Origin of the sequence: Mucilaginibacter terrenus (genome assembly GCF_003432065.1) — a bacterium.
GTDB classification, from domain to species: Bacteria; Bacteroidota; Bacteroidia; order Sphingobacteriales; family Sphingobacteriaceae; genus Mucilaginibacter; species Mucilaginibacter terrenus.
In genome coordinates this window covers 288358-403700 of the sequence record NZ_QWDE01000003.1, presented here as the reverse complement: position 1 = coordinate 403700, position 115343 = coordinate 288358, and the positions used below count along the sequence as shown (strand labels likewise).

The 115343-nt window shown below is 44.2% G+C and carries 99 protein-coding genes, 7 tRNA genes and 2 pseudogenes (2 of these 108 only partly in view); 51 read left to right on the top strand and 57 right to left on the bottom strand.

Annotated features, from left to right (window positions below; all coding sequences use genetic code 11):
• Both DYU05_RS17195 and DYU05_RS17190 read right to left on the bottom strand, forming a co-directional pair.
• On the bottom strand, positions 1 to 1288 hold the 5' portion of the coding sequence (locus DYU05_RS17195; RefSeq protein ID WP_117384367.1) for a serine hydrolase. Its footprint begins 95 nt before the window's first position; 1288 of the gene's 1383 nt are visible here — the first part of the coding sequence; it begins with the start codon at positions 1286 to 1288; the stop codon falls past the left edge of the window.
• A gap of 120 nt (positions 1289 to 1408) precedes the next feature.
• Positions 1409 to 4546, bottom strand: a complete 3138-nt coding sequence (locus DYU05_RS17190; protein WP_117384411.1) for a protein O-mannosyl-transferase family — start codon at positions 4544 to 4546, stop codon at positions 1409 to 1411.
• Between the two features lie 190 nt (positions 4547 to 4736).
• Between DYU05_RS17190 and DYU05_RS17185 the strand changes: the two genes are divergently transcribed.
• The 4 genes from DYU05_RS17185 to pth all read left to right on the top strand — a co-directional run bounded on the left by DYU05_RS17185 (position 4737) and on the right by pth (position 7400).
• Positions 4737 to 4807: transfer RNA gene (locus DYU05_RS17185), tRNA-Gln, on the top strand.
• A 130-nt stretch (positions 4808 to 4937) separates the two neighbouring features.
• Complete coding sequence (locus tag DYU05_RS17180; protein WP_117384366.1) at positions 4938 to 5882, top strand: ribose-phosphate pyrophosphokinase; 945 nt, start codon at positions 4938 to 4940, stop codon at positions 5880 to 5882.
• Positions 5883 to 5936: 54 nt separating this feature from the next.
• Positions 5937 to 6521, top strand: a complete 585-nt coding sequence (locus DYU05_RS17175; protein WP_117384365.1) for a 50S ribosomal protein L25/general stress protein Ctc — start codon at positions 5937 to 5939, stop codon at positions 6519 to 6521.
• Between the two features lie 318 nt (positions 6522 to 6839).
• Positions 6840 to 7400, top strand: a complete 561-nt coding sequence (gene pth, locus DYU05_RS17170) for an aminoacyl-tRNA hydrolase (protein ID WP_117384410.1) — start codon at positions 6840 to 6842, stop codon at positions 7398 to 7400.
• 13 nt (positions 7401 to 7413) lie between these two features.
• Here the strand turns inward: pth and DYU05_RS17165 are convergent, their stop codons facing one another.
• The gene (locus DYU05_RS17165) at positions 7414 to 8283 is read right to left on the bottom strand and encodes a hypothetical protein (RefSeq protein WP_117384364.1); all 870 of its coding nucleotides are present in this window, start codon (positions 8281 to 8283) and stop codon (positions 7414 to 7416) included.
• A gap of 174 nt (positions 8284 to 8457) precedes the next feature.
• On the opposite strand from DYU05_RS17165, the gene DYU05_RS17160 reads away from it, so the two are divergent.
• The 5 genes from DYU05_RS17160 to DYU05_RS17140 all read left to right on the top strand — a co-directional run bounded on the left by DYU05_RS17160 (position 8458) and on the right by DYU05_RS17140 (position 15704).
• Positions 8458 to 10848 carry a TonB-dependent receptor domain-containing protein gene (locus DYU05_RS17160; RefSeq protein WP_117384363.1) on the top strand — a complete coding sequence of 797 codons (2391 nt, stop codon included), beginning with the start codon at positions 8458 to 8460 and terminating at the stop codon, positions 10846 to 10848.
• A 40-nt stretch (positions 10849 to 10888) separates the two neighbouring features.
• Positions 10889 to 11926 carry a hypothetical protein gene (locus tag DYU05_RS17155; RefSeq protein ID WP_117384362.1) on the top strand — a complete coding sequence of 346 codons (1038 nt, stop codon included), beginning with the start codon at positions 10889 to 10891 and terminating at the stop codon, positions 11924 to 11926.
• Positions 11856 to 14195, top strand: a complete 2340-nt coding sequence (locus DYU05_RS17150; protein ID WP_117384361.1) for a hypothetical protein — start codon at positions 11856 to 11858, stop codon at positions 14193 to 14195. Before DYU05_RS17155 ends, DYU05_RS17150 begins: the two co-directional genes overlap by 71 nt.
• A gap of 136 nt (positions 14196 to 14331) precedes the next feature.
• Positions 14332 to 15303, top strand: coding sequence for a hypothetical protein (locus DYU05_RS17145; RefSeq protein ID WP_117384360.1), 972 nt, complete (start codon positions 14332 to 14334; stop codon positions 15301 to 15303).
• 56 nt (positions 15304 to 15359) lie between these two features.
• On the top strand, positions 15360 to 15704 hold the full coding sequence (locus DYU05_RS17140; RefSeq protein WP_117384359.1) for a Spx/MgsR family RNA polymerase-binding regulatory protein: 345 nt from the start codon (positions 15360 to 15362) through the stop codon (positions 15702 to 15704).
• A gap of 289 nt (positions 15705 to 15993) precedes the next feature.
• Here DYU05_RS17140 and DYU05_RS17135 read toward each other — a convergent pair whose 3' ends face one another.
• Positions 15994 to 17115 carry an AAA family ATPase gene (locus DYU05_RS17135; RefSeq protein ID WP_117384358.1) on the bottom strand — a complete coding sequence of 374 codons (1122 nt, stop codon included), beginning with the start codon at positions 17113 to 17115 and terminating at the stop codon, positions 15994 to 15996.
• A 529-nt stretch (positions 17116 to 17644) separates the two neighbouring features.
• Here DYU05_RS17135 and DYU05_RS17130 point away from each other — a divergent pair.
• The 23 genes from DYU05_RS17130 to rfbA all read left to right on the top strand — a co-directional run bounded on the left by DYU05_RS17130 (position 17645) and on the right by rfbA (position 38929).
• Positions 17645 to 19618 carry a M1 family metallopeptidase gene (locus DYU05_RS17130; protein WP_117384357.1) on the top strand — a complete coding sequence of 658 codons (1974 nt, stop codon included), beginning with the start codon at positions 17645 to 17647 and terminating at the stop codon, positions 19616 to 19618.
• 113 nt (positions 19619 to 19731) lie between these two features.
• Positions 19732 to 20418 carry a carboxypeptidase-like regulatory domain-containing protein gene (locus tag DYU05_RS17125; protein WP_117384356.1) on the top strand — a complete coding sequence of 229 codons (687 nt, stop codon included), beginning with the start codon at positions 19732 to 19734 and terminating at the stop codon, positions 20416 to 20418.
• Positions 20419 to 20519: 101 nt separating this feature from the next.
• Positions 20520 to 20711 carry a 30S ribosomal protein S21 gene (gene rpsU, locus DYU05_RS17120; RefSeq protein ID WP_117384355.1) on the top strand — a complete coding sequence of 64 codons (192 nt, stop codon included), beginning with the start codon at positions 20520 to 20522 and terminating at the stop codon, positions 20709 to 20711.
• Positions 20712 to 20806: 95 nt separating this feature from the next.
• A complete protein-coding gene (locus tag DYU05_RS17115) occupies positions 20807 to 21709 on the top strand; it encodes a tyrosine-type recombinase/integrase (RefSeq protein ID WP_117384354.1) in 903 nt (300 codons plus the stop codon).
• A gap of 13 nt (positions 21710 to 21722) precedes the next feature.
• A complete protein-coding gene (gene hpf / locus DYU05_RS17110; RefSeq protein WP_117384353.1) occupies positions 21723 to 22070 on the top strand; it encodes a ribosome hibernation-promoting factor, HPF/YfiA family in 348 nt (115 codons plus the stop codon).
• A 182-nt stretch (positions 22071 to 22252) separates the two neighbouring features.
• Positions 22253 to 22325: transfer RNA gene (locus tag DYU05_RS17105), tRNA-Thr, on the top strand.
• Between the two features lie 64 nt (positions 22326 to 22389).
• Positions 22390 to 22470 (top strand) — tRNA-Tyr (locus DYU05_RS17100).
• 78 nt (positions 22471 to 22548) lie between these two features.
• Positions 22549 to 22621: transfer RNA gene (locus DYU05_RS17095), tRNA-Gly, on the top strand.
• A gap of 81 nt (positions 22622 to 22702) precedes the next feature.
• Positions 22703 to 22774 (top strand) — tRNA-Thr (locus DYU05_RS17090).
• Between the two features lie 54 nt (positions 22775 to 22828).
• Positions 22829 to 24016 (top strand): elongation factor Tu, encoded by a 1188-nt coding sequence (gene tuf / locus DYU05_RS17085; RefSeq protein WP_117384352.1) that lies wholly within the window; start codon positions 22829 to 22831, stop codon positions 24014 to 24016.
• 118 nt (positions 24017 to 24134) lie between these two features.
• A tRNA-Trp gene (locus tag DYU05_RS17080) sits at positions 24135 to 24205 on the top strand.
• 18 nt (positions 24206 to 24223) lie between these two features.
• Positions 24224 to 24418, top strand: a complete 195-nt coding sequence (gene secE, locus DYU05_RS17075; RefSeq protein ID WP_117384351.1) for a preprotein translocase subunit SecE — start codon at positions 24224 to 24226, stop codon at positions 24416 to 24418.
• A gap of 12 nt (positions 24419 to 24430) precedes the next feature.
• Positions 24431 to 24973 carry a transcription termination/antitermination protein NusG gene (gene nusG / locus DYU05_RS17070; RefSeq protein WP_117384350.1) on the top strand — a complete coding sequence of 181 codons (543 nt, stop codon included), beginning with the start codon at positions 24431 to 24433 and terminating at the stop codon, positions 24971 to 24973.
• A 158-nt stretch (positions 24974 to 25131) separates the two neighbouring features.
• Complete coding sequence (rplK, locus tag DYU05_RS17065; protein ID WP_117384349.1) at positions 25132 to 25572, top strand: 50S ribosomal protein L11; 441 nt, start codon at positions 25132 to 25134, stop codon at positions 25570 to 25572.
• A 67-nt stretch (positions 25573 to 25639) separates the two neighbouring features.
• Positions 25640 to 26338, top strand: coding sequence for a 50S ribosomal protein L1 (rplA, locus tag DYU05_RS17060; RefSeq protein WP_117384348.1), 699 nt, complete (start codon positions 25640 to 25642; stop codon positions 26336 to 26338).
• Positions 26339 to 26340: 2 nt separating this feature from the next.
• Positions 26341 to 26859, top strand: coding sequence for a 50S ribosomal protein L10 (gene rplJ / locus DYU05_RS17055; protein ID WP_117384347.1), 519 nt, complete (start codon positions 26341 to 26343; stop codon positions 26857 to 26859).
• A 61-nt stretch (positions 26860 to 26920) separates the two neighbouring features.
• Entirely contained in the window at positions 26921 to 27307 is a 387-nt protein-coding gene (gene rplL, locus DYU05_RS17050; protein WP_117384346.1) for a 50S ribosomal protein L7/L12, read from the top strand.
• Positions 27308 to 27516: 209 nt separating this feature from the next.
• Positions 27517 to 31320, top strand: coding sequence for a DNA-directed RNA polymerase subunit beta (gene rpoB, locus DYU05_RS17045; protein WP_117384345.1), 3804 nt, complete (start codon positions 27517 to 27519; stop codon positions 31318 to 31320).
• Positions 31321 to 31455: 135 nt separating this feature from the next.
• Positions 31456 to 35745 (top strand): DNA-directed RNA polymerase subunit beta', encoded by a 4290-nt coding sequence (gene rpoC, locus DYU05_RS17040; RefSeq protein ID WP_117384344.1) that lies wholly within the window; start codon positions 31456 to 31458, stop codon positions 35743 to 35745.
• A 66-nt stretch (positions 35746 to 35811) separates the two neighbouring features.
• Positions 35812 to 36129, top strand: a complete 318-nt coding sequence (locus tag DYU05_RS17035; RefSeq protein ID WP_117384343.1) for a DUF3467 domain-containing protein — start codon at positions 35812 to 35814, stop codon at positions 36127 to 36129.
• A 75-nt stretch (positions 36130 to 36204) separates the two neighbouring features.
• On the top strand, positions 36205 to 37140 hold the full coding sequence (fcl, locus tag DYU05_RS17030; protein WP_117384342.1) for a GDP-L-fucose synthase: 936 nt from the start codon (positions 36205 to 36207) through the stop codon (positions 37138 to 37140).
• Between the two features lie 51 nt (positions 37141 to 37191).
• The gene (gene rfbD, locus DYU05_RS17025) at positions 37192 to 38055 is read left to right on the top strand and encodes a dTDP-4-dehydrorhamnose reductase (protein ID WP_117384341.1); all 864 of its coding nucleotides are present in this window, start codon (positions 37192 to 37194) and stop codon (positions 38053 to 38055) included.
• A gap of 10 nt (positions 38056 to 38065) precedes the next feature.
• Positions 38066 to 38929: a glucose-1-phosphate thymidylyltransferase RfbA gene (gene rfbA / locus DYU05_RS17020; RefSeq protein ID WP_117384340.1), complete on the top strand. Its 864-nt coding sequence runs from the start codon at positions 38066 to 38068 to the stop codon at positions 38927 to 38929.
• Between the two features lie 5 nt (positions 38930 to 38934).
• On the opposite strand, the gene miaA is transcribed toward rfbA, so the two are convergent.
• The 7 genes from miaA to DYU05_RS16985 all read right to left on the bottom strand — a co-directional run bounded on the left by miaA (position 38935) and on the right by DYU05_RS16985 (position 45187).
• Positions 38935 to 39849, bottom strand: a complete 915-nt coding sequence (miaA, locus tag DYU05_RS17015; protein ID WP_117384339.1) for a tRNA (adenosine(37)-N6)-dimethylallyltransferase MiaA — start codon at positions 39847 to 39849, stop codon at positions 38935 to 38937.
• A gap of 91 nt (positions 39850 to 39940) precedes the next feature.
• The gene (locus DYU05_RS17010; protein WP_117384338.1) at positions 39941 to 40597 is read right to left on the bottom strand and encodes an IS1096 element passenger TnpR family protein; all 657 of its coding nucleotides are present in this window, start codon (positions 40595 to 40597) and stop codon (positions 39941 to 39943) included.
• A 39-nt stretch (positions 40598 to 40636) separates the two neighbouring features.
• The gene (locus tag DYU05_RS17005) at positions 40637 to 42049 is read right to left on the bottom strand and encodes a CCA tRNA nucleotidyltransferase (RefSeq protein ID WP_117384337.1); all 1413 of its coding nucleotides are present in this window, start codon (positions 42047 to 42049) and stop codon (positions 40637 to 40639) included.
• A 57-nt stretch (positions 42050 to 42106) separates the two neighbouring features.
• Complete coding sequence (locus DYU05_RS17000; protein ID WP_117384336.1) at positions 42107 to 42673, bottom strand: L-threonylcarbamoyladenylate synthase; 567 nt, start codon at positions 42671 to 42673, stop codon at positions 42107 to 42109.
• Positions 42666 to 43793 carry a glycosyltransferase family 4 protein gene (locus DYU05_RS16995; RefSeq protein WP_117384335.1) on the bottom strand — a complete coding sequence of 376 codons (1128 nt, stop codon included), beginning with the start codon at positions 43791 to 43793 and terminating at the stop codon, positions 42666 to 42668. The genes DYU05_RS17000 and DYU05_RS16995 overlap by 8 nt, the downstream gene beginning before the upstream one ends.
• A 72-nt stretch (positions 43794 to 43865) precedes the next feature.
• A complete protein-coding gene (locus DYU05_RS16990; RefSeq protein WP_117384334.1) occupies positions 43866 to 44681 on the bottom strand; it encodes a 2,3,4,5-tetrahydropyridine-2,6-dicarboxylate N-succinyltransferase in 816 nt (271 codons plus the stop codon).
• 77 nt (positions 44682 to 44758) lie between these two features.
• Positions 44759 to 45187 carry a hypothetical protein gene (locus DYU05_RS16985; RefSeq protein ID WP_117384333.1) on the bottom strand — a complete coding sequence of 143 codons (429 nt, stop codon included), beginning with the start codon at positions 45185 to 45187 and terminating at the stop codon, positions 44759 to 44761.
• Between the two features lie 95 nt (positions 45188 to 45282).
• Between DYU05_RS16985 and DYU05_RS16980 the strand changes: the two genes are divergently transcribed.
• From DYU05_RS16980 to kdsA, 5 genes are all read left to right on the top strand, one after another.
• The gene (locus tag DYU05_RS16980; protein ID WP_117384332.1) at positions 45283 to 45702 is read left to right on the top strand and encodes an RNA-binding S4 domain-containing protein; all 420 of its coding nucleotides are present in this window, start codon (positions 45283 to 45285) and stop codon (positions 45700 to 45702) included.
• Between the two features lie 91 nt (positions 45703 to 45793).
• Positions 45794 to 47080, top strand: a complete 1287-nt coding sequence (locus DYU05_RS16975; protein ID WP_117384409.1) for a nucleotide sugar dehydrogenase — start codon at positions 45794 to 45796, stop codon at positions 47078 to 47080.
• Between the two features lie 60 nt (positions 47081 to 47140).
• On the top strand, positions 47141 to 48085 hold the full coding sequence (locus tag DYU05_RS16970; RefSeq protein WP_117384331.1) for a KpsF/GutQ family sugar-phosphate isomerase: 945 nt from the start codon (positions 47141 to 47143) through the stop codon (positions 48083 to 48085).
• Positions 48082 to 48822: a 3-deoxy-manno-octulosonate cytidylyltransferase gene (gene kdsB / locus DYU05_RS16965; RefSeq protein ID WP_117384330.1), complete on the top strand. Its 741-nt coding sequence runs from the start codon at positions 48082 to 48084 to the stop codon at positions 48820 to 48822. The genes DYU05_RS16970 and kdsB overlap by 4 nt, the downstream gene beginning before the upstream one ends.
• Positions 48809 to 49588: a 3-deoxy-8-phosphooctulonate synthase gene (gene kdsA, locus DYU05_RS16960; RefSeq protein ID WP_117384329.1), complete on the top strand. Its 780-nt coding sequence runs from the start codon at positions 48809 to 48811 to the stop codon at positions 49586 to 49588. Before kdsB ends, kdsA begins: the two co-directional genes overlap by 14 nt.
• Before the next feature lie 119 nt (positions 49589 to 49707).
• Here the strand turns inward: kdsA and DYU05_RS16955 are convergent, their stop codons facing one another.
• Both DYU05_RS16955 and DYU05_RS16950 read right to left on the bottom strand, forming a co-directional pair.
• On the bottom strand, positions 49708 to 50178 hold the full coding sequence (locus DYU05_RS16955; RefSeq protein ID WP_117384328.1) for a nucleoside deaminase: 471 nt from the start codon (positions 50176 to 50178) through the stop codon (positions 49708 to 49710).
• A 93-nt stretch (positions 50179 to 50271) separates the two neighbouring features.
• Entirely contained in the window at positions 50272 to 50874 is a 603-nt protein-coding gene (locus DYU05_RS16950; RefSeq protein ID WP_117384327.1) for an OmpH family outer membrane protein, read from the bottom strand.
• A 190-nt stretch (positions 50875 to 51064) separates the two neighbouring features.
• Here DYU05_RS16950 and gyrB point away from each other — a divergent pair, with 190 nt between their 5' ends.
• Entirely contained in the window at positions 51065 to 53023 is a 1959-nt protein-coding gene (gyrB, locus tag DYU05_RS16945; RefSeq protein WP_117384326.1) for a DNA topoisomerase (ATP-hydrolyzing) subunit B, read from the top strand.
• Between the two features lie 168 nt (positions 53024 to 53191).
• Here gyrB and DYU05_RS16940 read toward each other — a convergent pair whose 3' ends face one another.
• The 4 genes from DYU05_RS16940 to DYU05_RS16925 all read right to left on the bottom strand — a co-directional run bounded on the left by DYU05_RS16940 (position 53192) and on the right by DYU05_RS16925 (position 61729).
• The gene (locus tag DYU05_RS16940) at positions 53192 to 53497 is read right to left on the bottom strand and encodes a GIY-YIG nuclease family protein (RefSeq protein ID WP_117384325.1); all 306 of its coding nucleotides are present in this window, start codon (positions 53495 to 53497) and stop codon (positions 53192 to 53194) included.
• A 366-nt stretch (positions 53498 to 53863) separates the two neighbouring features.
• The gene (locus tag DYU05_RS16935) at positions 53864 to 54289 is read right to left on the bottom strand and encodes an aspartyl protease family protein (RefSeq protein WP_117384324.1); all 426 of its coding nucleotides are present in this window, start codon (positions 54287 to 54289) and stop codon (positions 53864 to 53866) included.
• 67 nt (positions 54290 to 54356) lie between these two features.
• Positions 54357 to 56609 carry a translocation and assembly module lipoprotein TamL gene (tamL, locus tag DYU05_RS16930; RefSeq protein ID WP_117384323.1) on the bottom strand — a complete coding sequence of 751 codons (2253 nt, stop codon included), beginning with the start codon at positions 56607 to 56609 and terminating at the stop codon, positions 54357 to 54359.
• A complete protein-coding gene (locus DYU05_RS16925; RefSeq protein ID WP_117384322.1) occupies positions 56606 to 61729 on the bottom strand; it encodes a translocation/assembly module TamB domain-containing protein in 5124 nt (1707 codons plus the stop codon). Before DYU05_RS16925 ends, tamL begins: the two co-directional genes overlap by 4 nt.
• 310 nt (positions 61730 to 62039) lie before the next feature.
• On the opposite strand from DYU05_RS16925, the gene dnaE reads away from it, so the two are divergent.
• Positions 62040 to 65630 (top strand): DNA polymerase III subunit alpha, encoded by a 3591-nt coding sequence (gene dnaE, locus DYU05_RS16920; protein ID WP_117384321.1) that lies wholly within the window; start codon positions 62040 to 62042, stop codon positions 65628 to 65630.
• Here dnaE and DYU05_RS16915 read toward each other — a convergent pair.
• Positions 65627 to 66025, bottom strand: coding sequence for a winged helix-turn-helix transcriptional regulator (locus tag DYU05_RS16915; RefSeq protein ID WP_117384320.1), 399 nt, complete (start codon positions 66023 to 66025; stop codon positions 65627 to 65629). The two genes, dnaE and DYU05_RS16915, sit on opposite strands and share 4 nt — an antisense overlap.
• 131 nt (positions 66026 to 66156) lie before the next feature.
• Between DYU05_RS16915 and DYU05_RS16910 the strand changes: the two genes are divergently transcribed.
• The 3 genes from DYU05_RS16910 (at position 66157) to trxA (ending at position 67780) form a co-directional block, all read left to right on the top strand.
• Positions 66157 to 66912, top strand: coding sequence for an SDR family oxidoreductase (locus tag DYU05_RS16910; RefSeq protein WP_117384319.1), 756 nt, complete (start codon positions 66157 to 66159; stop codon positions 66910 to 66912).
• Between the two features lie 161 nt (positions 66913 to 67073).
• Positions 67074 to 67289, top strand: a complete 216-nt coding sequence (locus DYU05_RS16905) for a hypothetical protein (protein ID WP_117384318.1) — start codon at positions 67074 to 67076, stop codon at positions 67287 to 67289.
• 170 nt (positions 67290 to 67459) lie between these two features.
• Positions 67460 to 67780: a thioredoxin gene (gene trxA, locus DYU05_RS16900; protein ID WP_117384317.1), complete on the top strand. Its 321-nt coding sequence runs from the start codon at positions 67460 to 67462 to the stop codon at positions 67778 to 67780.
• 69 nt (positions 67781 to 67849) lie between these two features.
• Here the strand turns inward: trxA and DYU05_RS16895 are convergent, their stop codons facing one another.
• The 7 genes and pseudogenes from DYU05_RS16895 to DYU05_RS16860 form a co-directional block, all read right to left on the bottom strand.
• On the bottom strand, positions 67850 to 68548 hold the full coding sequence (locus tag DYU05_RS16895) for a head GIN domain-containing protein (RefSeq protein WP_117384316.1): 699 nt from the start codon (positions 68546 to 68548) through the stop codon (positions 67850 to 67852).
• 188 nt (positions 68549 to 68736) lie between these two features.
• Positions 68737 to 70404, bottom strand: coding sequence for a M1 family metallopeptidase (locus DYU05_RS16890; RefSeq protein WP_117384315.1), 1668 nt, complete (start codon positions 70402 to 70404; stop codon positions 68737 to 68739).
• Between the two features lie 19 nt (positions 70405 to 70423).
• Positions 70424 to 71040, bottom strand: a pseudogene (locus DYU05_RS21515) (M949_RS01915 family surface polysaccharide biosynthesis protein).
• 44 nt (positions 71041 to 71084) lie between these two features.
• Positions 71085 to 72950, bottom strand: a complete 1866-nt coding sequence (locus DYU05_RS16875; protein ID WP_117384312.1) for a CocE/NonD family hydrolase — start codon at positions 72948 to 72950, stop codon at positions 71085 to 71087.
• A gap of 180 nt (positions 72951 to 73130) precedes the next feature.
• Positions 73131 to 73670: an RNA polymerase sigma factor gene (locus tag DYU05_RS16870; RefSeq protein WP_117384311.1), complete on the bottom strand. Its 540-nt coding sequence runs from the start codon at positions 73668 to 73670 to the stop codon at positions 73131 to 73133.
• 272 nt (positions 73671 to 73942) lie between these two features.
• Positions 73943 to 74962 (bottom strand): UDP-N-acetylmuramate dehydrogenase, encoded by a 1020-nt coding sequence (gene murB, locus DYU05_RS16865; protein WP_117384310.1) that lies wholly within the window; start codon positions 74960 to 74962, stop codon positions 73943 to 73945.
• Positions 74963 to 75011: 49 nt separating this feature from the next.
• Positions 75012 to 75992 (bottom strand): glycosyltransferase, encoded by a 981-nt coding sequence (locus DYU05_RS16860; protein WP_117384309.1) that lies wholly within the window; start codon positions 75990 to 75992, stop codon positions 75012 to 75014.
• Between the two features lie 94 nt (positions 75993 to 76086).
• Between DYU05_RS16860 and DYU05_RS16855 the strand changes: the two genes are divergently transcribed.
• Positions 76087 to 76725, top strand: a complete 639-nt coding sequence (locus DYU05_RS16855) for a hypothetical protein (protein ID WP_117384308.1) — start codon at positions 76087 to 76089, stop codon at positions 76723 to 76725.
• A 28-nt stretch (positions 76726 to 76753) separates the two neighbouring features.
• Here the strand turns inward: DYU05_RS16855 and DYU05_RS16850 are convergent, their stop codons facing one another.
• The 9 genes from DYU05_RS16850 to DYU05_RS16810 form a co-directional block, all read right to left on the bottom strand.
• Positions 76754 to 77194: a sterol desaturase family protein gene (locus DYU05_RS16850; protein WP_117384307.1), complete on the bottom strand. Its 441-nt coding sequence runs from the start codon at positions 77192 to 77194 to the stop codon at positions 76754 to 76756.
• A 63-nt stretch (positions 77195 to 77257) separates the two neighbouring features.
• Positions 77258 to 78661, bottom strand: a complete 1404-nt coding sequence (lpdA, locus tag DYU05_RS16845) for a dihydrolipoyl dehydrogenase (RefSeq protein ID WP_117384306.1) — start codon at positions 78659 to 78661, stop codon at positions 77258 to 77260.
• Between the two features lie 75 nt (positions 78662 to 78736).
• Positions 78737 to 79162 carry a VOC family protein gene (locus DYU05_RS16840; protein ID WP_117384305.1) on the bottom strand — a complete coding sequence of 142 codons (426 nt, stop codon included), beginning with the start codon at positions 79160 to 79162 and terminating at the stop codon, positions 78737 to 78739.
• 75 nt (positions 79163 to 79237) lie between these two features.
• Positions 79238 to 79738, bottom strand: a complete 501-nt coding sequence (locus DYU05_RS16835; RefSeq protein WP_117384304.1) for an SRPBCC family protein — start codon at positions 79736 to 79738, stop codon at positions 79238 to 79240.
• Positions 79731 to 80054, bottom strand: coding sequence for an ArsR/SmtB family transcription factor (locus DYU05_RS16830; protein WP_117384303.1), 324 nt, complete (start codon positions 80052 to 80054; stop codon positions 79731 to 79733). The genes DYU05_RS16835 and DYU05_RS16830 overlap by 8 nt, the downstream gene beginning before the upstream one ends.
• Positions 80055 to 80243: 189 nt before the next feature.
• Positions 80244 to 80480: a cytochrome b5 domain-containing protein gene (locus tag DYU05_RS16825; RefSeq protein ID WP_117384302.1), complete on the bottom strand. Its 237-nt coding sequence runs from the start codon at positions 80478 to 80480 to the stop codon at positions 80244 to 80246.
• A complete protein-coding gene (locus tag DYU05_RS16820; protein WP_117384301.1) occupies positions 80477 to 81154 on the bottom strand; it encodes a lycopene cyclase domain-containing protein in 678 nt (225 codons plus the stop codon). The genes DYU05_RS16825 and DYU05_RS16820 overlap by 4 nt, the downstream gene beginning before the upstream one ends.
• 2 nt (positions 81155 to 81156) lie before the next feature.
• A complete protein-coding gene (locus tag DYU05_RS16815) occupies positions 81157 to 81738 on the bottom strand; it encodes a hypothetical protein (RefSeq protein ID WP_117384300.1) in 582 nt (193 codons plus the stop codon).
• Positions 81739 to 82572, bottom strand: a complete 834-nt coding sequence (locus tag DYU05_RS16810) for a phytoene/squalene synthase family protein (RefSeq protein ID WP_117384299.1) — start codon at positions 82570 to 82572, stop codon at positions 81739 to 81741. It abuts the gene before it with no gap.
• A gap of 79 nt (positions 82573 to 82651) precedes the next feature.
• Here DYU05_RS16810 and DYU05_RS16805 point away from each other — a divergent pair, with 79 nt between their 5' ends.
• Positions 82652 to 84136, top strand: coding sequence for a phytoene desaturase family protein (locus DYU05_RS16805; RefSeq protein ID WP_117384298.1), 1485 nt, complete (start codon positions 82652 to 82654; stop codon positions 84134 to 84136).
• Positions 84137 to 84562: 426 nt separating this feature from the next.
• Here DYU05_RS16805 and ilvA read toward each other — a convergent pair whose 3' ends face one another.
• The 12 genes from ilvA to ilvD form a co-directional block, all read right to left on the bottom strand.
• Positions 84563 to 85813, bottom strand: a complete 1251-nt coding sequence (gene ilvA / locus DYU05_RS16800) for a threonine ammonia-lyase IlvA (protein WP_117384297.1) — start codon at positions 85811 to 85813, stop codon at positions 84563 to 84565.
• A 1-nt stretch (position 85814) separates the two neighbouring features.
• Entirely contained in the window at positions 85815 to 86981 is a 1167-nt protein-coding gene (locus tag DYU05_RS16795) for a 2-isopropylmalate synthase (RefSeq protein ID WP_117384296.1), read from the bottom strand.
• Positions 86982 to 87081: 100 nt separating this feature from the next.
• Positions 87082 to 87837, bottom strand: a complete 756-nt coding sequence (locus tag DYU05_RS16790; RefSeq protein ID WP_117384295.1) for a class I SAM-dependent methyltransferase — start codon at positions 87835 to 87837, stop codon at positions 87082 to 87084.
• A gap of 91 nt (positions 87838 to 87928) precedes the next feature.
• Positions 87929 to 88999: a 3-isopropylmalate dehydrogenase gene (gene leuB / locus DYU05_RS16785; RefSeq protein WP_117384294.1), complete on the bottom strand. Its 1071-nt coding sequence runs from the start codon at positions 88997 to 88999 to the stop codon at positions 87929 to 87931.
• Between the two features lie 30 nt (positions 89000 to 89029).
• Entirely contained in the window at positions 89030 to 89815 is a 786-nt protein-coding gene (locus tag DYU05_RS16780; RefSeq protein WP_117384293.1) for a class I SAM-dependent methyltransferase, read from the bottom strand.
• Positions 89816 to 89889: 74 nt separating this feature from the next.
• Positions 89890 to 90486: a 3-isopropylmalate dehydratase small subunit gene (gene leuD, locus DYU05_RS16775; protein ID WP_117384292.1), complete on the bottom strand. Its 597-nt coding sequence runs from the start codon at positions 90484 to 90486 to the stop codon at positions 89890 to 89892.
• Positions 90487 to 90558: 72 nt separating this feature from the next.
• A complete protein-coding gene (locus DYU05_RS16770) occupies positions 90559 to 90963 on the bottom strand; it encodes a GxxExxY protein (protein WP_117384291.1) in 405 nt (134 codons plus the stop codon).
• 57 nt (positions 90964 to 91020) lie between these two features.
• Positions 91021 to 92436 (bottom strand): 3-isopropylmalate dehydratase large subunit, encoded by a 1416-nt coding sequence (gene leuC / locus DYU05_RS16765; RefSeq protein ID WP_117384290.1) that lies wholly within the window; start codon positions 92434 to 92436, stop codon positions 91021 to 91023.
• An 83-nt stretch (positions 92437 to 92519) separates the two neighbouring features.
• Positions 92520 to 93578, bottom strand: coding sequence for a ketol-acid reductoisomerase (ilvC, locus tag DYU05_RS16760; protein ID WP_117384289.1), 1059 nt, complete (start codon positions 93576 to 93578; stop codon positions 92520 to 92522).
• 79 nt (positions 93579 to 93657) lie between these two features.
• Positions 93658 to 94263, bottom strand: coding sequence for an acetolactate synthase small subunit (ilvN, locus tag DYU05_RS16755; RefSeq protein ID WP_117384288.1), 606 nt, complete (start codon positions 94261 to 94263; stop codon positions 93658 to 93660).
• A gap of 26 nt (positions 94264 to 94289) precedes the next feature.
• Positions 94290 to 96038, bottom strand: coding sequence for a biosynthetic-type acetolactate synthase large subunit (gene ilvB / locus DYU05_RS16750; RefSeq protein WP_117384287.1), 1749 nt, complete (start codon positions 96036 to 96038; stop codon positions 94290 to 94292).
• A gap of 82 nt (positions 96039 to 96120) precedes the next feature.
• On the bottom strand, positions 96121 to 97827 hold the full coding sequence (gene ilvD / locus DYU05_RS16745; protein ID WP_117384286.1) for a dihydroxy-acid dehydratase: 1707 nt from the start codon (positions 97825 to 97827) through the stop codon (positions 96121 to 96123).
• Between the two features lie 391 nt (positions 97828 to 98218).
• Here ilvD and DYU05_RS16740 point away from each other — a divergent pair, with 391 nt between their 5' ends.
• Complete coding sequence (locus DYU05_RS16740) at positions 98219 to 99130, top strand: DUF6263 family protein (RefSeq protein ID WP_117384285.1); 912 nt, start codon at positions 98219 to 98221, stop codon at positions 99128 to 99130.
• Between the two features lie 61 nt (positions 99131 to 99191).
• On the opposite strand, the gene atpC is transcribed toward DYU05_RS16740, so the two are convergent.
• Positions 99192 to 99443: an ATP synthase F1 subunit epsilon gene (atpC, locus tag DYU05_RS16735; RefSeq protein WP_117384284.1), complete on the bottom strand. Its 252-nt coding sequence runs from the start codon at positions 99441 to 99443 to the stop codon at positions 99192 to 99194.
• Positions 99444 to 99527: 84 nt separating this feature from the next.
• Complete coding sequence (gene atpD, locus DYU05_RS16730; protein WP_117384283.1) at positions 99528 to 101033, bottom strand: F0F1 ATP synthase subunit beta; 1506 nt, start codon at positions 101031 to 101033, stop codon at positions 99528 to 99530.
• A gap of 204 nt (positions 101034 to 101237) precedes the next feature.
• On the opposite strand from atpD, the gene DYU05_RS16725 reads away from it, so the two are divergent.
• Positions 101238 to 102461, top strand: coding sequence for an OmpP1/FadL family transporter (locus tag DYU05_RS16725; protein WP_117384282.1), 1224 nt, complete (start codon positions 101238 to 101240; stop codon positions 102459 to 102461).
• Between the two features lie 15 nt (positions 102462 to 102476).
• A complete protein-coding gene (locus DYU05_RS16720; RefSeq protein WP_117384281.1) occupies positions 102477 to 103808 on the top strand; it encodes an SGNH/GDSL hydrolase family protein in 1332 nt (443 codons plus the stop codon).
• A gap of 113 nt (positions 103809 to 103921) precedes the next feature.
• Here the strand turns inward: DYU05_RS16720 and DYU05_RS16715 are convergent, their stop codons facing one another.
• Positions 103922 to 104908 (bottom strand): NAD(P)H-quinone oxidoreductase, encoded by a 987-nt coding sequence (locus DYU05_RS16715; RefSeq protein ID WP_117384280.1) that lies wholly within the window; start codon positions 104906 to 104908, stop codon positions 103922 to 103924.
• Positions 104909 to 104971: 63 nt separating this feature from the next.
• Here DYU05_RS16715 and DYU05_RS16710 point away from each other — a divergent pair, with 63 nt between their 5' ends.
• The 4 genes from DYU05_RS16710 to obgE all read left to right on the top strand — a co-directional run bounded on the left by DYU05_RS16710 (position 104972) and on the right by obgE (position 107396).
• Positions 104972 to 105433 carry a redoxin domain-containing protein gene (locus tag DYU05_RS16710; RefSeq protein WP_117384279.1) on the top strand — a complete coding sequence of 154 codons (462 nt, stop codon included), beginning with the start codon at positions 104972 to 104974 and terminating at the stop codon, positions 105431 to 105433.
• 103 nt (positions 105434 to 105536) lie between these two features.
• Positions 105537 to 105610, top strand: a tRNA-Arg gene (locus DYU05_RS16705).
• Between the two features lie 109 nt (positions 105611 to 105719).
• Complete coding sequence (locus DYU05_RS16700; protein ID WP_117384278.1) at positions 105720 to 106301, top strand: adenylate kinase; 582 nt, start codon at positions 105720 to 105722, stop codon at positions 106299 to 106301.
• Positions 106302 to 106397: 96 nt separating this feature from the next.
• Positions 106398 to 107396, top strand: a complete 999-nt coding sequence (obgE, locus tag DYU05_RS16695) for a GTPase ObgE (RefSeq protein WP_117384277.1) — start codon at positions 106398 to 106400, stop codon at positions 107394 to 107396.
• Here obgE and DYU05_RS16690 read toward each other — a convergent pair whose 3' ends face one another.
• The 8 genes and pseudogenes from DYU05_RS16690 to DYU05_RS16650 form a co-directional block, all read right to left on the bottom strand.
• Positions 107397 to 107858, bottom strand: a complete 462-nt coding sequence (locus DYU05_RS16690; protein ID WP_117384276.1) for a hypothetical protein — start codon at positions 107856 to 107858, stop codon at positions 107397 to 107399.
• A gap of 2 nt (positions 107859 to 107860) precedes the next feature.
• A complete protein-coding gene (locus tag DYU05_RS16685) occupies positions 107861 to 108412 on the bottom strand; it encodes a WcaF family extracellular polysaccharide biosynthesis acetyltransferase (protein WP_117384275.1) in 552 nt (183 codons plus the stop codon).
• Positions 108390 to 109809 (bottom strand): annotated as a pseudogene (gene xrtY, locus DYU05_RS21555) (exosortase Y). The gene DYU05_RS16685 and the pseudogene xrtY overlap by 23 nt, the downstream one beginning before the upstream one ends.
• Positions 109806 to 110426, bottom strand: a complete 621-nt coding sequence (locus DYU05_RS16670; protein WP_117384272.1) for a class I SAM-dependent methyltransferase — start codon at positions 110424 to 110426, stop codon at positions 109806 to 109808. Before DYU05_RS16670 ends, xrtY begins: the two are co-directional and overlap by 4 nt.
• Complete coding sequence (locus tag DYU05_RS16665) at positions 110423 to 111553, bottom strand: XrtY-associated glycosyltransferase XYAG1 (protein ID WP_117384271.1); 1131 nt, start codon at positions 111551 to 111553, stop codon at positions 110423 to 110425. Before DYU05_RS16665 ends, DYU05_RS16670 begins: the two co-directional genes overlap by 4 nt.
• Positions 111550 to 112962 (bottom strand): exosortase Y-associated Wzy-like protein, encoded by a 1413-nt coding sequence (locus DYU05_RS16660; RefSeq protein WP_117384270.1) that lies wholly within the window; start codon positions 112960 to 112962, stop codon positions 111550 to 111552. Before DYU05_RS16660 ends, DYU05_RS16665 begins: the two co-directional genes overlap by 4 nt.
• Entirely contained in the window at positions 112955 to 114118 is a 1164-nt protein-coding gene (locus DYU05_RS16655) for a glycosyltransferase family 4 protein (RefSeq protein WP_117384269.1), read from the bottom strand. The genes DYU05_RS16660 and DYU05_RS16655 overlap by 8 nt, the downstream gene beginning before the upstream one ends.
• Positions 114118 to 115343, bottom strand: partial view of a glycosyltransferase gene (locus DYU05_RS16650; RefSeq protein ID WP_235854043.1) — the 3' portion only. It continues 55 nt past the right edge of the window; the window shows 1226 of its 1281 coding nt (coding positions 56–1281); its start codon lies beyond the right edge, outside the window — the gene reads right to left on this strand; the stop codon is at positions 114118 to 114120. Before DYU05_RS16650 ends, DYU05_RS16655 begins: the two co-directional genes overlap by 1 nt.

The following is a 115343-nucleotide window of genomic DNA, read 5'->3' as shown; positions in this document are numbered from 1 at the left end:
CACCTTTATTGTAGTAGGCTTCACCGAGGCTATCGTAAGCATTTCCTGAATTTGGATGCAGCTCGATGTTGTACCTGAAAAGATCAATTGCGGCATCCAACCGTTTGTTATTCATCAGGGCGTAGCCTACCTCGTTTATTCCTTTTTCACTGCTGACGTCGTATTTTTCCGGATATCTAACGTTCAGGTCTTTCAATAGCACAATTACCTGCTCACCAGTCATTGTTGCAAGTTGCTGTTGATAGTCACTGATTACAGGACGTTTAGGTTGTACATAAGCTTTGCCATCTAATATGTCCTGCAGCGCATTGTTAATGTCATAGACATTATTTTGTTTGTTATTGCTCATCAGGATAACAGTACGGCCTTTAAGCGGATCAGCAACCACTAATGCCTGGTAATTAATACTAATGCCGTCGTGCTGGTGGTGTATCAGCTTATTGTTTTGCATGCTGCCTCCACCTAAACCACACTGCTTGCCCGGAGCAAATGGTGTCAGGAGTATTTGCGTTGATGCAGGGCTTATTAATTTAAACCGTTCTAATGCCTGTTCCCATTTATAGAAGTCGGCAAGTGTAACGGCTGTCCATCCGGTTATCGGATAGAAAAAAGATCCCGGTCGGTTATTGTTGTTGTATGATACTGCCATTAAAGGAGTGTTCTCGTTTGGATCTACTACAGCTGTTGACATTCCTGCAGGCTTTAGCAGTTTCTCCTCAACAAAGCGGTTAAAACTAAGTCCTGTTATTTTTTCGATAATGCGCCGTTGCAGGAAAACGTTGTTGTTATTGTAGGCGTATTTTGTACCAGGCTCAAAATCCAGTTGCTGCACTTTCGTGAGGTCGTCCATGTTATCAGCATCGCTCTTAACTGTTTTCCACTTTACATCAGGAACACCGCTGGTATACTGAAGCAGATTTTTGATGCTGATGGTATTTGCCCATGCAGGCAATTGCGGCAAGTACTTGGACACCTTGTCGTCAAGACTGAGTTTGCCTTGTTCTTTCAGCATCATAATGCCTACTGCGTTAAATTCCTTTGCTATAGAGCCAATATGAAAGCGGTATTCGCTGGTGAGTTTTACCTTGCCCGTTGTGTCTGCCTGTCCAATGGCATTTTGGTAAACCTTTTTGCCGTGATCAATCACCAGTATGTTACCATTAAATAAGCCTAAACGATGTGTGCGTTGCATCAATGTGTCGATAATAGCAGCCTTGCCCTGAGCATGAACCAGGTTGTAAGCAGGTAAAAGCAGGACGGCCAGATATATTTTGTAGAAGGTTTTCATAGCACACTTTGTATTTAGATACTGGCAGGTAGCATTTGTTACCTCAACAAAAGATGAATTTTGCGGACATAAAAAAGGCCGGTACACATGTACCGGCAGTTAGATTGTTTTATGCGAATGCTATTGTTGCGGTGCCTGCAACCCGCCAAACTTGGTGCTGTAATCTTTCAGTTGCGCATCAGTTTGAGTAGCCCATTGTGTTTGGTTTACGCTTTTTGCTACACCGTTCATGCCATTGAGCATTGATAGCGCTAACTGTACGGACCTTACATCTACATTATTGCTATCTTGTTGATAAACCGCGTAGTTGTACTTCAACTGATCCATGATATAGTCATCAAGGGTCTTCATCAGTTTAAGGCCGAAAGCTGTATCACCGGCATGAAATGCTGTTTGCAGCATATAATACTTGCGGATAGCTAACTCGGGAGATGTAATATTCTCAGGCATATTGTCGGCGTACTTCTTCAGCGCGCTTTTTGCCATATCTGGATGCCCTTCCCGCATCATGTTATCAGCAAGATCTGCATACATACGCGTAACCAGCGGATAGAATAGGGTAGTGGATGTATTATCAAGGTTTTTAGCCGTTTTCATCTGGCCGAACTTGAACTTGTTCATCATGTTATTGTACATCACCATGGTATTAGTAGCTTCCAGGGGCTGTATAGTAGTATCAGGCTTAAGCGGTAACAGGCGGAAAGCAAAGCCTTCGTTATACATGTATTTGTCCAGACCTAGCATGTTCTCGTTGCCGGCAGTAACGGTGAAATAAACCGGACGTTTCCAGTTGTTATGGGTAAGTATATCCATAATGGCCAGGTTGTCTTTGGTCACCCATTTGCCTGGGTAGGTGAAATCAAGTTCAGGAGCAATACGGTCGCGCATAGATGCAGGCACGGCGCCAGCTTTTATCACCTCATCTGCATTTACTGTTATTTTCAGATTTTTTGTAGGCAAATAGTTGGTGGTTTCGCCATTCTCCAGCGGAAGCTTGGTCTGCGGATCATCTGAGGTAATAAAGTTGAAGATGTCTTTTAACTCGGTTGAACCCGGGAGTTGCCTGTCTTCAAAATAAATTACATCGCGCACACCCATCTTAAATTTATCGTAAGGCATGCTGATAGGCAATGGGTCAGAAGCATTCATTTTTTGCTTCATTTGCTTGATATACCAGTCTGTACCCAGTAAACTGAGGTTTACAATACGCACATCCGGGCGAACACCTTCAACTTCCTGTATATACCAGAGGGGATAGGTGTCGTTATCTGCGAAGCAAAACAGTATAGCATTTGGCGCGCAGGAATTAAGGTAGTTGTACGCCATATCGTGCGGCGTAAGCTTAGTAGAGCGGTCATGATCGTCCCACTCCTGGCTGGCCATAAGTACCGGAGCAGCCAGCAAACAAGCAGCGGTAGCCACAGTTGCAGCTACTTTAGGGTTAAGCGCTTTGCTGATAAGCTCGGCAATCATGAGCACACCAAGGCCTATCCATATTGCAAAAGCATAGAACGAGCCCGCATAAGCGTAGTCACGCTCGCGCGGCTGCAGCGGGTCCTGGTTAAGGTAAAGCACAATTGCCAGGCCTGTAAAGAAGAACAATACCAATACCACACCTGCATCCTGCTGGTTGCGGCGGAAATGGTAGATCATACCCAATAAACCTATAATAAGCGGCAGAAAGTACAGGCGGTTGTAAGCATTGCTTGTGGTTACAGATTTAGGCAATTCTTTACCAAAGTTAACCCCGCTTATCCAGCTGCCATCAATACCGTTGGTCTGCCCGTCCAGGTCATTGGCCCGGCCTGCAAAGTTCCACATGAAGTAACGGGTGTACATCTGGCTGATCTGCCAGCTTGCAAAGAACCCAAGGTTGGTACCCATCGTAGGGCTATCCTGTGGACCCATCTTCATCCAATCACGGTAGAATTCCGGGTGGTTAGGTTTCTGGCTGAACATGCGGGGGAACAGCGTCATGTGGTCATAGGTGGTATTCAGCTTTTTGCCGGCAACTTCATATTTCTTTTCGCCGCGACGCCATATCGTAGCGCCATCGGTTTGCTCTACCGGCTTACCATCAAAAAACTCGCCGTATAACAAAGGTGTTTCGCCATATTGGTCTCGGTTAAGGTAGCTGTTAAGAGAAAAAGCATCCTGCGGGTTACTGTTGTTAAGGTTAGGGCTGGCCTTAGCACGGATAACGATCATTACAAAAGAACTGTAACCGAACAGGATAAACACTGCCGATATCAGCACCATATTAAGTACGGCACGGCGAGTACGTATCTTAACCACATACTCTAGTAAAGCAATTGTAACAGCTGCACCCATGAAACCTGCTATGCCGGCGCTAAACGTTAGCAGCAGAACAAAGCAAACAGCAGATATAATAATTAAAATGTTAGATGGCTTAACTGTAAAGTATATCCCTGTCACTAAGGCTGCTGCAACCAGAAGGAAGAAGATTATTGCGCCGGTCCCGAAACCCATGCCCAGGGTATTCACAAAGAATAGGTCAGAGAAAGCCGCACCTTTAACGGTGAACTGAATAACACCCCAAAGTACTACGGCGAGTATTACAATGCTTAACGCAAACGCACCAATGGTGCCGCCGGTAGTGACATTTTTAGCTCTCTTGAAATAGATGATAAGCCCTATTGCTGGTATCACCAATAAGTTTAATAAGTGGATACCGATGGAAAGCCCCATTACGTAGGCGATAAAAACAATCCATCTGTCTGCGTATGGCTCGTCGGCATGCGCTTCCCACTTTAATATTGCCCAGAAAACTACAGCAGTACAAAGTGAGGATTGCGCGTAAACCTCAGACTCTACAGCCGAGAACCAGAAGGTGTCTGAAAAAGTATATGCCAATGCACCTACCAAACCCGATCCTATTATTAGAATAACCTGGGTAGTGGTCATTTCTTCGCCGGCCTTTACCAATAGCTTTTTGGCAAGTGCGGTGATGGTCCAAAACAAAAACAAAATAGTAGCACCACTTGCCAGTGCCGAGGAGAAGTTGGTGAAGTACGCCACTTTGTTGTTATCACCCATAGATAACAGCGAGAATGCTTTACCTATCATGGTAAACAAAGGTGCACCCGGTTGGTGGGCTACCTGCAACCTGAATATACAAGCGATGAACTCGCCGCAGTCCCAGAAGCTGGTAGAAGGTTCAAGCGTTAAAATGTATGTTAATGAGGCTATTGCAAAAGCAGCCCAGCCAAAAATGTTATTTATCTTTTTATAGTCCATAGCTCGTTTGCTGTACGATAGGTTTTTTGAAGTTTCGAAAGTAGTAAAAGTATCAGGATGTTTAAGGTACATTAACACTTTTTAACGCTTGAAACAAGGCTGCAATACTTTTTTACATTTTGCTTTTGAAGTGTAAAAAATCGTCTTATATTTGCATTCCTTTTCGGAGAGCTTGCTAGCCAAAGGAGATTGCCTGATAGTATAATGGTAGTACGACGGTTTTTGGTACCGTTTGTCTAGGTTCGAATCCTGGTCGGGCAACAGTAAATGATTTCGGATTTCGAATTTTCAATGCAGGACGCACCTCTTGAAAATAAGAAATCCGAAGTTTTTTATAGGGGTTTGAGATTATAAGGATTAACATTGCTCTTAATCTAAATCGTAAATAAAGATGCCTTTACAGTTTAATACCGTTAAGCTTTTTGCAGGTTCTGGTTCTAAAGAGTTATCTGACAAGATAGCTGATGCTTATGGCCAGCCCCTGGGCGATGTAGTTCTTTCACGTTTTAGCGACGGCGAGTTTCAGCCGCATTTTAACGAAAGTATTCGCGGATGCGATGTTTTCCTGATACAGAGCACTCACCAGCCAACAGATAACCTTATGGAACTGCTGATGATGGTAGATGCCGCGCGCCGTGCATCTGCACATTACATTACAGCAGTAATACCTTACTTTGGTTTGGCAAGGCAGGACAGGAAAGATAAGCCACGAGTGGCTATTGGTTCTAAACTGGTGGCTAACCTGTTGGTGGCTGCGGGTATTAACCGTATTATGACGATGGACCTGCACGCAGCGCAGATACAGGCGTTTTTTGACGTTCCTGTAGATCACCTGGATGCATCTATCATTTTTGTTCCATATATAAAAAGCCTTGGCTTAGGTAATTTAACCATTGCTTCGCCAGACATGGGTGGATCTTACAGGGCACGTGGTTTTGCGAAGTTCTTTAACGCCGAAGTTGTTATCTGCGATAAACGCAGAAAGCGGGCAAACGAGATAGAAAGCATGACCATAATTGGTGATGTTACCGGTCAGGACATTGTGCTGATAGATGACATTTGCGACACGGCAGGTACACTGGCTAAAGCAGCTGGCCTAATCATGGAGCGCGGTGCAAAGTCGGTAAGAGCGGTATGTACGCACCCAGTGTTATCGGGTAAGGCATACGAAACTATCGAGAACTCCGCCTTAACGGAGCTTATCGTAACAGATACCATTCCGTTAAAGCAGCAAAGCTCTAAAATAAGGGTATTATCTACCGCTGATCTTTTCGCGAAAGCGATAGTGAATGTAAATGAGCACGGTTCTATAAGCCAGTTGTTCAGGGTAGACTAAAAGAGATTAAAAATATCCATACCGTGTTGGTGTGGCTTTGAATAATAAATAATAATGAAATCAATTGCTATTAGCGGTTCTCCAAGAGAGAACGTAGGGAAAAGAGACGCGAAAGAGCTGCGTTACCAGGGCTTAGTGCCTGCAGTGCTTTACGGTGGGGCTACCCAAACCCACTTTTCTGTGTCCGCAGCTGATTTGAGAGCCGTGATTTATACTCCGGTTGTTCAATTCATCGACATCACAGTAGACGGTACAACAACTCAGGCCATCATTAAGGATGCCCAGTTTCATCCGTTGACAGAACAGCTTATCCACATCGACTTCTTACAGTTAGATGAGAACAAACCGGTAACTATCGAGATCCCTGTAAAATTAACAGGTACTTCTCCTGGTGTTAAGGTTGGTGGTAAACTGGTACAAAAGTTACGCAAACTGCGCGTAAAAGCGTTGCCAAAAGATCACCTGGACAACATTGAAGTTGCTATTGACGAACTGGAAGTTGGTAAATCTGTACGCGTAAGCGACGTTAAGGTTCCTAACCTTACTATCACTAACGCACAGGAAGATACCATTGTGTCTGTAACTACTTCACGTGCATTACGCCAGGCAGAGCAGGAAGCTGCTTCTGGTAAGAAATAATTACCCCCTAACCCCCTAAAGGGGGAACCTAAGGGAATTAGAGCGACAGGTATATGCCTGTCGCTTTTTTTACTTACCCTGTAGCCATAATCGCCAATCTTTATCCACTACAGGCGACCTGCATTAGAGAATAACAAATAAAACAGGCCGATTGCACCCTCTCCAAGCCGGGGAGAGAGTAGGCAGGGGGAGTCGAAAGAAAATCATTACTTTTGCCGCAAAAACAAGATGGGCTTTAAACCCTACTTTAGTAAATATCTTAAGAAACAAACACCCACTGCTACACGGCCCATAGTAAAGCAAGCGGGCGAACCGGTTATGAAATACTTAATTGTAGGATTAGGCAATATAGGCCCGGAATATGCCGATACCCGGCACAATATTGGTTTTATGGTGCTGGACGAAATGGCTAAGCAAGAAAGCGCAAAGTTTTACAACATGCGCCTGGCATATTACACCGAGGTGAACTATAAAAGCCGTACCCTGTGCCTTATTAAGCCAACAACTTACATGAACCTTAGTGGTAAGGCCCTTAACCACTGGATGAAAGAGCTTAAGATACCTGTAGAGAACGTGTTGGTGATTGTGGACGACCTGGCTTTACCATTAGGTACACTACGGCTAAAGCCCAAGGGCAGTGCTGCCGGCCACAACGGTTTAAAAAATATTGAAGCCACACTTGGGCACAACAACTATGCGCGCCTGCGTTTTGGCATCAGTGACAACTACCCTAAAGGCCGCCAGGTGGATTATGTGTTAAGTGGTTTTGATAAAGACGAACTCCCCGAGCTCCCCGCGCTAATAGACCGGTCTATTGAAATGGTCAAAAGCTTTTGTACTATAGGTACAGAGTTAACGATGACTAAGTTTAATAAGTAACCGGCCTGTGCAGTTAACTTACGCCGGCTATCTTAAGCAATTTACCAAGGGTTAAGGTCGCTGGCGAAAGCGTCGCCCATTCTGTACGTATCAGTTCTATTTCAGTTATAATACTATCTGGATTATAAAGATCCATATAATGCCACTTGCTATTATTTGTAACGCTATCATCGTATGCCGGAAGTTTTCCTACCAAATGTAGCAACGCTGGTACATTTTGGAAAAAAGCAGCTTTAGAATCCTTTGTATAGGATATTTCTGTGTGATGACCCATGTAGCGCCTGCTTGTCCATTCGGGTCCTAATTCTTTTAAACCTATCGGTCTCGCTTCCAAAAATGTTTGCATCAAAGGCAGTTGAGCTGATTCAAAGTTTAAAAGCCAAAATGAGATACTTCCTTTATTTTTAAAGTGTTCGGATCTGGTAATGTATATGCCTATATATTTTTTCTGTTGATTTTGGTATGTTAAACACATTCCGGCGCAAAAAACACTTTCTATTTTAACAGGGTCTTTTTTTTTCAGCCGAGGCTTACTTTTTTCTACTGAGAGCTTTTTTACAAAATTAACCAATACTCGTTTTCTTTCTTTAAGAAAACCTGCTCCTGCATCCAGGCCTTCGTTGTACCTGATGTCCTCGCCAGTATCTACAATAACTTCTACCTCTTTAAGAATTTGGGCGGTTAACACTTTGCACTCCCAGCATGCCAACGCTAGCGCAAGCCAAACGTTTGTACGATCATATTCTAGATTTTCTTGTTGTTCTTTTAAAACTATTGCAGAAATGCTTCCCGGGTCGTAACCTGAATTGTAAAGTTCTATGAAGCGTTCGTAAACTTCGCAGGATGTATCGTTCCCTAAAATTGCAGCACTCCAGGCACCCATACTTTTAGCAATTTATAAATTGGTTTTCGAAGATAATAAGTACGTGCTAATAACAACATCTGGTTCATGGTAACAAGCTTGTTACCTAAAAGCTTAGTTAAATAATTGTTAAATGCTTCTTTTAGGTGTAACGAAGGCTATTTTTGTGCGTCTTTTAACCTAAACATCTATTAAATGAGAAGACTTTTACTGGCAGCTATTTGCTGTTTATTATGTGCAGCCTCTTTTGCCCAAACTTCACAGCAAATAACCATTAAAGGGATTGTAATAGATTCCGCAGCTAACAAGCCTTTAGGATATGCAACTGTTGCCCTCTCTGATGCAGCAACAAATGCCCCGGTAAAAAGCACGCTTAGTAAAGATGACGGCTCCTTTGAACTTAGTAACCTGCCGGCTAAAGCCTACAAACTTTCGCTTATATCTATCGGCTACGCCACCAAAGTAATTGATGTAAAAGGCGGCATAACCGTTAACCTCGGTAAGGTGATGATAGCACCATCCAGCAAGCAATTAAAAGAAGTTTCGGTTACAGCTGCCCGTCCGCTAATGAAACAGGAGGTAGACCGGTTGAGTTATGATGTACTCGCCGATCCGGAAAGTAAAACCCTGTCGGCACTGGACATGATCCGCAAAGTACCCTTACTGTCAGTAGATGCTAATGATGCCATAAAGCTGCGTGGCAGCGGCAACTATAAGATATTGCTGAACGGTAAAGAATCAGCTATTATGGCGCGAAATCCGTCGGATATCTTGAAAGCGATGCCGGGTACCAACATTGTAAAGATAGAGGTTATCACCACCCCGCCCGCCAAGTATGATGCGGAAGGTTTAGCAGGTATTATAAATATCATCACACAGAAGAATGCCGACCAGGGTTACAACGGATCGTTAAACAGCAACTACAATAGTGTTTTTGGTTACCGCGCTAACGCTAACTTAACCGTAAAGCAGGGTAAGTTCGGGCTTAGCGGTTTTACCGGCACGGGAGAGCGTCGGCCGCGCTCGGCTGATTTTTATAACCGGACGGATTTCTTAAACACACCGTCCTTTATTGAGCAGAATGGCAGCAGGCGCAACGGCGGCAAGAACACTTATGTAAGTACAGAATTAAGTTTCGAAGCAGATTCACTCAATCTCATTACCGGACAGTTCAACTATTATAAAAACTCTAACAACAGCGAGAGTACCACCAACACCGAACAGAACGATAATGGTGTGCAATCAAAGTACATTAACACCAATAATAACGATGGCAAGTTTAACGGCAAGGACTTTGGCGTAAATTATCAGCGCGGTTTTAAGGGCAATAAAGACAGGTTACTTACCGCGTCGTACAAGTATAGCGACAATGATAACGGCACCAATAATATGGTAAGCCCTGGCAATGCGGTAGATTACAATCAGTTTAACTCGGCAGGAACTAAAGAGCACACGACTCAGCTTGACTATATACACCCGTTGAAAGTAGTGACCATAGAGGCCGGCGGTAAGGCCATTAACCGTAAAAGCTTCAGCAGTTTTCATACGGATGTATTTGACGCAACAAGTAACACCTATGTTCCGGACCCTACCCAAGACAATGACTTTAACTACCACCAGGATGTATACAGCATTTACAACTCTTATACATTAAAATTTGCGAAGTGGAGCCTGAAGGGCGGTGTTCGTTACGAACGCACCAACATCAACGCTGATTTTACATCAACCTCAACCAATCTCGATCAAAACTTCACCAACGTGGTGCCATCGTTCTCGCTGCAGCGTAGCTTAAAAAGCAGTAGCTTAACTTTTGGATTTACGCAGCGTATACAGCGCCCGGGCATTTACCAGTTGAACCCGTTTACAGATCGGTCGAACCCTAATTACATAAATACAGGTAATCCCAACCTTCGCCCCTCGGTAAACAACAACTTCGAACTGAGTTACGGCAACTTCTCGAAAGGATCGTTCAACCTGAGTGCCAGCTATTCATTTGCTAACAATACCATACAAAACTTATCCAGCGTGAACGGTATTGTTACCACCACTACTTATGCAAACGTAGGCAAGAACAAAACACTAGGGCTGGACCTCAATACTAATTATCCTATCACGCCAAAGTTCAACGTGAATATGAATGCCGAATTACTGCACATCTGGCTGGAAGGCTATTACGGAGGCGAACTGTTCAAGAACAATGGCTACCAGGGCCACGTGTTCAGCTATGCCAGTTACAAGTTTGACGATGGATATCGTGTAGGCCTTAACATCAGTTTTGACAGCCGTTACGTGTTGTTGCAGGGTACAGATAACTACTGGTTCGGCTATGGCTTCAACGGCTCTAAGGAGTTCCTGAACAAGAAGCTGAATGTTTCGGTGTATGTTAATAGCCCTTTCAAAGAGTTCTTCAAGGTCGATTTCTCTACCCGTACCAAAGACTTTACGAACTATTCTTACAACTACAATTTCTACAGGACATTCGGCGTAGGTGTAAACTACAAGTTTGGAAAGCTTAACAGCAGTATTAAAAAGAACCAGCGCGGTATCAACAACGATGATACCAGCAGCGGCGGATCAAGGAATTAAACCACTGGCTTAAATTTGCTTTACTATCTTGCGGGCTGATATGACTGTTGTTTCATTATCGTTAGTTCGCAGGGTAGCTTTTATCGCGGTTTGTTGCTTGCTGTTTTGTACTTGCAGGCAGGAAGGTCCTCCTAAAGCAGCGTTCTATTACTGGAGAATTAATTTCGCGCTCAACTCCGGTCAGCAGGATCTGCTTAAGCGAACAGCAGATAACCGCCTCTACCTGCGGTTTTTTGATATCAAGTGGGATTCTCGCCGTCAACAAGTTATTCCTAATGCTTCACTTCGCATCAGTACTTCGCTTAAAAACATAGATGTCACGCCTGTGGTGTTTATCACCAATCAGGCTTTTCTTCAAACACCGTTGAGCAATGTGGATAGCCTTGCTTACAAAAGTGCGCGTTTAATATCGCTTATCGCCTCACGAAACCACATCAATTATAAAGCCGTGCAGATAGACTGCGACTGGACAGATGCCACGCGCGAAAAGTACTTCACTTATTTGCAGGCACTAAAAAAACATGCGCATTGCAGCCTGCAGGTAACCATTCGGCTGCACCAGGTAAAATACCGCGAGCGCACCGGTGTGCCTCCTGCAGACCGCGGCGTGCTGATGTTTTATAACATGGGCAAAGTAGGCGTAGGAATACAGGCGAACTCTATTTATAACGAAAAAGATGCCGCACGATATCTCGCACGCATAGGCAGTTATCCGCTGCAGTTGGATGTAGCGCTCCCCGTCTTTTCCTGGACTGTGCAAAGCCGCGCCGGCCGCATTGTAAACTTATATGCTAAAATAACCCGGGCTGATCTGCAGGGGAGCGCTAACTTCATCCGCGTCGGCCAAAATGATTTTAAAGCAACAACATCATTTTTTTTTAAAGGCATTTATATAAAACAAAACGATACTTTTAAGCTTGAAGAAACTAACCTGAACACCCTGGAAGAAGCTGCTAAGCAACTATCTGGTAAATTAGCGGCGCTGCCAAACAGGATATTGATATTTTATGAGTTATCTAACATCGGTCCGCCTGCGTTTACTTCAAACGCCCTCAACACTATCGCTGATCATTTTTAGCATCCTGTTCATTTCAGGAGCAGGCCTTGTTTGGGCTTGTGCAGATATCGATTATGATGATAACAACTCGGTATTTGCGCCGGAATATTTTGTTAATAAGCATTACACCCCATTTTTTTACGACGGTTACAATCGGTATTATGGTTATGATGTTGGTCCTATAGGCGATAACAACAGGAGGTATAACGACTTGGTAGTCGCCGAATGGCAGCAGTACCTTGGCCAGCAGTTAAGTGCTGCGCAAATCAACTTCCTGCTTTTTAAGGCTAATACACGCAGGGCTGATTCGCTTTATAAACGTGTAGCCACCCGGCTTGATGGTCGCGGCAAAACGTTTTTTAATTACCTGCCACTTTCTAAGGATTGCGAAAGCTACGCCGTGCAGGATGTTGATTACTGGTATGAAAAGGTGCCACATAAGCAGCCGGCAGCTAATATTGAGGGACGGATAAACCGCGCGTTGGCAACCTTTAAAAACAAATTCATCAGGCAGCGGTTGTGGTTTCAGCTGGTGCGTAACCAATACTTTAGCGACACCACAGGCAATAGCGTAAAACCGGCGTTTTACAAGTACGAGAAAGAGTTTCCGCGCAATTTGTTGTATTACCGTACACTTGGTTATCTGGCAGGTGCGGAGTATGCCCAAAAGGATTACGCGCACGCTAATTATCATTATAGCTTGTGCTACAACTATACCTGGCAAATGTACCTACCCAGCGAGTGGAGCTTTCACCCGCAGGAAGAAGCGGACTGGCGCCAAACACTTAAACTGGCTAAAACACCCGAAGAACGCATTACCCTTTGGCATCTGCTGGGTATAAATAACGATGCCGCCCGTGCAATTAAAGAGATAGCCGCTATCAACCCCGGATCGGAAAAGCTGGATCTGCTGCTTAGCCGTTTGGTAAACATGGCCGAAGAGGAAGCCGGCGACGCCAAAGTGGACGAGAGCAAGCTCGACTATCAACCCGTATTCCCATTTAATAACGATCCTGCTTCAGTTAAGTTAACCGATGAAAAGAACGCTGCCGCGCGGGAAGCTGCCTACAATAAAGCTTTGATCAAAGCCCGCCAGCAAAGTTTGGCAAACGACCGTGGCTTACGCCTGGTAGACTCAATATCGGCAATTAAAGGTATTAGCAAGCCGTATTATTGGCACATGGCGGCGGGCTACCTCCACTACTTACATTACGACGTAAAACGTGCGCAAAAATATTACGCCCTTGCCAAAAACGAGTTGCCTGTTGGTAACAGCGAGGTAACAGCGCAATACAAGCTGCTCAGCATTTTATTGTATGTACGCTCTGCAAAGCATATGGATGCCGGTGTAGAGAACTACCTCGTAGAACCGCTGAACTGGCTTGCCAATCTGCGTGATAATAAAACGGCCGTTAAAGCACTAAGGTTTCAGAACGCCATCGAATGGATGAAGAACGAGATTGGTAACCTGTACATTAAACAACACCAGTTCGTTAAAGCCAACTTTTTTAAGGAGGTACCGCACATTTACACCGACAGTATTAGTGTTGATTCATTGGAAAAACAGCTTCTTAAAGTAAATAAATCGCCTTTCGAAAAAGCCATGGCCCGGTACTCTCCCGTTAAGTACGAGCAGCTGTATTACCACCAGGCGCTAATTGCCACCTACAAAGAAGATATTGGCTCTGCGCTAAAGTTCATGATAAAAGCCAAAGATGCAGGTTTGGGTAAACTACCCGCTGATCCGTTCACCAGCAGGTTGAACGACTGCCACGATTGTGATGCTAACGAGTCCAACGCAAACTACACCTCCTTAAAGTTTTTACAGGTTATACAGCAGCTTAAGGAAGATCTTCGCTCCGGAAAAAACAAGTACAATGCCGCCTTAAAGCTTGGTAACGCTTATTACAATATCACGCATTATGGCAACTCGCGCGTGTTCTTCCAAACAGAGCTCACCGGGTATGCTTACCAGCCTGATCTGTATGACAAAGATTACCGCGATTACTTTACCTCGCCCAACATTGCCGAAAAGTATTACAAAATAGCTTTGGCCAACGCTCCGGGTAACGAACAAAAAGCAAAACTCGTATTCCTGCTGAGCAAATGCGAACGAAACCGCCAGTACAATGAGCACTTTGCCAATGATGAAAATTATGAAGCGGAGGACGATATGCCTGAAGCCGGAGAACGCTTTAAAGAACTAAAAAGCAAATACTCAGCAACAAACTATTACAAAGAAGTGCTTAAAGAATGCGGTTACTTCAGGAAGTATGCTGAAGGGCGGTAACAGTTTTGCCGTTATGTGCTGGCCGACGAGATTACCTGTATGTAATCAGGGGGGTAAATCAGTTGGCCGTTTCTTTCCTTTATAAAACAAACTGGGTTATTTCTCCTTAAAGGAGTAGATACCAACATTAATAAGCATGAAAGAGTACAAATTAGGCATGATCCTCGGTGGTATAGTTATATTGGTACTGATAGCTGCGTTAACTTATTCTCATTTAGGAGGTAACTCTGCCGCAGAGGATAAAAAAGGTTCTAAAAAGGAAAAGAAGAAAGGCAAGAATAAAGAAGCCAAGTCGGATGAGCAATCTGGTGCCGAAAGCAGCTCGTGTGTTGCAGGTAAGTTGATAGCTGCCAAAACATGGGAGATGCCCAAGTCACTAAAAGAAATATCAGGCATGGCATGGATGGGAGAAGACAAGGTTTGCGCTGTTCAGGATCAAAAAGGCATCATCTACATATATGACCTGCAAGCTAAAAAAATCGCCAACGAAATAAGGTTTAGCGACAATGGCGACTACGAAGGCATTGCCTACGCGCATAACATTTTTTTTGTAATGCGATCTGACGGGCAGCTGTATGAAGTAAACGCTACAGGCAAAGTTGTTAAACAGTACGATCTACCCCTTACAGAAACAGACAACATAGAATCCCTGTTTTTTGATGCACCTAACGACAGGTTGCTAATAGGGCAAAAGGATGGCGCCGGGGGCAGCAAAGTGAAAAAGGTGTTTAGTTTTGACCTGCCCGCACGCAAGTTTAACAACCAGCCGGTTTACACACTGGATATGGCAGACCCTGTAATCAGTTGCGATGATAATGTAAAAGCGAATAAAAAAGGTAAAAAGCACAAGGAAATTCGGCCATCAGAAATAGCGGTAAACCCGGCCACGAAAGATATATACATTGCCGATGGACCAAGCCAGCGTGTGCTGGTGTTATCTGCCGATGGTAAACCCAAGTATTACCTGGAGGTGGATAAAAAGGAATTCCCGCAGGTAGAAGGATTGATGTTTGACCCCGCCGGAGCTTTTTACATCAGTACCGAAGGTGTTAAAGAGGCGGCGAAAATAAGCCAGGTAAACGTGGAAAAGACCGCAGGAGGCAATTAGCCGCCTAGGGCGTTACTGCCTGCTGTAATTATCGGGCCGATAAGTACATTTGCCTCATGAAAGTTTACGGAATAACAAATTGCAATACTGTTAAAAAAGCCCTGGACTGGCTCAAGTCTAACAATGTAGCTTACGAGTTTCATGATTTTAAAAAACTGGGTGTAAGCGCCGAAAAGCTGCAGGAGTGGAATGAAAAAGCGGGTTACGAGAAGTTTATGAACAAGCAGGGACTTACCTGGAAACAACTCGATCCTGCAGTTAAGGACAGCGTTAAAACATCTGCAGATGCACTTAAACTTTTACAAGAAAAAACCAGCATGATTAAACGCCCTGTCATTGAAAAGGACGGTTTCCTGTTCTTTGGCTTTGATGAAGCTGTTTACAGTAGAGAACTAAAGTAGGTCTTCTTAGACCTTAGACCGGAGGTCTACGATTTTTATGCTAACATGTCAATCATTTCATGTCGCCGGAGGCCCTCTCGGTGAGTCCCTGCCGGTAATTAAATTCTAGTTCCGTTATTGCGAGGTACGAAGCAATCTCCGAACAATCCACTGCATGCTCCACACCCGAGCCTGCCTATCTTGAGATTGCTTCGTACCTCGCAATGACGTGGTGGATAAAAGCGCTATCATCAATACATTGCTCTTCCAGGTCGGCATGATCGACAAACTTAGCATGGTAAGTTTGAACTTACTTGGCACCATCATCTGTATCCAACTTCTCCAGCCTTTTAATTACCCTGAAAACCGCGGAGTAGGAGAGCCCCGTTTCGGTAGCTATCCTGCGTACGCTATAGCCTTGTGCATGCAGTTTGCTTACCCGATCGTCGTTCGTGCGGCGTTGCTGCTCTGTATAAGTAAGCAGGTGATTGGCCTCATGGCTTGTTTCGGTAATATCAAATTTCAGAAAGTTAGTGGGCTTCACTATCCGGCATAGTAACACGCATTCGGCAGGGTAGGAGAGCTGACCGCTGCGCTGTTTTACCTGTTTAATATAGCGTACACCCTGTTGTGTTTGGCTTTCGCCAATAGTAAACGCGCTGTCGGCAAAGTTCAGCAGCATTTTACTGCCCTGGAGGTCGTTACGGGTAATTGGTCGTGCCGGGTTTCGTTTGGGGGTATGCGCCAGCACCAGTATGGACAGGTTGTACTTGTTCTTGATCATCTTCAGGCTTTGCATCAGCTTTATTGCGCCCGCTCCGGACTCGGTACTTGTGCGCAGGCAGGTAATATTGTCTATGATCATGGTGCGCGCTTTAGTGGTAACCAGTACGTTCTCAAAAGCATTGATAATATAATCATGAAAGCTGGCAAACTTGCGTTCGCGGCCGGCATCAGGGTTTATAACAAGGCGGTGAAAGTGAGGAGCAAATTCGTGTTTGCCATAGATATGGTCGCTGTAGCGGCTCGCAAACTGGTTGGCGGTAAGCTCAAAATCAAAGTAAAGCACAGGGTCTGTCTGCTTCGTGTGCAATAACCCGCCAATGGAGTAGCCTTTGCTTAACGAGTCGCCAATTTGCACGGCAAGGATGGATTTGCCCACATTGGTATCTGCAAACAGGATGCATAGTTCGCCCTTATGCCACAAAGGTCCAAAAAGCATTGCATCGGTACGTTCATCTTTAGGTACCTCAAGCCATTCGGCAGCGGTTTTGGCAATAAAAGCATCATCGGTGTTGGTCCATTTTTCTTCGTCGTGTTTCTTCTTCAATTCAAAAGCTTCTTCGGAGGTGATGTCGCCCCGCACCATAGAGCGTATCAGTTCAATCTCCATAGGCCGCTCGGCCGTGTGGTAGGATGGGTAATAGGTCATAAAAATTTGTGGATTTGTATTACAAATTTACCGATAATAAAAATCGAAAGTGGTGACACTGTTTTGTCAGTAGGGTGGTGAGTGGTGAGTAGTGAATGGTAAGTGAATAGTGAATGATGAGTGGTGAGTAAGAGTGTTAATGGTGAGCGGGTATTAAATGGTAAGTAGTAAATAAGATTACAACTGCTGCTAAATTGTTTCAGCCGGAGTGTTTCGGGTAGGAATGCCTGATAAGGCAGTTTTTCAGTAATTTGGTTAAAAACAATGTGTTATATGTTTTATTTAGATTATTACTACTGTTTCGTGTTGTTTCGCTTGTTTTTGTAAGTTATTGCTTTTTAGTTGTTTACGAAAAATCGCTGTTTCGGGTGTTTCGCTTTTGCGAAACGAAACACTTGTCATATAACCAGGGCAGTTGCTACCCGCAAGGTTATGGTTGTAGATAGTTCCGGTAACTTACTCATTACACCTCTTTAACACTCGACCTTAATTATTATACTTGCGTTTTATTTAAAAAATTATTCCTAAAATGAGATCAACCCTGTTTGCCGGCTTAGCGTTGGCAGTAATGGCAGTGGGCACTGCAGCACAGGCGCAGCAAACCCCGGCCCCTGTATCAACCTATAATTACCACGATGCGTTCGCGCCGTTGTTCTACACCAAGAACGGCAACGATTACCGGGCGGCAAGCGGCGAGCCGGGTCCGCGTTACTGGCAAAACCGCGCAGACTACCAGTTGGCGGCAACACTTAATGATCAGACCAATCAGATCACCGGTTCTGAAGTACTTACCTACACCAACAACAGCCCGCAAAACCTGGGCTTTTTATGGATGCAGCTGGATCAGAACCTTTTCAGGCAGGATTCGCGCGGTACAGCCATTACGCCGGTAAGCGGCAGCCGTAACGGTGGCCACGGCCAGCAGTTTGATGCCGGTTATAAAATTAAATCGGTAAGGATTGCCGGTACAAAAGGTACAGATACGCTGAAATACATTATTAACGATACCCGTATGCAGATCTTCCTGCCGGAAGCAGTAAAAGCAAACGGTGGCCAGGTAAAATTAGATATCCAGTATTCGTTCATCACTCCTGAATACGGCAGTGATCGTAACGGTATTCTCAATACTAAAAACGGCAAAATATACACCATTGCACAGTGGTACCCCCGCATGTACGTTTATGACGATGTAATGGGCTGGAACCCGCTGCCGTACACCGGCCCAAGCGAGTTTTACCTGGAGTACGGTGACTTTGACCTGAACATCACCGCGCCTGCTAACCACATTGTGGTAGCTTCCGGTGAGTTGCTTAACCCGCAGGATGTGTACACCCCTGAGCAGCTTAAGCGCTGGGCAGAAGCGGAGAAGAGCGAGAATACCGTTGTGATCCGTTCTGCTGATGAAGTAACTAATGCGGCATCGCGCCCGGCTGGTAAAAAAGAGCTTACCTGGCACTTTAAAATCAAAAACGCCCGCGACGCGTCATGGGGTTCATCAGCCGCATTTATTGTTGATGCCGCTAAAATGAACCTACCAAGTGGTAGAAAATCGGTAGCAATATCTGCCTACCCGGTAGAAAGCAACGGCAACGATGCATGGGGCCGTTCTACAGAGTACGTTAAAAGATCTATCGAATATAACTCTAAACAATGGTTTGAATATCCTTACCCGGCTGCAACTGCGGTAGCCGGTAACGTAGGTGGTATGGAATACCCTGGTATTGTATTTTGCGGTTACCGTGCTAAAAGGTCACAGTTATGGAGCGTTAACGATCACGAATTTGGCCACACTTGGTTCCCGATGATCGTTGGTTCTAACGAGCGCCTTTACGGCTGGATGGACGAAGGTTTTAACACTTTTATCAATACGCTGAGCACCGCCGACTTTAACAAAGGCGAATATGCTCCTAAAAAACCACAGGACATGCAGCGCATGGGTGAGATACTTACCCGCCAAACGCTGGAGCCGGTGTTGAGCAACCCTGAAAACCTGAAAGAAGCAAACAACGGTATGCTTCTATACTTTAAACCGGGCACTGCACTTGGCTTACTGCGCGACCAGGTGTTGGGTCATGAGCGTTTTGATTTCGCATTCCGTACATATATCAACAGGTGGGCATTTAAACACCCTACACCAGACGATTTCTTCCGTACGATGGAAAATGCTTCTGGCGAGAGCCTGCAATGGTTCTGGAGAGGGTGGATACTGAACAACTGGCGGCTGGATGTTGCCGTAAACGATGTAAAATACGTTAGCGGAGATCCGTCTAAAGGAGCTTTGATCACGATAACCAATATGGATAAAATGGTAATGCCGGTAATACTGGAAGTAAAAACCAAAAGCGGGAAAACCGACAGGATCAAACTTCCAGTGGAAATTTGGGAGCGTAATAACAGCTTTGTTGTGAAATATAATTCGACTGAAGAAATTGAGTCGGTAACCTATGATCCGGATAAGTCTTTACCCGATTTTAACACGGATAATAACACCTGGAAAAAATAATCACAAAAACCCGGCTTAAAGCCGGGTTTTTTATTGCAAAAAAGTGAGGAAATTAAAGGTGAAACAGCGCAACTGGCGTGTAAATTGCACAACTTAGTTATATATCCGCTGCCATGAAAAAGCTTGTTTATTCCATCATACTGTTTGTATTTACTATAAGTTTTGCTTATGCTCAAGAACCCCTTAAAGGGACAGTAGTAGAGTCTGGCTCTAACACTAAGCTGGATAACGTTTTCATTAGAGATATCAATAACAAACAAATTACCCTTACAGATAAAAATGGCGATTTCAGCATTAGGACAGCTACTGGCCATACGCTTGTTTTTACGTCACCCGGCTATATTTCAGATACCCTTTACGTGGTAGATATGCGTACTAAGCGTGTATCGCTTACAACAAAAGCCATTGCGCTAGGTCAGGTAAACATACGTTCTACAAGGTTGCCTTTTGACCCGCAGAAGGAGTACCCTGATGTATATGAAAAGGCTCGGGTTTACGCTTTTTCTCCCTCTACATGGTTCAGTAAGTCGGGGAAAGACGCGCGACGACTTAAACGGTTTTTCAGAAAGGAAGCCGAAGAGCGGCACGTTGATGAAGTATTCAATAAAGTATATGTGGGCAGTATTGTGCCGCTTAAAGGGCAGGACCTGGAGAATTTTATAACATTATACCGGCCCAGTTATGCTTTCCTGAGAAGCAACAACAGCCAATCTGTAGTAGCCTACATAAACGACAGCTATAAAAAGTTCATTGCACTGCCTTCCGACAAGCGCAGCTTGCCGCCACTTTCAACACCTTAATGGGAGTAGTTTTTCGCTTCAAATAATTATTAAAATATTGTGTTACAGTTGTAAAAAACATTTCCTACCTTTGACGTCCCTGAAAGGAGGTATTTGGGATTATGATCATTATCAACGTAAAAGACGGCGAATCATTAGATAAAGCTTTGAAACGCTTCAAAAAGAAATTTGAGAAAACAGGTGTATTGCGCGAACTGCGCAGCCGCCAGGCTTTCGAGAAGAAATCTGTAACTCGCAGGCACGTAGTTAAACATGCCATCTACAAACAAGGTATGAACCAGGAAACCGTTTAATTCTTTTTGTTCATTCAAAAGAATTTTCTAGATTTTCTTGTCACTATAAAAAAACTATTTGTACATTCAATCCTCTGGATGTACAAATAGTTTTTATGTTTTTAGGCAAGTTTATACGGTACATACAATTCGAGAAAAGGTATTCACCGCATACTGTATCAGCCTACCAGTCAGATCTTGAGCAATTCTTTGCCTTTCTAAATCCACCTGGCAACACACCGGTTGTTCTACACCCGTCAGAAATAACACACCACGACATCCGCAACTGGATGGTCTCTGATGAAACGCTTAGCGCACGCTCTGTAAACCGAAAGCTTGCTACGCTCCGCAAATACTTTAAGTTTTTGCTACAGGAAGGTGAGATCAGCGCAAATCCTACGTCGCGCATCATAGCTCCTAGAATGTCAAAGCACTTGCCAACAGTTGTTGAAGCGGATAAGCTAACCGAACTTTTAGATAGAGACACAGGCATTGCAGAAGTATTTACAAATGATTTTGCCGGCCTTAGAGATAAACTTATAATCGAGTTGCTCTTTGGAACGGGTATGCGCCTTGCCGAACTTACAGGCCTCACTCCGGGAAGCATTAATTTTCACGATAGTACGCTCAAAGTACTGGGGAAACGCAATAAAGAGCGTATCATACCAATGAACAGTCAATTGGTTTTGCTGCTCCACAAATATATAGATGCACTGAAAAGTGAAAATTTTGATAACAATTCTTTAACGTTGATCGTTACAAATAAAGGAGCAGCGGCATATCCCAAGCTCATTTATTTGACGGTGCAGAAATATTTATCATACATATCAACCCAAACAAAAAGAAGTCCTCATGTGCTACGGCACACGTTTGCTACTACTTTATTAGATAATGGCGCCAGCCTTAACGCCATTAAAGAACTTTTGGGTCACGCTAACTTAAGCGCTACCCAAATTTATACCCATAATTCAGTTGAACGTTTAAAGTCTATTTACAAACAAGCCCATCCAAAGGGTTAAACAAGGAGGAAAAATGAAAGTTACAGTGCAAGCTATCCATTTCACAGCAGACAAAAAACTGCTTGAATTCATCCAGAAAAAGGTGGATAAACTGGAAACATTTTACGACCACATTATAAGCGCCGAAGCATATCTTAAACTGGAAAATGTAGAAGATGAGGCAAATAAGATTGCTGAGATAAAATTACAACTTCCCGGCAACTTAATATTTGCAAAAGAAAAGTGCAAAAGCTTCGAAGAAGCTACCGACCTGGTGGTAGAAAGCTTACGCAAACAAATAGATAAGCATAAAACCAAAAACGCCATTGCTGCTGATGCTGCAAAGAAAGCTGCGTTACTAACAGCAGAAGACGATTTTTAAGTATAAGAACCGGAGTTTTTACTCCCAAATCGGCAGGTTTTTAGCCTGCCGATTTTTTTTGCAAAAAAGTTTTGTACAGATATTAATTTTTGTAGATTTGCAGTCCCTTTCAAGGAGGTCATCAAACAACAAACTTTAAAGGGAGAAAGTTCTTTAATTTGATTAAAAGCTTAAAAATATAAGCCTCCTTAGCTCAGCTGGTAGAGCAACTGACTTGTAATCAGTAGGTCATTGGTTCGATCCCGATAGGAGGCTCTGTTTATTTCGGAAATGTGGTGTCTAGCTTCCACTTAGCACTGCAGGTCCGAAATCAACAAATGGGGAGATACCAGAGCGGTCAAATGGGACGGACTGTAAATCCGTTGCTTCGGCTACGAAGGTTCGAATCCTTCTCTCCCCACTTTAATTAGTGATTTAATGAGTTTATGAGTAATCATGATATCATTAAATCACTAATTTATTTTTAAGAATTGAAAAAGCGGAAGTAGCTCAGTTGGTAGAGCGATAGCCTTCCAAGCTATAGGTCGCGAGTTCGAACCTCGTCTTCCGCTCTGTTAGTTCATCGGTTGCGTGGGTAGTTAGCTAAGGTACTATACCTGAAATAACACAACAAGCGATTGAGAATACAATCAGCCGACGTAGCTCAGGGGTAGAGCACTTCCTTGGTAAGGAAGAGGTCATGGGTTCAAATCCCATTGTTGGCTCATAATAGTAACATATTATATAAATTATAAATTAACCTACAAACAAAATAAATCATGGCAAAAGAAAAATTTGACCGCAGTAAGCCGCACTTAAACATCGGTACTATCGGTCACGTTGACCACGGTAAAACTACTCTTACCGCAGCTATCACTAAAGTATTGGCTGACGCTGGTTTATCAGAAGCTCGTTCATTTGATTCAATTGACTCAGCTCCTGAAGAAAAAGAACGTGGTATTACAATCAATACCGCTCACGTTGAATATTCAACTGCTAACCGTCACTATGCTCACGTTGACTGCCCGGGTCACGCTGACTATGTGAAGAACATGGTTACTGGTGCTGCTCAGATGGACGGTGCAATCATTGTGGTTGCTGCTACTGATGGTCCTATGCCACAAACTCGCGAACACATCCTTTTGGCTCGTCAGGTAGGTGTACCTTCATTGGTTGTGTTCATGAACAAAGTGGACATGGTTGATGATCCTGAGTTGTTAGAGTTAGTTGAAATGGAAATCCGCGAATTATTATCATTCTACGATTTCCCTGGTGATGATATCCCTGTTATTCAAGGTTCTGCCCTTGGTGGCTTGAACGGCGATCCTAAATGGGTAGCTAAAATTATGGAGTTAATGGATGCTGTAGATAGCTACATCCCAATTCCTCCACGTTTGACAGACCTTCCTTTCTTGATGCCTGTTGAGGACGTATTCTCGATCACTGGTCGTGGTACTGTTGCAACTGGTCGTATCGAGCGTGGTGTTATCAACTCTGGTGAGCCTGTTGACATCTTGGGTATGGGTGCTGAGAACTTGAAATCAACCGTAACTGGTGTTGAGATGTTCCGCAAGATCCTTGATCGTGGTGAAGCTGGTGACAACGTAGGTTTATTGTTACGTGGTATTGAAAAAACTGATATACGTCGTGGTATGGTTATTTGCAAACCAGGTTCAGTTAACCCACACACTGATTTCAAAGCAGAAGTTTACGTATTGTCAAAAGCTGAAGGTGGCCGTCACACTCCATTCTTCAACAAATACCGTCCGCAGTTCTACTTCCGTACAACTGACGTAACTGGCGAGATCACACTTGCTGAAGGCGTAGAAATGGTTATGCCTGGTGATAACGTTACCATCACTGTAAAGCTGATCAATGCTATCGCAATGGAAAAAGGTTTACGTTTCGCTATCCGTGAGGGTGGTCGTACAGTAGGTGCCGGTCAGGTAACTGAAATCTTAAAATAATCCTCCTTACCCGCTTGCGGGAAAATGGAAAGGTTAATTTATATAACAAAGTACTCGGGTTTATCCTGAGTACTTTGTTAATATAATAAGTAAAGTATTAAGCCTGTAAAGGTTATACACGGGAATAGTTCAACGGTAGAATAGAGGTCTCCAAAACCTTTGATCAGGGTTCGAATCCTTGTTCCCGTGCTTAAGTAATGAATTAATATGGCTGGTGTAGCTGAGTATATAAAGGAATCATACATAGAGTTGACCGAGAAAGTAACCTGGCCAACCTGGAGAGAATTGCAGAACAGCGCTATTTTGGTACTGGTTGCTGCAATTATCATTGCTATGATAATTTTTGGCATGGACCAGATAATTGGTTACCTGCTCAATCAATTTTATACTTCTTTAGCCTAATTATATATATAAATGAGCGATCAATTAAAGTGGTACGTAGTTAGGGCTATCAGCGGTAAAGAAAAAAAGGTAAAGCAATATATTGATGCCGAAGTAAACCGTTTAGGCATTACCCACCTTGTTCCGCAAGTATTGATCCCTACCGAAAAATATTACCAAATGCGCGATGGGAAAAAGATCGCAAAAGAGCGCAACTATTTCCCTGGATATGTATTAATGGAAGCTCAGCTCGATGGTGAACTGGAGCACATCATTAAGAATATCAATAGTGTAATTGGTTTTCTAGGCGACAAAGCCGGTAATGCAATTCCGCTTCGCCAAACAGAAGTTAACCGTATTTTGGGTAAGGTTGACGAGATGAGTGCACAAACAGAGACCATGAGCGTGCCTTACTATGTAGGGGAAAACGTAAAAGTTATGGATGGCCCTTTCAACGGCTTCAGCGGTGTTATTGAAGAAGTAAACGAAGAGAAGAAGAAACTGAAGGTAATGGTAAAGATATTCGGGCGCCGTACGCCGCTTGAGTTGAATTACATGCAGGTTGAAAAAGAATAAGTTAAAGATTGCACGTTAGCAATAACTGCAATCAGTTAAACAGAATATTAACGAGTGCTGATATAAACGGGTAATCAATCACCGGCGACACTCAAAAAATCTTAAATGTTACTTAGCTTCCACTTACTAACATTGAGTTATAATTAAAACAAAGTAAAATGGCAAAAGAAGTCGGTGCGATGGTAAAGCTACAGGTGAAGGGCGGCGCTGCAAACCCATCTCCGCCAATTGGCCCAGCATTGGGTGCAAAAGGTGTGAACATAATGGAGTTTTGCAAGCAGTTCAACGCACGTACCCAGGATAAAGCTGGTAAAGTGCTTCCGGTAGTTATTACTGTTTATGTCGATAAGTCGTTTGATTTTATCATTAAAACCCCTCCTGTGGCAATTCAGCTTTTAGAAGCTACTGGCCTTAAGGGTGGTTCTGCAGAGCCTAACCGTAAAAAAGTTGGTAATGTAAATTGGGATCAGGTTGAGACCATTGCTAAAGATAAAATGACCGATTTGAATGCATTTACAGTAGAATCAGCCATGAAAATGGTGGCAGGTACTGCCCGCAGTATGGGAATCACCGTATCAGGTACGGCTCCCTGGAACTAACAATTTCGCAAGCAAAGTAATTTGCTAAACGAAATAAAAATTAATTTATACAAATCAGTTTAAGACAGTGGCAAGATTAACAAAAAATCAAAAAGCGGCACTTTCCAAAATTGAGGCGAACAAGGCTTACACATTACAGGATGCATCAGCTTTGGTAAAGGAAATTACCAATACCAAGTTTGATTCCTCAGTTGATATTGATGTACGTTTAGGTGTTGACCCACGTAAAGCCAATCAAATGGTGCGTGGTATAGCTACCTTACCTCACGGAACCGGTAAAACTGTACGTGTATTAGTGCTTTGTACTCCTGATAAGGAACAAGAAGCAAAAGATGCAGGTGCAGATTACGTAGGTTTGGACGAATTTATCGCCAAGATCGAAGGCGGATGGACTGATGTTGATATTATCATAACAATGCCAAGTGTTATGGCTAAAGTAGGTCGTTTGGGTCGTATTCTCGGTCCGCGTAACTTAATGCCTAACCCTAAATCAGGTACAGTAACAACCGAAGTTGGTAAAGCTGTAACTGAGGTAAAAGGTGGTAAGATCGATTTCAAGGTTGACAAAACCGGTATCATCCATACCTCGATAGGAAAGGCTTCTTTCTCTGCAGACAAGATTTATGAGAACGCATTAGAAGTATTGCAAACTCTTTCTAAATTGAAACCGTCAGCAGCTAAAGGAACTTATTTTAAGAGTATACACCTTTCGTCGACAATGTCGCCGGGTATAACAGTTGAAACTAAATCAGTAGCGGGGATCTAATCATGACAAAAGAAGAAAAATACGACCTTGTTGTTGCCCTTACTGAGCAGATGAAAGAGTACGGTAATTTCTACATTACTGATACCGCTGATCTTACGGTTGCAAAAGTTAATGATATCCGTCGTCAGTGCTTCGAAAACGAGATTACCATGCAGGTAGCAAAAAACAGCTTGATAAAAAAAGCTATGGAAGCTGCCGGTGGCGATTTTAGCCCGATATATGATGTTTTAAAAGGTTCATCATCTATCCTTTTCTCTAAATCGGCAACGGCTCCTGCCAAGCTGATCAAAAAGCTTAGGAAAAAAGGTGACAAACCTGTACTTAAAGCAGCTTACATCGATCAGGCTGTTTTCGTTGGCGACAATCAGCTGGATACTTTGATCAACTTGAAATCAAAGGAACAATTGATAGGCGAGGTTATAGGCTTACTGCAATCACCGGCAAAAAACGTTGTTTCTGCATTACAATCAGGCGGAAATATACTGGCAGGTGTTGTGAAAACATTACAAGAAAGAGGTTAACGAACGCCTCATTAAAAGTTCGATTCAAACAAAAAGTATTACAGTAAAAACAAAAAATAAAATGGCGGATTTAAAAGCGTTTGCTGAACAGTTGGTAAACTTAACAGTAAAGGAAGTAAACGAATTAGCTCAGATATTAAAAGATGAGTATGGCATTGAGCCAGCAGCTGCAGCTGTTGCTGTTGCTGCTCCTGCTGCTGGTGGTGGCGATGACGCTCCTGCTGCTGCTGCTGAGCAAACTGCATTTGACGTAATCCTGAAAGAAGCAGGTGGTCAGAAATTAGCGGTTGTTAAATTGGTAAAAGACCTTACAGGCCTTGGCTTGAAAGAAGCTAAAGATTTAGTTGACGGCGCTCCTAAAGAAGTGAAAACCGGTGTAACTAAAGAAGAAGCTGAATCTCTGAAAAAACAATTAGAGGAAGCCGGAGCGGTAGTTGAGGTTAAATAATTTAACCCCCACACAATAGCATCAGACTCCGACCGTTAATGGTCGGGGTCTATTGCTGTTTATATAGTACTGATATGGAATGTGAGATAATAGATGTGAGTTTTCGCCCGGTTTCATAATCAGACTAGCTAAAATTGACATTGATCAGCCTCATATCTAATACCTTATCTCACACCAAAACAGGTTTAATAAATTAAAATTATAATACCTTGGCAAACACTATTGATCAAAGAGTAAACTTTGCAACCAGCCGGAAGGTACTTGACTACCCCGATTTTCTGGATGTACAGTTGCAATCTTTCCAGGAATTTTTTCAATTAGAAACCACTTCAGACAACCGCTACAAAGAAGGTTTGTTTAAAGTATTCGCAGAGAACTTTCCGATTTCTGATTCAAGGAACATCTTCGTGCTGGAGTTCCTGGATTACTTTATTGACCCGCCACGTTATGATATACGCGAGTGTATCGAGCGCGGGTTAACTTACAGCGTGCCATTGAAAGCAAAACTTCGCCTTAGCTGCAACGATGCTGAGCACGAAGATTTTGAAACAATTGTACAGGACGTGTACCTGGGTACTATCCCGTACATGACACCTAAAGGTACATTTGTTATCAACGGTGCCGAGCGTGTAATTGTATCTCAGTTACACCGTTCGCCAGGTGTGTTCTTTGGCCAAAGCCGCCACACAAACGGTACTAAACTGTACTCTGCCCGTGTTATACCTTTCAAAGGTTCATGGATAGAGTTTGCTACAGACGTTAACAACGTGATGTACGCTTACATTGACCGTAAGAAAAAATTCCCGGTTACAACGCTTCTTCGTGCCATAGGTTACGATTCTGATAAAGACATATTAGAGTTGTTTGAACTTGCCGATGAGGTTAAAGTAAGCAAATCTGGCTTGAAGAAATTCATCGGCCGCAAGCTTGCTGCAAGGGTGCTTAAAACTTGGATAGAAGACTTCGTTGATGAAGACACCGGTGAGGTGGTTTCTATCCCTCGTAATGAGATCATTCTTGAGCGTGAAACCATTCTGGAAGACGATCACATCGATATGATCATTGATTCTGGTGTTAAGACCATCATCCTTAACAAGGAAGATGCTGCAACCAGCGGTGATTACACTATTATATACAATACTTTACAAAAAGATACCTCCAACTCGGAGAAAGAAGCCGTTGAGCACATTTACCGCCAGCTGCGTAACGCCGAACCACCTGATGAAGAAACTGCACGTGGTATAATCGATCGTTTATTCTTCTCTGATAAAAGATATGATTTAGGTGATGTGGGTCGTTACCGCATTAACCGTAAGCTAAAGCTTAACACATCTGATGAGACAAAGGTGCTTACCAAGCAGGACATCATCGCGATTGTTAAATACCTGATCAAACTTATCAACTCAAAAGCTGAGGTTGATGATATTGACCACTTGTCTAACCGTCGTGTTCGTACTGTAGGTGAGCAGCTTTATGCACAGTTTGGTGTGGGTTTAGCGCGTATGGCTCGTACCATTCGTGAGCGTATGAACATTCGCGACAACGAGGTGTTCACACCAACCGACCTGATCAACGCGCGTACACTGTCTTCAGTTATCAACTCGTTCTTCGGTACCAACCAGCTTTCACAGTTCATGGACCAAACCAATCCACTGGCAGAGATCACGCACAAGCGTCGTCTGTCAGCCCTTGGGCCAGGCGGTCTTTCACGTGAGCGTGCAGGTTTCGAGGTACGTGACGTACACTATACGCACTACGGCAGGTTATGTACCATTGAGACTCCAGAAGGCCCGAACATCGGTCTGATCTCGTCTCTTTGCGTACACGCTAAGATCAATAACTTAGGCTTTATCGAAACACCGTACAAACGTGTGGTTGAAGGTAAAGTACAGGTTGATGAGCCAGTTATTTATTTATCTGCAGAAGATGAAGATGGCAAAACCATTGGACAGGCCAACGCCGTTTATGATGATAAAGGTGAATTTGCTACGCCACGTGTAAAAGCACGTTACGAAGGTGACTTCCCGATCATCGAGCCGGAAAGACTTGATTTGATGGACATCGCTCCAAACCAGATCACGTCAATAGCAGCTTCATTAATTCCATTCTTAGAGCATGATGATGCTAACCGTGCGTTGATGGGATCTAACATGCAGCGCCAGGCTGTGCCGCTTTTACGCCCTGAGGCGCCAATTGTAGGTACAGGTTTGGAAGGCCGTGTGGCTAAGGACTCTCGTACGCTTATCAACGCTGAAGGCGATGGTGTAGTAGAGTATGTTGACGCTAATGAAATTAAGATCAAGTATGACCGTAACGAAATGGACCGTTTGGTTTCATTCGAAGGTGATACAAGAAGCTATATATTAACCAAGTTCAAGAAAACCAACCAGAGCACTACCATTAACCTTAAGCCAATTGTTAAAAAAGGCCAAAGGGTAACAAAAGGTGAGGTGCTTTGCGAAGGCTACGCTACACAAAATGGTGAGCTTGCCTTAGGCCGTAACCTTAAAGTGGCATTCATGCCTTGGCAGGGTTACAACTTCGAGGATGCGATTGTTATATCTGAGCGTGTTGTATCGCAGGATATATTTACTTCGCTTCACGTAGAAGAGTTTGAGCTTGAAGTACGTGATACAAAACGTGGCGAAGAGGAATTGACACCAGATATCCCTAACGTTTCGGAAGAAGCAACTAAGGACCTTGACGAAGATGGTATCATCCGTGTAGGTGCCGAGGTTAAAGAAGGCGATATCTTGATTGGTAAGATCACTCCAAAAGGAGAATCTGACCCATCACCCGAAGAAAAGCTATTACGTGCAATATTTGGTGACAAAGCAGGCGACGTTAAGGATGCATCATTAAAAACACCTCCTTCAATAGCAGGTGTGGTTATTGATACAAAACTGTTCAGCCGTGCTAAAAAGACCACTAAAGCTGAAGAAAAAGCACAGCTTGAGAAACTTGACGCTAAGCACAACAAAGCCGTTAAAGAGCTTAAAGAAACGCTTATAGACAAGTTGTTCGAGATTGTAAATGGTAAGACATCACAAGGTGTTTACAACATTTACAAAGAGCTTTACGTAGCCAAAGGTGTTAAGTTCACTCAGAAAATACTTACTGAACTTAACTACGAGAATATCAATCCTGCTAAGTGGACCACCGATGATGATAAGAATGAGCAGATCAAAACTTTGCTGCATAACTACAACATCAAGGTAAATGAGGAACTGGGCGCTTACCGTCGCGATAAATTCGCGATAAGTGTAGGTGATGAACTTCCATCAGGTATAGTGCAAATGGCTAAAGTTTACATCGCTAAAAAGCGTAAGCTTAAGGTGGGTGATAAGATGGCAGGCCGCCACGGTAACAAGGGTATTGTTGCCCGCATCGTTCGCGATGAGGATATGCCATTCCTAGAAGATGGTACACCGGTTGATATTGTGTTGAACCCACTGGGTGTACCTTCACGTATGAACCTTGGCCAAATATATGAAACTGTATTAGGCTGGGCTGGTAAAGAGTTGGGCGTTAAGTTTGCTACTCCTATTTTTGATGGTGCAAGCCACGGAGAAGTAGAAGAGTGGATCAAGAAGGCAGGCTTACCAGAATCAGGCCGTACTTATCTGTATAATGGTTTAACTGGCGATCGTTTTGATCAGCAGACAACTGTAGGTATCATCTACATGCTTAAACTGGGCCACATGGTTGATGATAAGATGCACGCCCGTTCTATCGGACCGTACTCTCTTATTACACAGCAGCCATTGGGTGGTAAAGCACAGTTTGGTGGTCAGCGTTTTGGTGAGATGGAGGTTTGGGCACTGGAAGCATTTGGTGCAGCAAACATTCTACAGGAGATACTTACCGTTAAGTCGGATGATGTTATCGGCCGTGCTAAAACCTACGAGGCTATTGTTAAGGGTGAGAACCTTCCAACGCCATCAGTTCCTGAATCATTCAACGTATTGGTTCATGAGTTACGCGGCTTAGGTTTGGATATCACGTTAGAATAATTAGTGATTTAGTGAGTGAGTGAATTAGTGATTAATCGCGATTTACTTACTCACTAATTCAAGTATAGTAAGAGGGTGATTGTTTAGTCACTAATTCGCTAAATCGCTAATTCAACAATTAAAATTAAGGAGACTATGTCTTACAAAAAGGATAATAAGATCAAGAGTAACTTCACCACCATTACCATCAGCTTAGCCTCTCCGGAGTCTATCCTGGAGCGTTCGAGCGGTGAGGTTTTAAAACCCGAGACTATTAACTACCGTACTTACAAGCCTGAACGTGATGGTTTGTTTTGCGAGCGTATTTTTGGTCCGGTGAAGGATTACGAGTGCCATTGCGGTAAATATAAACGCATCCGTTACAAAGGTATCGTTTGCGACCGCTGCGGTGTTGAAGTAACCGAAAAGAAAGTACGCCGTGAGCGTATGGGCCACATCAATTTGGTGGTACCTGTTGCGCACATATGGTATTTCCGCTCGTTACCTAATAAAATAGGTTATCTGCTGGGCTTACCTACAAAAAGGCTGGACCTAATTATTTACTACGAAAGATATGTAGTTATACAACCAGGTATTAAAGAAGCTGACGGGATCTCTAAAATGGATTTTCTGACTGAAGAAGAATACCTTGATATATTGGATACCTTACCAAAGGAAAACCAATACTTAGACGATAAAGACCCGCAGAAGTTTGTAGCTAAGATGGGTGCTGAGGCTTTAGAAGATCTTCTGAAACGGCTTGACCTTGACCAGTTATCATATAACCTGCGTCACCAGGCTGCTAATGAAACTTCACAGCAACGTAAGAACGAAGCTTTAAAGCGCTTACAGGTTGTTGAGGCTTTCCGTGATGCAAGAACCAGGATTGAGAATAACCCTGAGTGGATGATTGTTAAGATCGTTCCTGTTATCCCGCCTGAGTTGCGTCCGTTGGTACCACTTGAAGGTGGACGTTTTGCTACCTCCGATTTGAACGACCTTTACCGTCGTGTAATTATCCGTAACAACCGTTTAAAACGTTTGATCGAGATTAAGGCACCAGAAGTAATCTTACGTAACGAAAAACGTATGCTGCAGGAAGCTGTAGATTCGTTGTTCGATAACTCACGTAAGGTGAACGCAGTGAAAACTGAAGGTAACCGCGCATTAAAATCACTTTCAGACATTCTGAAAGGTAAGCAAGGCCGTTTCCGTCAGAACTTACTGGGTAAACGTGTTGACTACTCTGCGCGTTCGGTAATTGTTGTAGGCCCTAACTTGAAATTGCACGAGTGCGGCTTGCCGAAAGATATGGCTGCCGAACTATTCAAACCATTTATCATTCGCAAGATGATAGAGCGTGGTGTTGTTAAAACTGTAAAATCTGCAAAGAAAATAGTTGACCGCAAGGACCCGTTGGTTTGGGATATATTGGAGAACGTACTTAAAGGCCATCCTGTATTACTAAACCGTGCGCCTACGTTGCACCGTTTGGGTATCCAGGCTTTCCAACCTAAGTTGGTAGAAGGTAAAGCTATACAGTTGCACCCATTAACTTGTACCGCATTCAACGCCGACTTTGACGGTGACCAGATGGCTGTTCACGTACCGCTTGGTAATGCAGCAATTTTAGAAGCCCAGGTATTGATGCTTGCGTCGCACAACATCTTGAACCCTGCTAATGGTACGCCTATTACAGTACCATCTCAGGACATGGTGCTTGGTTTGTACTACATAACCAAAGGCCGTAAAACTGACGAAACACGTGTTGTTAAAGGCCAGGGATTAACTTTCTACTCTGCGGAAGAAGTAATTATTGCTTACAACGAGAAGAAAATTGACCTGCACGCTTTTATAAAAGTAAAAGGCAGAGTTAAAGAACGCGATGGCAGCATCGTAACAAAGATTATAGACACTACTGTGGGTCGCGTACTGTTTAACCAGCACGTACCTGAAGAAGTTGGTTATATAAACGAACTGCTTACCAAAAAGTCACTTCGTGATATCATTGGTGAAGTGGTAAAAACAACCGGGATGGCACGTGCTGCCCAGTTCCTTGATGATATCAAAGAATTAGGTTTCCAGATGGCATTCCGTGGTGGTTTATCGTTCAACCTTAAAGACATTAATATTCCTGAGCAAAAAGTTAAACTGATTGAGCAGGCGTCTAAAGAGGTTGAGGAAGTGATGAACAACTATAACATGGGTTTCATCACCAACAACGAACGTTACAATCAAATCATCGATATCTGGACTCGTATCAACAACCGTTTGACCGCGAATGTAATGGACATCCTGAGCAACGATAACCAGGGCTTTAACTCTGTTTACATGATGCTAGACTCTGGTGCACGTGGTTCAAAAGAGCAAATCCGTCAGCTTGCAGGTATGCGTGGTTTGATGGCCAAACCTCAAAAATCGGGTTCAGGTGGCGAGATCATCGAAAACCCGATTTTATCTAACTTTAAGGAAGGACTATCAGTACTCGAGTACTTCATCTCTACCCACGGTGCCCGTAAAGGTCTTGCGGATACGGCATTGAAGACAGCGGATGCTGGTTACTTGACACGTCGTTTACATGACGTTGCACAGGATATGATTGTTGGAGAGACAGATTGCGGTACCCTGCGTGGTATCTACACTACTGCCTTGAAAGATAATGAGGATATAGTAGAGCCATTATACGATCGTATTTTGGGCCGTACAACCCTTCATGATGTTCATGACCCTATCACTAACGAACTGTTGGTATCTGCCGGTGAGGACATTACTGAAGAAATAGCTAAGAAGATAGAAAATTCGCCTTTGGAAGGTGTTGAAATACGCTCGGTGCTCACCTGCGAAAGCAAACGTGGTGTATGTACATTATGCTACGGCCGTAACCTTGCAAGTGGTAAACGCGTGCAGATGGGTGAGGCAGTGGGTGTAATTGCTGCACAGTCTATTGGTGAGCCGGGTACACAGTTAACACTTCGTACATTCCACGTGGGTGGTACCGCATCAAACATCGCTGCTGAATCACAGATAAGCGCGAAATATGATGGCGTTATCGAATTCGAAAACGTACGTACTGTACCTTTCGAAACTACAGAAGATGGACAGGTTGAAGTGGTATTGGGTCGTTCAGGCGAGTTCCGTATCATCGAACCAGGCACCAATAAGGTTATTGTTACCAACAACATTCCATACGGTTCATACCTGTATGTAAAAGATGGCAGCACTATCACTAAAGGTGACCGTATCTGTTCATGGGATCCGTATAACGCGGTGATCATATCAGAGTTTGCAGGTAAAGCTACTTTTGAAGCAGTATTAGAAGGTATTACCTTCCGCGAAGAAAGTGACGAGCAGACAGGTCACCGTGAGAAAGTTATCATTGATACAAGGGATAAAACCAAAAACCCTGTTATCCAGATAGCTGACAATAAAGGTAATATCATTAAAGGATACAATATCCCGGTAGGTGCCCACATCTCTGTTGAAGAAGGTGAGAAGCTACAAACCGGTCAGGTTATTGCTAAAATACCTCGTTCAACTGGTAAAACGCGAGATATTACAGGTGGTCTTCCACGTGTAACCGAGTTATTCGAAGCACGTAACCCGTCTAACCCGGCTGTTGTTACCGAGATTGATGGTGTGGTAACTTTAGGTGGCGTAAAACGTGGTAACCGCGAGATCACCATTGAAAGTAAAGACGGACAGGTGAAAAAATACCTTGTACCATTGTCTAAACACATCCTTGTACAAGACAACGACTTTGTTAAAGCAGGTATGCCGTTGTCAGATGGTTCTATCTCTCCGGCAGACATCCTTGCAATTAAAGGTCCTGCTGCAGTACAGGAGTACCTGGTAAACGGTATACAAGAGGTTTACCGTTTACAGGGTGTAAAGATAAACGATAAGCATTTTGAGGTAATTGTTCACCAGATGATGCAGAAAGTGGCAATTGAAGATGCCGGCGACACCCGTTTCCTTGAAAGGGAAGCTGTTGATAGCTGGGACTTCATGATGGAGAACGACGAGATATACGACAAGAAAGTTGTTGTTGAACCAGGGGACTCTACTACACTTAAAGCTGGTCAAATCATTTCATTACGCAAACTGCGCGATGAGAACTCTGTGCTAAAACGTCGTGATATGAAGCTGGTAGAAGTAAGGGACGCAATCCCTGCAACTTCAAGCCCAATGCTGCAAGGTATAACCAGAGCATCATTAGGTACCAAGTCGTTCATCTCTGCGGCATCGTTCCAGGAAACTACTAAGGTCCTTAACGAAGCGGCTATAGCAGGTAAGAAAGACAATATGCTTGGTCTTAAAGAGAACGTTATTGTTGGTCACTTAATTCCTTCAGGTACCGGTTTACGCGAATACGAAAACATTCGCGTAGGATCTCAGGAAGAATTTGATCGTCTGATGGCGTCTAAATCTGAAGAAGTAGAAGCGTAAGCTCATCTTTTTTAATAATTTTGTAAAGCCTTCTGTGAAAACGGGAGGCTTTACTATTTTTACACTATGGAAGAACAGATTGAAAATCAGTTGAACATTGAACTTTCGGAAGAAGTTGCCGAAGGTGTTTACGCTAATCTTGCCATTATCACACACTCCACATCTGAGTTTGTGTTAGACTTCATAAGAGTGATGCCTGGTGTGCCGAAGGCGAAAGTAAAGTCAAGGGTGATTTTAACGCCAGAACATGCAAAACGGTTGCTGGCTGCGCTTGAAGAAAATATAGAAAAATTTGAAGCGGCTAACGGTCGTATTAAAGTTGGCAACGATTTGCCACCAGCGGGTTTTCCGATGAATTTTGGTGGACCGGTAGGACAGGCGTAGTTTATTGATCATCAAGAGATCAAATCGTGATAACTTCTTAACAGTTTTAATAAATAAAATAACATTTACCCCTACATGAAAAAAGACGCTAAAATTTACATTGCCGGACATCGCGGAATGGTGGGTTCTGCCATTCTCCGTAAGCTTGAACAAGAGGGATTTTCAAATTTAATCGTACGTACATCGGCGGAATTAGACCTTCGTGATCAGCAGCAGGTCACTGATTTTTTCTCAAAAGAAAAGCCTGATTACGTTTTTTTGGCAGCAGCTAAAGTGGGTGGTATTGTTGCTAACAATACTTACCGCGCAGATTTCTTGTATGAGAACTTACAAATACAAAATAACGTAATACACAACGCTTATCTCAATGGCGTTACAAAGCTTATGTTTTTGGGATCTAGCTGTATCTATCCAAAGCTTGCACCTCAGCCATTAAAAGAGGATTATTTGCTAACAGGACCGCTGGAACCAACAAATGAACCTTACGCAATAGCTAAAATTGCCGGTATAAAAACCTGCGATGCTTACCGCGACCAGTATGGCTGTAATTTCATATCGGTAATGCCAACAAACCTTTACGGCTATAACGATAATTATCATCCGCAGAATTCACATGTTTTGCCGGCAATGATACGACGCTTCCATGAAGCTAAAGAACAGGGGCTGCCGAACGTTACTATTTGGGGTACAGGTTCGCCATTAAGAGAGTTTTTGTTTGCTGATGACTTGGCTGATGCCTGTTATTACCTTATGCAGAACTATGACGAACCCGGTCTTGTAAACATTGGCAGCGGTAAGGAGATATCTATAAAGGACCTGGCTAATTTAGTTAAAAAGGTAGTTGGCTTTGAGGGAAGCATTGATTTTGATACTTCAAAGCCGGATGGTACTCCGCGTAAATTAATGGATGTTAGCAAACTGGCCGATAAAGGTTGGAGTTATTCTACGGAATTAGAAGATGGAATTAAGCTAGCTTACGAGGACTTCCAAAAAAAGCATGTTGAACGATAAACAACCTAAACAAATACCTGCCAAAACACATTTAGTATTTACATCACCTGCATGAGCAACACTATAGTATTTGGAGCGTCCGGTCAACTTGGCCAGTGTTTCAAAAGAATATCAGCCGAAATGAACCTCGACATTTTTATTTTCCCCGATGAAACGGAAGGGAATATACTTGACGTAGAAGGATTGGAAAGGCTCTTTCAATTTCACAGACCTGTTTATGCAATTAACTGCGCGGCTTATACCGCTGTGGACAAAGCTGAAACAGATGTTGAACTTGCTACAAAGGTAAATGTTGAAGGAGCTAAGAATATCGCCGATTTATGTAGTAAATTTAACGTTACGCTTATCCAGGTATCTACTGATTTTGTTTTTAAAGGAGATAAGGCCAGTCCGCTAAAAGAGGAGGACGAAGCATCACCAATAAGCGTGTATGGACAAACCAAGCTTGATGGTGAGAGGGCGGTTATTGAAGCTACCGACAAATACTTTATTATACGCACCGCCTGGCTGTATTCAGAGTTCGCTAATAATTTTGTAAAAACCATGCTAAAGCTCGCATCAACTCGCAATGAATTAAAGGTTATTGCAGATCAGGCAGGTACACCAACCTATGCTATTGATTTAGCCGAATGCATTATCAGTATAATTACGTCTGGTAGCACAGCATACGGTATTTACCATTACAGTAATGAGGGCATAGCATCCTGGTACGATTTTACAAAAGCAATATTCGACCTTTCAGACATTAGCACCAGGGTTATCCCTATACCTACAAGCGAATATCCTACACCTGCAGTGAGGCCAGCCTACTCAGTAATGGATAAGACGAAGATCAAAACTACATTTGGCTTACAAATACCATATTGGAGAGAGAGCCTGAAAACTTGTTTAAGCAAGATCAATCAACAGAACTAAACCGACGACAATGAAAGGTATAATACTAGCAGGAGGATCTGGCACAAGGCTATATCCAATAACAAAGGCAATCAGTAAGCAACTGATGCCAATATATGATAAGCCCATGATTTATTATCCGCTTTCGGTTTTGATGCTGGCGGGAATAAGCGAAGTACTAATTATTACCACTGCGGAGGATAATCCAGGCTTTAAACGTCTTTTGGGGACAGGTGAGGAACTTGGCTGCCGCTTTGAATATGCCATTCAGGAAAAGCCAAATGGGTTGGCTCAGGCCTTTGTCATAGGGGCAGATTTCATCGGCAATGATAAAGTCGCCTTGGTTTTAGGTGATAACATATTTTATGGGTCTGGTTTTAGCAGGCTGATACAAAGCTTTAACGATGTTGAGGGTGCTGCAATATTCGCTTACCCAGTGGCCGATCCGGAACGTTATGGTGTGGTTGAGTTTAATGAGGATTTTAAAGCGGTATCTATCGAAGAAAAGCCTTTAAAGCCAAAATCTAAATTCGCTGTACCTGGGTTGTATTTTTATGATAATACCGTGGTAGAGATAGCAAAAAATATACAACCATCTCCACGTGGCGAGTACGAGATAACAGACGTTAACCGGGTTTACCTGGAGCAAGGCAACCTAAAGGTGGGGGTAATGGATCGTGGTACTGCATGGCTGGACACCGGAACATTTGATTCTCTTAGTGACGCTACCGAATTTGTACGAGTGATAGAAAAGCGTCAGGCTAAAAAAATTGGTTGCATAGAGGAAGTTGCTTATTTAATGGGCTTTATAGATGACGATCAGCTTAAGGTTTTGGTTCAGAAATACATAAAAAGTGGTTACGGCGCTTATCTGCAAAGCTTGCTGGATCAGTAACAATATCAAAGGGTCATTTTGCCCGCTATAGCTTCGAGGAGCTTAGCTGTGGTAGCATTTACCCATATAATGTTTTTATCCTTACGAAACCAGGTCATTTGCCTTTTAGCAAATCGCCTGGTATTTTGTTTTATAAGGGATATTGCATCGTGCAATGAAATCTTGCCATCAAAGTACTTAAACAGCTCGGTATAACCTACAGTATTTAAGGCATTAAGGTTACGATACGGTAGAAGTGCTCGTGCTTCTGCCAACAGTCCATCTTGAAACATTTGATCAACCCTTAAATTGATGCGATTATACAACACGTCCCGTGGCATCTCTAATCCGAGCTTTATGATGTTGAACGGCCTTTTATTCAGATGGGCTTTATGAAATGATGAGAATGGTTGTCCGGAGGTCTCGTATACTTCCAGTGCTCGTATAAGCCGCCTTGGGTTGTCAAGGTCTACTTCCGCATAATATACAGGATCGACTTCCTTCAATCTTGCTTGTAAAGCCTTAATGCCATTCTCTTCTAAACTGTTATTGAGCTTTACCCGCAGCTCTGTGCTAGCGGTAGGTAAATCATCAAAACCTTCACAAACAGCTTTTATATATAATCCCGAACCACCGGCAAGAATTACTACATCGTGCTTTTTAAAAAGTTCGTCCAAAAGCGCAATGCAGTCCCGTTCAAAGTCGCCAACAGAAAAGCTTTCTGTAATGGAGTGGGAGTTAATAAAGTAATGAGGGGCCGCGGCTAGCTCTAATGGTGTTGGTTTAGCCGTCCCAATGGACATTTCTCTAAAAAACTGTCTGGAGTCAGCAGATACCACAACAGTATCAAAGTGCCTGGCAATGTCTATCGCCGCTGCTGTTTTGCCGGAAGCAGTTGGCCCGGCTACTACTATAAGAGTCTTTTTATTAAAAGTGTCCATAGGATATTTTCAATAATGAACACCAATGCAAAATGAATTTATATGCCGGAGCTCAGCATACATAATTCATCATTCAATATATTAAGCCAAATTAATAATCATCCTCGCGACCCTGCTTTTCGTCATCTTCGAAGCCCTCGTCATCGCCAAAGCCAAATTCGTCTTCTTCTTCTGTTTCCTCATCATCAACTACCCGCGCAGCCGGTACACCGCTAACCTCGTCCGTGTCAGTTACTTCAGAAAAGTCTTCCGTATCCTCTGGGTTGTACTGCATCTCGTTTAAGAAATCAAAATCCTCATCAGCTGACGATACAACAGTTGGATTAAATACATTACCGAATTGTTTCGGTGCTTCTCCAACTGAGCGTACTACGAGTGGATAAGTTGCACCAGGTGTTTCATCCAAAATTATCTTCATTAACTCTACATGAAAGTCAAATGGCTTGTCAAAGTTGAATGTATAATAGAATTTCTGGTGCGGATCGTCGATGTAACTGCTCAGCCTTATTTTCTCCATTAACGGTATTTTTCTATCTATCCGTTTTTGGTTAGGCAGATAGGTGATCTCTTCACCCTTCATCCACTGGTCGTTACTGATATAAAAAGAAGATGGAAATTCAGGATTGTAGCCGGTACTCTGATGTATAGCGCGATGAAGATCCTCGAACGTTTGATTCGATTTCACATCGATGTCGCGGCTTACGTCATCATAGTCCTCAAAAGTAACCCTAAACCTATATAATGCCATTTTTAGTAGATTTTGTCAAAAATAATAATGTTTTGAATTTTAATTTGTGCTTGCCGCAACTTTCAAGCCAATTTCTAGGCCTTTTTCTATTGTGTAAGCAATTGCAGCCTCCCTGTCGTTAGGTATTTCGCCTTCAAGTATGGCTTCCCGTATCTTGTTCTTGATAATACCTACTTCACGCCCTTCTTTAATGCCAAAAATCAGCATAATATCGGTTCCTGTAACTGGGGGCTGCCAATTTCTGATGTTATCGCGTTCTTCAACATCTTTAAGTTTTTGTTGAACAAGCTCAAAATTGTTACGATACTTTTTAACCTTGTACTCATTTTTAGTAGTCACGTCTGCTTTACACAACAGCATGAGTGCTTCAATGTCGTCACCTGCCTCAAACAGTAGCCGTCTTACTGCCGAATCAGTAACAATGGACTGCGACAATACTATCGGCCTCAAATGTAGCTGCACCAGCTTTTGAACAAACTTCATCTTTTCATTTAATGGAAGTTTAAGCTGCGCAAAAATCTTGGGTACCATACGTGCACCTTTATCCTCATGCCCGTGGAACGTCCAACCGTGAGCCGGTTCAAACCTTTTGGTGGCGGGCTTGGCAATATCATGTAAAATAGCAGCCCAGCGCAACCAAAGGTCATCGGTAGTCTCACAGATGTTGTCCAGTACTTGTAAGGTATGATAAAAGTTGTCCTTGTGTCCTTTACCGTTAATGATCTCTACGCCATGTAAGGCAACCATCTGCGGAAAGATGATGTGCAGCAATCCTGTGTCGAAAAGGTAATTGAACCCTGTTGAAGGCTTAGGCGACAGTATAATTTTGTTCAGCTCATCCGTAATGCGCTCCTGAGATACAATTTTGATGCGGCTGAGATTGGCCTTTATAGCTGCGAGTGCGTTATCATCTATCTTAAAGTTAAGCTGGGCAGCAAACCGAATAGCACGCATCATTCTTAGAGGATCATCAGAGAACGTTTCTACAGGATTCAGCGGAGTGCGAATGAGCTTGTTCTGCATGTCTTCAGTACCGCCAAACGGGTCAAGTAACTCGCCATAATTTTCACTGTTCAACGCAATAGCCAATGCATTGATGGTAAAATCACGGCGTTTCTGGTCATCTTCTAGTGTGCCGTTCTCCACTATCGGCTTGCGTGATTCAGATCGGTAACTTTCCTTCCGGGCACCTACAAACTCTACTTCTACATCCTGGTAACGCAACATAGCAGTACCAAAGTTTTTAAACACGGATACTTTGATACCTAACTTAGCAGCTACAGCCTCGGCGAAATCTATCCCGTTACCCAGCACTACAATGTCGATATCTTTAGATGGACGTTTCAGAAAAATATCACGAACATAGCCACCAATTGCATAAGCATGCACATCCAGCTCTGTTGCCAGTTTAGATATAACAGAAAATACCGGGTGCTGCAGGTGTTGTTTCATGCGAAAAAAGCCACATTGCGGCTTTACTGAAATGACAAATTTAGAAATATATAAAATTTAACGGCGAATAAATTCGAAACTGCCGTTTGGTGCCAAACGCATTATGGTAGATGGCTTGCGTTTTTCGTGGCTGTGCTGATCTATATCCACCACATAATCAACACCATCAATTATGGCCTGATCGACTTTATCAAAGTATTCGGGGGATGGCTGCCCGCTGATATTGGCCGATGTAGATACAATAGGTTTGCGCAAGCGTTGTATTAACTGCTGGCAAAATTGGTTATTGGTAACCCTTACACCTATGCTGCCGTCTTCTGCAATGAGCTCGGGGGCAACGTTTTTAGCTCCGGGCATCACTAACGTCAGCGGGTTCTCTGCAAACTCTATCAATTGATAGGCAATTTCAGGTACTTCGGTGATGTAATTTTGCAATTTGTTGTCTACATCCACCAAAATGATCATGCTTTTGCTTTCAGCACGCTGCTTTAGAGCATATATCTTTTTAACAGCTTCACTGTTAGTTGCATCGCAACCTACACCCCAAATAGTGTCAGTAGGATAAAGGATAATACCTCCATCCTGTATAACTTTCAACGCTTTGTTTACTTCGTCTTTAAGCATATTGGATAAGCTGCTTATAAATGTCCATTAATTGCGCAGCTAAGGTAGCGTCTTTAAACCGTTCGGCATAAATATGCCCCGCTTTTATCATGTGATCACGCAATTCTGTGTTTGTTAATACCAGCTCAATTTGTGTGGCAAGTTCTTTATCATCATCCGGGTGCACGTAACGGCTCACGGGGCCACCCGCTTCTTCCAGGCAAGAACCTGTTGAAGCAATTACAGGTAAGCAGGATGTTAGCGCCTCCAGTATGGGTATGCCAAAACCTTCATACCGCGATGGATATATAAACAAGCTGGCCAACTTATAAATAGCTGTAAGGTCTTCAAAAGGTACGTTGTGGAGGAACGTTACTTTGTCCAATAATTCCTTTTGGGTGAGGTAAGCTTTTACTTCATCCAAATATTTGGTGGCTTTACCAACAACCACTAGTGGTACACTGCTTTTAAGATGCGTTAAAGCTTTGGCGAGAAGCATTAAGTTCTTGCGCTCTTCTATGGTGCCTACTGTGAGTAAAAATTCATCTGGCAGGCTGTATTTGGCTCTGACAGCCTCAAGTCTGTCGGTAGGTATAGGCATGCCAAACTCGGGCGAGCAACCCTGGTATATCACCTCTATTTTATCCGGATCCGCGCCAAGTAGTTGCACCAGGTCTTGTTTGGTACGGTCGCTTATTGCTATTATGCGGTGCGCAGTATCACAGGCCTTTTTTGTTTTAGCCGTGTATATCCAGCGGTCAATAGCGTTATAATATTGAGGAAAGCGCAGGAATATCAGGTCGTGTATGCTCACTACTGTTCTTATTCCGGTGGTCTGAATACCGGATGGCAGTTCATAACTTAAGCCGTGGTAAATGTGCACACCATCGTTTTTCAGATCTGTTACAACGCCTTTACTGCGCCATAAAGCTGTAAGAAACTTACTCGCAGGTGTGATTACTTTGATATTTGCGAAAGCATGGAAGAAATCCCGCCACTTATTATGTTTAAGCTTTGGTGTGTAAAGAAGGTAAGAGTTGTCTGGATAATGTTCTGCCGTAGTTTTTATAAGCCAGCGGCTGTAGTTGCCGAGGCCCGTGTTGTTGAGAAAAGCACGTTTGGCATCATATCCTATCTTCATTTGGTTTTAAGTTACTATAATGCCGGGTTATGAACGCCGGACGCGGCGTTTATAACCCAGCACAACAATATACTAAACAGCCACGTTGTTCTCTCTTAATGCATCGTTAAGAGATGTCTTCTTATCAGTAGATTCTTTACGTTTTCCAATAATAAGTGCACAAGGAACCTGGTATTCACCAGCTGCAAACTTCTTAGCGTATGAACCCGGAATAACTACAGAACGCGCAGGTACACGGCCTTTATACTCTACCGGAGTAGAACCGGTAACGTCAATTATTTTTGTTGATGCGGTAAGTACAACATTGGCACCTAATACCGCTTCAGATTCCACGTGAACACCTTCTACAACAATCGCGCGTGAACCAAGGAAGCAATTGTCTTCTATGATAACAGGAGAAGCTTGTACGGGCTCTAAAACGCCGCCAATACCAACACCGCCACTCAGGTGAACATGCTTGCCTATTTGCGCACATGAGCCAACTGTAGCCCAGGTATCAACCATAGTGCCCTCATCTACATAAGCGCCAATGTTTACATAAGATGGCATCATAATAACACCTTTTGCAAGGTAAGCGCCATATCGTGCAATACCGTGCGGTACTACGCGTACACCCAGCTCTTTGTAGTTGGTTTTAAGCTTCATCTTATCGTAAAACACAAACGGACCAACCTTTTCTTCCTGCATCTGGCGGGTAGGAAAGTACAAGATAACAGCTTTCTTTATCCAGTCGTTGGTGTGCCAGCGGGTGCCAATTTGTTCTGAAACCCTTATCTCACCCTTATCCAGGCGGTCAATAACAGTTTCAATCGCATTTGTATATTCGTTAAAATTCAAAAGGTTCCTGTCGTCCCAGGCGTCTTCGATAAGTTTTTTCAGGTTTATCATCAGTGCTAAATAAAATTTGTCAAATTAAGTGATTTTTAAGGAGATTTTAAGCCGTAAGCTCAACCTCCCCACAATGTCTATTGTAAGCCCAGCGCCTCCGGGCCGGCATATTTTAACGTGAACCACACAATTGGTACCACAATAAGCAGCGACACGATCAAAGGCTTCCATATACTGCGGGGGTAGTAGTCTTCTTCAGGAAAATACTTCCGGAAAAAATAGTCGCTTAGGATAAATCCGCCTATAAGGTTGAGAACTACCGAGATCGAATTGCTTTTACCGCCAATCTGAGTTAGAATTAAGGAAGACACTAACATCCACCCCACGCAGAAGGCCATAACACCAATTACCGCCTGTTTAAAACCTGCCCGCCATAAGTTAAGAGACAGTAGCACCCCGCCGAATATTGGTGAGAAGAAAAGAGAAAAGCCCCTTATCGCATTTTTGGAGTAGAGCTCCACATAATCTTTGTCCTCGTTATATTGTTCGTTTTCTTCAGGATCCATGTTTTTCAGAAATCAAGTGCAATATTAATAAGCGAAATTAGTTAATAAGGGTTTTAATAAATTAATTTGCGTTTACTAATACGCACTATGCTGCCATGGCTGAAAAAGAAAAGTTAAGAATAGATAAATACCTGTGGGCAATACGCGTTTTTAAAACACGTACTATGGCTTCAGAAGCCTGCAAAGCAGGCCGGGTGAAGCTGAATAGCCAAAACATAAAACCTTCCCACGAGGTGCGCTTAAACGAAGTTTACCAGGTGTCTAAAGGGCCTGATCGCAGGGTTATAAAGGTTACAGGTTTGCTGGAAAATCGCGTGGACGCCAAAACAGCAGTAGGTTTTTATGAGGATCAAACACCTGTAGAACACACGCCTGCTTTTAAATCAATGTTTCACTCACCTGTTTTAAAACGAGATCGGGGCACGGGTAGGCCAACCAAACGCGACCGTCGCGAAACAGACGAATTGAAAGACACTTTTTTTGATGAAAAGGAAGATGGCGCTACAGATGAGTGAAGTGACACTGTTGTGTCAGCACCTTAACCAACTATTATAGCTATTTTTGCAGTGTACAGCTGCGCGTAGTAGCGGCATGTGTTACTTGTTCATGAACAACACCTATCCAAACACTCCATTTAATATAGCTATTATCGGTTTGGGCTATGTAGGCCTTCCGCTTGCAATAGCTTTCGCTAAAAAATATAACGTTTTAGGGTTCGATATTAATCAGCAACGCGTAGACGAGCTTAAGATTGCTAACGATCGTACCCAGGAAGCTGATGCTGATGAGTTGCGTGCTGCAATTGAGAACCGTTCACTTCAAATTTCCAGCAACACAGAAGACCTTAAGTCGCGTAATACCTACATAGTTACCGTACCTACGCCGATAGACCAGTTTAAGGCTCCTGATCTTGGACCGCTATTGGCAGCTTCGGAAATGCTTGGGAAAGTTTTAAAACAAGGCGACCTGGTTATTTATGAGTCGACTGTTTATCCTGGATGTACCGAAGAGGACTGTGTACCTGTACTCGAGAAAGTATCGGGTCTGAAGCTAAATCAAGGCTTTTTTGCAGGATATTCTCCTGAGCGTATCAACCCCGGTGATAAGGTGAATACAGTTACAAAAATTAGAAAAGTAACCAGCGGATCGACACCTGAAGTAGCACAACGGGTGGACGATCTTTATGCATCGATAATAGAGGCCGGTACTTACAAGGCACCCAGCATCCGCGTAGCTGAAGCGTCAAAAGCAATTGAAAATGCCCAGCGCGATGTTAACATTTCTTTTGTAAACGAATTAGCCTTGATTTTTGACCGGATGGGTATAGACACCAATGATGTTTTAGAAGCCGCCGGTACCAAATGGAACTTCCTGAAATATAAACCGGGCTTAGTAGGCGGCCATTGCATAGGGGTAGACCCATATTACCTGGCACACAAGGCAGAATCACTCGGCTATCAACCCCAGGTGATTTTAAGTGGCCGTCGCGTGAACGACGTTATGGGCGAGTTTGTAGCCGGTAAAGTGGTAAAGTTGCTCGTGGCCAAGGGGCACGATATCAGTAAAGCCAAGGCGCTTGTACTTGGTATCACCTTCAAGGAAAACTGTTCCGATGTGCGTAATAGTAAGGTGGTTGACATATGTACTTCGCTTACAGAATTCGGCGTTAACGTAGATGTTTATGATCCTTGGGCCGATAATGATAAGGTGAAGAATGAGTACGGCCTGGATCTGATAAAAACTATTGACAGCCGCTATGACGCAATAATACTGGCGGTAGCTCATAAAGAATTTGCAACACTTCACCTACAGGATATAATTAAAAGCAAGAGCAGCGTTATTTACGACACTAAGGCATTCCTTGACCGTACTTTGGTAGATGCCCGATTGTAGCAAAGCATTAATCAACCTTTTACGTACTTTTGCACACTATAAAACAGCGGCTCCGCATATATGAATAGTATAGCCCATAAAGTTTTTAATATTGAGATAGAGTCGCTTCAACACGTCGCTACCCTGATAGACGAGCAGTTTCAGCAAGCAGTTGATGCTATTATGGCTTGCAAGGGTAAAGTTGTGGTTTGCGGTATGGGTAAATCTGGCCACATAGCCCGAAAAATATCTGCTACGCTCACCAGTACGGGTACTCAAAGCTTTTTTATGCACCCTGCCGAAGCTTTCCATGGCGATCTGGGGATGATAGGCGAACATGATGTGGTGCTGATTATATCTTATTCTGGTGAAACCGAAGAGCTGTTAAAGCTGATGCCATTTTTGAAGTGGCACAAAAATCAGTCGGTGGCAATTACAGGTAATCCGGAGTCTACACTTGCCAAAAACGCAACGTTCCATCTAAACGTTGCTATAAAGCAGGAGGCTTGTCCGCTAGAACTGGCGCCAACCTCATCAACAACCGCAACATTAGTTATGGGCGATGCACTGGCCGTAGCTTTGATGACAGAAAGAGGATTTAGTCCTGATGATTTTGCACGTTTTCACCCGGGAGGCCGTTTGGGTCGTAAGCTGCTGGTGAAGGTTAAAGACCTGATGCGTACTGATAATCTGCCGTTTATACAACCTGAGGCTACTTTTACGCAATTGCTTATCCGTATGTCGGAAGGTAAGCTAGGCATGGTGATAGTGGGCGACGCAGAAGATGTAAAAGGAGTTATCACCGACGGCGATCTCCGGAGGGGATTGATCAAATATCCCGACCTCCAGCAACAGCCATTATCAATCATAATGAGCCCTGCACCCATAATGGTAAGTGAAGATATGCCCATATATGATGCTGAAGAGCTAATGTTGAACCGGAAGATAACTACGCTGTTGGTACAGAACGCCTTAGGACATGTAAGTGGTGTTTACCAGATATTCAATCAATTACAAGCGGGATGAAGGCAAATATAGTTATACCCGCACGATTAAAATCAACCAGGTTACCCAACAAGGTAATGCTTGACCTTGGCGGAAAACCGGTGATTCAGCGTGTTTATGAATCTTGCCTGAAGTCAAAATTGCATCAGGAAGTTTGGATAGCAGCTGACAGCGAAGTTGTTTTTGATTTATGTAAGCAATTTACTCCCAATGTGTTGATGACGCGAGAAGATCATCCAAGTGGGACAGATCGTATAGCTGAAGTGGCGGAACATGTATCAGCAGATGTCATCATTAATGTACAGGGTGATGAACCTTTTTTTGATGCAGGTATAATAGATCGGCTGATAGCAGCTATGCAGGATAATAATGCTGTCATGGCCAGTGTATGTGCCCCGGTAGAAACCATTGATGAGCTGCACAACCCCAACCTGGTAAAGGTAATAACGGATGTAAATGGCTTCGCTGTTTACTTTTCCCGCCACCCGGTGCCATACTCAAGAGACAAGATACTGGAAAATGCGGCAGGCTATAAAAAGCACATGGGTGTATACGCTTATAAATCAGTGTTTTTAAAGACCTTTGTGCAGCTACCCGTGTCTTTTTTAGAGGGGTTTGAGAAATTAGAACAATTAAGGGCCATAGAGAATGGCTATAAAATAAAAATGATTGAGGTTTCAGGTTTCGAAAAGGGCATAGATACTCCTGAGGATCTGGAACTTGCACGTAAAAAGATACAAGAACATGGCATTATATAACGATATTACCACTAAGCCCTTTTTTATTGTTGGCCCTTGTGTAATGGAAAACCAGGAACTGCTTTACACCGTGGCTGAGAAAGTTGCCGAAATAAAAGCTAAGTACCCTGTTACATTGGCATTTAAGTCTTCATTCGATAAAGCTAATCGTACCAGCATACATTCTTATCGTGGGCCGGGAATAGGCAAGGGTATGGAGATGCTGAACAACGTAAAAGAGAAGTTTGGGCTGGATGTTACTACCGATATTCACGAGCCATTTCAGGCTGCAGTTGCGGCAGAAATAGTTGATATACTGCAGATTCCGGCTTTCTTGTGCCGCCAAACAGACCTGTTGGTGGCTGCCGCGGAGACCGGTAAGGTGGTGAATGTAAAGAAAGCGCAGTTCCTTTCAGGACAAGATATGTTTTACCCGGCCCAAAAGGTAAAGGAAGCCGGTAACGAGCAGATCATTTTAACTGAAAGGGGCAACTCATTTGGGTACAACAACCTGGTGGTAGACTTCCGCAACATACAGGATATGAGTGGGTTCGGTTACCCGGTTTGTATGGATTGTACCCATTCAGTACAGCGTCCAGGAGGTGCAAACGGCAAGACAGGGGGCGACCGTAAGTTCGTTCCGGCTATGGCCCATGCTGCACGTGCCTTTGGTGCAAGCGGCTATTTTATAGAGACTCATCCCGACCCGGACCATGCTCTGAGCGATGGTCCAAACATGCTTTTCCTAAGTGATCTTGAAGAGCTGATCAAATCTCTGATCAACTAAGATATCCTTTAAAAACTGCACCGATCAGGACCGAAAAAGCTTGGTCGGTGAGCAAGAATCTGCAAAAAACACATTTTTATAAACGGGTTTTTAGTTGTTATTAAAAACACTGTTCCAAACTAGTACTCGGCCTTATTTTCCGACTGCTGCCAGTGCTTAAAAGCTTGTTGTGCCTCATCTCGCAAAAGTTGTTCAAATGGCATTTTGCGTTTCTCCATCGGTAGTTCCAGCTCATCATAAATAAAGTGATCGTCAAAGCCAATAGCGGCTGCGTCTGCCTTGGTGTTGGCATAATATACTTTGCTGATGCGTGCCCAATAGATGGCACCCAGGCACATCGGGCAGGGCTCGCAACTGGTGTATATCTCGCAACCCTCCAGGCTAAAGGTGCCTAGTTCGGTACAGGCCATGCGTATTGCCGAGACTTCTGCATGGGCGGTAGGGTCGTTAGTCGGCACTACTTTGTTAGCGCTGCGTGCCACTACCATGCCGTCCTTAACTATTACCGCTCCAAACGGGCCGCCTAGTCCCTGCCTTACGTTATACTCCGACAGCTCAATGGCCATCTGCATAAAATCTTTGTGCTTCATAAATGTTGTTCCATTAAAAAACCCCAACCATGGGCCGGGGTTTTCATTTCTATTTATTTCTTGTACACGCCCAGCACATCACCAGGCAGGTGTTTATTTCTTGTCTTTGGTGTAAGCTTCGTTCAAACGTTTAATTACATCAGCAGTAACGTCAAGGCTAGCATCGCCATAAAGCATTGTAGGGTCGCCTTTTTTAAAGGTAAGTACCATTTTGTAGCCTTTTTCTTTAGCGTAGGTTTTGGTGAAATCAACCAATTTTTCGTAAAGTTTGGTTTGCTCAGTCACCTGGTCGTTTTGTACCTGCGCACCGGCATTTTGCTGGTATTGCTGAAATTCCTGGCCTTTACGCTGTAAACGCTGCTCGGTAGCTGCACGCTGGTCTGCGCTCATGGTAGCTGCGCTGCGCTGATAATCGGCAATCTCGCGCTGTATAGCCTGCTGGCGTGAAGCCACATCGCTTTGCGCGGCTTTACCTTTACTGTCCAGGCGTTTGTCCATATCCTTAATGTACTCGTACTGAGAAACAAGCGAATCCTGGTTTACGAACACGATCTCGGGAGTGGCAGATGCAGCAGTAGTGGTACCGGCAGCAGCAGCTGGTTTATCGGCAGGTTTATTCTGGTTGCAAGCGGTAATTCCGGCTGCAACAGCTAATGCCAAAACAGCAGTTTTAACAATTGGCGCGTTGATCTTCATTTGTAATATTTTCTAAAAAATTTTGACAAAGATAAGCTTTCGGGGCAAGTTTCCTAACCCTAAATTAAGATGTTCCACAAGGGTCATATTTATCCACAATGGCGCTCATTATGATGGATATGTGGCGTTAAAATCGTATTTTTGTATATAAAAATCCCACCTGCAGGGACAGGTATTTTTTAATTGAACTATGAGCGAAGAAAATCAGGACAGATCAAATTATTCAGCCGATAATATACAGGTTTTAGAAGGTTTAGAGGCGGTGCGCAAGCGCCCGTCCATGTACATTGGCGATACAGGCGTAAAAGGGCTTCACCACCTGGTTTATGAGGTGGTAGATAACTCGATAGATGAGGCGCTTGCCGGTTATTGCGACACGATTGATGTTACTATTCACAAAGGCAATTCCATAACAGTTTCAGATAATGGCCGCGGTATCCCTACAGGTATTAATACCAAGGAAGGCCGGTCGGCACTAGAGATAGTAATGACGGTGCTGCACGCCGGTGGTAAATTTGATAAGGATACTTACAAGGTATCAGGCGGTTTGCACGGTGTGGGTGTAAGTTGCGTTAACGCGCTGTCTGTTCACGTAAAAACCGTTGTTCACCGCGAAGGAAAGATATTTACCCAGGAGTACGAACGCGGAAAGCCTTTGTTCCCGGTTAAGGAAATTGGCGTATCTGAAAAAACAGGTACTATTCAAACCTTCCAGCCGGATGCGGAGATATTCACCACTACTACAGAGTATAAGTTTGAAACGCTCGCTACCCGTTTGCGCGAGCTTGCTTTCCTTAACAAGGGCATCAAACTAACACTTACAGACGAGCGCAATCCTAATGACGACGGCACTTTTGATACGGAAGTGTTCTTTTCTGAAGGCGGCCTTAAAGAGTTTGTTAAATACCTGGATGGTACCCGTGTAGCTATAATACCGGAGCCAATTTACCTGGAAGGTATTAAAAACGGTATCCCGGTAGAACTTGCCTTGCAGTACAATGATACTTATACCGAGAACGTTCACTCGTACGTAAATAACATTAACACCATAGAAGGCGGTACACACGTAGCCGGCTTCAGGATGGGATTGACCCGTACGCTTAAAGCTTATGCCGACAAAGAAGGCCTGCTAAAAAACGTTAAGATTGATATTACCGGTGACGACTTCCGCGAGGGCCTTACCGCTGTTATATCGGTAAAAGTGCAGGAGCCACAGTTTGAAGGGCAGACCAAAACCAAGCTGGGTAACAGCGAGGTAAGTGGTGCCGTAAACGTAGCTGTAGGCGAGATTTTAGGTAATTACCTGGAAGAGAACCCGCGCGAGGCGAAGATGATTGTGCAGAAGGTAATACTGGCTGCTACAGCCCGTGCTGCTGCACGCAAAGCCCGCGAAATGGTGCAGCGCAAGAGCGTGATGACAGGATCTGGGCTGCCGGGTAAACTGTCTGACTGTGCTAATAACGACCCTGCGTTATGCGAGCTATACCTTGTGGAAGGTGACTCGGCGGGTGGTACTGCAAAGCAGGGCCGTAACCGCGAGTTCCAGGCGATACTGCCGCTGCGTGGTAAGATCCTGAACGTAGAAAAGGCCATGGAGCACAAGATCTACGAGAACGAGGAAATAAAGAACATGTTCACCGGTTTGGGTGTGAGCATTGGTACCCCTGAAGATGCCAAGGCGCTTAACCTTACCAAGCTGCGTTACCACAAGATAATTGTAATGACGGATGCTGACGTGGACGGATCGCACATTACCACGCTGATCCTTACCTTCTTCTTCCGGTACATGAAGGAGCTGATAGAGTATGGTTACATATACATCGCGTCGCCACCACTTTACCAGGTAAAAAAAGGTAAGGAGTTTGAGTACTGCTGGAACGATGAGCAACGCGATAAAGCTATACAGCGACTTAAAGGTGCCGGTAAGGAAGACAGCGTACACGTGCAGCGTTATAAAGGTTTGGGTGAGATGAACGCAGAGCAACTATGGGACACTACCATGAACCCTGCTAACCGTACCCTGCGCCAAGTAAGCATTGATAATGCTGCCGAGTGCGATCACACCTTTAGTATGCTGATGGGTGATGAAGTTGCGCCACGCCGCGAGTTTATAGAAAAGAATGCCAAATACGCGAGGATAGATATATAATAGTTATCCTTAGAAATAGTAAGCCCTGCCGATTTGGCGGGGCTTTTTTGTAGGGCCACCGCGTCATTGCGAGGAACGAAGCAATCCTGGAGGGATAGGTAGTCCGCCATAAATCTAGAGGATTGCCACGCTATCGCTCGTAACGACGCTGATATCTGTATTCGGCGACTACTCCGATAATAGCTCTATCGATAAATCTCTCCATTCCGGATTAATCGAATTTACAAGAGTAATCTTACGGTTCCTGTTACCGGCTTTAATACTCTTTTCAGCCGCTATGGCGTCTTCAATATGAGCATAGCTATAGTAGTAAACTAATTTATTACAGTTATACTTTGCGGAGAAGCTACTGGGATGCTGGTGATTTTGATGCTGCCAGACCCTGGCTCTCAAGTCGGATGTGACACCTGTGTACAGGACTGAGTGCTCCTTGTTTGTAATGATGTAAACGCATCCACCTTTTCCGAATACCATGCAGCAATTTAGTGACAGGAATTTGCTTTGCTAAATAAAAGTTGAATTTCTGAGAAGAGGCATGTTGCCAGCTCTTACAAGATCTACCGCGTCATTGCGAGGAACGAAGCAATCCTTAAGGAATAGGTAATTCGCCATGCAGGTCGATCATTGCCACGCTATCGCTTGCAATGACGTTTAAGTTCTGTTTCAACCCCACGCGTCATTGCAAGGAACGAAGCAATCTTCGATAGAAAGGTAGCTTAACATGCATGTCGATGATTGCCGCGCTGTTGCTCGCAATGACGCCGAAGAAATAACTTCCGTCGCCGTGCATGTAAGGATTGCCACGCTATCGCTCGTAATGACGCTGGTAAAAGTCCGGCATTATTTCAATATCAACACCTGCTGTCCAAAATCAATTACAGCATTGTATCTCATTAAAATGTCGCTGCCGATAACACCCAGTACTTCGGGGTGACCCAGCTCGCGGTAGGCTACGTTAATGGTGGAAAGGTCAAGTACCGCTACTTCAATCTCGGGGATTATAAATGTCCCTATCTGTAATTGTTTAATTAGCGCTGTTGCCGACTCCATACTGTTGGTGCCCAACCCCGTGGAGAGGCGCTCGCTGGCAATAATATCGGCTAAGGAGTTGGCTTCTAAAAGTAACTGTCGATCAAAGGCGGTACGTGAAGCACCTGTGTCTAACACCACTTTAAAGTTCTTATCGAACAGTTTAATATTTAATAACGGATGAAACCCGTCTTCATGCAAGTCTATAATTTGAAGTGGAATGTATGCTTCGCTCATAAGTATGCTCAATATACAAAAAGGGGCACCATAAGCGCCCCTTCTAAAGTGTGTTTACATTGTTATACTAGAACGGGTAGCCAATAGCAATGTTCAATATGGCTTTATCAAAACTTAACGGAATAGACCGGCTGCCGTTTGCCTGTGGATAAGGCGTTAGCAGCGGAAAGCCCATGTCGGCACGAAATACCAGTATGGTAGCATCGAACCTTAAGCCAAACCCGGCATCAACAGCCATCTGTTTCAGGAAATTGGGTCCGAATGTACCGCCTGCCTGGTGCGGTTTGGCGTTCCAAACGTTACCGGCATCCGTAAACAGTGCGCCATAAACTATGCTGAAAAGCTTAACCCGGTATTCCAGGTTGGCCTCTATCTTTATATCACCCGATTGGTCAGCAATAAAACCGCCGTTTAATGCGCTTGCATCTACGCTGCCTGGTCCTACAGAGCGTGCTCTGAAACCTCTTAAGCTGTTAGGGCCGCCAATAAAGAACTGCTGGCTGTATGGCAGGATGGTGGAGTTGCCATAAGGCTGACCAAGACCTACCAGGAACCTTGCTGCAAACTTGCTGCCCAGCCCAAGCTTGTGGAAGTACCTGATCTCATTCTCAAGTTTAATGTACTGATTGAACGGTGTACCGAAAAGCTTTTTAACTTTTCCGCCGAGTGTATCGGCACCTGTAACTAAACCATAAATATTGTTTGATAAGCTTAGCTTGCCTCTGTAAAAGAAACTGTTGGTGCGGTAATCTTCTGTTGTGTTATCGTATGTGTACGCATAGCTCGGTCCCCAGGTGAACTGCGGATCGATAACGTGCTTTAATGCCGGGTTTGGCGTTTTAGCAATACTGTCCAGGTACAGCTGCTGTACATTACGTGGTTTTACGTAAGTGATCTCCAGCAGGTTAAGTTCGTTCAGCTTATGTACGTTGGTTTTAAAGCTATAGCCAAATGAACCGCTGAACGAGTTAAGCGAGTATAGTTTAGAACGAACAACCGAGGTGTAGTTAAGCGTTAGCGTTGTACGCGGTATGTAGGCGTTATCAGAATTAAAGTTAAACGGACTGATTATTCGTGGCCATGATATGGACGGCTGTATACCATACTGGAATACGTTATACCCTCCGTTGTTGCCGCCAATCTGCACGTCGGTACTGGCAAACAACGTAACGGTAAGCAGCTCGCCACCTTTAAAGGCATTGCGGTTGCGCCAATTAAGGTTAACCTGCGAGCCGGTGTAGTTTGCGGATGTTGTGCGGCCTAAAAGCTCCAGTTGCAGCGATTTCTTTTTGTATGGAGTAAGGAAGTAGTACACATCCAGCTTTGGCGAATCAGGCGTTACATCCTCAAAGCGATTTTTTACATATTGGAAAGGTCCAAGGTTGATAAACCTGTTAAGCGAGTTGTTGTGCGTAGTGCGGCTGTAAGTATCGTTAGGATGCAGCAATACGGTGTTGGCAAACAGATAAGGCTTAACCGTTTTGCGTGGGTCTACCACGTTGTACCAGCGGTAAGGTTTTGCTTGGTCCAGTTTTAATGATGTATCGCGCAATGAGTAATTTGGATAAACATACAGGTTGCGGATGGTATAGATCTCGCGGGCACGTTCAGGTGTTTCCGGTTTGATGCGCACAGTAAGATCCACCTGGTGTGTTGCCACAGTGCTGTCAACCCTGATGATCAATTGCTCTGGTGCAAAGTAGAAAAAGCCTTTTTCTTTTAGACGGGCGTCAATACGTATACGTTCAGACTTGATCACATCCAGGTTGTACTTATCGCCTTTCTTTAATAGCGTCTCTTTCATGGTGCCGCGTACGGCGGTGTCCAAACTGTTATCTGTTGCCAGCGGGAATTCGATGTTGCGAATGGTGTAAGACGGGCCTGCATTCACCGTGAATTCAGCTCTGGCGGTTCTTGCTTTACCAATGGTGTCACCACTAACTGTCGCCTGGAAATAGCTTTCATTCTGCAGGCGGTTCTGCATTATTTCGCTATTCTTTTCCAGGTTTACCTGGCTTACAAATACTGGTGGCTCGCCAAATTTGCTGAAGAACTTTTGGATGAATCCTTTACGTGCTTTGGTCTTGTAATAGAACCAGAGCTTATACCTTAAACCTAAGATTTTGGAGTTTGGTTTTGGGCGCACAAGCGCCTGCATTTCACTGCTTAATGCCTTTGCATCGCTTTTTTTAATGTCCTTGTCTGCAATTTTCACCGAACTGCCGGTGTACAATTTTTCGGTAGGGGGGATGTACTTAGTAGTACTGCATGCTGATATAAATGCAGTTAATAGCAACAGATATTTTATACGTTTAATCATTGTATGGTTGTGGTCTGGGTCTTGGTCCTGTCGTCTTTATCTTTTTGCTGAGACTCCTTTTCCTGTTCGTCTTTCTGTTTTTGTTCTTGCTTGTAGCGCCTGCGCATTTCGCGTTCTTCCGGCGTGCGTTTGCGGAATATCTCGCGGAAACGGTTATAGTCTACCGTCAGGGTAAAACCGATGCCGGTCTCTATTACCTGTCCCTGTATAACGATGTATTCATCCTTGCGGTAACCTCGGATTGCGAAGCGGCCATCTTTTGTCAGCTTATAATTCACCGACAGGTTGCCCGCAATATTCGACGTTTTCTGGCCCTGCTGCGCTCCTTCCAGGTTAAAGTTGTTACCTACAGTAACAGTAAGCCTGTCGTTCAGGAACCGCTTGGAAAGCCCTACGTTCAGGTCCGTTCGGTTCTGCGCCGTACCGGTGGAGTAATCCTGCCCGGAGGTTAGCCCAAAGTTAAGGTCGACACCGGAAATAAGGCTGCCTGCAAGGTTGTTCAGCTGATCGGTAAGTAAACCACTCACGCTGCTGCGGATAGCACCTTCTACGCCGGCGCTGCCGCCCTGGCTTTGCAGTGGGTTGTCGCCAATAAAGTGGCCCAGTATCAACACACCCAGTACTTGCTTGTTCAGCTCGTTGGGGTCCTGCCTTATTTGGTTTAGTCTGGTAGCAACGGTATTGGTAACATCTGCAGAAACGTTGTAGTTGCTGTCCGGCAATACAATGTCAAAACTGATATCCGGTTTCATTAACTCGTTACGCAGCTTCAGGTTTACGTTGAACGGTAGTTTTTGCTTGTACTGTCCCGCGCTTGCATCCGGCAACTGGTTAGCTACAAGATCTATAGGAGGGACGTTGGCCACGTAAATAGCAGTAAGGTCGATATTTGCGCTGGTTGGGTCGCCGGTCCAGGTAATGGTGCTGCCTTGTTTGAAGTTAAACTTACGGCTTACTGTTGCGTACGATAAGTTGTACGATCCCTGGTTAACCACGTAGGTACCAGTTAAGCTGGTTTTGCCGCTTGGGTCGATACCACCGCTGAGGTGGGCCTCACCTTTAAGGTTTACTACGTCGCCGTTGCGCTCGTCAATAACAATGTTAAAGTTGGCATTCTTATCCACGTTAACAGTAGCATTTACATCCAGCCCGGTGATCTCAGATTGTTTAAGCGAATCAAGCTGCCGCGCAATCAGGATAGAGTCGAGCTTTGGTGCGTCCTTGTCAACAAATTCTACCACACCTTTTCGGTCTTCTACGCCGGGGTCCGCAGTAGGCAGAACGATGGTGAGGTCGGTTTTGTCGTTAACGGTAAGTGTTGCATCAACCACAGGCTTAGCCATGTCGCCGCGTATCTTAATATTACTGTTCAGGAACAGCTTACCGTAGAATAGCTGGTTATCTGCTTTGGTTGAGTTAATCACACGGAAGTTATCGGTACGGATATCCATACCAAACTTAAAGTCTGTATAGGTTTTTGTATAAACCGCGCCGGTAACAATGGCTTTGTTGCCGGTGGAGTCCACAAGGGTAAAGTCGTTAAAGCGGATACCTTCGTCGTTAAAGGTGATGCTTTCCTGCGGCATAGTAAAGTAGGAGTTAAGCATTGCCACGTTAAACGCAACCTTGTTAAAGTTGATATTACCCCGCACTGCCGGCGCTGTTGTTGTACCTGTAATGCGCAGCTGGCCCGTGATATTGCCACTTGCATTCTTTAATGCCCCAAAGCTGAAACCTTCAATACTCTTCATGCCCAGGTTGACAATATTCAGATTGAGATCAAAGCGGCTTTCGGGGGTGGTGTAATACATACCATTAAGGTCTACCTGGTTGCCTTTGCCGGTGATGCTTACTTGTGCAGCGTAGGCGTTGGCAGTTTGATTATTCACCTTAATGGCTATGTTGCCGACTGTATCTTGCTTGAAGTTAAAGTCGCTGATGTTCATGGCCGCGGTAAATGTTGGCGACTTCTGGAAGTTACCAACCACCGCATTACCGTTTATTGTACCGCCTACAAGCAGCGAATCTTGTTTAGCTAGTTTGGTAAGTGTCTCTATTTTGAAGTTGCGGAAATCTACCGTTATTGGCGAGTTGTACTGGCCGGATGTGGTATTAGCACTCAAAACCTGGTTGGCATTGGTAATGCTGAAGTTGTGTGCTAATATACCTTTGTTGCCAAACTGCAGGAAGTTATCTGCACTTACCGCCCAATTTGTGTAATCCAGCAATAAGCCGTCCTGTGCAAAGCTGAACTGGTATTCGTCAGGTATTACGCTGAAAGTACCTGCTACGCGGTAGCGCTCCTTCTTAGCCTGATCGCGCACTTGTAAACTGATGCCGAGCTTGTTGTTTTGTGCAGCACCGGAAATGCTGGTGTACAGCAGGTCAAGCGATGAGCCTACTTTAACTTCATCAACAGTAAGGTTGTAGTTAAGCGCGTTGTTGCCGGTGTTTACGGCTAGTTTCATGTTGTTAACGGTGTTGGTGCCATATACTACCGTTGGCACCGAGCCATTTACCAGTAGCTCGCCGGTTGTGCTGTTAAAGCGGCCATTGAACAAAACTGGGTCAAGCCGCTTTAGGTCCGGAACAAATTTTTCTACCAGCGGAGTTTTAACCAACCGTGCATCAAAAATGAATTGCTGCGGCGAGTATTTGGTCTTTACTGCCGGTGTTTTGCTTACCAAACCAGTATTGTAGTATTTGTTAATTACATCTGTAATGGCGGGGGCTATGCCGGTAAGGGTATACTTACCGCCCAAATGCGCGTAAAACATTGGTGTTTTAAGGCGCAGGCTGCTGCTATCTGCATTTGCGGTTGAGATCAGGCTTACGGTATCCAGGTTAATGCGTTGACCGGCATTGTTTATCACCAGTTCGGTTGCCAGGATATTAGCGTTTAGGTAGTCAGGGTCGGCAGTAGGCACATCAGCCACAATTTTCCCATGAAAACGCATTACATCTTTAGTAAAGCCGAGTTTTTGCAAATCTATGCTATCTACCATCAGCGTTGCATTTACCGCCGGGTATTTCTTGTTCATGTTTGCTTTAGCATCCAGGCTGAAGTGGATGTTAGGATCGCCCATAAATGCGTTGGCCACATAACTGCCGTTACGCGCTGTACCTTTAACCACCAGATTGTGGTAGTTGTAGCCTTTTACATAAGCCCGTGCAACATTGCCATTAAATTTAAGGTTGGCCGTTTTAGGATCAAGCCCTGCACCGCTGATGTTTGCACTCATGGTAACCATACCTACCATTTGCGGCTGTTTGGTTAAGGCGCCTACGTTTAAGTTGTTGGCTTTGATGTTAGCAGTATAGGTTTCACTGCCTTTGCGCCTGCCGCTCTTCATGGCTGCAATTAGATCAACCGCGCCGTAACTGCTGCGCAGGTTCATGCGGGTGTTAAAGTTCTTCATGGTGCCTTTGAAGGTGCCTTTAAGGTCCATGTTCTCGGGGATACTCACGTTTGGCGGAATAGTACCTTTAGGTACCAGGCGCACTATATCACGACGGCTAGTACGGAAATCTGTGATATTAAGATCGATGTACGCCTTTTCCACATCGGGAAGGCCGCGGGCAATTGCGGATGCTTTTACATAAGTATTGCCAAAGCCGCTTAGCTCCAGGTTAGGGATACGAAGATTACCAACTGTGCCTGCAACCCTGCCGTTAATCTTTAATACCGTATTTGGTGATGATTTGAACGGCTCCATTGACGACATGGTTGGCATCAATAACAGTACATCGCGTAAGCTCAACTTGCTACCGTCAAGATTGGCGTTTATGCTTAGCGCACCCAGGTTTTTAGTAAGCGACTCGATAGACGGGTAGCCAACTATCAGTTCTTTTTGGATAGTCGAGCCAGGTGTTTCCACCAGCAGGTCTTTAAGGTAAGCGCCATGAGCACCATAAAAGAAGTTAGTATGGAAGGTGTTTATCTTTAAGCCGCTTTTATCATTGAAAGTTAAAGTATTTACCCGACCGGATAAGCTGTCGGGATTGTACTTCAGGTTTTCAATGTTGGTATTCAGGTTTTGAATATGCATGTGGGCAAAGTCCAGACCGCGACGGATAGGTGCCTGTGCATCATTATCAAATTTAATATCATCATTAGCTAAGGTGATTTTTCCTAAGGCGGCCGTCCACCCCTTTGCTGTCTGACGTACCGACACCAGTGTGTCCAGCTTTTTAACGGCATTAACAGCTGCCTTTACTACCGTTTTCGGTTTTGCAAACCTTACGCCTGCTTTAGTATCATTCAGCGTAATGGACTTTACACCTACAAACTGGTTTTTAAGGTCTATCTTATCCATGTTCACCAGGAACTTACCGAGATCGACACTAGCGTCCATTTCGTTGCTGCGGTAATCAACCTTTACCTTATCTACATCTATCTCGCCGAGGGTAAGGTCCATATTCAGCGGCGTTACAGCAGTATCAACTGTAGCTGCTTGTGCAATAGTTGAACCTGCCGGAGTCTGGATGATCTTAGCATTAACCCCACTTAAGTTAATTTTTGGTATGGTGAACTTCATCTTGTCCAGATCAAAGTCCTTTATACGTGTGTCAAGGTGACCTAGCAGGAACTTTACATCGTTACCTGTAGTTACATCCTTATACGCTACGTTTATCCTATCCAGGTTTATCTTATCCACCGAGAACTGCATGGTAGAAGTAGTGTCCTCAGGTTTGGGCTCTTTCTTTTGTTCGCCGGCAAAGGCTTTTAAAATATAATCAAAGTTGAAGGTGCTGTCTGCCCTGCGGCTAACTTTAGCGGTAATGCCTTGCAGGTTTATCTCGTTAATCTCTACCTTGTTTTTTAGGAGCTTCATCAACGTAATATCTACCTTTAGCTTGTCGCCTGCTATAAGCGTGTCTTTCTGCTGATCTTCAAAGTAAACATCTTCCAACACCAGTAATTTAGGCAAGCCAAGGCTGATGTGACCGATCTCCACTTTGGTGTGGATCTTGTTTTGTAGAAAAGTTACAGCTTTATTCTTAGCGAAGTTTTGTACGGCGGGAACCTGTATCAAAATCACTACAAGCAATATCAAAAATATAACACTCGCAATAATCCAAAGGATAGTTTTGAGGGCAATGCGTCCAAATCGTTCCAAATTAGTAGAAGTTATGAATAGTACCTATAGTTGTGTAAAATGATTGTTTTTACCGCATTCCGGATGTTTTTTCAACACCGAAAAGGAGAGGATTGTTTTTTATTATAGCAGTATCGGCTAATAAACATAGCTGTGGGCAGCAGTGTAATATATTCTTTACAACTAAAAAGCGTGCCAGCCGTGCCGGAGCGTAATGAGGCAAAAGCTGTTGAAGGTATTATGTTGATAATAATATTATCCTGGCTTGCTTCGCCGCTTTGCCTTTTTTGGTAATTTTGTATCTCACCGGATTAGTTGAAAGAGATAGCCCATGCCCGAATTTTCGCACCTGCACGTACACACCCAATTCTCCTTGCTCGACGGCGCCGCCGATATATCCAAACTGTATAAAAAAGCAGCAAAGGATGGAATGAAAGCGCTTGCCATTACCGACCATGGTAACATGTTTGGTGTGTTTAAATTTGTTGCAGAAGCGGGTAAGCATAACGTGAAACCTATTGTTGGCTGCGAGTTTTACGTGGTAAACGACAGGCACGTTAAACAATTCACCAAAGAGAAAAAAGACAAGCGTTACCACCAGCTTCTACTGGCTAAGAACCCCGAAGGGTACAAGAACCTGGTTAAACTTTGCTCGTTGGGCTACATGGAGGGCTTGTACAGCAAGTGGCCGCGAATTGATAAGGAGCTCATTCTTAAATACCATAAAGGCCTTATTGCTACTACCTGCTGCATAGGAGCATCGGTACCGCAGGCTATCCTGCGCGACGGCGAAGAAGCTGCCGAGGCGGAATTTAAATGGTGGCTGGATATTTTTGGCGAGGACTACTACATTGAGGTACAGCGTCATGAGATACCCGAGCAGGAGATCATCAACAACGTATTGCTAAAGTTTGCCAAAAAATACGGCGTGAAGGTTATCTGCTCCAACGATTCCCACTACGTGGATCAGCAGGACTCTAACGCGCACGACATTTTGCTTTGCGTAAACACCGGCGATATGCAAAGCACCCCGATAGCTACTGACGAGGAAGGTGGCAAAGGGTACCGGTTTGGCTTCCCTAACGACCAGTTTTACTTTAAGTCGCAGGAAGAAATGGGCAAGCTGTTCCATGATATTCCCGAATCATTAGATAATACCAACGAGATAGTTGACAAGGTAGAAACGCTTAAGCTGAAGCGCGACATCCTGCTGCCCAACTATGTTATTCCCGAAGAATTTAAAATACACAGTGACCTTACTCCCGATGCCGACACGCTAAACCAGTGGGAGTACTTGAAGCACCTCACCTTTATGGGGGCGAAGGAGCGCTATAAAGATATAAGCCCTGAAGCCGAAGAGCGCATAAACTTTGAGCTCTTCACTATCCGTACTATGGGGTTTGCGGGTTACTTCCTTATTGTAGCCGACTTTATAAAAGCCGGGCGAGATATGGGTGTGTTTATCGGTCCCGGCCGTGGTTCTGCAGCGGGGTCGGTAGTTGCTTACTGTACCGGCATCACCAATATAGATCCGCTTAAGTATAACCTCCTGTTCGAACGTTTCCTCAACCCGGATCGTAAGAGTATGCCCGATATTGATACGGACTTTGATGACGCCGGCCGACAGAAGGTGATAGATTACGTGGTAGATAAATATGGCAAGAACCAGGTAGCACAGATCATAACCTACGGCTCCATGGCTGCCCGTACCAGTATACAGGACGTAGGCCGGGTACTTGATATGCCGCTTTCGGACGTGAACGCGCTGAAGAAGCTGGTGCCGGAAACGCTTGGTATCAACCTTAAAACTGCTATAGAGCAGGTGCCGGAGTTGCAGCAGATATACAAATCTGAAGACCTTAAAGGGGTAGTGCTTCGCGAAGCCGAAAAGCTGGAGGGATCTGTACGTAATACCGGTGTACACGCTGCTGGTATAATTATAGCGCCCTATGACCTTACCGAGATTGTTCCGGTTGCTACGGCAAAGGACTCCGACTTGTTGGTAACCCAGTATGATGGCCGGGTGATTGAAGACGCAGGTGTTATAAAGATGGACTTTCTGGGGTTAAAGACCCTTACCATTATCAAGGACGCCTTGCGGATGATCAAGCATAATCATGATGTTGAAATCGACATAGATTACATCCCGCTGGATGACCAGGAAACCTATGAGCTTTACCAGCGCGGCGATACCAATGGTACGTTCCAGTTTGAAAGTGACGGTATGCAAATGTACCTGCGCGATCTTAAGCCGGATAAGTTTGAGGACCTTATTGCCATGAACGCCCTTTATCGCCCGGGTCCAATAGAGTACATACCAAACTTTATTAAGCGTAAGCACGGGCAGGAACCTATTGTTTTTGACCTGGACGATATGGAGGAGTACCTGGGCGAGACCTACGGTATTACCGTGTACCAGGAACAGGTGATGCTTTTATCGCAAAAACTGGCAGGCTTTAGTAAAGGCGATGCCGACGTGTTGCGTAAGGCAATGGGTAAAAAGCAGATTGAGGTGCTTAATAAAATGGAGGCGCAGTTTATGGACGGCGCTATGGCAAAAGGGCACCCTAAAGATAAGCTTACCAAAATATGGAACGACTGGAAAGCGTTCGCCCAGTACGCGTTCAATAAATCGCACTCTACCTGTTACGCGTTTGTTGCGTATCAAACCGCATACTTAAAAGCGCATTACCCCGCTGAGTACATGGCTGCGGTATTGAATAACCAGAATAACATGGAAAAGATAACCTTCTTTATGGAAGAATGTCGGCGCATGGGGGTTGAAGTTTTGGGCCCAGATATCAATGAGAGTGAAATGTCATTCACGGCGAGTAAGCGTGGGGTTATCCGCTTTGGAATGGCTGGGGTAAAAGGCGTAGGCGAGAAGGCGGTGGAGAGCATTATTGAAGAGCGTAATGCCAACGGTCCCTATAAAACTGTTTACGATTTCGCTCAGCGATCTAACACCCGGTCAGTTAACCGCAAGGCTTACGAGAACCTGGTGATGGGTGGGGCGTTTGATGGTTTTGGATTAAACCGTGCCCAGTTCTTCGCTAAAACGGAGAATGGATTGCTTACCGGTGTAGAACGACTGATAAAATACAGCAATGATTATCAGAATACGCAAAGCAGCTCACAATCTTCGCTTTTTGGTGGATCGGTTGCATCCTATATCCCCGAACCAACTTTGCCGACAGCAGAGGAGTGGCCGCTGATTGAAAAGCTGAAGTACGAAAAAGATGTTATCGGTATTTATCTTACCGGCCACCCGCTTGATAACTATAAGCTGGAGCTGGACAAATTTTGCAATACCACGGTTAGTGAGCTAAAGAATATTCAAAAAGCCAAATCTGGAGAGGGAGGCGAAGAAGCTGTAAATATATTGGCAAACCTGCGTAAGCGGGGTGAGATATGTGTGGGCGGCTTAGTATCCAGTGTTCAACATAAGATGACCAAGATGGGCAAGCCTTTTGGCACCTTTGTGTTGGAAGACTATAACGAGTCTTACGAGTTTGCTTTTTTTGGTGAGGACTACGTTAAATTCCGCAACCTCATGGTAGAAGGCTACTTCCTGCATGTAAAAGGCACCATTGAAGAAAAGTTCCGCCAGAAAGATAACTGGGATTTAAGGGTAGCTACCATGAGCCTGCTATCAGAGATGCGGGATAAGTTTACCAAATCATTAACGGTTTGCCTGGATGTACGGGCACTAAGCGATGGGTTGATGAACAACTTGTTGGAAGTGATCAATAATAACAATCAACGCTATCCGTCAAGGAATTGCCAGCTTAAGTTTAAGATAATGGATGGAGAAGAGTCGATGTCGGTAAACTTGTCATCAAAGCAATTCAAGGTAAGCCCAAGTGATGACCTTATGGCTGACATCCTGAGTTTGACGAATACCCCGGCAATGCTGAATTAATTGTTTATTACATCTACAGCGTCTTTAATATTTACATAGCAGCTGGCATCTTCTTTAATAATAGTACCAGTTTGTGCAGTAAGGAAGTGACTGCCCCATTTTTCGAGGGCGTAAAAGATATCAGACAACTCGGCGCCGAGGTCAGTAAAAGTGTATTCTACACGTGGTGGTACTTCAGGGTATACTTTGCGGGCCACAATACCGTCCTCTTCCAGCTCACGAAGCTGCTGGGACAACATTTTCTCGGTCATGCCGTCTATGTTGCGGTTTATTTCGCTATAACGCCTAGGGCCAGTTAACAACTGATTAAGTATCTTCAGTTTCCATTTACCGCTAATCACAGCAAGTGCGGCTGCCATGCTGCAGGTGTAATCAGTCTGTCTTTGTTTTGTCATCTTGTAAACGGCCGAAATGTGTTTGGGGTAAAAGGACCCATAACCTACTTTTTAGTGCGTGGCGCACCAAATGGTGCATTCTTGACACGCCCTGCTTTGCACAGTACATTTGATCTATCAAAACAAAGATAATGAAAAAGTTAGCGAACAAAACAGCAGTAATAACAGGCGGTAACAGCGGTATAGGCCTGGCCACAGCAAAGGAATTTATAAACCAGGGTGCAACGGTAATAATTACCGGCCGTAATCGTAAAGCGGTAGACGAGGCCGTTGCTGACCTTGGAGAGAACGCTTACGGCGTAATAGCAGATAGTGGTAGCATAGCATCTATTAACACCTTACGCGAGCAGATAAAAGCCATTAGCCAGAAAATAGATATCGTATTTATCAATGCCGGAGTAGGTAAATTCAATTCGGTTGAGCAGATGAGCGAAGAGATGTTTGACGAAATTATGGACATCAACTTCAAAGGCGCTTATTTCAGCCTTCAGCAAATATTACCGCTTGTGAATGATGGTGGTTCAATTGTATTCAACACTTCTATAAATGCGCACATCGGCATGGCAGGTGCCAGCGTTTACGCTGCAAGTAAAGCCGCACTGCTTTCACTTACAAAAAACTTGGCCATAGAGCTGCTGCCGCGTAAAATAAGGGTAAACTCTGTTAGTCCGGGGCCGGTGGGTACACCATTCCACAGCACTGATAAACTTGGTCTTACCGACGAGCAGCTACAACAAATGGGAGAGGGTATCATTAAACAAGTACCTATTGGCCGTTTCGGTACAATGGAAGAATTGGCGAAAATTGTTACGTTCTTCGCCTCTGATGATTCCACCTTTCTGCTTGGTTCAGAATTAATAGCTGACGGCGGAATGTACAATTTGTAATATCCTTAGTTTGACGAATACCCCGGTAATGCTGAATTAAGAAGTGCAACTATCTTATTAGTATTGCGTGTTGTTTTTTGCGGCGGTGCCAGTAAAAACAAAGAGCTATTGTTGGGTTGCTAAGTATTGTAATTCCCCACCCAATAATAGCTACACCTTCAATGCCGGTTATACACTTTACATCCGGCGGAATGCTGTACAGGAAACAAAATGTTGCGATTATGGGAAGTAAGATCCCCAAGAAAAAGCTGGCTATTGTAGCTATACGTAAACGGGTTTTCGAGTTGGATTTTACACTTTTTATCGACCATGCTATTTGTATGGCCGGTGCCACAAAGAGTAAGATTAACGTAATCGCTCCCATAGCTTTTTCTTGACAAGTTTATCTTTATACGTTTTCAACACAAAAAGTAACCCTGCTAAGTCAATCTTTAAGTCAATGTGTTAGGTGTGGATAATCTCATTGTCACATTGTCATGCAGCTACTTGTGGCAAGCTATTTGAATAGTATATATTTGTACACGAAAAAATTTAAATAAAAAATATCATGGCTTTAGAAATAACTGATGCAAACTTCGAAGAACTTGTCCTTAAATCAGACAAGCCAGTACTTGTTGATTTTTGGGCAGAGTGGTGCGGTCCTTGTCGTATGGTAGGCCCGGTAGTAGAAGATATTGCTAAAGAATACGAAGGCAAAGCCCTTGTAGGTAAAGTAAACGTAGATAATAACCCAGGTATATCAATGAAATACGGAATCCGTAACATCCCTGCTTTGTTATTTTTCAAAGACGGCGAGATTGTTGACAAACAAATCGGTGCTGTACCAAAATCAGTACTTGCAGACAAGTTGGTTAAGCAATTAGCATAACCCACATAAAATAAAAAGAAAGGCCCTTCGAAATTTCGAAGGGCCTTTCTTTTTATAGCTAAAAAGCTGTTACATACGGCTTACACTGCCACTTCCAGCTTTTGAGCTGTTAATATTCTTTACAGAACCGGTGTAGTGTACATCACCGCTTCCAACTACAGAGGCATCTAACTTTTCAGATACATTTACCCGTGCATCGCCGCTGCCGGCAACTTTTACCGATGTATTTTTAGTTACCAGGTTCTGACCAGTATAATCGCCGCTACCAACTACACTTACTGATGATACATCAGCGCTGCCGCTTACGGTAATGTCACCACTGCCGGCTATGCTGCTCTCCAGGTTACTAACGTCAAGTTTACCGGTAATGTCACCAGAGCCACTTAGCCTGATTTTTAAGTTGTTAGCACGGATGCCTTCTTTAAAGAACACATCTCCGGAGCCTGCCAATGTAATATTATTTATATCTTTTATCGACACATAAACAACCACCTTCTTATTGTGCCAGCTCCAATTGTTGTTCTCGTCACGCTTAGTGTATATTTTTAAAGTGCCGCCTTCAACTTCGGTTACAATGCGACCGATGATATCTGAAGGCGCATCTACCTTAACTGATTCAGTAGAGCCCTGAGTGATATAAACATCAAATGATCCGCCTACGTTAACTCCGTTGAAGCCAGACAGATGACGATCTTCGGTATTGGCCATTGCAAGGCCGTTTACAGCAACCAACGCGGCTGCCAGTATTAGTTTTTTTATTGATCTCATGGTTTTAGTGTTGTTTGATGTATTAGACGCCGGCTACATACAATTAGTTGCACCCCCGGCTAAAATATATTTGAACAAGCTAATATCCGGAGAGTTATACGCCTGTCCGAAACCTGCAGAAACCACACTAAAAAAGCACGACCCGTAAAATGGGGATCTTACGGGTCGTGTTTATCAAAATATAGCAGTTATTCCACCAATGTGCCGATATAGAAGTTGAAAGTATCCACTTCAATATTGTCTTTAGTGGCTCCATCAAGATCGACAGGGGTGAAGCGCGTGCGCGGCTTAATAAACTTGTACTCGCCGCCTTTAACGCGTACGCGCACCGGCATGTTAAATGTATCAACGTCTGCTATCCAGCGGGCGGTGAGCTTGCCTTGTAAGGTCATGAACTCAAGTATTGGCAGCTTAGGGTGCTTCAGGTACTGCTCAAATACAGGCGTTAGATTGATGCCGCTTTCCTGGTTTATGTAGTTGACAATTTGGTCGTAAGTAACGGTTTGATGGTAAAAAGTTTTGTTAAGCCCCCGAAGGATGCCGCGCCATTTTTCGTCATCATTGATAATGGTGCGGATCATGTTGAGCATGTTGCCACCCTTGTAGTACATGTCGCCACTGCCTTCTTTATTAACGCCGTAAGCTCCGAGGATAGGCGCATCGTTCTGGATGTTCATGCGCGTGCCGTGCACGTATTCCTGCCCGGCAGGCTTACCGTAAAACGTCTCAATAAACAACGATTCGCTATAGTTGGTAAAGCTTTCGTGTATCCACATATCGGCGAGATCTTTACTGGTGATGTTGTTGCCAAACCACTCGTGGCCGCTCTCGTGCACTACAATAAAATCCCATTTCATTCCCCAGCCGGTTCCGGATAGGTCGCGCCCCAAGTAACCATTGCGGTAATGGTTACCGTAAGCGGTGCCGCTTTGGTGCTCCATACCCAGGTGAGGTGTTTCTATCAACTTGTAGCCGTCCTCATAAAAAGGGTAAGGCCCAAACCAATACTCAAAAGATTTCAGCATTCTTGGCGCATCCAGGCCCCATTGTTTCTTAGCTTTCTCCAGGTTGTAGCTAAGCGGCCAAAAGTCCATTGTAAGCTTTCCTTTTTCCCCCTGGTAAACACTGGAATAATGTGCATAGTCGCCAATATTAGCTTCAATGTTGTAGTTGTTTATGGGTTGTGAAACAAACCAGTCGAACCGAGAAGAGCCGTCTTTTAACTTGGTTACTTTACGCAGGCGACCGTTTGATACATCCTTCAACTCAGCGGGAGCTGTTATACTGATGAGTGCGCTGTCAACTTCATCATCCTGCACATCTTTGGTAGGCCACCATACACTGGCACCCATACCCTGGCAGGCAGTTGCAACCTGCGGCTTGCCAAGCGAATCGATTGCCCATTGTATACCGCCGTCCCAGGGGGCGCGTTTAGCAACCACCGGATTGCCTGAATAGTACACGGTAAACTGTTCTTTACTGCCCTTACTTACCGTTTGTGGAAAGGTTATAAAAACGGCGTTGAACTCCCGGGTAAATGGCAACTCTTTTCCTTTATACACCACCTTCTCCAGCTTAAGATTGTTCCAAAGATCAAACTGCAGTTTGGTAAAGTCACTCACTGCTGTAAATTTGAACAATACGTTGCCACTGATGAATTTGTTCGGGATATCAAACTTAATATCCAGGTGATAATAGTTAATGTCGTAACAGGTACGCAGTGGTGTAGTAAGCGATCCCCTCAACGTGTCGGCTCGGGTAAACACTTCTTTTTTCGTGCCGAGCTGGGCATGGGCCGTAAAGTTGATACCAGCAATTAAAAGGGCCAGCGCAGCTACTATATTCTTAATTTTCATTCTTATTGATGTACTATTTTCAATTCGATAATAAATTCTTTTTCCAAAGAGTAGCAGCATATTTCGCAAATACCAGCGGACCAGTTTTGAAGGCCTCGTCTGTAGTGTATGCGCCGCCTTCATAAATTTTTTCGCCCACTTTAATTTTGTTGGTACCCCTGACGGCATATTTCTTGCCGCCCTCATACATGATGATTTTCATATCGCTCGGGCTTACATCGCCGCGGCAGGCGGTTTTGTACATCAGCCATACTTCAGCAATGTTGTCCTTGTCCAGATCAGTAACTGAAAAGCTTCCGGGAACGTAGTTTGCACTAATGTCTACCGGGCATTCATTACAAAGTCTTGTACTTTCCAATCAAGATGATAAGCACCTTTGTTTAAAGTATAGCCATAAGCGTATAAAGCAGCCTCCCGGTAGCTTTCCTCACCTGATTTGGCCTGCTTTTCTCCTGTTTCTGTGGTTATCACTAAATGTCGGCCAGCTTCATCTGTAAAGTTTACGGCATTTATAACATGGCCTGAATACTTGATGGAAGCAGGTATAGCATTTTTACTGATAACAGTTGTTTTTACCTGTGCAGATAATGTTTGCAAAAATAGTAGTGTTATTAATGAACAGAGTATTTTTGACATGGCAGGTGTTTTAACCCTCCCCTTTAGGGGAGGGTTAGACAAGTTTACTTCAACACCTCCACATCAATAAAGCTATCGTTGTAAACGGTTTCTGTTGCTTTAATGTAGTCGCTTTCAGCAGCTTTGTACGGGTTGTCAACAAACTTCTGTGGGTTACGGGCAAACAGAGGGAACGCGGTGCTTTGTACCTGTATCATAATACGGTGTCCCTTTTTAAAGGTATGCAGCACATCCTGCAGCCGGAAGTTAACATCCGTTTTTTGGTTAGCGACCAAGGCTTCAGGTTTTTCGAAGCTTTTTCGGAAACGCGCCGGCATTATCTCGCTACGTACCATTTGCTGGTAGTTGCTCAGGATAATACTCTTATTAGGCATGTAGGGGTTGTTAGGCTCATTTGGCGGATATACGTCTATAAGCTTTACGAAGAAATCTGCATCAGTGGTTGTGCTGGCAATTTTAAGATTAGCCATGATCTCGCCGCCGAGGGTCATGTCCTCCGTTAATACGTCTGTTTGGTACACTAATACATCGGGTCGGCGACCGGCAAAACGCTGGTCCTCACTCATATAATTGTGCGGAGTAAAGCCCATGGTGGTGCTGTTGTCCTCAGTATACGGTACTGGTTTTAAAGGATCACTTACATAGCTTACCGATCCTTGTGCTGCAGGGGCGGTGCTGGCCAGTTTGCCATCATTGTTTAAATAGAACTTTACGTGTGCAGCGGCAGGAGAGGGCCATTTGTCAAATGTTTTCCATTCCTTACTGCCGGTATTAAACATATATGCTTCGGGCAGGCCGCTATTTTTATCGCCATTGCCTTTCAGGAAGTGGTTAAAGAATTTTTGTTCGATGTTGGTTTGGTAGAAAGTAGCAATGCTATCGCCAAAGTACACATTGCTGTGCATGGTGTGCCCGGTTTCGCGCGACCAGCGACCATGACCGAAAGGACCCATTACAATGGTGTTATAAGCACTCGGATCTTTCTTCTCGATGGTTTTATAAATAGCCAGAGGCCCTGTAAGGTCCTCTGCATCAAACCAGCCGCCTACCAGCATTACTGCAGGCTTAACTTTGTTATAGTGTTTCAATAAGCCGCGTTTCTGCCAAAACTCATCATAGCTGGGATGATTAATGGTTTCCTGCCAGTAAAAATTGTCTTTATAGTATTTATCTGCATTGCTCAACGGGCCCATATCCAGCAGGAATTGGTATCCGTCTTTGGTACCCGCGTTGAACATCTGGCTGGTGTACCATGCTTTGCTTGTGGTATCTTTCTTTTGTACACCAAATACAGGGTAAGTAAAGAAATAGCTTTCAAGCAACGCGCCATTATGGTGAAAATCATCAAAGAAGAAATCTGATATAGGAGCCTGTGGCGATGATGCTTTTAGAGCAGGGTGGTTGCTTAGGATGCCTGCCGCAGTGTAAAAGCCCGGATAGCTAATACCCCACTGGCCAACCCGGCCGTTGTTAAACTGAACGTTTTTTACCAACCAGTCGATAGTGTCGTAAGTGTCAGATCCTTCATCAACATCGGTTTTGCCTTTCTTGTTATCTATAACCGGGGTCATGTTGGTCCAGGTGCCTTCGCTTTTGTACCGACCGCGTACATCCTGGTAAACAAAAATGTAACCCTCGTTCATCATGTATTTTGATGGCCCCAGAGAACCCGGGTATTTACCCTCGCCATAAGGCGCAATGCTGTAGCAGGTACGCTGCATCATCATTGGGTACTTTGTTTTCGCCGAAGCGTCTTTTGGCGTGTAGATAGATGTAAAGAGTTTGACACCATCGCGCATGGTGATATACACGTCCTTTTTAGTGTAATGTTCCTGCACCCAGCTGCTTTGCGCAAAAGTGCTGCTGTATACGCCGACTATTAATAAAAGTAATGAGAAGAGTTTTTTCATTTCGCTGCGATGTTGATTAACGAGCGTAATTTAAAAATTATATCAGCAATATGCCAATGGCGTATAAAGCTGTTACAAACAGGGTAGAATGTAGCTATAAGCGGATAGAAAATAGGCAGGTGTAAAACAAAGAAACCCGCCGTAGGGCGGGTTCTTTATATATATGTTGAGTTTATTTGCTTATTCGTTTTCTGCGTAAACCGGCTTTGCAACACCGTTGTCATAAGCTTTCAAATTTTTCTTAAGCAGCTTGCGTGCAACGTGGATACGGGTTTTTACAGTACCAATAGGGATAGTTAAGTGGTCTGCAATCTCATGATATTTGTGGCCTTCAAAATACATTGTAAACGGCACGTAGTAATCAGATGGCAAGCGGTCCAGCGCTCTTTTAATATCATCCATCACAAACTTTGATTCGCCTTGATTTTTAGTTGAACTGAAAACAAGGTTTGGAGAAGAGATCTCGTCGCTCTTGGTAACAAAAGTGCTCATTTTAACAAAACGGCGGTAGTTGTTTATGAAGGTGTTCTTCATAATGGTATACAACCAGCCTTTCAGGTTTGTGCCTTCTTTAAACTTATTGTAATAAGTGATGGCTTTCAACATTGTATCCTGAACAAGGTCGTTTGCGTCGTCGGCGTCATGTGTGAAGTGTAAGGCATAAGACCTTAATGAACTTGCTTGACGTAATACCAGGGTGTTAAACTCAATCTTTGTCATTCTGTTAATGTTTTGTATTAAGTTTTATTCAAACATGATACCATTATGCCAACCGTGTACAATAAGATGAACAAGCTACTGCTTGTTAGGGATTGAGTTCTTGCAAAAGAAAAGCTTGTGGCTGCGGCGTAAGTGACTGATAAACAGGTTTAAAAATGCTTAACAAGCGACAAATAAATCTTTTTTGGAGAAATTGAATTTGTTTTAAAAAAGATGCAATTTAATGCATTATGACACAGGTATTTAGTTAAATATCTTTCAGGGTAAAGTTATTAACTAATAATATTGACTTCGCGTTGTAGCGTAACGCCAAATTTAGTGTACACACTGTCTATGATTTGCGACGAAAGGTTGTACACTTCGTTGCCTGTGGCTCCGCCGTGGTTAACCAGCACAAGGGCTTGGTTCTTCCAGGTGCCTGTATGCCCAACTGTTTTACCCTTCCATCCGCACTGTTCTATTAACCAGCCAGCAGCAAGTTTAACCTGTCCGTCACCTGCTGGAAAATTTACGATATTCGGAAATTTTTGCTGAATCGGACCGAAAGCCTCCGCGCTGATCACCGGGTTTTTAAAAAAGCTGCCTGCGTTACCAATGGTAGACGGATCCGGCAGTTTAGAAACCCGAATGTGCGATACTACCTGGGATACATCTTTAAGTGTTGGCGAAATGATGCCGCGAGCTGCCAACTCCTGCTCGATAGCACCATACTTTAGGTTGAGGTTTGGTATGAGGGAAAGCCCGAACTTAACGGAAGTAATAATGAATTGCCCAGCCAACTCACCCTTAAAAACACTTTCGCGATAACCGAACTTGCATTCTTTCTTAGTAAAGTTGCGAAACTCGCCTGTTGATAGCTCGAATGCAGTGCAGCTCTCAAATATATCTTTTAACTCTATTCCATATGCGCCAATATTTTGGATAGGGGATGCGCCCACCGAACCAGGAATAAGACTGAGGTTTTCCATTCCGGCAAAGCCATGATCTACGCAGTAGTTAACGAGGTCATTCCAAACCTCGCCTGCGCCGGCTTCAACAACAACATCATCATGGCTGATGCGGTGTTCAATACCACGAATGTTCAGGCGGATAACAATGCCATCAAAGTTGTTTACTAAAAGCATATTGCTGCCACCGCCCATAACCAGGCGCGGAACTGTATGCCATTGCGGGTCGGCAAAAAGCTCTGTAAGTTCTTCAGGGTGGCTTATCTCTGCAAAGTAGCGGGCGCTTGCCTCTATACCAAAGGTGTTGAAATTTTTTAGCGAGACGTTTTCCTGTATTTGCAGCATGGGCCGAATTTCGGAAAAATATAAGATATGGCAATGCCTTAGCCTACAATCAATCTACCCAGGGCAAAAACTTTGGCGGATTTTGTTCCTGCAAAACAGGATTGTTTTTATTTATTGTAGCACCATGTGCTACTGCCTCATAAAGCTTCAGGTACTCATTGGCCATTTTGGTGATGTTAAAGTTGTCCATAACGTACTGATGGCAACGTTGCCTGTTGTAACTGTCTGCGTTCTTCATTGCCTCTGCAAGTTCGTGTTTGCTGTTCGAAAGGAAACCAACATCCGAAGGCACCAACTCCGGCAGCGAGCCGTAAGGCGTGCCGAAAACCGGGCAGCCAAAATACAGGCTCTCGGTAATAGCAATACCAAAAGGTTCGTTCCAGCGCACGGGGTAGATAAGGCCTTTGGAATTGTTCATCAAGGCAGCTTTTTGTTGGTCATCCACCATACCTTTAAAGCTGACATTTAGATTTGGTGTGAATCTGAAGCCCATTTTGATATTTAGCCGTGTCCCGCCCAATACAACCAGTTTGTTTTTGCTTATAGTGGCAACATCAATAGCTCCTTTCACGTTCTTGACCCGCCAGGCTGCCTTTGCCAAAAAATGGAAATAGTTGCGCTTGCCTTTAAGATCGGGTATAGGATAATCAGCACTATCTAAGCCATTATAAACAAATGCAGTTGCACCGTGCCGTGCGGCGTGATTGCCGGATACAAATACCGAGTTTCTGTCAAGCGGGTGCCCGCCGGGATTATCGTTCACCGTGACTATGTACGGCTTTTTGGTAAATCCCTGCACCTGGAACTGGAAGTGCACAACGTCTACATCATCTGGTATCTGGCTGTTTATGTCTGCTGCCGGGTTGTAGGTAAGTACTTTGGCGAAAGAACATAGCGAACCGGCTCCCACCAGGTAAGTAACTTTATGCCCCAATCTCACCAGTTCGCGGCCCAGCCACCACACCATACGTTCGGTGCCTCCATACTTTGTAGCAGGGATGCGGGTGTTGTTTATCAGGAGGATATTCATGGCAGTAAAGGTAGTTTTCGCACAAATAAAAAAGCAGATAAATGGATGTTCAGGCCAATATTTTGTTAGTTTACTACTCTAAACAGTATTAGTAATGAAAGAAGAGTACTGGCCAATTGGTGCCATATTGCTTTTCCACTTCGGAAGGATTATAAATAACTATTATCTTAAATGGAAATACCGGCAGGTGGATAAAGAGATTGCTGATATTAATTATGATACTTATTTAGACCTGCGAGAACAAACCTTTGCTTTAACTCCGACAGATCTTGGAGTTATGTTTCCAACCAACACAGAAACGGCTTTCGGAATAATCATGGAAATGCATACCGGAACTGCAATACAATCGATTGTAGCTTTTAGCACTGGTGAAGTTTGGCTTTATAACAGCATAAACCCGCGTAAACATGTCTCTGATAAAGAAAACAGCAGCTTAACAACAACAGCCCTTGCTGCAATCACTGCAGCACAATACCATTATGCACGAATGCGAAGGAATAATAAAGGCGAGTTACTACCGGGTCACATTAAATTTCATATTTTGACTAACCATGACGTTTATTCAGCAGATGACCCGATTGACGCGTTTCTGGACAATTCATCACAATGGGAAGAACTATTTAACAATGCCTCTGCTATAATTGAAGAGTGGAACAATATCAGTAAAAGCAATCCTATAAAGCGCGTGTACCCTAAATTTAAAATAAACAGGACAAGGCCCGCTAATCTTTAAAATGCCTGTACCATTATTAAAATGGCCTTTACTGCTTAAACCACTTTTTACCAACCACCAATAACCCGAACTCCTCTGAAGGGTTCTTTTCTGTTGATTTGTGATGGATCTTATGCGCCCGCCGAATGGCTGACAAGTAACGGTTATTGCTTTTAAATGCCTTAAAGCGGTTGTGGATGAACCAGTCGTGAAAGATGAAGTAGATAGTGCCATAGGTGCTAATGCCGGCACCGATCCAGAAACGGTAATCGAGGCTTACGTGGCCCACCCACATCAGCCACAAAGCAAGGACGGCAAAGCCGATGCTAAAAAGATCATTAAGCTCAAACCAGCCGTGGCGCTGCTGATGGTGTGTCTTGTGTATGAACCAGAGCGGCCCATGAAAAAAATACTTATGCATAGCCCACGACGCCAGCTCCATTATTGAAATGGTAAGAAGCACAATAGCTATGTTGATGATTACTTGCATGGTATTAGCGGCAGTTGCAGTAGCAGTTAACTTGCTGCTACTGCAACTATTTACTGCTGCTTTTTAAATATGTATCGCCCTGTTTTCAGTTGCTGCCAAACAAGCTTCCCTCATGGCTTCTGTATAGGTAGGGTGGGCATGGCTTGCGCGGGTAACATCCTCTGCCGACGCGCGGAACTCCATGGCAACAACGGCTTCAGCTATCATGTCGGCAGCGCGTGGACCTATCATATGTACGCCTAATATCTCATCAGTAGTAGCATCTGCAAGTACCTTTACAAAACCGTCAAGATCACCGCTGGCGCGTGCACGACCGCTTGCTTTAAACGGAAATGAGCCCACTTTGTATTTGGCACCTTGTTCTTTCAACTGCTCTTCGGTAAAGCCTACGGCAGCAACTTCCGGCCAGGTATATACTACACCAGGTATAAGGTTGTAGTTAATGTGCGGCTTTTGACCCGCGATAATCTCTGCCACAAAAGTGCCTTCGTCTTCTGCCTTGTGGGCAAGCATGGCACCTTTTATAACATCGCCAATGGCATACACACCTTTAACGCTGGTTTCCAAGTGCTCGTCGACGGTAATCTTCCGTCCACGCTCTTCAACGGTAAGGCCGATGTTTTCAAGACCTAAGCCGTCGGTATAAGCAACACGGCCTACGGCTACCATGCAATAATCGCCTTTAAGCTCTTGTTTTTCACCTTTGGCGTTGTCAAAAGTAACGGTTACTTCATCACCTTCAACAGTAGCTCCAGTTACCTTGTGGTTAAGGTAAAACTCCATCCCTTGTTTTTTAAGCACCTTTAGCAATTCGCGGCCAAGTGCTTTATCCATGGTTGGGATAATACCATCCATAAACTCTATAACAGATACCTTAGCACCTAAACGTGCGTAAACAGAGCCAAGTTCCAGGCCTATAACACCACCACCGATAAGTATAAGGTGTTTAGGTACCTCTGGTAAGCTCAAGGCTTCTGTAGAGGTTATAATCCTTTGTTTATCAATCTTAAGAAAAGGCAGGCTGCTGGGTTTTGAGCCGGTAGCTATAATTACCTTTTCGGTTGTAAGTTCTGCTTTGGTGCCGTCGGTTTTTGTAACAACAATGGTGTTTTTATCTTTAAAAGAACCGACGCCTGTGTGTACGTCTATCTTGTTCTTCTTCATTAAAAAGCTGATGCCGCTTGTGTTGGCATTTACAACTTCCTGCTTGCGGGCAACCATGCGTCCGAAATCAAAAGCAAGGTTATCCAGCTTAATGCCATGATCGCTAAAAGCGTGTGCCGCGTTATGGTAGTGCTCAGATGAATCGAGCAGGGCCTTTGAAGGAATACAGCCCACATTAAGGCAAGTGCCGCCAAGTGTGCTGTATTTCTCAATAATGGCAGTTTTCATACCTAATTGCGCGCAGCGAATAGCCGCAACGTACCCGCCCGGGCCCGAACCTATAACGATAACATCATATTGCATAGTAGTATACTTAATTGAGCGCCAAAGTTAAGTATTATACTTTACAGTAATTCACAGTTATAGCACACACTTTTTCTATTTGGCGTCAAATTCTACTATCCATTCAATGCCATATTTGTCTCTGAACATTCCGGCGTATGTACCCCATGGACTATCGCCAATTGGCCCTTCAACTTCTCCACCTGCTGATAACCCGTTAAATATCCTGTCAGCCTCTTCACGGCTTTCTGTACTCAAGGCTATTTTAGAACGGTTTTCATTTTCATTAACCCGCCCCATAAACTCCGGAACATCATTGGCTAATAACACGTTGTGGTTACCAATGGGCAGGGCAATGTGCATTATCTTATTTGCTTCGCTTTCGGGTATTTGAAACTCCGGACTGGATAGTTCTTTAAAGCGGACGATCTTTGTAAACTCTCCGCCAAAAACAGATTTGTAAAAAGTAAATGCTTCTTCGGCATTGCCGTTAAAGTTGATCCATGGATTGATTGTCCTCATAATTTTGATTTAAATGGTTAATGTTTCGCTTACTCTTTATCGGTTTTCAGCATTCCCGTTAGTGATTGATAGTATTTAAGATTCTTGCGATAAGCTTGTCAGCAATTCTTCCAGGTTTTTAAGCGTCATAGTGAAACCTATCTTGAAGCCTTCCAGTAGTTTTTCCAGTCGCTCAAACGATTCGTTGTAAATGGTAATATTTACTTTAGTTATGCTGTCTTGTTCGCTAAAGTTGTAGTCCCAGTCAGAACCCGGCAGCTCGCGATTTTCGTCTTTATCTGAAAATGCATTGTACATCTTGAAATTGGTTTTGGGCGTGATAGATGTAAACTCCTGAACCGCCCAACGCTCCACACCATCGGGACTAATCATAGCGTAAAACCTCCGGCCTCCTTCTTTGAAATCCATATACTTGGTTTTAGCACGCATAGGTGCAGGCGCGCCCCATTGGTCCAGCAACTCGGCTTTTGTGAAGGCATCCCACACCAGGGATAATCCGGCATTAAATTCGCGGGTTATGTAAACAGTTTTAGCCGCTTTGTCAACGTTGAAATCAAATAGCAAATCGTTATTCATTATTCTGTTCTTTAATTGTTTGTAATAGGTTATCGAGTTGATTGAATTGAGTTTCCCAGTTCTGTCTGAATTGAGCTAACCAGTGGTCAAATTCCTGCATTTTCTTAGCATTAAAGTGGTAGTAAATTTCCCGGCCGCGCTGTTGCGGTTTAATTAGTTCGCATTCGTGCAGTACTTTGATGTGTTTGGATACTGCCTGACGGGTCATGTCAAACTTTTCTGCCATTGCATTTGGAGTGAGTGCTTGTATAGCAATCAACGTTAAAATAGCTCTGCGTGTAGGATCGGCTATGGCCTGAAAGATGTCTTGTTTCATTTCGCAGTTTAATGTGCAACTTGTGAGTTGCAAATATATATGCAACTTTTTAGTTGCGCAAATTTATTTGCACATTTTTCACTTAGTCAAGTAGATTAAAGCTAAAAGGATAGTTTTAGCTGGCGATAGCAGCAGCTATTTCTAAGAGATGTAAAAAATTTAGCTAGTCATTGCTGCAATTACTACAGATCACATCAACACGCCTACAGCTGGAAATTTTTCGAAGACAGCTGCAGTGTGTGGTGCATCGGCAAGTTCTTCGGTAAGGTCCTGCCCGGCCCAATGCTCATAATGTTTCCCGTTGCGCCAAAGCCGGCTTTCGGTAACGTCGTATATAGTGCCTTTGAAGGCTACCCATATTTGTGGCTTGTCCTGCCCGTTTCGCAGCGCTAGTTGAGACCTGGTATAGGTGGGGAGTTCTGTCATGCGGTTTTACGCTTTCTAAAATACTCCAGAAAAGCTACGTTCATCATTAGCAGTGCCATGCTATAAAAGTGATCTTCGAAAGGTATGGTGTAAACGCGAACCCCCATGTTCTGCGCATTATTGTAGAGTACAACCGGTAAGGAGGTGAGGATTCCGTTTACGATATAAAAGGGTAATAACGACACCAGAAAGGCTAGATAAAACCTGCCCAGCCATTCGGCTTTAACTACATAAACCAGTATTAGCAGCAATATAGCCAGCAAGCCAAATGTAACAACGGTATACAAGCGTGTGTAATTAACGGCAAGCAATGCAACGGAAAGACCAATCATTACATTTGAAAGTTGCCGTGCGAAAGCGTTGCTGATCTGCCATTTTACGTAGTAGTTGAGGCACGCGTAAATGAAAATACAAGAGAAGGGGACCGTAAGGAAAAACAGTATTTCCTCCAAAGGCAGTCCAAAGAATTTTATACCAACTATATAATTTGGATTAAAGCTCCATACACCGTAAATGGTAAAAAGTACATCCCAGAACAGGAACACCAAGCCAGTTATTAACAAGCCTTGCCACAGGTACTTCCAGCTTTTATAAAACGCGACACGCTTGTCAAAAGACAATGCTATAGGGAATACAATGGTAAGAAAGTTGATAAGTAGATAAGTATATTTCATGCTTATAGGGCAGCCAAATGCTGTGTGAGCTGGTGTTGTTCTGCCGTAGTGCAGCGTTTGGAGTCCAGCAAGAACCGGATAATTGTTTTCACCAGGGGCTTATCAGCCGCAGCGTAGTTACTTTTATTAAGCTGATGAATGATCTCCTGGCGGTCGGCAGTAAGGTTTTTGTTGTACCCTAAAAAGCCGGGTACGTTGTGTTCTATTGAAAAACGCATAAACCTGATCTCGATGTTATGTGGATCGTTACCGATAGCGGTTTTAAATGTACGTTCCGAGTTATTGAGGTATTTAATTTTAAGATATGGGTTCCAGGCGTGTTTAGCTTTTATTGCTTCAAGTGTGCCTATATACCCCGTAACAAGCGATGAGGGTCCCTTGATAGCAACAAGGCTTTTATAAAGAGAATCTGTAGTCTTTTTACTTTCCAGCGCGCTTACAAGTAACTTACGTATGGTATGCAGGTTATAGTCGGGCGTATCATCCAATTTTGCTGATGGCTTACTAAACGCAGATACAGCTATTAGCATCACAATGCCAAATAGCCATCCTTTGTATCTCGATATCTGCAACAAAGCATCCATTTAAATCATGTTCATTTTACGGTGCAGCAAAGCTTTAAAATAAAGCCCCATCTTAACGCTGTCAGACACGCGGACCCGTTTCTGCTGTATTACATGAGCGGGTATACGGCGAATCTTTTTAAATAGCTGCAAGTAATATACATAAGCTACGTACACCCCTAAACGGCTGCCTTGTGGCAGCAGCTTTATTCCTTCTAACGCGTCATCAAAGTCCTTTTTGATGTCCGCTTCTATGAGGCTTTTTTCGACAGAGGTAAAGTTAGTAAAATCTACCCCCGGGAAGTAAGTTCGACCCCGTTCTTCATAGTCTGACTTGATATCTCTTAAAAAGTTTATTTTCTGGAATGCTGCGCCAAGGCTTCTTGCTTTTGGCACTAGCTGATTATAAAGCTCCGTATTATTTTCACTGAATACCCTTAAACACATTAAACCAACTACTTCTGCTGAGCCGTAAATATAAACTTGGTAACCACCATTGTCGTATGTGGTTTTATCAAGGTCCATTTTCATGGAGTTGAGAAAAGCCTCAATTAGCTCATGGTCAATACCGTAATGATTAACCACCTGCTGAAAAGCCTGCAAAATCGGGTTGGTGCTGATGCCAGCTCTAATAGCTTTAAAAGTTTCTTCTGTAAAGTCGTCTATTAACTGACGTTGGTCGTGGTCAAAAAAGGTATCTACAATTTCATCTGCGTAACGAACAAAGCCGTATATGGCGTAAACAGGGTACTGAAAGCGCTTTTCAAATGCTCTTATGCCGAGACTAAAAGAAGTACTGTACTTTTCGGTGATAAGTTTGCTGCATTCAAAACACGTTTCGTCAAATAAATTCATAAGCTATGTTCCCAAAAGTACAAAATGATATTGTGAATGTTTTTTATCTCCTTACAACTATTTAAGTAATTTGCCGCGGATGGATACTAAACATGTAGTAGTTATTGGTGCCGGATTTGCCGGATTAGCATCGGCTTGCATACTGGCTAAAGAAGGTTACAAAGTAACTGTGCTGGAAAAGAACGACCAGCCAGGTGGCCGCGCGCGGGTGTGGGAGAAAGATGGCTTTAAGTTTGACATGGGCCCGAGCTGGTATTGGATGCCAGATGTGTTTGAGAACTTTTTCGCGCTATTTGGTAAAAAGCCAGCTGATTTTTACAATCTGAAACGCCTGGATCCCGGTTATCGCATTTACTACAGTAAAGACGAGGTACTGGATGTGCCTGCCGATATGCAGCAACTAGAGCAGCTATTCGATTCCATTGACCCCGGCAGCAGCAAGGGGCTGCAGACCTTTATGGAACAAGCCGCTTATAAGTACAAAGTCGGAATGGGAGAGTATGTGTTCCGTCCGTCGCATTCCATAACTGAGTTTATCGATCTCAACCTTATCCGTAAAAGCATGAGCATGCAGCTGCTTACCAGCATGAGCAGCCATGTGAGGCAATATTTCAAAGATTCGAAGCTGGTAAAGATGCTGGAGTTCCCGGTGCTGTTTCTGGGTGCAACGCCTAAGGATACACCAGCCATGTACAGCATGATGAACTATGCCGACCTGGCACTCGGTACCTGGTACCCAATGGGTGGGATGAATGAAATTGTAAGGGCGATGGTTAGCGTTGCTGAAAGTTATGGCGTAGACATCCGCCTGAATACGGAAGTAACAAAGATAGAGGTGGCCGATAAGCAGGTAAGCAGCATACAAACCAACAACGGCATATTTACTGCGGACTTTGTAATAACCGGTGCGGATTATGAACATGCCGACCAGCACCTGCTGGACAAGCCGCACCGCAACTACTCCGAAAAGTATTGGGACAAGCGCACCATGTCGCCATCCAGTCTGTTGTTTTACATTGGCACCAACAAAAAGCTGAATGGAATAGAGCACCACAACCTCTTTTTTGACGAGGATTTTGAGCAGCATGCCCGCGAGATATACAAAGACCCGCAATGGCCTACAAAGCCGCTTTTTTATGTATGCTGCACATCTAAAACCGATCCTGCGGCCGCGCCTGAGGGTTGCGAAAATATCTTCTTCCTGATGCCTATAGCACCGGGGTTAGAAGATAACGAGGCCACCCGCGAGAAGTATTTTAACCTGATGATTGACCGATTTGAGCAGGTAACAGGGGAGAGCATCCGCGAGAGTATCATACTTAAACGGAGTTATGCACTGGATGACTTTAAAGCAGACTATCACTCCTATAAAGGCAATGCTTACGGCTTGGCAAATACGCTGGCCCAGACAGCTTTCTTTAAACCATCTATGCGGGCAAAGCATGTAAAAAATATGCTGTACACCGGTCAGCTTACAGTACCTGGCCCTGGCGTACCACCGGCTTTAATATCGGGGCAGATAGCCGCTAAAGAGGCCATGAAGATGATGACCGAAAAGTCCTGAAGTGTTCAAAAGTGTTCAGCTTTTTTTGTGCCGGTGCCAATTTGAACACTTTTGAACGGCCTATATAAATCTCATAAAAAACTGCTTCAATAACACCAATTAAGCTGTTTTTTGCTGAATTTCTATTCAGCATTCTTCAAAAACCACACTTAAATTGCGGGCTATTTTAAATTAAATTTGCAAGTAGCTCCTAAATAACAGGTGAAAAAGCGCATGTTCTGTTTGTTCGTCATTGCGAGGTACGAAGCACTCTCCTGATAGAAAGGTCTCCGCAAGCATGTCGGGAGATTGCCACGCTATCGCTCGCAATGACGATTTGTTGTATCACCGTCTTTGTCCTTAGCGAAGAGAGAGTCGACGGCAACACTAAAAGCAAAAAGGCCGCCCATAGGCAGCCTTAAAATCTTATACAGCCGTTAAGCTGCTTTATACCAAATACTCAAACAACGTTTGGTCGCGGTTGATTTCTATCACCTCAAACCGGTGTTCTTCCATACGCTGGAGCAGGGCAGGATAGTCTTCCGCGTTCTTCAGCTCTATGCCAACCAGAGCGGGGCCGTTCTCTTTTGCTGTTTTCTTGATGAACTCGAAACGGGTGATGTCATCGCCGGGGCCTAACACGTTGGTTACAAATAGTTTTAAAGCACCCGGCCTTTGCGGGAACCGAACGATAAAATAATGCTTCAGGCCTTCATATAGCAGCGATTTTTCTTTTATCTCGGCCATACGCTCTATATCATTATTTCCGCCACTTACTACGCACACCACCGTTTTGCCTTTTATCTGTTCGCGTACGCTATCCAGCGCGGTTACTGATAAGGCGCCTGCCGGTTCAACCACGATAGCATCTTCGTTATACAGCTTTAATATGGTGGTGCAAACCTTACCCTCGGGTACGGTCAGCATGTCATCTAACACCTCGCGGCAGATACGGAAAGTTTTCTCGCCCACACGCTTTACGGCCGCGCCGTCTACAAAACGGTCTATCTGGCCAAGTGTTACCGGCTCACCTTTTTCAATAGCGGTCCACATAGATGGTGCGCCATCCGGCTCAACACCTATCAGCAAAATATTTTCTTTCTGTTGTTTAAGGTAGGTACCCAGGCCGGCTGCTAAACCACCGCCGCCAACAGGTACTATCACCGCCTCTACTTCGGGCAGGTCTTCCAATATCTCTACACCTACCGTGCCTTGTCCTTCTATCACCTGTTCGTTATCAAATGGCGGTATAAAGGTCATGTTGTGTGCTTCAGTATAAGCAAGCGCTTCGCGCAGGCAATCGTCAAAAGTATCGCCAACCAACACCAGTTCTACGTTGCCGTTACCAAACATTTCTGTTTGTTTCACTTTTTGCTTGGGGGTGATCTCCGGCATGAATATTACGCCTTTAGTCCCCAGCTTTTTGCATGAATAAGCAACACCCTGCGCATGGTTGCCGGCGCTGGCGCAAACCACGCCGCGGCTCAGCTGCTCGGTGTTAAGCCTGCTTATCATGTTATAAGCACCCCGCAGCTTGTACGAACGCACTATCTGCAGGTCCTCACGTTTCAGGTAAATCTCGCACTCGTACTTGTCCGAAAGGCGCTCATTATATTCAAGCGGGGTATGTTTTACAACTCCTTTTAACCTCTCGTATGCGGCATCAAAATCCAGCTGGCTTTGCGTTACAGTATCCATATTAGTTCTTTACCAACTTGTAGGCTACCAGTTCCTGCAAGTCGTTATCGTTTATGTCCAGCTTGTTGTCTGCCAGGGTTAAAAAGCGCTGGTAAACTTCATATAGTTCATCCTTGTCAAGCGTATGCCCAAGGCGTTCTAAATGGAACTTTAGCGCATGGCGGCCGCTGCGCGCGGTTAACACGATGCTGGCGCTTGGGAAACCAACATCTTCGGGGCGGATAATCTCGTAATTTTCCCTGTTCTTAAGAAAGCCGTCCTGGTGAATGCCCGAGCTATGCGCAAAAGCATTGCTGCCCACTATGGCTTTGTTAGGCTGTACCGGCATGCGCATCTGCGTGCTAATCATGCGGCTCATCTCGTAAAAGTTTTTGCTGTTGATGTTGGTATATAAACCAAGCGCCTGGTGCGTTTTCAGGATCATTACCACCTCTTCTATAGAAGTGTTACCGGCACGCTCGCCAATGCCGTTTATAGTGCCTTCTATCTGGCGGGCGCCATTTTGCAGCCCTGCAACAGAGTTTGCGGTAGCCAGGCCAAGGTCGTTATGGCAATGCACCGATATAATGGCTTTATCAATATTGCTTACGTTCTCTTTAAGGAACTTTATTTTGCTGCCGTATTGATCGGGCAGGCAATATCCGTTTGTATCCGGGATGTTTACTACGGTAGCACCCGCGCCAATTACAGCTTCTACCATCTGCGCCAGGAAAACTATATCAGCACGGCCGGCATCCTCAGCATAGAACTCGATATCCTCTACCGATTTCTTTGCGTACTTTACCGCCTCTACGGCGCGCTCCAGTATCTCTTCGCGTGTGCTGTTAAATTTGTGTTTAATGTGCTGATCAGACGAGCCTATGCCGGTATGTATACGCGGGCGTTTTGCATACTTAAGTGCTTCAATCGCCGCATCTATATCACCTTTGTTGGCACGGGTAAGCGCGCACACGGTCGGCTCAGATACCGCTTTGGATATTTCCACAACACTTTGGAAATCCCCGGGGCTCGATACCGGGAAACCGGCTTCAATTATATCCACGCCCAGCCTTTCCAGTTCGCGGGCTATCTCTATCTTCTCTGGGGTTGTCAGCTGGCAACCCGGTACCTGCTCGCCATCACGAAGGGTGGTGTCAAAAACGTAAACGCGGTTGGGATCGTGTAACATAACTCTCTTTTTTAGTTGTGGGGCTTGAGCGGTGGATTAACATCGCCCGCTAATTCATTTTATTTTTGAGGATGATCTTGTCACCCGGTAATCTTTAATCTTATTGTTTAACAGCAATAAACCTTAATCTCACATAATCGGCATACCATTGCCCGTTCTCATTGTAAATAGGCTCCAGCAATGCGGTAACCTCTTCCAGTAGCTGTTGCTTTTCTTCTTTTGGAACGCCAACGAGGTATAACGGCGCAAACATGCTTATCCATTTAGCCACACCCTGGTCGCCGTCCTGCAAAGGTGTTTTACGATCAAAGTGCGATGCATAAGTTACCCTGAACCCCTGTGCTTCCAGCCTCGATGTATAATCGGCAAGAGATGGAAAATACCAAATTTCGGTTTCGGCTTGTTTATGGTAACCATGCTTACGCAGTACCTGGCGGGTTGCTGCTATCAGGTGCTGTACATTACCTTTGCCGCCCATTTCTGCCACAAAGCGGCCGCCAGGTTTAAGTGAGTCGTAAACGCATTTAATGGCAGCATCGGCTTTTTTTATCCAGTGCAGCGTAGCGTTGGAAAATACGGCGTCAAACTTTTCATCGAAATGAAAATTGGTGCCGTCCGCAACTACAAAATCAACTTCAGGATAAGTTTCCTTAGCTTTTTTTATCATCTCAGGCGATGCGTCTGCACCAATCACGTTGGCACCTTGTATACGTATCTGGTCGGTAAGATAACCGGTACCGCAACCAAGGTCCAGTACACGTTCGCCCGGTTGTGCGGCCAGCAACTCCAGCACGTTCTCACCAAATTGGTAAACAAACGCGTGCTTCTGATCATATAATTCGGCGTTCCATTTCATAATAGCTCCAACCCCCTGCCCCCCTGAAGGGGGAATTTGTTTTTTATATTAAATTACCACACTCCAACTCCCCCTTCAGGGGGTCGGGGGGCTATAAGTATTCCAAAACTTTTTGGCCCATGGCCGTTGTACCCAATATTTTGCTTTTATCAGTATTTGCATCAGCAATGTCGCCGGTGCGGAAACCTTCTTTAAGTACCTTGTCAATTGCAGTGGTGATGGCCTTAGCTTCGTCCTTTAGCCCAAAACTTATCTCGAGCATTAATGCTACGGATAGGATGGAGGCCAGCGGATTTGCTTTGTCCTGCCCGGCGATATCATGTGCCGAACCGTGAATAGGTTCAAAGAAACCGGTACCATCACCTATAGATGCCGACGCCAGCATACCCATTGAACCTGCAATTTGCGATGCTTCATCAGTAAGGATATCGCCAAAAAGGTTGGCGGTAAGCACCACGTCGAACTTTTTAGGGTTCTTAACCAATTGCATGGCTGCGTTATCAATAAACATGTGCTCGGTCTCTACGTCAGGGTATTGTTTTGCTAATTCCTGCACTACCTCGCGCCATAGGCGGGAAGCTTCCAGCACGTTAGCTTTGTCTACCGAGCATAACCTTTTACCGCGAACCCTTGCTGCCTCAAAAGCTTTGGTAGCAATGCGCTCTACCTCATAACGATGATAGATCATCAGGTCCGAAGCTGTGTTCCGGTCTTCGCTGCGTTTTTTTTCACCGAAGTAAACGTCGCCTGTAAGTTCCCTAAAGAAAAGAATATCCGTTCCCTTCAGTATCTCTGGCTTTAAGCTGGATGCATCCAGCAGTTCATCAAAAAGCATGATCGGGCGCAGGTTGGCATATAGCCCAAGCTCCTTACGTATTTTTAATAATCCCTGCTCCGGGCGAACCTTTGCAGACGGATCATTATCATATTTGATATGCCCGATTGCGCCAAATAGTATAGCATCGCTGGCTTTCGCTTTTTCCAGGGTTTCGTCTGGCAGCGGACTACCGGTCGCTTCTATACCAGCATGACCCATCAACGCCTCATCGAACGTAAATTCATGGCCGTAGCTTTGGCCTATTTTCTCCAGTACGGCTTTTCCCCAGGTGGTTACTTCCGGCCCAATGCCGTCGCCCGGTATTACTAAAATGTGTTTTGTCATAAACCCCTTAATCCCCTAAAGGGGAAATTTTTATTTGTTAACTCCGCGCACTTCAGCCAATTTCATGATCATCAATTGCGCGCCTGTTTGTATCCAGTTGTTGTATTCTTCTATTGCCTGCAGCCGGTCCTCATTGCTGATGTAACCTTCGTCTACCATTTGCGTCATCTGCGCTACAGACGACCATATACCTATTTTTTTCTCGAAGTTGGCGTAGCCCCTTTGATAAAACTCAGGCGCATCTAAAAGCTCTATGGATGATAGCCCGGCTTCTTCAAAGTACCAGGGCAGGTCCATAGCAATGTGATTGTTCATGCCGGCATCACCGCGCCATCTCAAAAAGGTTGCATAAAACTTGAGCATGCTGGCGGGCGGCAGCGGTTGCCACTCCAGCGACTCATGATTATAATCTAAAACCGACAGGATGCCTCCCGGCTTTAACATACTCTTCAACTTTACCACGGCGGCTTGCGGGTCGCTTAACCATTGCAGTACCCGGGCAGCTACAATCAGGTCAAATTTTTCTTCCGGCTCATAGCTAAACAGGTCGGCGTGTATTAGCTCAAGATTATCTACATCCGCGTAAGTTTCTTTTCCGCTTTGTATAAAGTATTCCGTATTGTCTATCCCTGTAACATGCGCCACTTTAGCGGCAATGTCTTTGGAGATAGCGCCGGTACCACAGCCCACATCCAACACGCGCCAGCCCTGCTGCAATAGTGGCGGCAGGGTAGCATAGTCGGCCGTAAGGCTCCGCTCATCAAATAACTTAGCGGTTCCCTTGCCTTCGCGTTGTATGTGTTTTTGAAAGTTCATTTAACCCCCCAGCCCCCTAAAGGGGGAGCTTTTGATTGTGTACTTTTTAGTGTTAAAACCCTTCTGTTCCCCCTTTAGGGGGTTAGGGGGTTTTCGAATTGTTCTATTAGTTCTTTCTTGCTCAGAATATAATCTATATCATCGTAGCCGTTGGTCATGCAGGCTTTTTTGTAAGGGTTTACCTCAAAGCTTTCCTGATCGCCGGTGGCTACTATTTTAATAAACTGATCTACCAGGTTCACCTCAATCTCTGCATGCGGATCAAGATAGATGGCATCGAAGAGCTTTTTCAGGAACTCATCGCTTACCTGTACAGGCAGCAAGCCGTTGTTAAGGGCATTGCCTTTAAATATGTCGGCAAAAAAGCTGCTCACTACGGCATCAAAGCCATAGTCGGCCAATGCCCATGCAGCGTGCTCGCGGCTGCTGCCGCAGCCAAAGTTTTTTCCTGCAACAAGTACTTTCCCGCTATAGGTAGGATCGTTAAGAACAAAGTCCTGTTTTGGGTTGCCGTCGTTATCAAAACGCCAGTCGCGAAACAGGTTGTTGCCAAAACCTTCGCGGGTAGTGGCTTTTAAAAACCGTGCAGGGATAATCTGGTCGGTATCGATGTTCTCGATAGGCAGCGGTACCGCGCCGGTTTGTATATGTTTAAATATTTTGGTTGCCATCTGAATTTATTTTTTGTCTGGAACTCGAATTTTATTGAATTGAAGAATTACCAGAATTCTTGATCTCGTTATTTAAGCTCTTGCCAGTTTATTATTTAGTAGTCGTTTGAACTGTAGGCTGGTAGCTCCAAAGTTAATTAACAAGCCCGTTTGTATACCGTATGCTTCCAGGTAATTAATCCCTTGCGCCAAATGAACATTTTCCAGCATCAATAACGCTTTAAGTTCAACCATCACTTCGCCATCTACAAAGAAATCTACCCGGCGCGTCCCTATCTGCTCACCCCGATAATAGATAGGCATCTCCATTTCTCTCTCAAAAACAAGACCTTCTCGTGCCATTTCTATTTCAAGCGCTCTTTGATAGATTACTTCCTGAAAACCGTTACCTAAAGCAGAATGAACACGCATTGCACAGCCAATTATCTTGCTGGTGCAATCCTTAAAGTCTTCAGGTGTCCGTCTTCCCGTTTCCATTCTGCTAATTCAAGTAATTCTTTTAATTCGAGTTCAGACCAATGACGCGTGATTAGTTCAGACTAATTCCTCTTCAGACAACATCTCCCTGATATCCGTAACCACGCCCGTAATGGCGCTGGCAGCCGCGGTAAGCGGACTTGCCAGGAAGGTACGGCTATTAGGGCCCTGACGGCCTTCAAAGTTTCTGTTTGATGTTGAGATGCAATATTTGCCTGCGGGTATCTTATCCTCGTTCATGCCCAGGCAAGCACTGCAGCCCGGTTCGCGCAACGGGAAACCCGCGGACTCGAAAACTTTATCCAGGCCTTCAGCTATCGCCTGCTGCTGAACTTGTTTAGAGCCGGGTACTACCCAAACCGTAACATTGTCGGCCTTTTGTTTGCCTTTAACAAACTTGGCTACTTCGCGTAAATCTTCAATACGGGAGTTGGTACAGCTGCCGATAAATACATAATCAATCGGGTGTCCAAGCAGTTGCTCATCATCATGCAAGCCCATATAGTCCAGCGCTTTTTTGTAAGAGCCCTGTTCTTTAGCTTCGAACGATGTTGTTTCGGGCACATGCTGTGTTACGCCGATGCCCATACCCGGATTGGTACCATAGGTGATCATGGGTTCAATATCTTCAGCATTAAAGCTTAATACACTGTCAAACTCCGCATCTGCGTCGGAGTAAAGTGTTTGCCAGTAAGCAACGGCTTTGTCCCAATCTTCACCTTTCGGCGCAAATTCGCGGCCTTTAACATAGTTAACGGTGGTTTCGTCCGGAGCGATCAAGCCGCAGCGTGCACCCATTTCAATGCTCATGTTGCAGATGGTCATGCGGCCTTCCATGCTCAGGGAGCGTATGGTATCGCCGGCGTATTCAACCGCGTAACCTGTCCCACCCGCGGCAGAGATCTGCGCAATGATGTACAGGATGATATCTTTAGCGCCAACGCCTTTTTGCAGTTGGCCGTTAACTTCTATTTTCATGCGCTTAGGGCGCGACTGCAGTAAGCACTGCGTAGCCAGCACCTGTTCTACCTGCGATGTGCCGATACCAAAAGCAATAGCGCCAAAAGCGCCATGTGTTGAGGTATGGCTGTCGCCGCAAACATAAGTACCGCCCGGGCGGGTTATGCCCAGTTCGGGGCCTATAACGTGCACTATACCCTGGTAAGGGTGCCCAAGGCCATATAGCTCGATGCCAAACTCTTTACAGTTTTTGGTGAGCATATCAACCTGGTAGCGCGAAAGTTCTTCTTTAATTGGGAGGTGTTGGTCCCAGGTAGGGACGTTGTGGTCGGCCGTGGCAACGGTTTGTTTCGGCCTGAAAACCGGTAAGCCCCGCTGGCGCAAGCCGTCAAATGCCTGCGGGCTGGTTACCTCATGAATGAAATGAGTGTCGATGTATAAAACGTCGGGAAAGCCCTCAGCGCTGCTGACGACGTGCGCATCCCAAATTTTATCGAATAATGTTTTTGCCATGTTCTTACAAATTATGAAAGTAGCAGTGGCGGTTGCAGCAGCACTTAATAACTGCTACCTGAAACTACCACTGCTACTATTTATTACGCTTCTACAGCCTGGTTCTCAGGGCGTAAACTGCGTACAGTTTTGCCTGCCTGCCACATTTCGCTTTCGCGTAGTTCGCGTAATTCTTCGTTTAATTTTTCGCGGTAGTCAGACTTGCTGTTAGAGTCGATAGATTTTTGTGACTCAACACCCGTAGCTACGCTCTTGTAAAGGTCTTCAAACACTGGTTTGGTAGCATCACGGAATTTCTTCCACCAGTCCAGCGCACCACGCTGTGCAGTGGTAGAGCAGTTGGCGTACATCCAGTCCATACCGTTCTCGGCAACCAATGGCATAAGCGACTGTGTAAGTTCTTCAACGGTTTCGTTAAATGCCTCTGAAGGAGAGTGCCCGTTGGTGCGCAATACTTCGTACTGTGCAGCAAAAATACCCTGGATACAGCCCATTAAAGTACCACGCTCGCCGGTAAGGTCACTGAATACTTCTTTTTTGAAATCGGTTTCGAACAGGTAACCGCTGCCTACAGCAATACCCAAGGCAATAACGCGCTCCTGTGCTTTGCCTGTAGCATCCTGGAAAATAGCGTAGCTTGAATTTAAGCCACGGCCCTGCAGGAACATACGGCGCAATGAAGTGCCTGAACCTTTAGGGGCAACCAGGAACACATCCACATCAGCAGGAGGGACTATGCCGGTCTGCTCGTTAAAGGTAATACCAAAACCATGTGAGAAATAAAGCGCTTTACCAGGGGTAAGGTGCTTTTTAACAGTTGGCCAAAGTTCAATTTGAGCGGCATCGCTTAACAGGTAGCAGATGATGGTACCTTTTTCAAGGGCTTCTTCAATTTCAAAAAGGGTTTCGCCCGGTACAAAGCCGTCACTTACAGCTTTATCCCAGGTTTTTGAATTTTTACGCTGGCCAACAATTACGTTAATGCCGTTGTCTTTTTGATTAAGCGCCTGGCCCGGACCCTGAACGCCATAGCCAATAACGGCTACTACTTCGTCCTTCAATACTTCCTGCGCTTTTGATAAAGGGAACTCGTCGCGGGTAACTACATTTTCTTCGGTACCGCCGAAATTTAATTTTGCCATTGTTTTTGTTTTTGATTACACCCGTTAAGGTGATTTCACTAATTTATTGTGATTTATAACGTTTATTTATTTACTACGATTACATGGTAAAGACCTTCTGTCCCTGGTTAAGGTATTCGTTCTCTACTACATCCTCGCCTGGTTCAAGCCTTTCAAATTCGCGAAGTTTGCGGTTAAAACCGTCGCTTTGTTTAATGATAGCTACACGTGCGCTGCGTACAAATTCTATAAGACCATAAGGCTGCAGGATCTTGATCAGGTTATCTGTTTCTTCGCGATGACCCGTTGCCTCAAATACGGTATAGTCTTTACGGATAACCACAGCACGTGCACCATTCTCGCGCAGTAAACGCTCTACGCTGATTTTTTCAGCAATAACATCTGTAGACATTTTGTAGAGCGCCAGCTCCTGCCAAACCACGTCATCATTGGTGTGGTAATACACTTTAAGTACCTCTACCTGTTTTTCTATCTGGCGGGTAAGCTTACGTACTACCTCTTCGCTTTCGTTTATTACAATGTTAAAGCGGTGGATACTTTCTATCTCTGATGGTGAGGTATTAAGGCTATCAATATTAATCTTGCGGCGAGTAAATATAATTGCAATGCGGCTAAGCAAACCTATTTGGTTCTCGGTATAAACCGTGATATTAAACTCCTGCTTTTGGTTCTCTAATGTTTCCATTTTTAAGTTTTATTCCCGTCAGGGTATTACTTTAACCTTATTTCTGCTACACTGCATCCCTGTGGTACCATCGGGAACACGTTGTTTTCTTTTCGTACCATAACTTCCAGCAGGTACGAGCCGTTATGCTCCAGCATTTCTTTCAACGATGAAGAAAGGTTTGCACGGTCATCTATTGATTTGCCTGCAATGCCATACCCCTTAGCAACGGTAACAAAGTCGGGGCTTTGGATATCCACGAACGAATAGCGACGCTCGTTGAAAAGTTCCTGCCACTGGCGCACCATGCCCAGGAAGCGGTTATTGAGAATGATAATTTTTACGTTGATGCCGCTTTGCATGATGGTGCCCAGTTCCTGTAAGGTCATCTGGAAACCGCCATCGCCTATAATGGCGACCACATCGCGGTCCTGTGCGCCAAACTTGGCACCAATAGCAGCAGGAAGGGCAAAGCCCATCGTGCCTAAGCCACCGCTGGTCACATTACTGCGGGTGTTGTTGAGCCTGGCGTAACGGCAGGCCACCATCTGGTGCTGGCCAACGTCGCTTACGATAATAGCCTCACCACCGGTGAGATCATTAAGGTGCTTAATTACCTCGCCCATGGTCATTTCGCCATCGCCGGGGTTTAACTCGTCAAATATTACGGCTTCAATTTCTTTATCAGCAAACTCTTTGAATTTATTTACCCATTCGGTATGCTGTTTAGCTTCTACCAGTTGGGTTAACAACGGTAAGGTTTCTTTGCAGTCGCCCCATACAGGTACGGTGCTTACTACATTTTTGTCAATCTCCGCCGGATCTATATCCAAATGAATCACCTTAGCCTGCTTAGCATACTTGTCCAGCCGGCCGGTTACGCGGTCGTCAAAACGCATGCCTATCGCAATAAGTACATCGCACTCGTTAGTAAGCACATTAGGACCGTAATTGCCGTGCATGCCCAGCATGCCTACATTAAGTTCATGATCTGTAGGGATAGCACCCGCGCCTAGTATTGTCCATGCAGCAGGGATGCCGCTCTTTTCTATGAATGTTTTAAACTCCTGTTCCGCACTGCCCAATATCACGCCCTGACCCCATAGAACAAATGGCTTTTTAGCCTGGTTAATAAGCTCTGCTGCCTGCTGGATGTATTGAGACCTAACGATAGGTTTTGGCCTGTAGCTGCGTATATGCTTGCAAGGCGTGTAACCCTGGTAGTCGAATTTCTGAATCTGAGCGTTCTTAGTTATGTCGATAAGCACAGGCCCCGGACGTCCGCTTTTAGCGATGTAGAAGGCTTTAGCAATAACTTCAGGAATCTCGTTAGCATCTGTAACCTGGTAATTCCATTTAGTTACCGGTGTGGTTATATTAATTACATCTGTCTCCTGGAAAGCATCGGTACCTAACAGGTGTGCAAATACCTGCCCGGTAATACATACCAGCGGTGTGCTATCTATCTGCGCATCTGCAAGGCCGGTAACCAGGTTGGTTGCACCCGGGCCGCTGGTTGCAAATACCACACCCACTTTGCCGGAAGTACGCGCATAACCTTGGCCTGCATGTATGCCGCCCTGTTCATGGCGTACCAGTATGTGGTTAAGTTTTTCCTTATAGTCATACAACGCGTCGTAAATAGGCATAATAGCGCCACCTGGATAGCCAAAAATAGTATCCACGCCTTCCACAATCAGTGCTTCCAGTAAAGCTACTGAACCTGATACTTGTGTTACCGGTACCGTTGCTGGCTGAACTGCAACTGCACCTATCTCTTGCTGTGCTACTTCCATTGGATTAATAATTATGGCTACTGTATTTCACCGGTATAATTGTATTTGGGTGTTTTGTCTGTTTTATTAAGTAAGGCAGTGTTTATTCGTCGGTTACACAACCTTCTGCCGCGTTAGTAACGGTTTTGGCATACCGGTATAGCAAACCTTTGCTTACCTTAAGCGGTGGTTGCTGCCATGCTGCCTTACGGGACGCCATTTCTTCGTCGCTTATCATCAAATTGATGGTGCGGTTAACAGCATCTATCAGGATGCGGTCCTCGTCTTTTACAAGTGCTATAGCACCGCCGTCGTAAGCTTCCGGTGTGATGTGGCCAACCACAAAGCCGTGTGTACCACCGCTAAAGCGTCCATCAGTGATCAATGCTACCGAACTACCCAGGCCTGCACCGAATATGGCCGAAGTTGGCTTTAGCATTTCGGGCATACCAGGGGCACCTTTAGGCCCAACATTGCGGATTACTACAACGTCGCCTTGTTTAACGCGACCGCTCTGTATCCCGGCAATCAGTTCAAACTCGCCGTCAAACACGCGGGCAGGGCCTTCAAAGCGCTCACCTTCTTTACCGGTGATCTTGGCTACGCTACCACCTTCGGCAATGTTGCCATATAATATTTGCAAGTGGCCTGTAGCTTTAATCGGCTTCTCTACAGGCAATATGATTTTTTGTGTTTCGAAGTCCAGTTCTGGTACTTCTGCAAGGTTCTCTGCAATGGTTTTACCGGTTACGGTAAGGCAATCTCCATGCAGCCAACCCTGTTGCAGGCAGTACTTCATCACGGCCGGAACACCACCTACATTGTGCAGGTCTTCCATCATATATTTGCCGCTTGGCTTCATGTCAGCCAACAACGGTATGCGGTTACTTACTTCCTGAAAATCGTCCTGGGTAAGTTTTACGCCTATGCTTTTAGCCATAGCAATAAGGTGCAGCACGGCGTTTGTAGATCCGCCCAGTACCATAATTATCACCATAGCGTTTTCAAACGCGTCACGCGTCATGATGTCCGACGGCTTGATGTCGCGCTCCAGCAATATCTTTATAGCCTTACCTGCTGCCAGGCACTCGGCTTTTTTTGCTTCACTTAATGCAGGGTTTGAAGAGGAGTAAGGCAAGCTCATACCCAATGCTTCAATAGCCGCCGCCATAGTATTTGCAGTGTAAACACCACCGCAAGCACCGGCGCTGGGGCAAGCATTTTTAATAACACCCATAAAATCGATGTCATCAATCTGTCCGGCTATTTTTTTACCCAGCGCTTCAAAGGCTGATACAATGTTAAGGTCTTCACCTTTCCAATGGCCCGGCTTAATAGTACCGCCATACACCATTATAGATGGGCGGTTTAATCGGCCCATTGCCATTACCGACCCGGGCATGTTCTTATCACAGCCGGGGAGAGCTATCAGTCCGTCATAATATTGTGCGCCCACAACCGCTTCTATCGAGTCTGCAATAATATCGCGGCTCACCAGCGAGTAACGCATACCTTCCGTGCCATTGCTCATGCCATCGCTTACGCCAATGGTATGGAAAATTAGACCCACAAGATCTTCATCCCATACCCCTTGTTTTACCAACTGGGCAAGATCATTAAGGTGCATGTTGCAGGTGTTACCATCGTATCCCATGCTCACTACACCTACCTGTGCTTTCTTCATATCATCGTCCGTTAAGCCGATGCCGTAAAGCATGGCCTGAGCGGCCGGTTGGGTAGGGTCTTGTGTAAAAGTTTTGCTGTACTTATTTAATTCTACAGCCGACGAGGTATCTGATGATGAACTCATTTTTTGTATAGTTACGATCTGCGTAAACTGATAAACTTGTTAAATATTAAGGTTCAATTGTGTATTTGTAAGGTAGGTATAGCCATTTCGAATAGCAATACGCTAAAACAAAAAAGTGAAATAAGAATTAAGTTTTTTATAATATATTTATTTAGTTTATAATTCTTTTAAATCGGTATTTAACAAAATTAAATATTTTACACCTTATACCAAAGTTTAAAACGGTATTCGGTATAATTTTTATGCATGCATAGCAACATGCCAAAATTCTGCGTGAAATGGAGCCGGTTGAGAAAAATTTTTCGCGTTTCAGAAAAAAATTCGCATTAGGGTGTTTAGCTGATTTCAGACGTTAAAAGAAAATCCCATCTTAGACAAGCTTATTATAATAATGAAGATATACCTAACCTTTGTATTACTATTTACTGCCGTTTGCGTAAACGGACAGCAAGCTCGACTTACTCTGCGACTGAAAAAAGATAGTGTTTATTATCTTAACACAAATGTTGCAATGACAACAAACCAGTATTTTCCGGGAAAAAAAACAATGGCAGGGGTGCAAATATCTTCGCTTTCATCTCACAAAGTAACTGATGTACTAGATACCGCCTACCGGTTGGAGGTTCAGTTCGAACGACTATCCGTTAAGATAAATATAGACGGTTTGATTTTAAACGAAATGCCAGACATGAGCGGAACACTTACAGAACTAGCGTCATTAATGAAGCACAAGGTTTTTCACATTGTAGTTAGTCGATATGGCAGTTTGATGGCAGTGGAAGATGCTGATAAACTATTTAATTCATCCTTTGATAGTGTTTCTAATTTGAGTGATCAGAAAAAACTGCAACTACTAACAGCTGTACGTAGCTTGTTTGATAAACGTGTTATAAGGAACACGTATTTTGACGCTTTTACATTAGTACCTAAGGATGCTGTAGATTTAAATTACTCCTGGACAGTTAACCAGAATTTAGAATCGAGCGTCCGGGCGACAATGGATACAAAATACTTTTTATCAGCAGTCAATAATAATGTATGTGTAATTACTGGTGAGGGTACTTTAAGAGCAGGACCCTCACCGGATTACCGGAGTTCAAATGGCTTGATGATGCGAATGATTGATGTAGGTGGAACCATTAAAAAGAAAATCGTAATAAATTCAAATACCGGATGGCCTGTAAATATAAGCGTAGTAAGAAACCTTAAAGCAACAGGAGATATAAAAGACTGTCCACAATTTCCAGGCGGGCTTAAGTTCCCTGTTGAAATGTTGTTTAACATATCAAGTAGTACTAGATAGTTTTACAAACAAAAACGCCCGGGCATATGCCCAGGCGTTTCAATATCTAAGCGTCTGTCTCTTACTTGTGGGTGATACCCTCAGCAAGCACAGTTACTTTGTTGTTTACAGCTTCTACTACACCACCTTTTATAAAAAAGATATCCTCTTGCTTTGTCTTGGTTCTGATAGTTAGCTTGCCATCATTTAAAGTTGAAATGATAGGAGCGTGGTTATCTAATATTTCGAATGAACCTAAAGCACCCGGCAACACAACGGAAGCTGCTTCGCCTTCGAATACTTTTTTATCAGGAGTAAGAATTTCTAATGTCATATCTGGTCAGATTCAAGAATCAAGACCTAAGAGTTTGGACAACCGCCCGCTATCTTAATTCTTGATTCTTATTTCTTGATTCTACTAGTTATTAGCTTCAGCTAACAGTTTCTTGCCTTTTTCAATCGCGTCCTCAATGCTGCCTACAAGGTTGAAGGCTGCTTCAGGATACTCGTCAACTTCACCATCCATGATCATATTGAAACCTTTGATGGTCTCTTTAATGTCAACCAATACGCCTTTTAAACCGGTGAACTGCTCGGCAACGTGGAACGGTTGTGACAAGAAACGCTGTACACGACGGGCGCGGGATACAACCAACTTATCTTCTTCGGAAAGCTCGTCCATACCTAAGATGGCGATGATATCCTGAAGTTCTTTGTAACGTTGAAGGGTTTCTTTAACACGTTGAGCAGTATTGTAATGCTCATCGCCAAGTACCTGTGCGCTCAGGATACGTGAGGTTGAATCCAGAGGGTCAACCGCAGGGTATATACCAAGCTCGGCAATTTTACGTGAAAGTACCGTAGTAGCATCTAAGTGGGCAAAAGTTGTTGCCGGTGCAGGGTCGGTCAAGTCATCCGCAGGTACGTAAACGGCCTGTACAGATGTAATTGAACCACGTTTTGTTGACGTGATACGTTCCTGCATGGTACCCATTTCAGTTGCCAGTGTTGGCTGGTAACCTACCGCTGATGGCATACGGCCAAGAAGTGCTGATACTTCTGAACCTGCCTGGGTAAAGCGGAAAATATTGTCGATAAAGAATAATATATCGCGGCCTTTGCCTTCTTCATCACCATCGCGGAAGTACTCAGCAATGGTCAAACCTGATAATGCCACACGTGCACGTGCACCCGGCGGCTCATTCATCTGGCCGAAAACGAAGGTTGCTTTAGATTCTTTTAATTGTTCCTGGTCTATTTTTGAAAGGTCCCAGCCGCCTTCTTCCATTGAATGCATGAAAGCGTCGCCATATTTAATAATGCCTGATTCAAGCATCTCACGAAGTAAGTCGTTACCTTCACGGGTACGCTCACCTACACCGGCAAATACTGATAAACCTGCATAAGCTTTCGCGATGTTGTTGATAAGCTCCTGGATCAATACGGTTTTACCTACACCGGCACCACCAAACAATCCAATTTTACCACCTTTAGCGTAAGGCTCTAAAAGGTCAATAACTTTAATACCTGTAAACAATACCTCTGTCTCGGTAGAAAGATCTTCGAAACGTGGAGGAGTTGCGTGGATAGGGCGACCATTGGTCTTATCAAGATCAGGGATACCGTCGATCGCATCACCAACTACGTTAAACACGCGGCCTTTGATGTTATCACCGATTGGCATTTTGATAGCCGCTTCGGTATCTAAAACTTTCATACCGCGCAATAAGCCGTCGGTAGAGTCCATTGCTATAGCACGCACACGGTCTTCACCTAAGTGTTGCTGTACTTCTAAAACAATTTTTTGTCCGTTGTCCTTAGTGATCTCTAACGCATCATAAATCTTAGGAAGATGTGCGTCATCAGCAAAACTTACGTCAACTACCGGACCAATGATCCTTGATATTTTTCCAATGTTTGGCATATATTACCTGGTATTTAAAGAATTTTAAATGAAACAGATACCTTCCTTACAAAACGGTACTATTTCAGAGGCGCAAAGTTAGGTTTTATAACCAAATATTTACATACTTAAGGTAAGATTTTTCACAACGAATATTATAAAACATTTTTAGTAAGTTTGGTGCCCAATTATAAATTTAAAATTAGATACTTAAACTTACAGTTAATGAAAAAACTATTACTACTGTTAATGTGGTGTAGCCCTGTATCTGCTTTCGCGCAAGGTTTCCAGGTGAACCTTGGTGGCCAAAAACAGATTGCCATGGGCCACACCGGTACTGGCTTGTTGCAGGATGGAGCCTCGGTATTCTTTAACCCTGGTGCGGTGGCTATGCTTCCATCAAACTCCGTACAGGCCGGCATTAGCCCGCTGTGGTTTAAATCAACTTTTAATCCAACAGGTTCAAACGCCCAATACTCTGTTAAAAACAGGGTAGCGACGCCATTTAATGCTTACGCCATTTGGGGACCAAAATCTGCAGCATGGAAACTTGGACTTGGTGTATATACTCCTTTTGGCGGGTTAACCGATTGGGGACACGAGTGGACAGGCAGGTACGCGCTGGAAAGCCTTGACCTGAAAGCGATATTTATACAGCCTACTATAAGCGTAAAGCTTGCAGATTTCCTGAGCATTGGCGCGGGTTTTGTTTACAACCACGCTTCTGTTGATCTGCAGCGTGCTATACCTCTTGCCGACGCGAATGGCAACCCCGGCCAGGCACGACTAAACGGAACCGGTAAAGGTTACGGGTGGAATGCCGGCGTGTTCTTCAAAACAGAATCGGGTGTTAACGTTGGGGTAAGCTACCGTTCTAAAGTTAAGACCAATATTGATAAAGGCGATGCAATATTTACTGTGCCATCTTCTTTACAGACCAGTTTCCCACAGCCAAATACATTCTCTTCGGGTATTCCGCTGCCCGCGACACTTTCTTTGGGATTAGGCTATCCGGTTAGCAAAAAATGGCTGGTAGCATTTGATGCCAACCTTGTAGGCTGGAGCTCGTACAAAGCCCTGGCTTTTGATTATGCCACCAATACAACCAACTTGCAGGATACTTACTCGCCACGCAACTACAAGAATGCTTATGCATTAAGGGCCGGTGCCGAATACAAGGGTATAGAAAAGGTGGCGCTGCGCTTTGGTGGAGGCTACGCTTCCACAGCGGTACGAGATGGTTACGTAACACCAGAAGTACCTGACGCAAACAGGTGGTATGCTACTGCCGGCGTTGGCGCAAAGCTAACCAAACAGCTTGATCTGGATTTCTCGTTCGAATATGAGCATTTGTACAAGCGTACGCAAACCAACATCGAGACACAGCTTTCGGGCACGTTCCAAAGCAATGTTTACATCCCTGGTATATCACTTACTTACCACTGGTAACTATCATTTAATCACATGAGATCGTTAAAACAATACTTATATATATCCGCGGGTTTGCTTGCGTTAGCATCGTGCAAGCCCGAAATACAAACTGCTCCCGTAACAAAAGGCAGTGCTGATTTTACAAGGTACATTGCCGTTGGTAACTCGTTAACCGCAGGCTTTGCTGATGGCGGCCTTTACCTGGAAGGGCAAATGAATTCGTACCCGAGCATTATTGCCAAGCAAATGCAGCAGGCGGGTGGCGGGGAATTTACACAGCCGCTGTTCAACGCTGATCAGTCTAATGGATCGGGATACCTCAAGCTCTCCGGATTTACTGCAACCGGCACGCCGATAACCACGCAGGTTAATACTAATTTGGCAGTAAGAGGCCAGGCAACTATTCCGGGTTTCGGTAACGTAATACTTTACACCAAATATGCCGGTGAAATTAACAACTATGGTGTACCGGGCATTAAGCTGCAGCAGATTACCTATGCGCCTTATGGCAACCTGAACGGATACTTTGAAAGGCTGCTTCCGGGCAACGCGGGTACTAACAACACTACGTACCTGGATTTTGTAACAGCCAAGCCGTTTACCTTTTTTACAAACTGGTTGGGTAATAATGATGCCTTAGGTTACGCGACAGCCGGCGGCGCAAGCGATGCGTTAACAGATAAAGACCAGTTCAGTGGTTTGTATAATTTAACAATAGCAAAACTAACCGCATCGGGAGCAAAGGGGGCAGTTGCTACTATACCCGATGTTACTTCTATTCCATATTTTAACACAGTTACTATTGATGCAATTTTAGCTGCTGTAAAGGCGGCTAACCCCAGCGTAACCACTTTGTACGTGAATGCGCGCCAGACAGCTACACCGCCCGCCGCCTCGTACCAGGCACGCCCTGCAACAGCTGCAGATTTGGTTGTACTCACCTTTGATACAAAAAAGATAGGTCAGCCCGTAAGTACTCCATTTGGTAATCTGCCGTACGGTTTAACCCAATTTACTCCTATAGAGAACCAGTATGTATTAGATGCCAACGAAGCTACCCTTGTTAAAGATTACGTCACATCTTATAACACCACTATAAAAGCAGCAGCTGCTGCAAAAGGATTAGCAGTATTCGACGCATACACCTTCCTTAATAATCTTAAAGCAAACGGAATGATTGTGGATGGGGTAAACGTAAATTCTAACTACATCAGTGGTGGGATATTTTCGCTTGATGGCGTGCACCTTACTCCAAGAGGTTATGCTATTGTGGCAAACGAATTTATAAAGGCAATAAACAAGCAATATGGCTCAACCATACCACTTGCAAGTGTTTCTGCTTACAACGGTGTGAAGTTCCCGTAATTAGCTTGCCGCTTACAGTTTGCAGTGGGTAACTAGCAATACCTACTGCAAACATGTTTATAAATAACGCTTTTTCTTTTTAAAATATCGACCTAGTCCAGCACTCAGAGCTGTCAACCACCCATTGTTAAAACAATCTTTCCCATGTGGTCGCCACTTTCCATTAACTCGTGAGCTTTAGCAGCTTCGTTAAACGAGAAAGTTTTGTAGATCACCGGCTTTATTTGTCCGTTAGCAATCAAGGGCCAGATCTTTTCCTCCAGCTGTCTGGCTATTGCTGCTTTAAACGTCACTTCCCGTGATCGTAGCGTTGATCCGGTTATGTACAATCTCTTACGCATTACAACCGATAGGTCGATATTTACATCTTTCCCTTTCATTGCGTTAATCATTACCAACCTACCGTCCGTTGCAAGCGATTGGATGTTCAGTGGCATGTAGTCACCACCAATCATATCCAGTATTACGTCTACGCCTTTATTATCTGTAAGGGTGGCTATAACTTCTGCAAAGCTCTCGTTATTGTAGTTGATGGCTTTATTTGCAGCAAGCTGCTCGCAAAACCTGCACTTTTCATCGCTTCCTGCAGTAGTGTAAACATAATTGCCAAGAGCTTTAGCCATCTGGATTGCCGTTACACCTATGCCACTACTGCCTCCGTGTACAAGCAGGCTTTCACCCGGCTGCAGTTTTCCCCGGTCAAATACGTTGCTCCAAACTGTAAAAAATGTTTCGGGCAGAGATGCAGCTTGTTCGTAAGATAATCCATCCGGAACAGGCAGGCACTGATCCGCAGGTACGGTGCAGTATTCAGCATAGGCCCCACCTGCTACCAAAGCGCAAATCTTATCTCCCGGTTTCCATCGGGTAACCGCAATTCCAACTTTTTCGACAACTCCAGCTAACTCAAGTCCCGGAATGTCTGCTGATGCACCTGGCGGTGGCGGGTAGTTGCCTTTACGTTGAAATACATCCGGCCGGTTAATGCCTGCTGCCATAATCCGCACCAGCACCTCGTCATCAGCAAAAATCGGCACCGGTCTTTCAGCAGATTGTAAAACTTCAGGTCCGCCGGGCTGGGTAATAACAATGGCTTTCATAACGCTTAAGATAACCCATTTTAATTATATAAGTTTGCGTCTACAAATTCAAACAAACCACATATGTCAGTACAAGCCGGCCAGTCTGCTCCCCAGTTTACCCTTACTTCATCAGATTTGAAAGAAGTTTCTCTCAATGATTTTAAAGGCAAGAAAGTTGTTGTTCATTTCTTTCCTCTCGCGTTCACCGGTGTTTGCACCACACAGCTTTGTACCATGCGTGATAGCTTTGGCTACTATGACGGATTGAACGCGCAGATCTTAGGTATCTCTGTAGATTCACCATTTACCCTGGCTAAGTTTAAAGAAGAGAACGGTTATCAGTTCCCGCTGTTGTCAGATTTTAATAAAGAGGCCTCTGCTGCTTACGGAGCATTGTACGAGACTTTTGCTTTCGGAATGAAAGGAGTGTCTAAACGGGCGGCGTTTGTTATAGATGAAGAGCAAAATGTAGTGTATGCAGAAGTGCTGGAGAACGCCGGAGATTTACCTGATTTTGCAGCGATTGCAGAAAAAGTAAAGTAATTTTAAAAAAGTTTGGAGGCTTTGCAAAAGAATTCTATTTTTGCAGTCCGTTAAAAAACGGTGCATTTGCCGGTAAGTGGCAAATTAAGCTTTAATATAAATCGCACTTGTAGCTCAATTGGATAGAGCATCTCACTACGGATGAGAAGGTTTGGGGTTCGAATCCCTACAAGTGCACTTTTTCAACCCACGCAGCAGAGGTCTTACATACTGCTAAGTGACCAAAAAAATTAAGCCTCTGAGTATTGTTCCCAAAGGCTTTTTTAATTTTTAATCACATTACTGGATGCTCAACTTAGTACTGTTTGGTCCCCCCGGAGCAGGGAAGGGTACACAATCACAAAAGCTTATCGAAAAATTCGGGCTAATTCACCTCTCAACAGGCGACTTGTTGCGTAACGAGATCAGCCAGGGAACAGAATTGGGTTTAGAAGCCAAGAAACTGATGGATGACGGTAAGTTAGTACCGGATGCTGTGGTTATTGGCATGATAAGCAATAAACTTGAAGCAAATAAAGATGCCAAAGGGTTTATTTTTGACGGTTTTCCCCGCACGGTAGCACAGGCAGAGGCACTTGACAGTTTATTGGAGTCCAAGAATTCATCAATATCCGGTATGATAGCGCTGGAAGTGACTGATGATGAATTAGAGCACCGGTTACTGCTACGAGGTGAGAGTTCAGGCCGGCCGGATGATGCTAACCCGGAAGTTATCCGCAAGCGCATTAAAGAATACAATGATAAAACTGCCCCGGTGGCAGGTTTTTACAAAAACCAAAGCAAGTTCGAAAGCATTAATGGTATAGGTACGATTGACGAGATATTCGACCAGATTGTATCCATTATATCATCGTGGTCAGAACAGTAAAACATACGTAAGTAGAATTTGTAAAGTCCGAAAGTAAGGAGCATTATTCCTTGCTTCCGGACTTTACTGACTTTCGGGCTTACTGAATTAAATAATATGTCCCAAGGATCGAATTTTGTTGATTATGTGAAGATATGCTGCCGCTCCGGACACGGAGGCGCTGGCTCATCGCACTTGCACCGCGATAAATTTACATCTACAGGTGGCCCCGATGGTGGCGACGGTGGCCGCGGCGGGCACGTAATTGTAAAAGGGAATGCCCAGTTGTGGACTATGCTGCACCTAAAATATCGTAAGCACGTTATTGCGGGGGATGGCGATCCGGGAGGTAGTTCGTTAAGTACAGGTAAGACTGGTCGTGACGAGATACTGGAAGTGCCCTTAGGAACCATAGCCCGCGATGCAGAAACGGGGGAGGTACTGTTTGAAATAACAAAAGACGGCGAGACTAAAATACTTACCGAAGGTGGTAGAGGAGGTTTGGGCAACTGGCACTTTAAAACGGCTACCCGGCAAACTCCTAGATTTGCGCAACCTGGCGAGAGCGGGCGTGAAAAATGGAACGTACTGGAGTTAAAAATATTGGCTGACGTGGGTTTGGTTGGTTTTCCAAACGCAGGTAAATCAACATTGCTTTCGGTTATCTCTGCAGCCAAGCCGGAGATTGCAGACTATGCCTTTACCACGCTGGTGCCAAATCTTGGCATTGTATCTTACCGCGGTAACAAGTCATTTGTGATGGCGGATATTCCAGGCATTATAGAGGGAGCCTCACAAGGGAAAGGGCTGGGTATACGTTTCCTTCGTCATATAGAGCGAAATTCCGTTTTACTGTTTATGGTGCCGGCCGACACTGGTAGAACCATAAAGGAAGAGTACGAAATACTGTTGCACGAATTAAACGAGTATAACCCGGAACTGATGCATAAGCCACGCGTGCTTGCCATAACCAAATCGGACATGCTGGATGAGGAGTTGCAGACAGAGATGAAGAGGGACGTACCTGAAGGAATGTCTTACGTGTTTATTTCTTCTGTGGCGCAAAAGAACATCAACGAGTTAAAAGACCTGCTCTGGCGGGCCATAAACCAGTAATTACCGCGGCTGATTGGAATAATAAAGCACGTAGTTGTTGCTGAGCTCCTTTAGTTTAAAACCTTTATAGCCTGGGAAGCATTTCATAATTACAGATGCGCGAACACCTACATAGTAGGATGGGAGCAGTATGTATATAGGCCCCATAAAGCCTTTATGAACAGCCTTGTCAAAATCTAGACTCAGATCAAGGTTAAGCGGCTTCATGTGTATAACCTTATTTTTCAAGTTATTAAACTGCGGGTAATCTTTGGTGAAAACAAACACCGCGTTTGTATTTGCATTATCAAGTAAAGCAATTTCATGGATGCTAGCTGCATCTGCCGTTCTGCCTTTTTCACGTGGGTCTTCCAAGTGCTTAGGTCGGTTCTTAGTTATAATAAATATTCCTGCCAACATTATCATCCCGAAGATTATAGCTAGGTAGATGAGTTTACTCGATGACTTGCTTAATGTTACCATAGTTATTCAATAGTTCTCTCCCGCACTTTTACTGCCGGGTTGCCCTGGTAAATACCAAAAGCATCTAAATTTTTCGTCGCTACAGATCCTGCGGTTAACACCGCGTGTGATCCTACCGTTATTCCCTGGTTGATGATGGCACAGCATCCTATCCAAGCACCATCAGCCAACACAATATTGCCTGTAATCAGGTCAAACGTGCGCTGTTTGTAATTGTGACTACCTGTTTGCAATATGGCTCCTTGTGAAATGCAAATATCGCTGCCTATAGTTACAGGTACCAGGTTGTCTATCCAAACACCTTCGCCTATCCAGGTATCGTTACCTACAACAAGGTGCCACGGGTATTTAATATTTACGCAAGGCTTAATAACAACCCTGCTGCCTAATTTTGCTCCAAACAACTTCAGTAAAGCCACTTTAATTGCGTTAATGGGGAGCAAACTTGTTTTAAACACAATAGCATTGACGTAAAACCAAAGCAAACGTTTAATTGCACTTCCACCCGGATGGTAAGGAGCGTTATCATATTCAGACAGTTTGGTGGTGCCCATTGGTGTTTGTTGCTTTGTTGTTTATCCAGTAGTATAAGGCCACGGAGATCAATATATAAATCACTACATCGAAGATAATGTGGTGATCTATAATTCGGTTCTTGGATTTGGTCCAGAATAAAGCCAGCAGCATTAATCTGAAAACATTTAAGATTTGTATGGATAGTAGTCCTGTAAATAGGAAGATTAATTTAGCTTTAATTTTTTTTGGGTAAGCAATTACAAAAGCTGCGAAAAAGCTCATTACGCCTAGCCCAAGGCAGGTATATACCATTTCTATACGTCCATGTCCGGCCACCATTAGTTGGGTATCGCTTGCAACCGATGAATAGCCTAGCCAGTTTAGTACTGTAGAGGAACTGGTCAGCAAAGCATGCCTTAACCAGGCTATATAGTTTAAATGCTCACTTAAGAAAAGACTGTAGTTGTTGTGACGGGTAGTAAGGCCAAAGAAGATAATGTTGGCATAATAGAACAGCACGAATAGTATAAGGAAAGTAATGCCAAACCTTACAGCTACGTTATTTTTTATCCCTATTTGCATTATCTACTGTCTTTGTTAGTTCATCTATTTTAATATCTACTACCAGGCGAAACCAGAACGCCTGCATAAAATGGAAAATAATACCCGTGCGTCCATCTAATATCCCCAATTTGAAAATCAGGCGGTAAAAGAGGTAGAGTACCGGCCTAAGGTACAACGGCATGTGCCACCAGCGCAATTTAAGCCACGCTGTGCGTTCGTCTGGTGTACCCCAAAATTTTGGTTGTAAAGTTTGCATCCGTAGTCCCCGTCTTCTCTCGGTTTCCTCCAAAGCAAGCAGGTCACTGTACCGGTTGTGTTTTTCTATCCAAAAGCGGATGTTGTTCTCTTTTAAATTTTCTTCCAAAATGTAACCCTTCTTCCAGACGGCGGTGTTGCCGGGTACAATGAACCGATGGTCCATGTTCTCATTTAGATCAGAATAGCCAACACCGAAGCGGAACATTTTAAGCAGGTAAAAAGGGTAATAGCCACCGTGTTTTATCCACCTGCCCTTGAAGAAGTTTTTACGGTTGAAGTAAATGCCGTTAATACCGGCATAATCTGAATCTGTAAAGCTACGCAGTAGCTGCTTTAGCTCGGGTGTAATCACCTGGTCTGCGTCGAGGCAGAATACCCATGGCGTAACTACTTTAAAGTTGGTTAACGCGTGATGCCATTGCTTTGGGTGGTTTTCAAATTTATGCTGTAGCACTTTGGCTCCTGCAGCTGTTGCAAGCTGCAAGGTGTTGTCGTTACTGAAAGAGTCTAGCACGAACGTTTCGGCATCCAAGTCTTTAATTGACGCCAGCAAACGTGGCAGATGTACCTCCTCATTATAAGTGAGAATGATAAAGGAAAACTCCGTATTCAACTTAGACGGGCTTTAATGATCATGCTTTTCCAAACATAAGGTATCCGACCACAGCCAGCAAAGTTGGTTACGGTGAAACCCTTATCAACAAGCAAACCGGTTAATGTTCTTACCGACCACATTTTTATGTGCCCGCCCAGCCAACGCGGATTTTGATGTTTGTCCCAACTGTCAGTGACGCTCAAGAGAAGATTTTTTAAATAACCATGATATGGCGTTGAAATAATGAGCTCACCTCCCGGGCTAAGTTGTTGCCTGCAAAAATTTATAAATGCATCCGGGTCATACAAGTGCTCTATTACTTCTGTAGATATCACTGTGTCAAAGTGGATCTTCCGTAATTCTTCAGGCAACTCGTTGCTGGATAGGTCTTGCACAAAAAAGCGGTCCGGATTAGACTGTTTGGCAATAGCAATGCCTTCTTGTGAGGCATCTGTTCCGTAGGCGTTGTACCCTAATAATACCAGATGATTTACAAGGTAGCCGTTGCCGCAGCCCAGATCCAGTATGCACCGGTTCTTACCTTTGTCAAGCATACCGAGCAGTGGTTTAAGCATGTACCTGAGGTTATGCGTAATGGTATTTTCCTGAAAGCCGTAATCTTTATAGTCGCTCATTGATCAATAACATGCTGGTAAAGATCGATATATTGTTTTGTTAATGGTTCCCCTGTAAAGTCTTGTTTTATCCTGGTGGGTGCTGTTGTTCTGATGTCTTCTAATAAAACTTTATTAGCCGCTACATTGGCTATATTTTCAGTAATTGATGATGGAGTAGTTTTGCAAACCCATCCAAAGTTATTGTCGAGGACGTAATCGGCAAGCCCCACATTTTCGCTCAACAAAACAGCGGTACCTACACTTAAACTTTCTACTACAACATTGGCAAAGTTCTCGTCGTGCGACGGCAATACCAGGAGATCATGTTTTGCAATCAGATTGAACTTGTCTTCCTTTATAAACCCAACCCAACTGATTTTGTCCTGAATGACTGTACTTAGCTGTTTAAGTTTTTCAATGTAAACCGGATTGCCATCACCGGCAATGGTTAATTGAAAAGGTAGCGTCAAAATTTTTAACGACTCCAATAAAATGTCCAACCCTTTCTTCTCGTCAATACGGGAAAAGAAGAGAAGCTTTAGTTCTTTAGTTGGCATTGGACTAGTGTTGTTTTCAGAATGAGATAGCTTAACAAAGTTTGGTAAGGCGTGTATGCGATCTGTATTGATTAACCTTTTAATGACCGCCGCTTCATAATCAGATGTCGCATGAATGTGGCACTTACTGAGCAACCTTTTACCTATGCTATTATGTAAAATTGACTTAATACCTTTAATACCGTTATCAAATGAGTAGGAGCTCAACATACCTCTGGGCGAGATTACAACAGGAATGCCGTTCTTTACAGCAACAAAGCAGGAAAGAACGGAAACAAGGTTCCACCAGGCATGAATATGAACCACGTCATAGTTCCTGACGTGTCCATTCAAGTGCTTTAGTAAAGCAGGCGAAAAATGGGTGTGGTCTTTAGTAATACGTTTAAAGTAGGTCACATCAACCCCGTCTACATTTTGCAGCACGTTTGGAGTAACATCAAGTTCGGTGTTGCCGTTGGCGGTAGTAGTAAAAACGTCTACAAAAACACCTGTTTTTGTAAGCTCTTCGCACAACATTGCTACTGACATAGTAGGCCCACCATACACGTAGGCAGGCTTATAAGCAGGTGTTATGTGCAGTATCTTCAAATCTTCTCAAGGATGCGTTTTTTCAACAATATTTTATGCACCATCAGCATGGTAACATAACTCCAAAAAACAGAATTTACTAAAAATTCAAAGCTTAGTCCACGCCAAAATATTTGGAATAAGCCGCTGTATATAAGTGCCGTCCCCAATATATATCCACCAAAAAGCTGTTCAGCTTTAACAGAGATTGACTGTGCCAGTGCACCAAAAATAAACAGCGAAAAGAAAACCCCTGGGATACCCCATGATAGGTAGCCATCAACAATATAGGCGGGCTTGGCAGACACGGTAGAACCTCGTTTTACAACACCGGCATTGTAAACGCGCTCCATTACCCAATCCTCTGTAATAGGTTTGCCAGGCCAAATTATACGGGGCACTATTGCCACTGCCGATTGCTTTACAAGCGTAAAGCCATAGTATCCTACATTTGCCGGTGTGGATTGCAGGTACGTTGTAAACATATCCACTTCGCTTAACCTGAATACCAGGAAACCCCAGGTTGAGTTATCCTCTTCCTCATCGCCATTTATCGTTGCGTCTAGTGCTAGTTTATAAGCCTCGTCAGAATCGACATTATCTCCCCACGCATTCTCACGGAAAACGTGGTTATAGGTGGGCAAAAAGATAAACAGTAACAATAGTGCCGGCCCGAACACAAGTGTTACTATTTTTTTGTAATTGGGATAGAGAAATATACCTAATACTAAAACACTTATTATGATCGGTTCTTTGAAACCGGAGGTAAGCGCCTGGTAAAAGTTGGAAATATATAGCAGTAAACTGAAAAATATAGTCGCTGCTTTTTTTAATGGAATAGCAAAAGCAAGGGCTAATGTGCCCGCTATAAAGCTCAGTGAACTAAACTGAAAATAGAATTGGCTCAACCCCGGAATACGGATGGACAGTATGGAAATGGGAAGCGAGATGACTGCTATCTGGAAGATAACGTTGGCGAGTTTGTTTCTGTCCGTCCTGTATTGGGGCTTAAAGTCGTAGTTCATGAACAGTATCATGCCCGAAGCCAAAGCCGCATGGCCCAGTGCATAGTACTGCTGGCATTTAGCAGTAAGCGCAAGTTTTTCCTTATCGACAATAAAGTATATGCCCTGGCCAGAGAGATCGTTTACCCCAAGCAAGTTCAGAAAGTAAAAAATGGAGCTGCACGCCATATAACCCACAAATACAATTTGAACGAGGAAAATCGGTCGCATTAGTTGCTCGCCAATGTTCCTGTCGGTTGGTATTGGCTTAATATATCCGGAGTAGCATATAAAAAATATAAAGAACGAACCCAACCAGGCAATAAAGTACGATACTATGGCATCATTAGCAAAAAGCAACGATAACAGCCATGGTATATATAGTACAATATACCGCTCAATAGGATTTGCGGTACGCTTAGCCATTTACCTGTTTTACAATCACTTCAGCCTGTACCTCAAAATTCCAGGGTATTATCATTTCATTCGACACTTTTCCCATACTCGTTAATCCCATTTTGCCTTGTTCAACCGCCAAATTTAACTTTTCGAGTAATGAAGTAACATCGCCGGCTTTAAATATAAAGCCATTGCGACCATTTACAACCAGGTCGGGAACGCACCCAGTTTTATCAGAAGCAATAATGGCTTTGGAACAAGCCATGGCTTCATTAACGGCTAATCCCCAGGTCTCCGCCGGTCCCATTGATGGCAGGCAGAATAGATCACAAGCCTGGTATACTGCAGGCATTGCCGACTGATTTTGAAAGTTTAGAAAGTGGATATTAGCCCAGCAGTTAGCGTGTTGTTTTAATTCCTTTTCTAATGGACCGTTCCCAACAAACAACAGGTGTATATTAGGTTGGCTAAGCTGTTGAAAAGCTTTCAACAGCAGCAAAGGGTCTTTTTTCTTCTCAAACTTTCCGGCGAATAATATCATGAGCCTTTCATTGTCGATATATAATGACGCCCTAATAGCAGCAGCGTCAACGGACCTGTCTTCTGCAAACCTGCTGTTTTCTACAGCATGGGGTGCAAAAACAAGGCGATGATCTTCAACACCATACTTCTTAAAGTAAGCCATGGTATTTTGGCCGGGATAAATAGCAATATCAATGTGGTTGTAAACCCATCTTAAAAAAACAGCTTTAAGGTGGCTTTTTACACCGTTACTATCATCAAGCAAGGTAGAGTCGCCACGGAACAGGAGTTTGATCTTTTTTGAAAAATGCCTGATAACACGTAAGTGGCTGTGATAAGCCCAACCGTAAACCAAAATTGCATCAGGCTGCCATTGTTCCAGTTCTGTTATAAGGGAAGGATTTTTTATGCCTTTATAGTGGTGTGAACCTTTGTCACAGGCTGAGTTGTGAACCCATTCGTATTTGTATCCGTCTAAAAGGTCAATGTCCCATTTGATTTTTTTACCAAACCCAGGATCATGTTTACTTAACGAAGCTTCTCCCCAGGTATAAAATACTTTCAGGTCCAGTTGCTGCGCCAATAACCGGAATACAGGCGCATAATACTGTATGGGGTGCGTTGTAATTATAGCGAGTTTCTTCGGATAATTTATACTCATTAAGATTCTATTACGCTGTCGAAAAGTTCGCACTGTTTCCGTGTAAGCTCTTTTGCGGAGTATCTCACCAAAGCGTCAGCATTATAAACCGGGGGGATGGCTTTGCCTTCTAACACAGACATCAAAAATCTTCTTATGTGTTCCTGTAAGTGTGCATCATTGTCAAAGTTATGTACATCTGTCGCGTCAAACTCTTTTAAGGTGCTTATAGCCGGGCTCTGCCTGTGGAAAATAGCAAGCAGAGGCTTTTTGCTGAGTAAGTACGGGTAAATTTTAGATGCGGTGTACTTAGCATCATCTGAGCCTGGAATAAAAAGCGCATCGGCCTGCTTAATTGTGCTTAACGCGTGATAATAGCTTATCCTGTTTGTTACTTCAGTAATTATCCCTTCTAACTCGTACTCTTTCGCAAGAGGGAGTATTGTAGGGGTGCCAGTATCCTGTGGGGCGTAGCTGGTACCTATAAAATGCAACCTCAGTCTGTTATATGCTTCTGGCTGCTGAGACAGCCCCTGCTTAATTGATTCAAAAAAAGGCGTTATAGCTTTATGCATATCAGTACCACCCCGCCCTATATAAACAACGTTTTTATAGGTAGGATTAAGTAGCTTGGGGAAGTCGTCTCCGTGTTTTTTTGCAATCGCCATGTCTTGATCGGAACTACCAAACGTAATAATCGCAGTCGGAATATCTTTTATTTCAGGGTACCTTGCCTTTAGATCTGCGATGTACTGCGGAGAGACGCTTATCAATCCTCCAACATCCTTCATGGCTTTTGACTCCAGCCATTTATTAACCCGATAGGATAGCCAGTGTTTGGCGGGGCGTTCATGTTTCGGTTTATTAAGGTAATAATCCGTATGCCAGGGATCCTGCATGTCAATAACGTACGGTATACCAAATCGCCGCCGCCAATAAGCACCAAGAGTGCACGCCGAGAACTGAGTGGTTGAAAAGTATATCAGGTCAAATTGTTTCTGTTTTAGCAGATCATTCCCCTTTTGTTTGTAAAACCACCAGGAACGATAAGCTATATTACCAAAGCCTATTCTCATTGTCCACTTCTTGTTTAATGCCTTAACCGTATGTACGAGTATGTCTTTGGGAATACTTTTTGTTAGTAATGGATCTTTTGGAGCGTCACTCAGCTGTTGGTCTGTTGTTAGTACTTCGGCCTCCCAACCATTTTCTTTAAAAAAGGGTAGGCTTATTCTCACACGCTGCA

What these genes read in the sequence shown, in the direction of transcription:
- DYU05_RS17190 (WP_117384411.1), bottom strand. Translation starts at nt 4,546, where the DNA reads ATGGACTATAAAAAGATAAATAACATTTTTGGCTGGGCTGCTTTTGCA.
- DYU05_RS17180 (WP_117384366.1), top strand. Translation starts at nt 4,938, where the DNA reads ATGCCTTTACAGTTTAATACCGTTAAGCTTTTTGCAGGTTCTGGTTCT.
- DYU05_RS17175 (WP_117384365.1), top strand. Translation starts at nt 5,937, where the DNA reads ATGAAATCAATTGCTATTAGCGGTTCTCCAAGAGAGAACGTAGGGAAA.
- pth (WP_117384410.1), top strand. Translation starts at nt 6,840, where the DNA reads ATGAAATACTTAATTGTAGGATTAGGCAATATAGGCCCGGAATATGCC.
- DYU05_RS17165 (WP_117384364.1), bottom strand. Translation starts at nt 8,283, where the DNA reads ATGGGTGCCTGGAGTGCTGCAATTTTAGGGAACGATACATCCTGCGAA.
- DYU05_RS17160 (WP_117384363.1), top strand. Translation starts at nt 8,458, where the DNA reads ATGAGAAGACTTTTACTGGCAGCTATTTGCTGTTTATTATGTGCAGCC.
- DYU05_RS17155 (WP_117384362.1), top strand. Translation starts at nt 10,889, where the DNA reads ATGACTGTTGTTTCATTATCGTTAGTTCGCAGGGTAGCTTTTATCGCG.
- DYU05_RS17150 (WP_117384361.1), top strand. Translation starts at nt 11,856, where the DNA reads ATGAGTTATCTAACATCGGTCCGCCTGCGTTTACTTCAAACGCCCTCA.
- DYU05_RS17145 (WP_117384360.1), top strand. Translation starts at nt 14,332, where the DNA reads ATGAAAGAGTACAAATTAGGCATGATCCTCGGTGGTATAGTTATATTG.
- DYU05_RS17140 (WP_117384359.1), top strand. Translation starts at nt 15,360, where the DNA reads ATGAAAGTTTACGGAATAACAAATTGCAATACTGTTAAAAAAGCCCTG.
- DYU05_RS17135 (WP_117384358.1), bottom strand. Translation starts at nt 17,115, where the DNA reads ATGACCTATTACCCATCCTACCACACGGCCGAGCGGCCTATGGAGATT.
- DYU05_RS17130 (WP_117384357.1), top strand. Translation starts at nt 17,645, where the DNA reads ATGAGATCAACCCTGTTTGCCGGCTTAGCGTTGGCAGTAATGGCAGTG.
- DYU05_RS17125 (WP_117384356.1), top strand. Translation starts at nt 19,732, where the DNA reads ATGAAAAAGCTTGTTTATTCCATCATACTGTTTGTATTTACTATAAGT.
- rpsU (WP_117384355.1), top strand. Translation starts at nt 20,520, where the DNA reads ATGATCATTATCAACGTAAAAGACGGCGAATCATTAGATAAAGCTTTG.
- DYU05_RS17115 (WP_117384354.1), top strand. Translation starts at nt 20,807, where the DNA reads ATGTTTTTAGGCAAGTTTATACGGTACATACAATTCGAGAAAAGGTAT.
- hpf (WP_117384353.1), top strand. Translation starts at nt 21,723, where the DNA reads ATGAAAGTTACAGTGCAAGCTATCCATTTCACAGCAGACAAAAAACTG.
- tuf (WP_117384352.1), top strand. Translation starts at nt 22,829, where the DNA reads ATGGCAAAAGAAAAATTTGACCGCAGTAAGCCGCACTTAAACATCGGT.
- secE (WP_117384351.1), top strand. Translation starts at nt 24,224, where the DNA reads ATGGCTGGTGTAGCTGAGTATATAAAGGAATCATACATAGAGTTGACC.
- nusG (WP_117384350.1), top strand. Translation starts at nt 24,431, where the DNA reads ATGAGCGATCAATTAAAGTGGTACGTAGTTAGGGCTATCAGCGGTAAA.
- rplK (WP_117384349.1), top strand. Translation starts at nt 25,132, where the DNA reads ATGGCAAAAGAAGTCGGTGCGATGGTAAAGCTACAGGTGAAGGGCGGC.
- rplJ (WP_117384347.1), top strand. Translation starts at nt 26,341, where the DNA reads ATGACAAAAGAAGAAAAATACGACCTTGTTGTTGCCCTTACTGAGCAG.
- rplL (WP_117384346.1), top strand. Translation starts at nt 26,921, where the DNA reads ATGGCGGATTTAAAAGCGTTTGCTGAACAGTTGGTAAACTTAACAGTA.
- rpoC (WP_117384344.1), top strand. Translation starts at nt 31,456, where the DNA reads ATGTCTTACAAAAAGGATAATAAGATCAAGAGTAACTTCACCACCATT.
- DYU05_RS17035 (WP_117384343.1), top strand. Translation starts at nt 35,812, where the DNA reads ATGGAAGAACAGATTGAAAATCAGTTGAACATTGAACTTTCGGAAGAA.
- fcl (WP_117384342.1), top strand. Translation starts at nt 36,205, where the DNA reads ATGAAAAAAGACGCTAAAATTTACATTGCCGGACATCGCGGAATGGTG.
- rfbD (WP_117384341.1), top strand. Translation starts at nt 37,192, where the DNA reads ATGAGCAACACTATAGTATTTGGAGCGTCCGGTCAACTTGGCCAGTGT.
- rfbA (WP_117384340.1), top strand. Translation starts at nt 38,066, where the DNA reads ATGAAAGGTATAATACTAGCAGGAGGATCTGGCACAAGGCTATATCCA.
- miaA (WP_117384339.1), bottom strand. Translation starts at nt 39,849, where the DNA reads ATGGACACTTTTAATAAAAAGACTCTTATAGTAGTAGCCGGGCCAACT.
- DYU05_RS17010 (WP_117384338.1), bottom strand. Translation starts at nt 40,597, where the DNA reads ATGGCATTATATAGGTTTAGGGTTACTTTTGAGGACTATGATGACGTA.
- DYU05_RS17005 (WP_117384337.1), bottom strand. Translation starts at nt 42,049, where the DNA reads ATGAAACAACACCTGCAGCACCCGGTATTTTCTGTTATATCTAAACTG.
- DYU05_RS17000 (WP_117384336.1), bottom strand. Translation starts at nt 42,673, where the DNA reads ATGCTTAAAGACGAAGTAAACAAAGCGTTGAAAGTTATACAGGATGGA.
- DYU05_RS16995 (WP_117384335.1), bottom strand. Translation starts at nt 43,793, where the DNA reads ATGAAGATAGGATATGATGCCAAACGTGCTTTTCTCAACAACACGGGC.
- DYU05_RS16990 (WP_117384334.1), bottom strand. Translation starts at nt 44,681, where the DNA reads ATGATAAACCTGAAAAAACTTATCGAAGACGCCTGGGACGACAGGAAC.
- DYU05_RS16985 (WP_117384333.1), bottom strand. Translation starts at nt 45,187, where the DNA reads ATGGATCCTGAAGAAAACGAACAATATAACGAGGACAAAGATTATGTG.
- DYU05_RS16980 (WP_117384332.1), top strand. Translation starts at nt 45,283, where the DNA reads ATGGCTGAAAAAGAAAAGTTAAGAATAGATAAATACCTGTGGGCAATA.
- DYU05_RS16975 (WP_117384409.1), top strand. Translation starts at nt 45,794, where the DNA reads ATGAACAACACCTATCCAAACACTCCATTTAATATAGCTATTATCGGT.
- DYU05_RS16970 (WP_117384331.1), top strand. Translation starts at nt 47,141, where the DNA reads ATGAATAGTATAGCCCATAAAGTTTTTAATATTGAGATAGAGTCGCTT.
- kdsB (WP_117384330.1), top strand. Translation starts at nt 48,082, where the DNA reads ATGAAGGCAAATATAGTTATACCCGCACGATTAAAATCAACCAGGTTA.
- kdsA (WP_117384329.1), top strand. Translation starts at nt 48,809, where the DNA reads ATGGCATTATATAACGATATTACCACTAAGCCCTTTTTTATTGTTGGC.
- DYU05_RS16955 (WP_117384328.1), bottom strand. Translation starts at nt 50,178, where the DNA reads ATGAAGCACAAAGATTTTATGCAGATGGCCATTGAGCTGTCGGAGTAT.
- DYU05_RS16950 (WP_117384327.1), bottom strand. Translation starts at nt 50,874, where the DNA reads ATGAAGATCAACGCGCCAATTGTTAAAACTGCTGTTTTGGCATTAGCT.
- gyrB (WP_117384326.1), top strand. Translation starts at nt 51,065, where the DNA reads ATGAGCGAAGAAAATCAGGACAGATCAAATTATTCAGCCGATAATATA.
- DYU05_RS16940 (WP_117384325.1), bottom strand. Translation starts at nt 53,497, where the DNA reads ATGGTATTCGGAAAAGGTGGATGCGTTTACATCATTACAAACAAGGAG.
- DYU05_RS16935 (WP_117384324.1), bottom strand. Translation starts at nt 54,289, where the DNA reads ATGAGCGAAGCATACATTCCACTTCAAATTATAGACTTGCATGAAGAC.
- tamL (WP_117384323.1), bottom strand. Translation starts at nt 56,609, where the DNA reads ATGATTAAACGTATAAAATATCTGTTGCTATTAACTGCATTTATATCA.
- dnaE (WP_117384321.1), top strand. Translation starts at nt 62,040, where the DNA reads ATGCCCGAATTTTCGCACCTGCACGTACACACCCAATTCTCCTTGCTC.
- DYU05_RS16915 (WP_117384320.1), bottom strand. Translation starts at nt 66,025, where the DNA reads ATGACAAAACAAAGACAGACTGATTACACCTGCAGCATGGCAGCCGCA.
- DYU05_RS16910 (WP_117384319.1), top strand. Translation starts at nt 66,157, where the DNA reads ATGAAAAAGTTAGCGAACAAAACAGCAGTAATAACAGGCGGTAACAGC.
- DYU05_RS16905 (WP_117384318.1), top strand. Translation starts at nt 67,074, where the DNA reads ATGCCGGTTATACACTTTACATCCGGCGGAATGCTGTACAGGAAACAA.
- trxA (WP_117384317.1), top strand. Translation starts at nt 67,460, where the DNA reads ATGGCTTTAGAAATAACTGATGCAAACTTCGAAGAACTTGTCCTTAAA.
- DYU05_RS16895 (WP_117384316.1), bottom strand. Translation starts at nt 68,548, where the DNA reads ATGAGATCAATAAAAAAACTAATACTGGCAGCCGCGTTGGTTGCTGTA.
- DYU05_RS16890 (WP_117384315.1), bottom strand. Translation starts at nt 70,404, where the DNA reads ATGAAAATTAAGAATATAGTAGCTGCGCTGGCCCTTTTAATTGCTGGT.
- DYU05_RS16875 (WP_117384312.1), bottom strand. Translation starts at nt 72,950, where the DNA reads ATGAAAAAACTCTTCTCATTACTTTTATTAATAGTCGGCGTATACAGC.
- DYU05_RS16870 (WP_117384311.1), bottom strand. Translation starts at nt 73,670, where the DNA reads ATGACAAAGATTGAGTTTAACACCCTGGTATTACGTCAAGCAAGTTCA.
- murB (WP_117384310.1), bottom strand. Translation starts at nt 74,962, where the DNA reads ATGCTGCAAATACAGGAAAACGTCTCGCTAAAAAATTTCAACACCTTT.
- DYU05_RS16860 (WP_117384309.1), bottom strand. Translation starts at nt 75,992, where the DNA reads ATGAATATCCTCCTGATAAACAACACCCGCATCCCTGCTACAAAGTAT.
- DYU05_RS16855 (WP_117384308.1), top strand. Translation starts at nt 76,087, where the DNA reads ATGAAAGAAGAGTACTGGCCAATTGGTGCCATATTGCTTTTCCACTTC.
- DYU05_RS16850 (WP_117384307.1), bottom strand. Translation starts at nt 77,194, where the DNA reads ATGCAAGTAATCATCAACATAGCTATTGTGCTTCTTACCATTTCAATA.
- lpdA (WP_117384306.1), bottom strand. Translation starts at nt 78,661, where the DNA reads ATGCAATATGATGTTATCGTTATAGGTTCGGGCCCGGGCGGGTACGTT.
- DYU05_RS16840 (WP_117384305.1), bottom strand. Translation starts at nt 79,162, where the DNA reads ATGAGGACAATCAATCCATGGATCAACTTTAACGGCAATGCCGAAGAA.
- DYU05_RS16835 (WP_117384304.1), bottom strand. Translation starts at nt 79,738, where the DNA reads ATGAATAACGATTTGCTATTTGATTTCAACGTTGACAAAGCGGCTAAA.
- DYU05_RS16830 (WP_117384303.1), bottom strand. Translation starts at nt 80,054, where the DNA reads ATGAAACAAGACATCTTTCAGGCCATAGCCGATCCTACACGCAGAGCT.
- DYU05_RS16825 (WP_117384302.1), bottom strand. Translation starts at nt 80,480, where the DNA reads ATGACAGAACTCCCCACCTATACCAGGTCTCAACTAGCGCTGCGAAAC.
- DYU05_RS16820 (WP_117384301.1), bottom strand. Translation starts at nt 81,154, where the DNA reads ATGAAATATACTTATCTACTTATCAACTTTCTTACCATTGTATTCCCT.
- DYU05_RS16815 (WP_117384300.1), bottom strand. Translation starts at nt 81,738, where the DNA reads ATGGATGCTTTGTTGCAGATATCGAGATACAAAGGATGGCTATTTGGC.
- DYU05_RS16810 (WP_117384299.1), bottom strand. Translation starts at nt 82,572, where the DNA reads ATGAATTTATTTGACGAAACGTGTTTTGAATGCAGCAAACTTATCACC.
- DYU05_RS16805 (WP_117384298.1), top strand. Translation starts at nt 82,652, where the DNA reads ATGGATACTAAACATGTAGTAGTTATTGGTGCCGGATTTGCCGGATTA.
- ilvA (WP_117384297.1), bottom strand. Translation starts at nt 85,813, where the DNA reads ATGGATACTGTAACGCAAAGCCAGCTGGATTTTGATGCCGCATACGAG.
- DYU05_RS16795 (WP_117384296.1), bottom strand. Translation starts at nt 86,981, where the DNA reads ATGTTACACGATCCCAACCGCGTTTACGTTTTTGACACCACCCTTCGT.
- DYU05_RS16790 (WP_117384295.1), bottom strand. Translation starts at nt 87,837, where the DNA reads ATGAAATGGAACGCCGAATTATATGATCAGAAGCACGCGTTTGTTTAC.
- leuB (WP_117384294.1), bottom strand. Translation starts at nt 88,999, where the DNA reads ATGACAAAACACATTTTAGTAATACCGGGCGACGGCATTGGGCCGGAA.
- DYU05_RS16780 (WP_117384293.1), bottom strand. Translation starts at nt 89,815, where the DNA reads ATGAACTTTCAAAAACACATACAACGCGAAGGCAAGGGAACCGCTAAG.
- leuD (WP_117384292.1), bottom strand. Translation starts at nt 90,486, where the DNA reads ATGGCAACCAAAATATTTAAACATATACAAACCGGCGCGGTACCGCTG.
- DYU05_RS16770 (WP_117384291.1), bottom strand. Translation starts at nt 90,963, where the DNA reads ATGGAAACGGGAAGACGGACACCTGAAGACTTTAAGGATTGCACCAGC.
- leuC (WP_117384290.1), bottom strand. Translation starts at nt 92,436, where the DNA reads ATGGCAAAAACATTATTCGATAAAATTTGGGATGCGCACGTCGTCAGC.
- ilvC (WP_117384289.1), bottom strand. Translation starts at nt 93,578, where the DNA reads ATGGCAAAATTAAATTTCGGCGGTACCGAAGAAAATGTAGTTACCCGC.
- ilvN (WP_117384288.1), bottom strand. Translation starts at nt 94,263, where the DNA reads ATGGAAACATTAGAGAACCAAAAGCAGGAGTTTAATATCACGGTTTAT.
- ilvB (WP_117384287.1), bottom strand. Translation starts at nt 96,038, where the DNA reads ATGGAAGTAGCACAGCAAGAGATAGGTGCAGTTGCAGTTCAGCCAGCA.
- ilvD (WP_117384286.1), bottom strand. Translation starts at nt 97,827, where the DNA reads ATGAGTTCATCATCAGATACCTCGTCGGCTGTAGAATTAAATAAGTAC.
- DYU05_RS16740 (WP_117384285.1), top strand. Translation starts at nt 98,219, where the DNA reads ATGAAGATATACCTAACCTTTGTATTACTATTTACTGCCGTTTGCGTA.
- atpC (WP_117384284.1), bottom strand. Translation starts at nt 99,443, where the DNA reads ATGACATTAGAAATTCTTACTCCTGATAAAAAAGTATTCGAAGGCGAA.
- atpD (WP_117384283.1), bottom strand. Translation starts at nt 101,033, where the DNA reads ATGCCAAACATTGGAAAAATATCAAGGATCATTGGTCCGGTAGTTGAC.
- DYU05_RS16725 (WP_117384282.1), top strand. Translation starts at nt 101,238, where the DNA reads ATGAAAAAACTATTACTACTGTTAATGTGGTGTAGCCCTGTATCTGCT.
- DYU05_RS16720 (WP_117384281.1), top strand. Translation starts at nt 102,477, where the DNA reads ATGAGATCGTTAAAACAATACTTATATATATCCGCGGGTTTGCTTGCG.
- DYU05_RS16715 (WP_117384280.1), bottom strand. Translation starts at nt 104,908, where the DNA reads ATGAAAGCCATTGTTATTACCCAGCCCGGCGGACCTGAAGTTTTACAA.
- DYU05_RS16710 (WP_117384279.1), top strand. Translation starts at nt 104,972, where the DNA reads ATGTCAGTACAAGCCGGCCAGTCTGCTCCCCAGTTTACCCTTACTTCA.
- DYU05_RS16700 (WP_117384278.1), top strand. Translation starts at nt 105,720, where the DNA reads ATGCTCAACTTAGTACTGTTTGGTCCCCCCGGAGCAGGGAAGGGTACA.
- obgE (WP_117384277.1), top strand. Translation starts at nt 106,398, where the DNA reads ATGTCCCAAGGATCGAATTTTGTTGATTATGTGAAGATATGCTGCCGC.
- DYU05_RS16690 (WP_117384276.1), bottom strand. Translation starts at nt 107,858, where the DNA reads ATGGTAACATTAAGCAAGTCATCGAGTAAACTCATCTACCTAGCTATA.
- DYU05_RS16685 (WP_117384275.1), bottom strand. Translation starts at nt 108,412, where the DNA reads ATGGGCACCACCAAACTGTCTGAATATGATAACGCTCCTTACCATCCG.
- DYU05_RS16670 (WP_117384272.1), bottom strand. Translation starts at nt 110,426, where the DNA reads ATGAGCGACTATAAAGATTACGGCTTTCAGGAAAATACCATTACGCAT.
- DYU05_RS16660 (WP_117384270.1), bottom strand. Translation starts at nt 112,962, where the DNA reads ATGGCTAAGCGTACCGCAAATCCTATTGAGCGGTATATTGTACTATAT.
- DYU05_RS16655 (WP_117384269.1), bottom strand. Translation starts at nt 114,118, where the DNA reads ATGAGTATAAATTATCCGAAGAAACTCGCTATAATTACAACGCACCCC.